The organism is Rummeliibacillus sp. BSL5 (assembly GCF_052928305.1).
In genome coordinates this window covers 1,784,981-1,900,323 of the sequence record NZ_JAVGCV010000001.1, presented here as the reverse complement: position 1 = coordinate 1,900,323, position 115,343 = coordinate 1,784,981, and the positions used below count along the sequence as shown (strand labels likewise).

Genomic DNA, 115,343 nt, shown 5'->3' with positions numbered 1-115,343 from the left:
ACTAATCCAAGAATTAATCAACAACATCGCACAAGGACACGGTGGTATCTCCGTATTCTCTGGTGTAGGTGAACGTACTCGTGAAGGTAACGACCTTTACTACGAAATGAGCGATTCTGGCGTTATCAAGAAAACAGCAATGGTATTCGGACAAATGAATGAGCCACCTGGTGCACGTATGCGTGTAGCTTTGACTGGTCTTACAATGGCTGAATACTTCCGTGATGAAATGGGACAAGACGTTCTACTATTCATCGATAATATCTTCCGTTTCACTCAAGCGGGTTCTGAAGTATCTGCGCTTTTAGGCCGTATGCCATCTGCAGTAGGTTACCAACCAACTCTTGCGACTGAAATGGGTCGTTTGCAAGAACGTATCACATCTACAAATAAAGGTTCTGTAACATCTATCCAAGCTGTATATGTACCAGCCGATGACTATACTGACCCGGCTCCTGCTACAACATTCGCTCACTTAGATGCAACAACAAACCTTGAACGTAAATTATCTGAAATGGGTATCTACCCAGCGGTTGACCCACTTGCGTCAACATCACGTGCGCTTTCTCCTGAAATCGTAGGGAAAGAACACTATGATGTAGCTCGTCAAGTACAATCAACATTACAACGCTACAACGAATTGCAAGATATCATCGCAATCCTTGGTATGGACGAGTTGTCTGATGAGGATAAATTGATTGTTGGCCGCGCACGCCGAATTCAATTCTTCTTATCACAAAACTTCCACGTGGCAGAACAATTCACTGGCCAAAAAGGATCTTACGTACATGTAAAAGATACTGTACGCGGATTCAGAGAAATTCTAGATGGCAAGTACGATAAATTACCAGAAGATGCATTCCGACTTGTAGGTCCAATCGAAGAAGTAGTTGCGAAAGCAAAAGATATGGGCGTAGAACTTTAATACTAGGGACTTGGAGGAAAAAATATGAAGACAACTGTAGTCAACATTGTCACTCCTGACGGCCCAGTATACGATTCAGAAGTAAGCATGGTTATTGTGAAGACTGTAACTGGTGAAATGGGTATACTGCCTGGACATATTCCAACAGTAGCTCCTTTAGCAGTTAGTGCTGTTCGACTTAAAAAAGACAACAGTATGGATGTTGTAGCAGTAAGCGGTGGCTTTGTTGAGATTCGTCCTGATAAAGTGACAATCCTAACACCTTCTGCAGAAGTTGCTGATCAAATTGATATAGCACGTGCGAAGGAAGCTGTAAAACGTGCTGAAAGCCGACTTCAAAGCAAGCAAGATGACATTGATTTCAAACGTGCGGAATTATCTCTAAAACGCGCGATGAATCGTATCAACGTTAAAGAGGGTAACATCTAAGTAATAAAGTGAAACTTCAATTGGCTGGGTTTTCTTCATTCCTTGCTGATAGTAAGTATTCTATTCGGGTTTTTAGAGACAGCGATCTCCATCTGAACTTTTTGATGATGGAAAGTCTTACTGCCCTTTAAGCCGGATAAAATTAACTTTTTAAGCGAGCAGGATATTCTGCTCGCTTTTTTACAAGTATTAAGGAGGGATGTTATGAACACAATCACAACAATGGTTGGCCAAAATGCACTAATTAGCATATGTTCACATATTTTCTTTATTGCTATTACCTTTTATGCATTGCAAGCCTTTAGGGTGGAGAATATCTTTAAAAAAAATCATGTATTCCAAATACAGCTTGTTTTTATTTTATTGAGCATTGCCATTGGTGCAACTGTGTCAAATTTCTTTCTTGCGATTGCAGCATGGTCTAAACAATTGCCATATTTATTTAATTAAAGCTATTCTGTATGCAAAAGAAATAATGGCACAAACTGATTATACAAACATTCAATCCGGATGATGTATTATAATAGATGTATGCACTTATACAAATTTGATGCATCATACATTATTTCTTTTGCATAAAGCGTAACATTGCCTGGGAAATAAATTGTCGTAAGTTGTTTTATCCAAGAAAATGACGGGTACCTAAGTTGGGTGCAGAATTTTAGAAAATCTTTACACACTTCCAAAGTATTTTACGTAATATAGGAATACTATAGTTATTTATTCGTAGACTGCTAAAATAGTGTAAACGGTGCTTGTCTTTATCCAGAAAAAGCTGTATTATGTAATTTGCTTTGTTACTAATTATTTACAATGATGATTTAAAAAATGGATGAATTTGATGGACTGAAACATAAATATGGATATTTAGAATAAGTTCGGAGGGACATATTGTGGAGAAAATTGTTGTAAAAGGCGGTAAGGTGTTAAGCGGGAAAGTAAAAGTAGAAGGAGCAAAAAACGCTGTTCTACCAGTTCTAGCAGCATCGTTATTAGCATCTGAAGGAAAAAATATAATTAAAAACGTGCCGAACTTGGCCGATGTTTATACAATAGATGAAGTACTAAAAAGCTTAAATGTTCAATTATCTTTCTCAAGTGAGGAAAATATTGTTGAAATTGATGCTTCGGCACAATTATCATCTGAAGCTCAATTTGAGTTTGTACGCAAAATGCGTGCGTCTATTTTGGTGATGGGTCCGCTTCTTGCCCGCAATGGCTATGCGCGCGTAGCAATGCCTGGTGGCTGTGCAATCGGCTCTCGCCCAATTGATCAGCATTTAAAAGGCTTTGAACTAATGGGAGCTAAAATTTCTACTGGCCATGGCTATGTAGAAGCACACACAGAAGGCCGATTAAAAGGCGCTAAAATTTACTTGGATTTCCCAAGTGTTGGAGCGACAGAGAACATCTTGACAGCTGCAGCGCTAGCAGATGGTACGACAATTATCGAAAATGCTGCAAAAGAGCCGGAAATTGTCGATTTAGCGAATTTCATCAATGAAATGGGCGGTAAAGTAGTCGGCGCTGGTACGGATACAATCCGTATCGAAGGTGTTGAAACATTATATGGTACAATACATTCTATTATTCCTGACCGAATTGAAGCAGGCACATTCATGGTTGCAGCTGCAATTACTGGCGGAGATGTACACATTGAAAATGCAGTACCAGAGCATATGACAGCCTTAATTTCTAAAATGGTGGAAATGGGCGTCGAAATCGAGGAAGAAGGAGAAGGCTTGCGCGTCCGTGCAACACATCCATTAAAAGCAGTTGATGTGAAAACAATGCCACATCCAGGATTCCCTACTGATATGCAATCACAGCTTATGTCATTAATGCTTGTTGCAGAAGGTGCAAGTGTTATTACAGAAACTGTTTTTGAAAATCGTTTCATGCATGTAGAAGAATTCCGTCGTATGAACGCGAATGCTAAAATCGATGGCCGCTCTGTTATGATTGATGGACCTTGCAAATTGCAAGGTGCAGAAGTAGCAGCGACAGATTTGCGCGCAGCTGCAGCATTAATCCTAGCTGGCTTAGTAGCTGAAGGCATTACACGCGTGTCAGAACTGAAACACCTGGACAGAGGATATGTTAATTTCCATACAAAATTAGCGGCTCTAGGTGCTGATATCGAACGTATCTCTACAGAAGAAGTCTTTGCCAAAGAATTGCAAGTTAATTCATAAAAAACGAAAAAAACTCATTGCATGTATTGTATGCACTGAGTTTTTTTATTTTGGAGAAATTTCTATGTGTCCGTGAAAACATCTATTGGGTCGAATAAGAATCGGCTGGGTGTCCCAAAATGAAGAATAGAAATTCCCAACCAATCAAGCTGCCCAAGCACAAACAAACGCTTAACCCCTCTTTATGCATAATCAATAGAAACCATACATATAATTCACCATGAAAAAAATACACCTATATATCCTCATTTCAATCGTCGCATTGTTTTTGCTGCCAACTATTGTGATCAAACAAAAAGCCAAGGAGAAAGTACCAGTACAAACACACGTCGCACGGCCCTTAAAAAGTGGACAAGATGCTGTGAAAGAAAAAGATGGAAGCTGCCCGATTACTATTCAAATAGTGGGCCAAAAGGAGACGTACCCACTAGAAGAATATATAGTGGGAGTTGTGGCGGCAGAAATGCCCGCTTCTTTTGATTTGGAAGCTTTAAAGGCTCAGGCCATTGCTTCAAGGACATTTGCTTTAAAACGAACAAGCTTCGGCAAAAGTAAAATTGAACCGACTGTATCTGCCCAGGCTTATGCGAGTCCTTCACAGCGCAAAAAAGATTGGGGTGCCAATTACCAAAAGAATGAGAAAAAGATCCGCAAAGCTGTACAAGCAACAAAGGGACAAGTACTTACTTATAAAAAGGATCTTATTACAGCTATGTTTTTCTCGACTAGTAATGGGCAAACGGAGAGCGCCAAAAGCTACAGTGGACAAGTGGTTCCCTATCTGCAGTCCGTAACTGTGCCAACAAGCGAAAAAGAATCACCGCGTTTTCACACCAACTATACATTCACACTGATGCAATGGAATAACGCGTTCAATCAACAGTGGACCAAATCTCAAATCTACAATATAAAGATTGCACGGAATTCTTCAGGCAGAGTGAAGTATATAGCTTCAGGTACAAAAAAATGGACAGGCAGAGAAGTGAGAGAAAAATTGCAGCTTGCTTCATCTGATTTCACAGTTGCTTGGGATACTGACACGAAAAAGGTCAAAGTTCAAACAACAGGATATGGACATGGTGTAGGAATGAGCCAATACGGAGCAAAAGCTCTTGCAGAAAAGGGGGCGAGCTCGAGCGAAATATTGCATCATTTCTATCAACACGTAAAAATAGAAAAATTAAAAAAATCTTCTTCTCTATGTTTAAACTCTCAAGCTATTGACAAGAATAGCAAATGAGGTGATGAACATGAGAGAGGAAAATAAAAAACCTACTCCACAAAAGAAAAATGTAACAAAACAACGCTGGTTCTGGCCAGTTATTTATGCAAGCTTTGCAGTATTGCTTGTTGCCGGTGTTTGGGGCTACTCAGCATTAACCAATTCTTCAAAACCATTGACAGGCAGCAAGTTAACAGCAACAAATGGTGCAAAGTCACCAACTGTCGAAACAAATGCACAAACGGAATCTTTGCAGTATCCATTTAAAGAAGCACTTTTAAAAGACGCTAAAGTTGTACAGGACTATTACGATGTAGAAGCAAATGAAGAATCAAGAGCAGGCGCATTGCTTGTCTTTAACCAAACATTTACGACAAGCGATGGCATCTCTATTGCTGTCAACGGTGAAAGCTTTGATGTATTAGCAGCATTAAGCGGTAAAGTAGAAGAAGTGAAGAGTGATCCATTTATCGGGAATGAAATCACGATTTCACATTCGAATGGCATGACAACTGTTTATAGCTCTGTCTCAGATATCGCTGTTAAAAAAGGCGATAAAGTGGATCAAGGACAAGTTATCGGTAAAACAACTGATAATCAATATAACCCAGCTGCAGGAAATCATTTATACTTTGAAGTAATGCAAGAAGGCAAGCACATCAACCCAACAAGTTTACTTGCTTTTTAGAAAATTCAATTCACCCAAGTTCTAAGCATACGATTTTAAACATATGGTAAAGAAACGTTCGTACATTGTGGAAAGGAAGAGAATGTGCACGAACATATTCGCAACCGCTGTTTAAAACTCGGTTTTATGCTGAAGGAAACTAAGCAAACCGTAAGAGCCTTAGCACAAAAGACTGGTTACTCCAAAAGTACCATTCATAAGGATCTTACAGAAAGATTGATGCTGGTGAATGAAGAATTAGCGAAAGAAGTAAGCGAGATCTTAGCTTACCACAAATCCATCCGTCATATACGCGGTGGAGAGGCAACTCGGCAAAAATGGTTGACGCACCATGCCGATAATAAGACACCTTCGCAACAAGATTAGCGGGGGTGTTTTTTTATTTTGAACAGGTGGAAAACCCGCCAAAAAGCCCATAATATGGAGAAATAATAGATGTAATTGCGTATAGGCTATGCTAAAATATTCTAGATACATATATATATAAACGTGCGAAAGAACAGTTAGGAAAGGTGAAATTATGTTTTCGAGAGATATAGGAATCGATTTAGGTACGGCTAATGTGCTAATTCACTTAAAAGGGAAAGGTATCGTTTTGAACGAACCATCCGTTGTAGCTCTAGATCAAAAAACAAACGAAGTCTTGGCCGTTGGCGAAGAAGCACGCAAGATGGTCGGCCGTACGCCAGGAAATATTGTGGCGATCCGTCCTTTAAAAGATGGTGTCATTGCTGATTTTGATATGACAGAGTCTATGCTTCGCTACTTTATCAATAAACTGAATATCAAAGGATTTATGTCTAAACCTCGCATTCTTATTTGCTGTCCTACAAATATTACAAGTGTTGAACAAAAAGCGATTCGGGAAGCAGCAGAGAAATCTGGTGGACGCAACGTGTTTTTAGAAGAAGAACCAAAAGTTTCAGCAATTGGTGCAGGAATGGATATTTTTCAGCCAAGCGGCAATATGGTTATTGATATAGGCGGAGGCACTACGGATGTAGCAGTCTTGTCTATGGGTGACATCGTAACATCAGAATCTATCAAAGTAGCCGGGGATTTGTTTGACCATGATATCTTCCAATATATCAAGAAAAAATACAAACTCCTGATTGGTGAAAGAACAGCGGAGAATATTAAAATCACAATTGGTACAGTCTATCCTGAAGGACGTAATGAATCCATGGAGATTCGTGGCCGAGATTTGGTAACAGGTCTGCCAAGAACTTTAGAAGTCCATTCGCATGAAATTGAACAAGCTTTACAAGAATCCGTATCGCTTATCATACAATCAGCCAAAAATGTACTCGAAAAAACGCCTCCAGAGCTCTCAGCAGACATTATAGACCGTGGTGTAATGGTAACGGGCGGTGGAGCTCTACTTCACGGCTTAGACCGTTTATTGGCCGAAGAAATCAAAGTACCTGTCTTTATTGCTGAAAACCCTATGGACTGTGTAGCGATAGGTACAGGAATAATATTAGAAAATATTGACCGAACACCTAAACGTATGAAATAATTAGCCGAAATAAAAAAATGATAGAATCAATAAAAATATACTAAGTAAATTTAATTTATAATATAAAGATTCAACTACGATACTCATTGATGAACGATTACTATATACATTCCAGCTGGAAGGATGAATGAAATGTTTCGTGGATTTTACACGGTCGCTACCGGCATGATTGCAGAGCAGCGGCGCACTGAACTATTATCAAATAATATTGCCAATGCCAATACACCTGGGTTTAAAGCAGATCAATCAACTATCCGCGCGTTTCCGGATATGCTGATGTCAACCATTACAAAAAGTGGTCCTGCAAATCGCCAGAATGGCTATGAAGGCAGTTCCGTTAAACAAATTGGCGCGCTCGGTACAGGCACATACATGCAAGAAACGCTGCCTGACTATACGCAGGGCCAAATCACCGCGACAGATATGCCAACCGATGTAGCATTAGTAGACGGCAATCTCCCTGTAAACGAAGAAACGGGCACAAAGGGAGCGATATTTTACCGTTTGCAAAATGAAGCGGGTAATGAGGCATATACACGTAATGGCAGCTTTACTCTTGATGCTGCTGGCAATCTAGTAAACTCACAAGGTTTATTTGTCCTTTCAGATCAAGGTCAAAAGATTAATTTACAAAGTGATGACTTTCAAATTCGTGAGAATGGGGATGTTTATGAGCAAGGACGAAGAGTGGCTAAACTCGGAGTTGCCTATTCTGATGAACCGGATACACTAGCAAAACGTGATGCAGGGCTTTACTATACAAATAATGGTGATAATCTTCCTTCAGCTTATACAGTGAACGGTGTACAATTTTCAACGAAACAAGGCTATATTGAACGCTCCAATGTTGATTCAGCACGCACGATGACGGATATGATGACAGCCTATAGAGCATTTGAAGCAAACCAAAAGATTCTTCAAGCATATGACCGAAGCATGGATAAAGCAGTCAATGAAATCGGCAAAGTATAAGCATTGGCTTTGGAGGGATATTAAGTGATCAGAACAATGGTGTCTGCTGCCAATACAATGGGGCAATTACAGCAACAGTTGGATACAATCAGTAACAACATATCTAACAGCAATACGCATGGCTTTAAAGCGAAGGAAACAAAATTTGGCGAACTGCTATACCAACAGTTCGATAATGATGATAAAGATAAAGCACCACGGCAATCACAGCCCGGTATCCGCATAGGAGTCGGAGCAGGTCTTGCGCAAGCGCAAATTAATTCGAAACTCGGCACATTTCAACAAACTGGTCGAGCACTTGATTTTTCCTTGTCGAAAGAAAGACAATATTTTAATGTCTTGATGCCAGATGGCAACACTACTAAAACAGTCTACACAAGACAAGGAGATTTTTATCTCTCACCAACAGATAATGGGAATGTGATGCTTGTCAATAACGATGGCTATCCAATTGCTGATTCTAGAGGAAATGCGATTCAATTGCCGAACGGGGCAAAAGAATTCAGCGTAACAGCAGACGGGAATTTAAATGTTCAGTATAATAATAGAAGTGTTAAAATAGAGTTAGGTGTAACTCAAATTCAAAAGCCGGAGCTAATGGAACATATTTCAGGCACTTATATCGGCTTGCCTGAGAACTTCGGTGAATTTGGTGTTCAAGAAGCTTCAGTACTTCAAAATTTGCAAGGCGGAAACCGAAACCAAATCGCCATGCAAAATGGTGGCCTTGAAGCATCTAATGTAGATATTTCGAAAGAGATGTCCGATCTCATTAATACTCAGCGTTCATACCAATTTAACGCACGTACCATTACAATGGCTGATCAAATGATGGGGCTAGTAAATGGGATTCGATAAGTAGAGGAGAATTTTGTAATGGCAAATAATACAACAGAACAAAAAACTGAAAATCCAACTCGTGCCGCTAAAACTCGCAAAGAAGCGAAACAGCAAAAGCAAGCAGGTGTTGGAGAAAGAGACGGAAACTGGGTCACTAGAGGTATTTTTTCCATCGGCATCAGAATCCTAATTGTTGTTGTTTTACTAGCTATTGCAGTCATCGCCGGAGCTATGATTGGCTATGGCGTTATCGGTGATGGCAACCCATTTGGCGTTTTTAAACCGGAGACTTGGGAACATGTCTTTGATCTTATGAACGGCAAATAGGCAGTTGATTTATAGAGGAGGAAGAGCATTGCTAACTGCAGAACAAATCCAACAAATATTGCCGCACCGCTATCCATTTCTTTTAGTGGATCGGATTACAGAAGTAGAAGAAGGCAAACGTGCTGTCGGCATTAAAAATGTATCAATTAATGAGCCTTTCTTTAATGGGCATTTCCCAGGCTATCCTGTAATGCCTGGCGTACTTATTATTGAAGCAATGGCACAAGTAGGCGGCGTTGCCTTATTGAGTTCAGATGACTTTAAAGGTCGTCTAGCCTTCCTAACAGGTATAGACAACGCACGTTTTAAACGACAAGTAGTCCCTGGTGACCAGCTTCATATTGAAGTAGAATTCACAAGGATTCGCGGCACAATGGGAAAAGGCCATGCAAAAGCAACAGTGGATGGAGAGCTTGCTAGCGAAGCGGATATCCTATTTGCAATTGGGCCTGCAGCTCCAAAAGAATAAAGTCCTGCTTTTAAAAAGTTTTTTTAGTTGTAAGGATAGTTTTCCTCTTTCCGTTCATACTATTCTTGAATCGCACACAGCGTGTCGTGGTTTAAGATTATATGCTGGAAGGAGGATTTTAGTATGTGGAGAAAATCAGCAGGCGTTTTAATTTGTACTGCCATTCTATTGGTTGGGTGCAATAACAAAAAAGCAGTAGAAGATACACGTACGGAAACACCAATGGAGGACGTCAACCGTGATGTTAACACTGGCAATACAGATGACGGTGTTACAAATGACGGTGTAAACAACGGCGCTCAAAACGGCAGTACAACAACTGACATTGAGCAAGGCGTGAACAATGGCATGACTGGCGTTGAAGAAGGCGTCAATGATGTGACTGAAGGTGTTGAACAAGGAGTAAACGATGTATTGCCTGGCAACCAGCCTACACCTAATGATCATATGGTAACGGATGATGAAGCTACAAACGGCAATAATGTGCCTCATGATAAGGATGACAATAAATAGTATGGGTTAACACCCATAAGAAAAAGATGATTTCTGTTAAGAGATCATCTTTTTCGTATTTTTTACTTTAATTTTTTTCGATTATGTAAATCGGACTTGAACCGTTCAAGCAATGCATTGCCCGTTAAGCCTTCTTCTACAAGTTCAAGCAATAGCTGCTCAGCGTACTGCCTTCTGTTTGAATTTAGTGTACCTTTCAACAAGACAGATACATGGCCAGTATCGGGCATTTCCGTAATGTTATGGACAACAACGCGGAAGTAAGCAGGTTCATTGTCAGGATAAGAAATTACTGCACGGACGTCAAGGATGTCATCTGTCCCAAGATATTTAGCAAAATCGCCAGCATACTGAGCATCCATATACATCTCTAGAATCCAATACTTATGGCTATTTTCTTGATTGATAATAATCCCGTCTATGAGCGGGTATGACGTGAACTGATTTTCTTCTAACAACTCTAATGATAGCATTTTGAATGTCTTTATAATAATCACCGCCAATCTTTCAAAAGATATAGTATATGACACACCAACGTCAATTATGTTTGATGATTCAGAGAATTTTTACTCTAGCTTTACGTCTAGAGAAGATGACATTATTATAACATGAAAAAAAGCTAAAATAGATTTTTACGTATTTTCCTGCATGAGGAAAACAGCATACTGCTCCGTTTCTCCAGAAACAAAATTGAATATCGAATCAAAATATAGGTTGAATTTTGTTTTCGCTATTTTGCTAAAACGTAGCCACCTCCGTATGATAGGGATAACTTAAGCGGGAGGAGGTGAAGATGTGAATCAAGTTGCTCTTGTGGGGAGGATAACAAAAGATCCAGACTTGCGGCGATTAGGGGAAGGTAGGATGGCAACAAGCTTTACCATTGCGATAAATCGCAAGTTCAAAAATGCGAATGGTCAGGTTGAAGCTGACTTTGTATCTTGTGTTGTGTGGGGCAAGCTCGCTGCGAATGTTGTCAAGTATTGCGGAAAAGGTTCATTAATTGGGGTTGGTGGCCGGTTGCAATCAAGGTCTTATGACCGTGACGATGGTAAGCGAGTATATTTAACAGAAGTGGTAGCGGATGAAGTTCGTTTTATCGCATTGAAGAACCGCGAAGAACATACTCAAAAAGGAACTGGAGACCAGAGGGCAACAACTCAAAATAACATACCACAGGGCTTTGTATTACCGACAGAAGAAGTGGAAGGGTTGCCGATTGTATAATGCGGCAAAGGTTGTAATGATAGCTCCTATGGCAAGACCGCGCCAATGGGTTTGATGAATTGTTCTAAATAAAAAATTCAACCAAATGATCATCCACAGAACAATTCAAAAAAGGCTATTACAGGTACAGGGAAATTATGTGATGAAAGTAAAGCGTATTAAACAAATGTCTATGGGGAAGACAGCGGATGAAGTCATCGATTGTATGACTTTATCTGTACATAATAAAAAGGTTCTGCTGTAAATAGCAGAACCTTTTTTAATTTGGCTAAAAGTTAAATGACAATAAATCCTTGATCTCATCGTCGTTTAGTTCCGTAATCCATTGGCTGGATTGGATTAATTCTTCCGACAACGATTGCTTTTCGGTTAATAATGTATCAATTTTTTCCTCTACCGTCCCAGTCGTCATGAACTTATGTACATGGACAAATTGGGTTTGACCAATCCGGTACGCACGGTCTGTTGCTTGGTTTTCAACTGCTGGATTCCACCATCTGTCTGCATGGAGAACATGGTTAGCTGCAGTTAAATTCAGGCCTGTGCCCCCAGCCTTTAAGGACAAAATGAAAACGGGAAATTCGCCTTTTTGGAAAGACTCGACAAAATAATCACGCTGATTTTTTGGCATGCTACCTGTTAAAAATGGCGCATCTATATCATAGAGTTCTGTTAGACAATGCTGTATGAGCTGGCCCATTCCAATATATTGTGTAAAGATCAGGCATTGCTCACCATTGCCTGCAATATCGCCAGCCAGGGTAATAATACGATCCAGCTTCTCAGAGCGTTCCATCATTTCTTTGGCGTTCTCGAAAGGCTCCTTTAAATAAAGAGCAGGATGGTTACACAGCTGCTTCAACTTATTAAGCATCTTTAAGATAAGCCCTTTTCTTTCAAAGCCTGAGAGTGTCTCCAGTTTTTGCACCGTTTCTTGTATAAAGCTTTCATAAAGCACGGCCTGCTCCTCAGTCAGCGGGCAATATTCCCGTTGTTCCACTTTGTCAGGCAAATTGAGCATAAGGGCAGGATCCTGCTTGGTACGTCGCAGCAGGAACGGCTGGATTTTCTTACGTAAACGGTGTTTATGGACTTCTGAATCATCTCGCTCAATCGGCGCTATATATTCTTCCTGGAAGCGTGAAAAGCTGCCCAGATAACCTTTGTATATAAAATCAAAGATCGCCCATAGTTCAGATAATCGGTTTTCAACAGGTGTACCAGTCAATGCTATATGATGTTTTCCACGCAATTTTCGAATCGCCTTCGATTGTTTTGTATGCATGTTTTTAATATTTTGCGCTTCGTCTAGCGTAACATTTGACCACTCTATTTCTTCAAGCATTTCTACATCCTGGGTGATGGTACCGTAGGTTGATAACACAATTTGCGGTTTTTCACGCTGCAAATGGTCGTAAAATGTTTGGTCCTTCAAACGTGTTGGACCATAATGCATATATACCTTTAAGGTAGGTGCAAATCGTGCTAATTCTTTTTGCCAGTTGCCAAGCACAGAGGTTGGGCAAATAATCAGAGACGGTGACGCTTCTTTGTTTTCATCATAGATATGCAGTAAATAAGAAATAAGCTGTACGGTTTTCCCGAGACCCATATCATCAGCTAAGCAAGCACCAAATTGTTGGTCGTGCATAAAGGATAGCCATTCAAATCCTTCTTGTTGATAAGGACGTAATTCTGCATGTAGATTTTGAGAGATGGGAACTTGTGGCAGGCCTTTTTTATCCACAAGTTTCTTAACATACTCTTGCAGGGACTTTTGCATTTCGAATTGGAAGAACGGATCATCTGCTTCCTCTTCTTCTTCGTCGTCAAGCGGAATGGTTAGCTCTTCCGGCAACTCTTGGAACAAAAGATCTTTCACTGTCCAATTCTCCGATTCGGCTTTATCCATCAGCTTGCGAATCTCTTGCATCCACTGTGCATCGACGCGTACCCATTCTGTACCAGCTCTGATAAATTCACGATTATCATTCACCATCTGTTGGAAGTCTTCCATTGAAATCTCTTGGCCATTTAAAGATAGCTTCCAGTTAAATGTTAAGATTTCTTGCAGGCCGGCAGCTGATTTATAGTTTGATGCAGTATTCGCGGTTGCCCGCACTTTGAAGCGGGAGTCCTTCAGCTCTTTCAGCCATGCAGGCAGAACAATTTCAAAACCTAATGCTTGAAGCCTTGCGAAATCTGACCGCAAAAACTCTCGAACATCCGCATCTTTTAACCGAGATGAAAGGAACTTCTCAGAGTCAACGTCTTGCATATATGCTTGATCTCTCAACAGGTCGATCATTTGCTGTTGCAGCTGTTGAATGCCGATTGCATAGTTCTTCCACTTTTCAGGAAGAGCATTTTCAATTTTTAAGGTACGTTTTCGCACTGGTGGAGCCCAGTAATTCATACTTTTCTTGCCTCGAATGACGGTTTCAAGGTGCCATTCATCTTCGTTTTCTGCTGGCTCTCTTAGCCTCATGCCAACATAGATCTCATCCTCAACAGTTTTGGAATGGATAGGCCAACCGCCATTTCGGAAATAAGATAAAAGGGAAGGGATTTCTCCAATGGCAAGCCCCAATTCAACTAGCTTTTGGGCCAAGGCTGTATTCACTAATTGTGAAGCTTGTTCATTAATTGGCAATTGGAGGGCAAGCTGGTCTTCTTGCACTGATACATAATCCCAAAGATCCTCGCTATACCAATATTTTGACGCAGCAGAAGCTGCCTCTATCCTTTCGTTTGAAGCCTTATCTGCTCCTTCAATAGAAATAAAAGGATGCCTTTGCTGGGCTGAGAACAGCTCGATGAATTCCAGTGGTGTCACTGTAACCGTATCGTCTGTATGGACTGCTGTTAGTCCATAAAAGGATGCCTCGTATTGATAAAAAAGGAAAGATAGCCACTCATCAACATTCATAGGTGTGCCGTGCTCATCAAGCGATTGGATCGTGTAGGACTGGCCATTTTCAGTTTTGATTTCCACTAGCAAGGTTTTCAAAAATGATGCTGGCACTTTTGATTGTAATGTCATAGCTTGAGGTTTCCTTTCTCGATTTCTTCTTGCAATGCTCGCAGGCGCTTATATTGCTTTTTCGTTTGGTCGATGTATTGATTCCAAAACTCGTTCTTTCCGCTTTTTTTGGCAGCGGTCTTCATTTTTTTCCATACTTGTACTGCCTGTTTATAATGCTGACGGGATTTTTGGCCCAATTCATTCATCGCCAAAGAATGGTATAGCGGCAAAAGTACTTCCGGTTTTTGCTCTACGACTGTTTTGAGACCGCAATTTTCCAGATATCCGAGTGAGGAAGGAAAGCGGTGATGAAGCGCCGACCATTCAGTGAATCGACCGCGTTCAACTAAAAAGAGCGAATAGGGCTGCAACCCATAAGTACCAGCTGCTGCAAATAAAACTTCCGCTTCTTCGTCATTAAGATTGATATAAGAACATAGCCTATGGAAAGCCCCCACAAAGTTTGGGCGGTAACGAATTGAAATATGGTTATTTATAAAAGTATCTAAGTGAGGAAGCATTGTACGCAAAATCATTGAAAGTGCTTCATAATCGTTATTGTTTGCGGCAAATTGAGCCAAGTCGAGCCATAGTAGCAGGTCTTCCGAGTTCATCTTCGAAAGCTCACGACCTAGTTCCTCATAATTTTTCAGCATAATATAGAACATAGACTCTATGCTTTCAATACGAACATCATCCGCTACTTGCGTAGTTTGCCGGATTGTTTGTAGCTCATTCTCACGTCTCGCTTTTTCGTTAAACATTGATTCCCAGAAGTTCTTGTAAATCATTAAACGATGTCCAAAAAAGCCCTTTTCCTGCAAAGTAAATCGGCGAACCATCGCCTGAAGTGTATCGTAAAATGGATCTGTAGCAAAAAGGCGGGATTTTGAAGAAGTCGTCCGTATATGCTCCCTAATATTTTCCTTTTCATTATCGATAAAGCGAATGATATAGCCACCATAGGATTTATGGACATCTTCTAAGTGCTTCCATGTATGAATCACTAAAGCCATATGTGTGAAAAGCTTAAACAAACTTTGCCATTCGCGTTCGAGAGGTGTCTCACGAAAAACTTGGCGCTGCATATCTTGAAAAATACTCTCCAGCAAGTATGGAGTGAGCGATGTTTGACGAAATAAGTTGGCCTTATACACTCTTTCTACTAGAGCTAACCAAGATTCAGGCGACCGTTCATCTTTTAGGAGATGAAGCTGTGTAGATTTACTTCTGCGGAAGTTATCTAGCCAGTCTGATAAAGAGTCAATATATTGATACAGAACAAAAATGGCTGCCACTTTATGGCGGCACCATATTTCTCTTGGACAGTTGCATGATATGCGATCAGTATTCATGTTTAATTGAACTAGTGTTGGCATAGCGTCTTGAACCACAAATTGAATTGTATTTTGTGTTTCGCTAAACGTGTTGATTTTCACATAATTATGGCGCGCCAAAAAGGCTGCACGCCGTACTAATTCTTCATCCTCAGCATCGCTGGCATGAAGTTGTAAATCTATTTCGGCCATTTGATTGCGTATAAAGCCTTCATATCTGTTGGCCACTTCAGAAATATTCATATTCATAGTGATCGCTCCTGAAAAAACTTTCCTTTCATTATATCGCTATTTAAGGTCTGCCGTAAATGCCTTTGAACCGTTTCGCCAAAAGCCTTCATAATTGTGCAAATGAATTTAAAAACATTCAGAAAAGGCGACAAAGATTTTTGTGTCATGATTAAAGGTTACATGATATATTGTTAATAATCAGAATATTCCTTATAAGGAGGGGAATAGAATGTTGGAAGTGAAAAGAATGGAACCATTCTACACAAAGCGAGATGGCGCAAGGCTCAAAATGGTTTTTGCCTATCAATATTTCTCCATAATAAAGGACGAAGAAGTATTTCATTTCATCCCTATAGAAGGTAAGGAAATTGTGATTAATTTATCCACTTTGCGCATCGAGAACTTGTCAGAAGTCTTTGTATTTCAAAAAGGAAGCCGATTTCTTCGATTGCCCTTACATGAATTGATGTTGACATCGGATGTAAATAAACATTTGGAGTTAATATTAGATGATCTTGAACTAAAAAGAGATGAACAGCTGAGCGCCCCTTCAGAGATGGATTTGCTGATAAAAGAACTGGAAGACATTAATCGCTTGCAGTTGATTGACAAAGCACTAGCAGAGCGAGATGAAGAGTTATTCTATACTCTCGCAAAAGAGATCGCACCAATGGAGGACGCACAGGTTGAACAATAAGTTAAACAATTAAGAAGCACCTAATCTTTAAAGATTGGGTGCTTTTGCTATATAAAAAAATTATCTATTTTAATTAGGGGAACATTATCCAATTAAGAGAAGGATAAATAGCAAGATTAATAGTATGGCGAGGAAACAACAATAAACCCATATGACGGCATCCATAAAGTTGAAACCTAAACGTTTCCACAACCCTCTCATCCCAATCCCTCCGTCTTCACACTGCCTTACTCATAGATATGAAGAGTTAAGACCTTTTGTGACTAATGACAGAAAGGGTCGATGGTATAGTGGTGTATATGCATTGGTGTAAAACACAGAATAAAAGAAGTTAAAAATAAAATTGAGTGAAGGACAATGGAGGAAATCATCAGACGGCAGGTATATGGAGTCAGTAACTGAACACAACCGGAGTATAGGTAAGCGGTTACGGAGTTACTGAATCTCCATCAGGGATTCTTCATCAAACAACATATCCCTGCCCTGTGAGTTGGATAAGACTTTCCGAAGCACACGATGATGAATTTCTTCCTCAAGAATGCGGATGAATTCAGGGTTCAAATTGTTTCTTTTGGCATCTTTATATGCTTGAACCAATAATTTGTCTGATAACGTATCCATAAACTTCCCTCCTTCTTTTTTTGAAAGTACTGGTTCTATATGGTCAAACGAAAGAATATTATTGTAGGTTGCTTGGGTGTACACCTAATTTAACAAATCGCTTCCAGCAAAACAATATGCCCTTTATCCACAAGAAATAGTGGATAAGATGTGATTAAACTGTGTGGAAAAATAGTAAACCAGTTGACTATGAGTGTGGACATTGTGCATAAACTTATCCACAGAAGACAGAAATATCGAAATTTGTCGAAAACTTTTTTATGAATAATAGTTCTATTATAAAGATTAGGTTAGTTTATAACTATTTTGGTTCAATTTACAAAGACATGGAAGTACAAAAAATAATTTCCACCATCTTAATAAATATCCAAATAAACAAATACTAAACCTTTTATAAAAAAATTTTCCAATTAATTTTTAAAAATATATAATTATGGAGCAGAGCTATCCTTTATCTCTTACTCACCGAACTTACGTTTCATTATAACAAAGAACAAAGGTTCGATTCAATAGACATTGCATTGTTTTTATCTTTTGAGAGGCAGTATAAAGAAGATTTTGTATAACTAAGATGAAAAGAGCGAACCCTATCCTAATCTATACGTCATGTAAGAATGATCAAGCAATTTAGCGCTATTTGGCGCTAGTAGAACATACAATGAAAATATGCTACAATTAGTGCCAATACGACAAGGTAATAATGTAGCATAATGCATACCGGCTAGTGCCGGAATTTCAAATAAGAAGAGGTGCTATACAAATGATTTATGCTGGAATACTAGCAGGCGGAAAAGGCACGCGAATGGGCAATGTGCCAATGCCAAAGCAATTTTTACACTTAAATGAAAAACCAATCATTATCCACACAATTGAGAAGTTTATACTAAATAAAAAAATCGATACTATTATCGTTGCAACTCCAAAAGAGTGGATACGTCACACTACCGATACATTAGTGAAATACGGTCTAACAATGCCAAACATTAAAGTAATCGAAGGCGGCACTGATCGTAACGATACCATCATGAACATCATTTCATATATTGAAAGCGTTTCTCCGGTCAGCGATGAAGATATCATCATTACACATGATGCGGTAAGACCTTTCTTGACGCACCGCATTATTGAACAAAATATTGAAGAGGGCTTAAAGAATGATGCTGTGGATACTGTTATCAGTGCGATTGATACAATTGTAGAATCAACAGACGGCGAATATATCTCGTCTATTCCAATCAGATCACATATGTATCAAGGGCAAACCCCACAAACCTTTAAAATTAATAAATTAAAGCAAATTTATAGTATGCTTAGCGAAGAAGAGAAAGAAATCCTTACAGATGCGTGTAAAATATTTGCCATCAAGGGTCTTCAAGTGAAATTAGTGCGCGGTGAAACATTTAATATCAAAGTGACAACTCCGTACGATTTAAGTGTTTCCAACGCAATATTGAAAGGAAGTATGGATAAGTGATTAACCAAATTTATCGCCTCGTATCACCAAGACAAATTGAAGTCACTTATAAAGACAGCTCTATAACAGCGGAAAAAGTGGTTGTACGCCCTACACATCTTTCTATTTGTGCGGCGGACCAACGCTATTACACAGGAACGCGCGGCGAAGAAGCAATGAAGAAAAAGCTTCCGATGGCTCTTATTCATGAGGGTGTTGGTGAAATCGCTTATGACCCGCAAGATGAATTCCCTGTAGGCACAAAGGTTGTTATGGTACCGAACAAGCCTACAGAAGAAGATCCTTATATTAGAGAAAATTATTTGACTACAAGCCACTTCAGATCAAGCGGCTATGATGGATTTATGCAGGATTATGTATTTATTCGCCGCGACCGTTTAATTGTATTGCCGCAAGATATTGATATGAATGTTGCTGCCTATACAGAACTTGTTTCTGTTGCTGTGCATGCTATCACTCGTTTCGAAGAAAAATCCATTAAACGCCGTAGTTCATTCGGCGTTTGGGGAGACGGCAATCTAGGTTTTATTACATCTTTATTCTTAAAAACGCTATATCCTGATTGTAAAGTGACGATCTTTGGGAAAACAGATTACAAATTAAATCAATTCTCATTCTGTGATGAAGCGATTTACATTAATGATATCCCAGAAGGCTATGAAATTGATCATGCCTTCGAATGTGCTGGAGGCAAGGGAAGCCAATATGCAATTGACCAAATCATTGATGTCATCAAACCAGAAGGCTCTATTGCATTGCTTGGCGTTAGTGAATATCCAGTAGAAATCAATACGCGCATGGTACTGGAAAAAGGATTAACACTTATCGGTAGCAGCCGAAGCGGTGTGGCCGACTTCCAACGTACAGTGGATATCTATAAAGAACATCCAGAAATCGTTGAATATCTAGCTACTTTAATTGGACAAGTCTTCCACGTGACATCTGTACAAGATGCGCTTAGTGCATTTGAATCAGACCTTTCTAATTCATGGGGCAAAACCATCATGAACTGGAAAATCTAAAAATGGGCATTGGAAGAACCATTCAATACAAAATATTAGCGCTTTACAGGCTGATCTATCGGTGCTGTTATCGTCTGGCATGCATGGGGAAGCCTGTAAAGTCTAATAAGGTTGTTATTCCTTTATATCGCCAAGACGAGCTTGAAGGCAACTTGAAGGCAGTATATGAAGAAATGAAAAAGACTCACCCAGAGCTGCAATTTCATATTATTAAGCCGAACAACAAGATTAGTGTAAAGTTGTTTAAGGAAATCAATATGATTGCAGATGCCAAAATTATCTTGTTGGATGATTATTACTTGCCGGTTTATTTAATCAATCCTCGAAAAGAAACAGATATAGTGCAACTTTGGCATGCAGCAGGCGCTTTTAAGAAATTTGGCTATAGTACGATCAACACAAAATTTGGTCCAAGTAGCAGTTATTTAGACGTTGTGCCAATCCATTCGCATTATACCCATGTATTCGTATCTTCTGAAAACATGATTCCGTATTATGCAGAAGCATTTCATATGCAGAGAGATCGTATTTTTCCATTTGGCGTGCCGCGCATTGATTACTTTAGCGATCAAGCGTTTGTAGAAAAGACGCGAGATCAGATATTAAAGACCTTGTCTGAAAAACAGCGAGGGATGGTTAAAATACTGATTGCTCCTACATACCGCGCTGGAAGCAGCTCAAAGGAATCTGATCTCGATATCGTAGAAGAGTTGATCAAGACAGCCGGACATCTTGACAAGGACAAGCTAATTGTCTTTGTAGGTCATCCGTATATTGACCATAGTCATTTCGAGGCGCTTCAAAAAACGAGCAACATCATCGTTGACGGGCAGTTTTCTACAAATGATTGGATGCTTGTGGCAGATGCTTTCATCACTGATTATTCTTCGGCCATATTTGAATTTGCGCTATTCCACAAGCCATTAGCGCATTATGTACCAGACTTAGAAGCTTATACAAAAAATCGCGGGTTATATAATGACCTTCATAACATTTCAGACGGTGCTATTTTGAGAAGCAGGTCAGCACTGATCGATTGGATTAACAGTCGGCATACAGGCGATTCATATGATACCTCTCGCATGGTAGAATATAATTTTTCCCAAACCTCACATATCGCAAAGAGCATTGTTGAGCAATTGTTTAAATAAGCAGCAGACGAACATTTTCTTGTTTGTCTGCTTTTTTTATGGATTTAGGAGAATTTTCCGTCTTTTATACATATAATTGTTCAACTATTCCGAATTGAACACTATAATGGAATGATAGAGAAATAGGGAAAGAGGGAATTACTATGCCATTATCATTGAATCCACAAATCCATCGAATCGGTTTGCCCGGAATTCGAAAGTTTTCCAACCTTCTAGTAAACTTTCCAAATGCCATTAATTTAACCATAGGCCAACCTGATTTTGCACCACCGGAGGCTGTAAAAAGAGCTGGTATCTATGCACTCGAAAATAATTTAACTACTTATTCCGTGAATGCTGGGTTAGTAGAACTTCGGAAAGCAGTCTCTACATTTTTAGCTGATAAATACCAATGCCAGTATGATGCAAATACTGAAATCCTTGTGACGAATGGGGCTTCCCAGGCAATTGATTCAGTGCTCCGTACGATTTTACAGGAAGGCGATGAGGTTATTTTGCCTGCTCCTATTTATGCAGGCTATGAGCCAGTTATCTCGTACTGCGGTGCAAAAACGGTTTATTTGGATACGACAGACACCGGTTTTCAACCATCTGCGACCAAACTAAAAGAGCTCATTACCCCTAAGACTAAAGCGGTGATCTTTAATTTCCCATCGAACCCAACAGGTGCCACGATTACACCCGATCAAATGGATGCATTGGCAGAAGTGCTAAAAGAAGAGGACATCTACATTGTATCTGATGAAATTTATAGCGAAAATACATTTAGCGGGGAACACCGTTCATTTGGCTATTATCCCGAACTAAAAGATCGCCTTTTTCTTATTCATGGTCTATCTAAGTCCCATGCTATGACGGGTTTCCGTATCGGGTTCCTGCTTGCCGATGCTCCACTTATTCAAGAAGTAGTGAAAGTGCATTCCTTCAATGCTATCTGTGCCTCTGTACCCAGTCAATATGCAGCCATTGAAGCACTGACAAACTGCAGGGATACGCCTGCAATTATGAATGAAAGCTATATACGACGTAGAGATTATGTATACAAAAGGTTAAAGGCAATGGAAATTGATGTACAGCTGCCAACTGGTGCATTCTATATCTTCCCATCCATCAAAAAATTCGGCCTTACTTCTGAAGAATTTGCTGTACGTTTTCTGAAGGAAGCCGGTGTCGGTACCATCCCAGGTTCTGTCTTTACTCCATATGGAGAAGGCTACCTCCGCATTACATACGCCTATTCAGATCAAGAATTGGAGGAAGGCATGAATCGTCTTGAACGTTTCATACAAACACTCTAATGATATGCGCTTATAATCAAAACTAGATAAGACAATTATGAAGGACATCACTATGTGATGCCCTTCTTAAAGTTGCTCCATATTTGTTTAATCTATATAGAATAAAAAAACCCCTAATTAGTATATTTTTTGTATTAATATTTATAATAGTGAATAATTATTTAAAAATATATGCTATATTAAAAATAGAAATATGTGGATGGAGAGATTTCTGAAGGGAGTGTTTTTTTGAGTTTATTTTTTACATATTTAATAGCTGGTCTTGCAATTGCAATGCCTGTAGGAGCTATGACGGTAGAAATGACGAAACAAGGTCTGAAAAAAGGGTTTATGCAAGGATGGGCTGTAGGGTTAGGTGGAATGACGGTTGATTTCCTATTAATTATTGCCTTGTATATGGGATTGGCATCTATCCTTTCTATATCTTATATACAAATACCAATGTGGCTGATTGGTGCTTTTTTCTTAGCCTATTTAGGGTACGATTCTATTAAAAACTCGAATCAAGACATTGCACTTGCTGGTGATAAATCGAATGTATCATTTTTTAGCTCCTATCGTAATGGCTTATTCGTAGCTCTTTCACCAGGAAATCTTATGTTTTGGATTTCTGTTTTTGGCGCTGTACTTTCCGATTCTTATGATATGACTCAACCAACGAAATTTTTAGTTGTTGGAGCGGGGATATTAAGCGGAATCTTACTTCATGATGTTGGTCTGCTTTCTATTGTTGCTGTAACAAGGAAAGTGATGAATCAAACCATGATCAAATGGGTATCGATTATTGCTGGGTGTATTTTATTATGCTTTGCAGGGTATTTCCTATATGAGTTTGTGATAGCGACAAAGAGACTACTAGTGAGCTGAAAAAAGGACAACACCTTTAATGTGTTGTCCTTTCTTAGACAGGATAAGTTCATTAGAAATCAGACTTTATAATAGCTTCTAATGCTTTTTTTAACGCTTCTGTATCGCTTTCAGTTAAATCTTGAAGAACCTTATGATTTAGCTTATCTGTGGCTGCTTCTACTTCTTCTCTGATTTCATTCGACTTTTCAGTTGCTATTACTAGGACATTTCTACGATTGTTTGGATCTACCGAACGTTCTATTAATTCGGCCTTTTGCATTTTATCTAATATTCCCGAGACAGTAGGGGCTTCTAAGTGGACCATTTCTCCAATTTGTTTAGGGGATAATTGTCCTTCTCTCCACAGGCAATTCAACACACCATATTGAGCGGGTGTCACGCCATATTCCTCTAATAGCTTGCTGAAGTATTTAAACACTTTATTTTGACTTACGCTTAGTAAAAAATTAATACACTCTTTTAATTCCATTAAATCTCCTCCAAATTGACATTACCTATAATATCATGGTAACTTTTACAATGAAATAGTTTTGTATCAGAAGTATTTTGCAACAAAAGGAGGAAGATATCTATGGATACATTCAAGGCAATAGTGGTAAAGGAACTACAAGATCAGGTCATTTATGGGTTAGAGGATGTTCATATGGACGCTCTTTCTGAGGGAGAAGTGTTAATTAAGGTAGCATACTCTTCCATAAACTATAAGGATATGTTAGCTGTTCAAAAAAATTCAGGAGTGATTCGGAATTATCCAATGATACCTGGTATTGATTTAAGTGGAACTGTTGTTAGTTCAACAGATAGTCGATACACAGAAGGTCAGAAAGTATTGGTTACAGGTTTTGGTACTGGAGTGAGCCATACAGGCGGGTTTGCAGAGTATGCGAGAATACCAGGAGATTGGATTGTTCCATTGCCAAACAACTTAACCTTAAAAGAAGCTATGGTTTTTGGAACAGCTGGATTTACGGCCTCGCTCTCTATCATCGCTTTAGAAAAGAAAGGCTTGGATGTAAACAATGATGCTAGAATCCTAGTCACTGGCTCAACTGGTGGAGTAGGTAGCGTAGCTTTACAAATTTTATCTAAAATAGGTTACAAAAATATCGCTGCTTTAGTTCGAAAAGATTATCAGGTAGAGGTTGCAAAGTCTTTAGGAGCAACAGAGATCGTTTTTGCACATGAATTAGGGGAACTGAATAAACCGTTGAATAAGCAAAACTTTGACTTTGTCCTAGATACTGTGGGCGGCGACATTGCTTCTGTCCTCATTCCTCAAATTTCTTATGGCGGTAGTATGAGTATGTGTGGAAATGCAGGGGGTATAAAAATATCATCAACTGTGTTGCCATTTATCCTAAGAGGAATAAGCCTTTTGGGCATTGACTCAGTAAATGTACCAATTGAAGATCGTCCTGCTGTTTGGGAGAAAATAGTCAATGACTGGAATATTTCTCAAACCACCTTAATAAATGAAATCTCGCTTGAAGAAGTACCACAAACAATTGAAGCTATTAAAAATGGTCAGCATGTAGGCAGAACGATTGTTAAATTTTAGAGGAACTATCTAATTGTTTTTCAATAATTGTTCCGCTACAATTACATTCAAATTTATATTGAAAACCCGTATACATTTTGCTTGTATACGGGTATTTTTCTTACAGATTAATGGGCGTTTAATCTCCCCAATAATTTTTCATTAAAGAAACGGACCAATCCGGTTGTCTTACTTCACCTCTAGGCAAGAATTCCTTCATTACAGGCTTAATATCAATAATAGGTGTGCCGTCGATTGAATCTAACCCCTTTACAATGAATGAACGTTGTTTTAGTTCAATCAGCTCAACGATCGTGACACCTATTTTATTCGGCCTGTTTTTTGCCCGTTGCGCAAAAATGCCGACCTCTGGATAATTTGTATTGTTTCTTGGATGTCTTGCTTCATACTGAATTTTATCGTCTGAAACCTTATCAAAGTAAAAAATGATTTCTAGATGTGAGAATTCATGAATGCCCCTTAGTGAGGCTTCATCTATATTTTCCACAAGTTCAATTGTTGATATGATTGGCCCCCATTGATCATCCGCAATATGCTTTCTTGTATTGTTAACAAAGGCAATTGGTTCAATCGTATACTGCATACTGATCCCTCTTTCTAATAAAAAATTCTCTCTAATTTAATTATATACCTACTTTTTATTTGTTAATTGTTTTTCTTCTACTTAAAAACCTAATGTTCCCTATAAAATCATTGATAGAAGATTATAAAATACTAAATTGGGATATAAGGAAAAAATGGATATACTATGAGTGGAGGTTTTGGATATGAAAAAAGTAACCGTAGCAGTTCCCGTGTATAATGCGGAAGAATATATTGAAACATGCTTGAATTCAATTGTAGAACAATCTTTAAATAAAGATGAGTATGAGGTTATTGTCGTGGATGATGCATCAACTGACCGGACGCAGAGCATACTTGAGTATTTCAAAATGCGCTACCCATCGCTCATCCAAACGATTTATCGCAGCGAAAATTCGGGCGGTGCCAGTGTACCGAGAAATGAAGCAATCGCCATGGCGCAGGGCGAGTATATCTTTTTTGTCGATAGTGATGACTATTTGGGTGCAGAAGCCTTAGAAAGAATGTATGCATATGGCCATGCCAACAATTCCGATATAGTGATCGGTAAATATGTCGGCGTGAAGGGTAGGAAAGTACCGGAAGCTATTTTTGCCAAAGGAAATTTAGAGAAGGCAGAAATACTAGATGACAGCCTGTTCTATGCCTTGTCAGCCCTTAAAATGTTCAGATTAGAGAAAGTGCGTGCGTTGCAGCTATCTTTTGACGCAGACGCCATTGTAGCAGAGGACCAAGCATTCACAGTTTCCATGTATTGTAATACGGAGCAAATCTCAATTGTAGCTGATTATGATTGCTACTTTGTGACGAAGCACGAGGATGGACATTTATCGGAAAATGAACTAAATACAGATTTATATTTTCGTTTAATGGCTGACATCCTTCATTCTATATATCAAGGTTCTGTCGGAGATACAGAGTACAAGCATAAACTGGCGGGCAAATTTGTGACGCGCATGTTCCGTCATGGACAATCAAAGGATTTCTTCAAGAACAAGCACATGACAATGGGACAAAAGAAAGAATGGCTTCTTGCCTTCTCACGTTTTATCAACGAGAACATGCCTGAGGAAGCAGACCGATACGTGACAGCTACATTTAGTGAAAGATTATACTATATTCGTGAAAATGATTTATATAAATTAACAATTGCGGAAAAGCTAAGAACCTTAACCACAGATGTCAAAAAGCTTAGAAAAGAAAATAAAGAGTTGAAAAAAGAAGTCAAAAAGTTAAAATCAGAAAAGAAATCACAAAGCGGTAACAAAACAGAAGGATGAGAAGAATAGCACAATTTGTCGTGATTTAGTGGAATCCACTGGAACGAATGAAGAAAAAACTTTATAATGTAGAAAGTTATACGGCAAAAAGGTGTGGCGAATGAAGCGATTACAGAAACAACACAATGACGCCATAATATTTTCATTAAACGGTAAAAGAGGTACATGCATTGAAGAAGCTAAAAAAAGTGAAAAAGAAATTTCGGAAGAAACTAGATAGAAAATTCAAAAGAGAAATATTCCAAGCACTTTATAAAATGTTTTCTCTATTGCCAATCGATAACAACAAAATCTCGATTCTTTCAGATAGCCGCAAAACATTGAGCGACAATTTTCAATTTGTTTATGATGAGTTGAAGAGAAGGCATAATTATGAATATTATTTCTTGCTAAAAGAAAGTGTTAAAAAACGCAAAAGATATTTAGAAATTATCCAACTAGCCTATAATATGGCTACATCAAAAGTCATCATGGTCGATGATTTTTATCCAATGGTGTATCCGCTGAAAATCCGTAAAAATGCTGATTTAATCCAGCTTTGGCATGCAGTGGGCGCATTTAAAACATTCGGCTATAGCCGTGTCGGCAAAATTGGCGGTCCAGATCCGAATTCCAAAAACCACAAAAACTATACAAAGGTAACGGTCAGCTCTTCGACTGTTGCGCCCTTCTATGCGGAAGGCTTTGGTGTTTCTTTGGACAAGGTTATTCCTACTGGGATTCCACGTACTGATGTTTTCTTCGATGAAACATACAAGAAAGATAAAGAAGAAATGTTGTATACTAAGTATCCGGAATTCAGAGGGAAGAAAATCGTACTCTATGCGCCAACTTTTAGAGGTAATGGACAAAGCAGTGCACACTTTCCAATGGAGATGCTTGATTTCGATCGTATTTACGAAAAGTTGGATGACAATACCATCTTCCTAATCAAAATGCATCCATTTGTGAAGAAGAAAGTTCATATCCCTGCTGAATACAAGGATAAGATTCAAGATTTCACGAAATATCCAAGCGTAAATGATTTATTGTTTATTACAGACGTGTTAATCACAGACTACTCATCTGTTTGCTTTGAATACGCATTATTAAATAAACCAATGATTTTTTATTGCTTTGACCTTGAAGAATATATCGAAACGCGTGATTTCTATATTCCATACCAAGACTTTACGCCAGGTCCGATTGTCCGTACCTGTGATGCCATGATTGATGAAGCAATTCAATTAAAAGATGTGAAAGCTGTAGATTATAAAACATTTACAGACAAATTCTTTGAGGATTTGGATGGCAAATCTACTGAACGTGTAGCGGATTTAATTGACGCTTGCATGGCTTCCAAGTCTTAACCCCCTATGAAAGAAGAAGGAGTGTTATCAACACATGAAGAAATATTTAATACGCTCAGGGATTACGCCATTTCAAACGTTTAGCCCCGCGGAGATGATTGTGAACAATTCAATTGGCGGAAATGTAGGCAACCTAATTTATGCATACAGTGTGTACCGTACATTAATGACGGATGAGAACGTAGAATTCGTGCCCGATTATTATAAAATCAATCCAAAAGATGCAGACTACATCAATGAAACTTATGATGCTTATCTAATTCCGCTTGCGGATGCATTCCGTAAAGATTTTGTGCCAACACTACGCAGATATACGCAGTTAATCAACAAATTAAAAATTCCCGTTTACGTAATAGGCGTTGGCTTACGTACAACATTTGATCCTAAACCGGATGATGAATTTGAATTTGACGAAGACGTAAAAGCATTTGTTAAAGCTGTATTAAAAAGATCTCCAATGATCGGGGTGCGCGGCCAAATTACGGCGGATTATCTAACTCGCCTTGGCTTTAAAGACGGCGTTGATCATATGGCAATCGGGTGCCCATCTATGTACACATTTGGTCGAGAGCTAAAAATCCGTGAAACGAATATTACGCCAGAATCTATGGTTGCTGTCAATTCTTCACGTCTTTCACCGAAAAATGTGTTAGATTTCATTACACGTAGCATGGATGAATTCCCAAATCATTACTTCATCCCCCAATGGCTGAAAGAATTGAGATTGACGTATATTGGTTATCCAGAAATTCCAAAAATCGAAAATGGCAACTATCCAGGAAAAATTACAGATCCTGTTTATGCTAATAACCGTGTTCGCTATTTCCTAAACGTTCCTACATGGTTAGAATTCTTGCAACAAGCAGACTTTGCATTCGGCGCACGTTTACACGGCAACATTACGTCAACAATTGCCGGAACGCCAAGCTTGATGATTCCAAAAGATGGTCGTATGCGCGAATTAACTGAGTACCACCATTTAACACATGTATGGGCAAAGGATATTGACGACAACACAAACATTTGGGACTTAATTGAAAAAGTGGATTTCCATGAAGCATCAAAATACCAAGGCGAGAATTTTGATCGTTATATCGATTTCCTAAATTTAAGCAAAATCGATCATATCTATAAAAATGGCAACGAACCAACACGTATTCCGCTTGATGAAAAGCTAGCTGGCGTTGATTTACAGCCACCTCTAGAACCTATTACAAGCTGCACAATTCCAGAAGCGGTAAAACGTTTTGAAACACTTTCTGAGCTTGAAAACAAAAATGCACCAAAAGCAAAAGCACCTTCAAGCGGCTCTGCTGAAAAACGCAGACTAGAAGAAAAAGAAAAACAAATTAAACATTTGCAAGGTACATTAAACCGTAAATCCGTTCGCACAGCATTGAAAATTGCAAACATGTTTGCGAAGAAATAAAATAAAGACTGTCCATTCGTTATGAGTGGGCAGTTTTTTTATATTTTTTGATCGTCAATGATTTAACATTTACAGACGAAATATTAAAAAGAAAATCGTACTTGTAATTTTTAAGGTAGGAAAAGTTATTATTAAATGCATAGATTAAGATATAGATTATAGTAGGAAGTGTTGGAGAAATGAATATTTAATTTACTCATCTTTTCAATATTGGTATTATTAACTAACAGGGATGCCGTGTGAGAAAAGGAAGTGTGTTTTTGGAAAAAATCACTTTTTTTATATTTAATATAATTTTAGTATTTATATTATTTTTCGATTTTTTTGTACGAGGTAGTAAACTTATATTTGCATTTTTGCTTATTTTGTTAGTAGTAGTTCTATTATTGAATTTTTATTTTTCTAAAAATGAAAAGTTTAGATGGACAATAGGTAAGAAACAGGAAGCGTTAGTAGAGGCTTTAATTGCTACATGTATGATGGTTTTAATTGTTATTTTTTATTTGTTGGGTGGACGTTCTCAGCATGGGGTGGATCCCACAGGATCTGTTATTTGGATATTATATTTATTAACATTAGGTAAGTTTTTTAAGGATTATAAAGAGAATATTCCGGAGTAGAATAATAAATAACACTCAATATCTTATTCATTCGCCTTTTTGTTTTTTACTATATGTCTGAATAATATTGATAGGTTAAGGGAGTTCATACAAACAATAAAATGAGTAGAAGCGTCCTAGAGAACCTGCAACCAAATAAAAAACTGCAGAGACACCTCTGCAGTTATTTTGTCATTAAATCATCTTTTATTTTCGTTGTAGAAATACCTTCTGTTCGAGGAAGGTAGATCACTTCGCAATAATCTTTTAGAAAATCAAATTTGCCTTCCCAGTCGTGGCCCATGACAAATGTGTCAATCCGATGTGTTTTAACATCGTCAATTTTTTGCTCCCATCTGTTTTCAGGGATGACTTCATCCACATACCGGACTGCTTCGAGGATGGTTTTTCGGTCCTCATAGCTGTAGTATGCTTGTTTACCTTTGATGGCATTGAATTCGTCGGTTGATACGGCAACGACAAGATAGTCACCAAGCGCTTTTGCCCGACGCAAAATATTGATATGGCCGACATGGAGAAGATCAAATGTGCCATATGTAATGATTCGTTTCACAGTAATGCCTCCATTCAATGCGCAACTAATTTCGTGCAAGCAAATAATCAACTAGCTTGCTGCTTGCGTGACCATCCGAGAATTGATTCCACGAAGCAGAAAATCGTTGAATGCGCTCATGGTCAAATACATTATTTTGTAGAACGTATACAAGTTCATCGTCCGTTGATACGACAGGCCCAGGCACAAGATCCTCATAGTTGGTCCAAAAACCACGTTCCATCTCATATTTCTCCAAATCATATGGATAAAAGATTTGTGGCTTCCCAAGGAGAGCGTATTCAAATGGAATCGAAGAATAATCTGAGATGACGCAATCAGCTACACACAGCAAATCATTAATTGGTACATTATTTTTTACAGAGATAATTTGTGGATGATTCATCGCTGCCAAATTTTGCGCCACAGCAGGATGCAATTTAATGATTAATAAATAATTTTCGCCAAGTTCGTTTATGATATCCTTAAAGTCTATCGGAATACTTTGTGCATTGAGCTGCTGATCGCGGAAAGTAGGCGCATAAAGAATAATGCGTTTGCCGATCATGTCGGGATATTCTTTGAACAATGCAATTTTCGCCGCTTCCATAGCATCCAGGTCATAGAAAAAGTCTGTACGTGGAATGCCTAAACGTAAAAACTGACCATCCTTCATCTCAAATGCGGATTTGAAAATTGGGACCATCTCGTCTGAGCCTACTACGACACGATTCATACGATTGTACACACGTCTAAAACGGCGTACTGCAGCGGGAGAGCGAAACAGCACGCTCGCATCCTGCATACCGAACTTCTTCACAGCACCTGCTGCATGCCATAGCTGGATACACTCTACATCTGGCCGGAAATTCGTCACACTCAGAATAGGGAAATAATTATCAATTAAAATGGTCCGAGCTGTTGCCAAATGATAAAGACCTCTCACATAATCCATTATATTAGTTGGACTAAACGACAAAATCGCCTTAGCTCCGGTCCCTTTAAATGTTTCTTTACATTTAGAGGTACGCAGCACGATGAAACCTTTTTCCCCCCGCCTTGCCAGCTCATTCGCCACAAAGCGCGCGTTGTCTCCAAAATCACATAATAATACAATTTTTTTCTTTAAAGGCATTAGATTAAACAATTCAAAAATACATTTATTTATAAATAAAAATAGTTCAATTAACCATTCTTTTCTCATTCATTCACCCAATCTACAAAAACTATCTATCCTGCAATGGCAGTACTATGCCACATATTAATAAATGCAGCTTAATAACACGCAACAATCAGTCAGTAAAAAAATCAAAATGATTGAAGTTTATCTTTATAGTTACTGATTATAGCATAGTTTTGCCGACTTTTTCTAAAAAATACCGCGTGACAAATTTCACAAAAAGATGTTATTGCGCTAACGGAATATTTTCCATTAATATGTTATACTATGTTGAAGTATTTTTCTTAATAAATATAAATGAATTGGTGTATTGTGGAACCTTCGATTGCCGCTAGCGTTAGCATTGTAGCGTAAGCGACAAAGCATGCGATAAGGGGCAGAAGCAGTATTCATTTAGGAAATCAAAACCACGAAATTGAGGAATTAACGAAATGAGAGCACTTATAAAAATTATAAAAGAACAATACCATTCTTTTTATTTAATAATGCGCTTGGCTAAATTTCAATTGCGCATCGACAATCAAAACAACTATCTAGGTTTTGCATGGGAAATACTTAATCCAGCGATACAAATGGCGATGTACTGGTTCGTCTTCGGCTTTGGAGTTCGCGGTAAAGAGAATATCACGAACGGCCATTCAGAAATACCGTACATCTATTGGATGCTCGCAGGGATATCAATGTGGTTCTTCATCAATAAGGCGATTCTAAACGGGTCAAAGGCCATTTATCAAAAATATACGATGGTCGCCAAGATGAATTTCCCATTATCCGTATTGCCGAGCTATATCATCATGGGGAAATATTACGGCCATTTAGCGCTTGTAGGCCTCATTATGGTTGTTTTCTGGATTAAGGGTTATTACCCAAGCATCTATTATATACAGCTAATTTATTTCTTACTGATGAGCTATATTCTCGCATTTGCGATTACACTCGTGACATCAACGCTTACTGTTGTTGTACGGGATATTCAAATGCTTATTCAGTCACTATTACAAGCGATGTTCTTCTTATCACCTATCTTATGGGATCGTTCTACATCGATGCCGCACTGGATTCAAAGTATTTTACAGCTTAACCCATTCTATTATCTAGCTAATGGCTACAGAGCCTCGCTTTTATATAATGACTGGTACATTGTAGAACACTGGCAGCTGACTCTATACAACTGGGGATTAATTCTATTCCTTCTGTTAATCGGTTCAACAGCGCACTTTAAATTCAGAAACCGCTTCTCTGACTTTATCTAAAAATGTATTAAAAGGAGAATTACCATGGCGGAATCCGTGATTATCAAAAATGTAACTAAAACATATCGTATGTATAAAACAAAGGGCGAGCAGCTGAAAGATCTTGTGTTGCCTGGAAAATCTGGGTCTGATTTTAATGCAATAGAAGATATCTCCTTCGCAGTCGAAAAAGGGGATGTTGTCGGCCTTGTAGGCATCAACGGCTCCGGCAAATCGACTCTATCCAATATCATCGGTGGTATTGTGCCGCCAACATCTGGCGAGGTGATCGTCGATGGAGAAGTCAATGTGATTGCTATCAATGCAGGCCTGAACAGTCAATTGACAGGCATCGAGAATATCGAATTCAAATGCTTGTTGATGGGCTATAGCAAAGAAAGAATTGCAAAAGTCATGCCTGAAATTATCGAGTTTTCAGAGCTTGGGGACTTTATCTATCAGCCTGTAAAAAAATACTCTAGCGGGATGAAATCAAAACTCGGCTTTGCAATTAGTGTGACCGCAGATCCTGATATCCTGATCATCGACGAAGCGCTATCGGTGGGTGACCAAACCTTTGCTGACAAATCGCTTGCAAAGATGAATGAATATAAAAAACGTGGCAAGACCATCTTCTTTGTCAGCCATAATTTGTCGCAGGTACGAAGCTTCTGTACGAAGATTGCTTGGATTGAAGGCGGCCACTTACGAGAATTTGGGCCGACTAATATTGTCATGAAGAACTATTCCGAATTCATTAAGAAATATCATAAACTTTCGCCTGAAGATCAAAAGGCTTTCCGCGATAAATTGGCCAATCGCCGCAAACAGAACAACAAGTAGTTTTTCACGGATCGAGGCTAAAACTCGGTCCGTGTTTCACCTTAAAAGGATGTGAACTCAATGAAAAGAACAGTATTTATGACAACTTGGGGCATTAGTGATACGTTGGATGACACAACAAAAGAGTTATTACAGCGAGCATCCCTATTTGCAAATGACGAGTATCGCCCGGTTATTCTGACAATGGATTTTAAAATTAATTATGATGAGATTATTAAAGGGCTTTATGCTACAGGCTGGTTAAAAAAAGAGGTTGAAGTAATAAACGTCTTTGATTATTACCGCCAAAAGTTCTCTTCTAAAGAAGTGTCCGCTGCTCAAAAAGCCCAATATGAACAAAATATCAAAAAATATGAGGGCGACTACTGGGTACAAGATGGTGATACAATAGCACGTTATTTCCAAAACGGCAGTTATATCAAGTATAAGCAATGGGATGAGGATGGCGTGCTGAAGTTCATCGACTACTTCGATGAAAATCGTGTACGTATCCGAAAAGAAGAATACAATCCGAAGGGCTACAAAATTCGAGAGACTTTGTATCACCCAGCCAATAATAAAAAGAACCAAGAGCGCTTCTTTACGCCCGATGGCTTTTGTTACTGCACCAATTGGTTCAATTACCAAACAGATAAGCAGCAAGCGCTTTTCCTATTTGACCCTGCTCATAAAAAAGCGGAGGACTTTTCGAATCGAAAAGACTTTCAAATTTACTGGCTAGAAGAATTGTGCCGAACTGAAGTCGTGAAACCGGTCATCATTGTAGACGGCGTGTTAACTGTCAATCGCGTCATTCAGCTTGATGATGATTTAGCGTATAAAATTTATAACATACACCAAAATCACTTTGAAGCGCCTTACACATTGGGCAGTGACTATAATAAAGCAACTAAGCCAATACTTGATATCGTTTCTAAAGGTTTTCCAATCGTTGTGCCGACATCACAGCAACAGTTGGACTTGCACAAAGAGATTGGCAACAGAGGCAATATTCATGTTATTTCACCAAGCGTTGAAATGCCACGTGCTAAGAATGAAAAAAATTCGTTGCTTGTTTCGATGATTGCAGATTTTACGGCAGAAAACCGCATTGGCCAAGCAATCGAAGCATTCATGGAGGTTGCGCGCGACATACCAGGTGCGAAGCTTGAAATTTACGGATCGGGCGAAGAAGAAGACAAGCTGAAGAAATTAATTAAAAAGCTTAAAGTCGCGCACGGTGTAAAACTTAAAGAACCAGTTCAAGATACAGATGCGGTCTACTCGAAATCAGCTGTCTCAATCGTTACAGCAGAAGCGAAAGGTTTCGTCCAAAGTATTCTCGAATCATTTGCCAACGGTACACCTGTTGTGGCTTATGACACCAACTATGGACCAGCTCAACTCATCCAAAACGAGGAAACCGGCTATCTTGTACAAGATGGAGAAATTGAGGCATTAGCAGATCGTATCAAAAAATTGCTTGATAGCCCAGAAGACAGACAACGAATGGGTAACAATGCACAGCAATTAGTGAAAGAACAATATACACCTCAAAGCTTCTATGAAAACTGGAAGCAACTAATTCAGAGCACTATCGAAGAAGATAAACAGAAACCATTGCTTTAGGGCGATGGTTTTTTGTTTTAGTAGGTGCCATCATTTATTGCAGGTCTCGTGGGCTTTATAACCGTTCCTAGGAGTTTTTCAACCGTTGCCATCAGATTTACAACCGTTCCCCGGAAATTTACTACCGAAATTGAATAATTTAAGTCTTTTTTCCCTCTTCAAACAACAAAAGTCACTACTTGCTGTTTAAATAGCTTCCATTTTCGGTTACAATAGCCATATCTAAAACATCCACCGAAGGGAGTACTCATGAATCAAACAGCAAAAGGATTTTTTCTAGTCTTAACTTTTATCCTCGGCATCACTATCACTATGCAAGTACCCGTAGGTGCAAAAACTGCATACAAGACAACGAAAACTCAGGAAGTTGCTCGTATTAAAACGACGTCAGCCAAAATTTATAGCAATCCAACGAAGCTCAAAAGCTTCAAGCTAGCTGCAAAGACACGTATGAGTAAAACTTATGAAGCCAACAGAAAAACAAAGATTGGCAAAACAACGTACTATCAGCTTACACAAGGCAAAACTAAAGTTGGTTGGTTAGCGACAAAAGATATCACACGCCATAAACGCATCCTGCAAAGCACCAAGAAAACAACAGCATACATAGCAGGGACACACAACTCCTATAACATGCCATGGGGCACAACGAAGAACAAAGTATCATCACTAAGTAGCTCTCGTGCAAAAGAATTCAAAGCTATACGCATTGAAAAGATTGGCAGTACTCTTTGGTACAAGGGTACATTGAACAATAAAACGGTGTGGATTTCACAGAGTGCCCTTAAAACAAATCCATATACAGCACTCAATCTTAGAAAACCATCAAACGTTACTGCGAAAGAAATGCAAAACTTCTTAATCAGTAAAGGGAAGTTACCCAATAATGTATTGTACAAGCTAGCACCGACTTTCGTTACGTTACAAAAAGAAGCGGGCATTAATGCGCAATTTATGCTGGCGCATGCCATTCTTGAAACAGGCTGGGGAAGTTCAACCATTTCCCAATACAAAAACAATTATTTTGGTTATCAAGCCTACGATACCTGTGCATTAACCTGTGCCAAATACTTTCCCTCGGGCAAAGCTGGACTTAGCGCATATGCCTATAAAATTTATCGAGACTATCTAACAAGCTCTGGTGCATATTACAACGGTCCGACACTAATTGGCATGAATGTCCGGTATGCGACAGACCCAGAATGGAGCGACAAGATTGCAAACTTAATGGCTCAAATGAAATCGTATAGCAGTAGCTATTATAGTAAAAAAACAGCAAGCAAAGTTGTTTTTAAAGAGCCAAAAGAGTACAACAACGTCATTCCGGTAGGGAAACCACAGCCGGATCAATTCCTAACAATGCCGGATGCGATTAAAGCGAAAGTGGATGTAGCGGAAGGCGCCCAAATCTACAGCCTGCCTTATGTTTACTCCGCACAATACGGCACCTACAAAAAAGGCAAGGCTATCACTTTAAAGGCCTACCACACAGATGTCCGTGATTTTACAAATACCAAAGGTAAAATGGTGCGCTGGTATCGCATTGACTACAGTGGCAAACAAGGCTGGCTCAGAAGCGATCAAATTGCAGTTTCGAATTTAGGCTTTACCAACAATCGTACTGCACTTCAAAACGACAAGTACACACAAGTGGCATCAGTTAATAAGAATGCATTGATCAAGTTGGTCAAAAAAGATAATAAATATGTTACAAAAACAGACAAGAAAAAAGTGAAATGGTATCAAATCTACAAACCAGGCTCTACAAAAAAACTATGGATTAAAAGCTCTAACCTGCAAATGTTCAACTAAAAAGTAACGAGGTTCCTTCTCTGGAATCTCGTTTTTATTTTGACACAATCTACTATCTATTAAATTCACAAAAATCATGATATAGTTAGTAAAAATCCATGATTTTACTAGAAAGGAAGTTTTATATGCCGAATCCCAAAACATTAGCTGCTTCGATGATTTCTGCAGCTATCCTTGCAACGACTGTTACAACGGCCATTCCTACTATTCAAGCGGATGCTAAAACGACTGTCAAAGCAAAAGTAAAACAAGGCAAAACAAGCCGACTTGGCAGAATTAAAACAGCGAAAGCCATTATCTATCCATCACCAACAGCTACAAAGGGGACAACAAGCGCTAAGCAGCTGCACCTGACATTTTATATAAATAAGAAAGCCATCTACAAAGATACAGCGTACTTTTTAATAAGTAATTACAAAGATCCGAGCAAACCAACTGTTGGGTGGGTTAAATCGAAAGATATTACTACGAGAACTCATACTATTGCTAAAAATAGCACAACTAAACGTTATGTGAAAGGAAATGGCAAAGCGTATACAAGACCTTGGGGAGACGAGCGTAATGTTATGTTTACAACTCTCACCAAAGACAAAAATACACTGTTCCAACCAAAAACAACCGAAAAAGTTGGCAATGACGTATGGTACAGTGGCAAATTAAATGGCCAAACGGTCTGGCTTAAATACAATCAGGTTACTACAACAAAACCATCAACAAGTGAACCAAAACCTGAAACACCAAAGCCAACCGAACCACCTAAAACAGAAGAACCAACCAAACCAACTGAACCAACTAAACCAGTCGAGCCGCCAAAGGAAGATCCTTCTTTTGAAACAACTGCTGTTGAAAAAATCGGCTCTTTAAAAAGTACGGCTAAAATCTATCAAGATCCAACTAAGTTAGTAGATGCCGAACTAGGAAGCAGCTATAGCAAGGAAAACTTCTATGTATATAAGAAGACAACTATCAAAAGTAAAACCTACTACCAAATTAGCCGCGATTCAAAACCAATCGGCTGGGTAGAAGAAGGCCAACTGAATCTGAAAAACATCACCTCATCAAGCACAACAAATCTAAAGTTATACCTGACTGGCTTCGGCTCAGCATATAATATCTCTGATGGAGATACAAATAACGTTGTCTATGAGAAACTTGATGCCTACCGTGCGAAAGCTTTCACTGCTAAAAAGGTAGAAGTGGTAAACGGCAAAACGTACTACCAAGGATCGATCGGCGGTAAAACAGTTTGGATCAATCTTGAACAAGCAGGCAATAACTATATAGCAGAAAACTTGCGCAAAACATCAAACATCACACAGAGTGAAATGCAAAATTACTTAATTAAGAAAAAAGGTGCTGCGATCACTTCCGCTACTCTTTACAAAATGATTCCGGCTTTCTTGGAAATTCAAAAAGAGTATGGCATTAACGCACAATTTATGTTTGCGCATGCTATCGTTGAGACAGGGTGGGGAAGCTCGCAAATCTCTCAATACAAAAACAACTTCTTTGGCTATCAAGCATATGATTCTGCGCCATTTACATGTGCGCTATACTTCCCTTCAGGAAAAGAAGGTCTTGCTTATTATGCAGAAAAAATTTACCAAAATTATTTGAGAGTTGGCGGCGTCTATAATAATGGTGTTAATGTGGCGGGCATGAATGTTCGCTACGCGACAGATAAAAACTGGGGACGCACCATTACACGCATTATGGAAGAAATGAAGCCATACAACTCTAGCTATTATGCTGCACAGCCAATCAGCACAATAGTACCGGCGCCAGTGAATAAAACATACGATCATATTATTCCTGCCAATATGCCACAGCCAAGTATCTTTAAAACATTTGATAAAGGCATTAAGGCAACAACGAATGCATCGACGAAAGTTTATTCAATGCCGTATGCACAGCCAACACGTCAACTTGGCACATTAGCAAGTGGCAAGAGCATTACGCTGCTTGGCCATAATTCAGATGTGAAGGACATTAAAGACAGTAACGGCAAATTTAAAGCGCGCTGGTTCCGCATTCAATATACAGATGCTAACGGACAAGCTACAGACCAGGCATGGGTAAGCAGCGAAAGCCTCGATATCCTAAACCTAGCTGTTACGAACGGAGACGGCTGCAACGTCCGCGACAAACCAACAACAAAAGATTCAAAAATCTTAACTAAATTAAATGACGAAACGTATTTCAAACTCGTCTTAGACAGCAAAAACAAACCAGTCACTGAAAAAGACGAAAGCAACACAACATGGTATCAGCTTTACATTCCAGGCACTACAACCAAAGCTTGGATTAGCTCTACTATTATCACGAAGTTTTAGAGAAAACTCCGCCTATAAACAGGCGGAGTTTTTTTATGTTTTAAAATGCTAAAAGGATGGCAATTGTTTACTTCCAAATCCGATCTAATTGGCCAGCATATAATTCAATAGCTTTTTTGTAACTAAGAATTTCTTTATCATTAGTCGTCTGTATTAAACACTTTAATAATATCTCCATTGCCTGGCTATGTTCATTTAAATTATATAGCGTCATAGAATAGAAAGTTTTGAGTACCTGACTAGTTAGGAAAGCTTCGATTCCCTGTAGAAAGACATCTTTGGATTTTTCATATTCTCCTAAGGTTCTATAGGAGCTGCCTAAGCCTATGTATGCTTCTTCTAAATTCTTTGAAGGTAACCCCAACTGAATAGCTTTTTCATAGTAAGGAATAGCATTCACTTCGTCACCTAAAAGGTCAAAACTCCAAGCGCATTGATAGCTTAAGACAGCATCGTCAGGATATGTCATTACGAGTTTTAAAAGAAGTTCATTAGATGCTTTATACTCTCCACTTTTTCTTAAATCTAATGCTTTATTCAAATCAGTTTCCATTTGACCCTCCGAATAATTTGGCTTCATTCTCTTGATTAGTATTATATAGCAATTCAGAAAGTTAACACATTTAAAATTTACTGCCGTTGCCTGCAATTTTACAACCGCTGCTAAAGCTTTTACAGACGCTCCCATCCGATTTACCACCGCTCTTCATTAGTTAACTCACGAAATTGAGCAATTTAAGTCCTAAGCTGCTCCTAAATAGAGGTAGTATTTCGAGCAAAATCAAATTAGCAACGCGCAAGAAGATCATTGATAAGTAGGTATATAGCGCGCATCTTTATACTTACCTATCTTCTGAAGCTTCATCTGACTTAATAAGCGGTAGGCTTGCCGAGAATTCGCTAAGCCTAAATATTGATAGCATTCCAAACTTGAAATAGAGGGATCAATCAATGAAAAATAGTCATAGATAGCCTGGACATGAGCATCGCGACTTGTGTGATGGCAATAGGGACAGTACCAATGCATATTTATTCTTCGCATTTGCAATTTACGGCAGTTAGGACAAGCTACACCGTTCAAAACGTCCTTTCTAGAAAGGTTATACCTCTGCAATAATGGATAAGGATTATAATCAGTATGCTGTTTCAATAAGGATTGGACGAGTTTTTCTAGCTGCAGGGGTGACAATGGCTCTTTTTGTACCGGTATATTTCGAATATAGGGTTTAATATCATTTTTCAAAAGAATAGTATTAGCTGATGAAGTTAGTTCAATGTAGCTTGAGGAAAAAGGAAAAACTATCGCGCCGTAAATGGGGAGATTGATATAATTGTGTAAAAAGAATACTTGAAGTTGGTGGGTGTATTCTTCCAGTTGGGGTTCTGGACTAGGAAATGCATGTGTTTCACCTGTTGATAAATGGCGCACCAATTGTCGAGGATTTTGTCTTAATTCTATCGTTCCTTTGATATTCTTTACCTCAAACACAACTGCAAAATTTGTAGTTAACAGCAAAATATCTATTTGTATTTTAGATTCCAATACAAGAGATAAGTTATGAAATACATAATACTTTTCAGGTGAATGCAACTGACCAAGAGTATCAACTATAATTTTCTCTCCTAAATCGCCAGCTTCTATATTTCTCCATTGCCTCTCCAATTCCTGTTTCAAAGGATGAGTCGCTGATAACCGATCACTCAGTTTTCGCAAGGAATCTAAATAATGGGTGGGTGCAAAAGGTTTAATCAACATAAAAATCACTCCCAAACTCAATTGTTTAAACGAGTATATAATATGAAGAAACCTGTGTAAAATGGCTGACAATATTACAAACATCAAATAAATATACACAAAAGAAAAGCATACTTGTAAAATATAGTGAATGCTAAATTATGGCCAACTATTGCAGTTGAAAATTTATTATGCAAATATCGACTAATAGCCACAATGCCTAGCTTCAATGCTTACCATCGTTCTCTGTTGATTTACCATCACTGAGGACACATTTACTACCGTTCATACTCATTTAACAACCGCCCTCTAGAAGTTTACTCCCCAAAAAGTACAATTTAAGTCCCGAAGATACTCGCCCGTTCAGCAATCATGGGATCGCTTTGGAAAAGAAATGGCTGTCATTAAAAATATAAATAAGTAAATTAACAAGGGGAGGACCAATATTAGGTTCTCCCTTGTTTGTTTTAAATGCTGCGTTCATTTATTTGCTTTACAATATTCTTTTTAAAATCCTTAAACGGCATACTGATTGATTGTTTTTCGCCGTGCTTTCGAACATTTACTGCGTTTTCTTTTAACTCTTCTTCACCAAGCACAATAATATAAGGAATCTTTTGCATCTGTGCTCTTCTTATTTTATAGCCTAATTTTTCTTCGTCTTCATCAATTTTAACTCGTACTCCTAATTGTCTTAGCTGAGATTGGATTTTTAAGCAATAATCTAGGTGCACCTGAGAAACGGGGACAATTTGTACCTGTGTAGGAGCGAGCCAAACAGGGAAGGCTCCTGCAAAATGTTCAATTAAAATGCCTAAGAAACGATCGATGGAACCGAATACTGCGCGATGAATGACCACCGGACGAGCTTTTTCATTTTGTTTGTCTATATATGTTAAATCAAACTTCTCTGGTAGCTGGAAGTCGAGCTGTACTGTAGCACATTGATGGCTGCGTTGAATGGCATCTTTAATGTGAATATCAATTTTGGGACCATAAAACGCACCATCACCCTCATTGATTTTGTAAGGGTACCCCAAGTTATTTAGTACGTTTTCTAAAGCTGTTTCAGCACGATTCCAAAGTTCCTCGCTTCCCATTGAATCTTCTGGGCGTGTTGATAATTCTATTTCGTATTCAAACCCGAATACTTTATACACATGGTCGATGATCTTTAATGCAAGAGTAATTTCGTCTTCAATCTGTTCTGGTGTAACGAAAATATGAGCATCGTCCTGGCAAAATGATCTAACGCGTAATAATCCATTTAAAGCACCGCTGAATTCATGTCGATGAACTTGCCCGAATTCCGCCATGCGAATAGGCAAATCACGATAGGAATGTCGTTCATTTTTGAAAATGAGCATATGTCCAGGACAGTTCATCGGTTTTAAGGCAAAGCTTTGTTCATCAACCTGTGTAAAGTACATGTTTTCTTTGTAGTGATCCCAGTGACCGGATTGCTCCCACAATCTCTGATTCATCATGAGTGGAGTCCGCACCTCTTTATAATCATACTCAGCCTGTAAATTTCGTAAAAAGGACTCGAGCTCATTCCGTATAATCTGGCCATTTGCCAAATAGAAAGGCATGCCGGGTGCTTCCTCTGAGAACATGAATAACTCAAGCTCTTTTCCAAGTTTACGGTGATTTCGCTTTTCTGCTTCTTCTAGAAAGACGAAATAGTCACGTAGCTCATCCTTTGTTGCAAAAGCGACACCATAGATGCGTTGAAGCATTTTATTATTACTATCGCCTCGCCAATATGCCCCAGACACTTTTGTTAATTTAAAATGCTGGATCTTACCTGTAGAAGGTATATGGGGACCCCGGCATAAATCATAAAAGTCACCCTGTTCATAAACAGTAACTGTTTCATCCTGTGGAATGTCTTCTAACAACTCAAGTTTTAATGGATCATGCGCAAATAATTGCTTAGCTTTCTCGCGTGAAACTTCCTTTCGATTTATCTGCACGTTTTCATTAATGATTTGTTTCATGACCTTTTCTATTTGAGGTAAATCACTTGGAGTGATAGGGGAATCCAGCTCCACATCATAATAAAAACCATCTTCAATGACAGGACCAATTCCAAAATGAATAGAAGGATATATGCGTTTTAATGCGTGCGCCAATAAGTGGGCTGTTGAATGGCGAACCACTGCTATTCCTTCTTTTGAAGCTGCATCATATAAGGAAATCTGTGCATCTTCTGTAATCGGACGTGCTACATCTGTAGGTATCCCATTTACATAACCGACAATTGTCTTTTTAGAAAGACTGGGGCTAATGGAGTTGGCAATATCTGTTAGTGTTAGGCCTCGTTCGTATTGCTGTTGTTTGCCATCTGGAAATTGAATTTGTATAAATTGATCATTCATCATGTTAAACACTCCTATTTTTATAATAAAAAAACACACGCATCCCTAAACAAGGGACGAGTGTGTTGTTAACCCGTGGTTCCACCCAACTTTCCATACGCTAAAGAATAGCCTATGGCTCTGATGCTGTAACGTAGCATAGACGGTATTGGATACTACATTCCCCAATACAGCTCAAAGGTGGTAAATTATTTTCCTAAGCTAGGAAGATTTCAGCAAAACTTCCCTCTCTGTAAACCGTAAAAATAATTCCTGTCCTTATCATCGCTTTTGAATTTTTCATGCCAATCAATGGAATCCTCCGTTAAATACAAAAAAACGCACGCATCCCTAATAAAGGGACGAGTACGTTTTAACCCGTGGTTCCACCCAACTTCCCATAAGTTAGAAAACAACTTATGGCTTTGGTGCTGTAACGTAGCATAGACGGTACCGGATACTAGATTCCCCGATACAGCTCAAAGGTGGTAAATTACTCTCCTGCGTTAGGAAGATTTCAGCAAAACTTCCCTCTCTGTAAACCGTAAAAGTGATTCATGTCCTTATCAGTGCTTCTTTAGAATTAAAATTATTATATATATTATGATAAGTAGAACTATTTAGCAACACCTATTTTAATTATGAACAATTTATTATCTTAACCTCCTCACCAATCCAATCATTTTACATCCCCTTAAACTTCCGCTAGCATTATGACGTATAAATATCACATTTACACAGATAGATGAAAAAAGGAAGGATGAGTAACATGAGACTCTCTATTCTAGATCAAGCGCCGATTCCAAAAGGGGCTAAACCGGCACAGGCTTTAAAAAACAGCGAAACATTGGCGATTCTTGGCGAAGAGCTAGGCTATCACCGTATGTGGATGGCAGAGCATCATAACGGGCAATCGCTTGCAAGCTCTGCGCCTGAAGTAACAGCGGCTCACTTGGCTGCTAAAACAAACCGTATTCGTATCGGCACAGGCGGCATCATGATGATGCATTACTCACCATTAAAAGTAGCGGAAGTGTTCAAAACATTAAGCGCACTGTCACCTGGCCGCATCGACTTTGGCGTTGGACGCGCACCAGGCGGGGATACTTATGCTATTTATGCGATGGCAAAAGGTAAACGACCTGAGATGACGGATCAATATAAAGAAATTGAAACAACACTTAAGTTGATGAACGATCAAAAATCAGGCATCTCTGTCTACGATTCAGTCGTGGCGACACCAGCGCGCGTAGAACTTCCTGAAGCATGGTTATTAGGCTCGACTGGTAATAGTGCCGTACGAGCAGGTCGCATGGGAATGGGTTACTCCTTTGCTCAATTCTTCAATGGTGGAATGACGAGAGAAATCTTCGACACATATCGCGCTAATTTCGAGCCTTCATACTTTATGGAAACACCAGAAATTTTGGTGACATATGCGACAACTGTAGCGGAAACAAAAGAAGAAGCAGAATTCTTAGCAATGCCGATTGATATTTCTAGACTACAGCTGATGCAAGGCAACTTAATCCAAACCTTGTCACCAGAAGAAGCAAAAGACTATCCATTGACTGAAATGGACAAAATGATGATTGAAGAAAATCGCAAATTGCATCTAGTCGGAACACCGAAGGAAGTAGGCGATATTATTCGCCGAGATCAAGAGCAATATGGATTTGACGAAGCGATGTTCAATTGTAACCAATTCAGCATCGAAAGCCGAAAACAAAGCTACACACTATTAGCAAAAGAATTATTGGATTAATTTATATCCACAGCAGAAGCAGGGCAAATATGAATAAAAAAAGAAACCAGAAGCGCTGATTAAGTCAGTTCTTCTGGTTTTTTTGTGTTTAAGTAATCTATAAATGCTCTAATTATTAAAATTACTGGATAAAAAGGTTGTAGAATACTTTAATCATATTTCTTTATTCTACAAAAGCTAATAAAAGGAGTCTTTCTATGGAAGATACAGAAGTTAAATTAATACCGGATGAAGCATTAGTTTCTATGAGTAATATGGAAGAAGTTATCCCAACGAACATTCTAGAAATAGGTGCTCAAACAAAATGGAAAAGGGGGTTTTCTGGGCAAGAGGTAGTCATTGCTGTTATAGATACGGGTTGTGATAGTAGTCACCCAGATTTATCTGAAGCGATAATTGATGGCTATAATTTTACGACTGAGCATTATGGGAATCCTGAAAATTATAATGATACGAACGGTCACGGCACCCATGCAGCAGGTGTGATAGCAGCTGCGCAAAATAATAAAGGAGTTATAGGTATATCATTCAAATCCAAATTATTAATTTTAAAAGTACTAAATTCTGTTGGCGGTGGATCTATTGATAATCTAATTAAGTCTCTTGACTATGCTTCAAATTGGCGTGGACCAAATAATGAAAGAGTTAGAATCATATCTCTATCACTTGGTACAAAGCAATCTTCGACGGAGCTCCACAACGCTGTAAAGAGAGCGATAAATAATGGAATATCAGTTGTAGTAGCTTCAGGAAATGATGGTGATGGAGAATTTAGTACGAATGAATATCGATATCCAGGAGCTTATGAAGAAGTGATTGAGGTTGGGGCAATTGATCAGAATCAAAAAATAGCACATTTCTCAAATACAAATGAGTATGTTGATCTCTATGCTCCTGGAGTTAATGTGTATTCAACATTTCTAAATCAACAATATGCGATTTTATCAGGTACTTCAATGGCTGTACCACATGTAGCAGGAGCGTTAGGTTTACTGATTGAAGAGCATGAATATAAACAAAATAAAAGGTTAAGTGAACAAGAAATTTATGACATTCTAATGCTACATACAGAGAATAGAGAATTAAATAATTATAATATAAATATTTTATCTTTATCTAAAAAACCTTTTAAAAGAAAGGAGGAAATCAGATGAATGATTCCTTAACAATTAAAGAATTGTTTGTTAAATGCTATTGTGAATCTAGGAAAACACAAGCATACTTAACTCAGTGCTTGGATAAATGCCCAGAAGAGCAGAGAGAATACTTAATAGAGCTTGTAGAAAAAACAGCCTCAACCTCTAAAAAAATAAAAGAATTTTACGAAAAGCATTAGATTTTATTGTAAAAAATGGTATAATTAAAAAGTAAATATTCAGACAAAAAGTAGAATAAACCTATTTATGACTATACATTGCTAGTCATTTTTTTACAACCAAAAATAGAACATACATTCTCTTTTTGCGTAGGTGTGGAGGTAATTATTATGGAATTTAACATGACAGAAGGATATTGTACGGATGCCCTTCAAAAGTTCAAGTTGGATAATGAGGAGTTTTTAAAAAATAATATTGTTCTTTCCTTTCTTAAAAATAAGGACCATGAGGATTTATTTGTTACTGCTATATGTAATCCAACTATTGAAAATGAGAAAAAATTAGACAATGCCTTTAGGAAGTTTTATTTTCATATTCGGTTTATTTCTTTTATCTCAACAGCTATATATTTTAATGCAGTCAATTTTGATAAAAAACATAGAAAGATTCAACAACGACACCCTCTAACTGTTGATAGACCTTTAGGAAATGATGAAGATGGCACCTTTAAAGATTTAATTACTGATGAAAAAGCGCAAATTCATATTGATCATATTATACAAAAAGAAAGTATTTTGGATTATCTCGAAGATCCACAGTTATGCTCAGCGGTTGAGAAGTTAACGGAAAAGCAAAAGGAAATAATCAATTTAGCATTCGTAAACGGACTCTCAGACACCCAAATTGGGAAGATACTGAACAAATCTCAGCAATCTGTTTCTAAGACTAGAAAAAAAGCAATTCAGAATATAATACAGTCTTTTAAAGGAGGGAAAAATAGCAAATGACAGAAATCCCTGAATGGATTGTTATTTTAGGGAACTTTGGGTTTCCTATAGCCATAACAATGTACTTATTCGTTCGTTTTGAAAAGAAAATAGAAAATTTAGAAGCAGCTATAACAGAACTAGGACAAGTTATTAAAGAAACAAGGAGGAATTAATAGATGACAGTATTCTTATATGAGTTAGTAAAAGAATCACAAGAAAGCAAACATGCAATGCAATCATTAATTGATTTATTTGAACCTAAATTAAAAAAATCTCTTTCGCTTACAAGCTATGAAAATCGAGAAGATTTAGCACAAGAATTAAAATATACACTTATTAAATATATTCATGGATATCAAGTAGAGGAAACACCGGGGTTTTATGATTTGAAAAGAAAAATAGAAAATAAAAGAGCTATGTGAAGAGCTGTAAATTACATGTAATCATAATTTCTATAATAAAACGGAGGGAAATTTTGTATGGAAATCATTGTCTATACTCAACCAAATTGTATATATTGCGAAAATCTCGTAAGCTTTCTTGAAGAAAAGAAAGTGAATTATAAAGAGATAAATATCCATAAAAGTATTGAAGTGTACGAAGAATTCAGTCAACTAGGAGGGAGAGCTACACCTTATATCATTAAAAAAATTAATAATATAATTGTTTCAAAGATTGTAGGGTTTAATAAAAAAGAGATAATAACTGAACTTAATATTTCTTAATTTATATTTTAGCAGGTAGAAAATTTATTTCTATCTGCTTTTTTCTATATTAAAGGGTTGTTATTTCATCAACGTTTTCCTCTTTATTAATTATTATGCTGTGTTAGAAAGGATGAGAAGATTGAAGGTTTTAAAAGTATTAACAGTATTAACAGCTAGTAATTTAAAGATGCATAAGTATTTATTGTTAATAGGGTTAGTTAGTTTATTACTTTATGGGGGACTCATTGAATATACATTGCTATATAAAGCGAAAGATCCAGGTAATGCTTTACAATTTTCAAGCTTTTTAATCCAGTCGGGTATGTTGTTTTTTCTGTTGATAGGATATCAATTAGCCACTAAGAATCTAACAAGCTCGCTATATCAAGTAGCAAATAAAGAAATGAGAAAATTACATTGTATTAATATATCCTTTTTATTTATTTTATCCTTACTGTTTGTTTTAACTTTTATCATAAGTACTAACATTTATTATCACTGTATAGACCCTACTAACTCTTTTGTAAAAGAGAGTTCACTGTTCTTTTTGTATTATTGGTGGTTGCCTTTTATTATAAGTGCCCTTATAGGCTATATTTTTGGATTGAGTTTCTCTAGCAAAATAGTTTACGTGTGCATATTTATTGTTTGGGCACTTCTCTCACCTACAAATCTAAACTTTTTAAATAATTTGCTTGTTAACTCACAATTAATAGAGGTAGCCAATTGGCTACAAAATATAAATTTAGGTGTATCTAAAGTTGATGAGTTATATAATTCATTATTTAGCTTTGAATTTGATTGGTATAAAAAAGGCATGTTATTGCTCACCTTAATTTTAATTGTTATTTTACAGATTATCTTTTTGAAAAAATGGAGATTTCAGCAATTCAGTATTATCTTAGTGTTTGTTTTATTGTTGTGTTACAGCTCTATTCCATATCATTATTCAAAAAAACAATTACAAGATATACCTACTCTAGCAAAGGAATACGAATATTATAGAAATTTAGAAAGCACCCCAAAACAAAAATACTTTGATTATAGAATTGATAAAGTTAATTTGAGTATACAAAACACAAACTTATTTTCCGTAACGGCAAAACTTCAAATTTCTAATGTAAAAGATCCTAACATAGCTTTTACTTTATATAAGGGCTTTAAAATAAAGAATATTTCTTTAGATAATGGTAAACCGGTAAAATATTATCAAACCGGTGATTATATATACGTGAATCTTTCTGAAATTAACAAGAAAAAAATAAATACATTGAAATTTACTTATTCGGGCAATGGCTCTCTGAGAAATCCATCAATTGGGGATGTCGTTTATCTCCCTCATAATTTTACTTGGATTCCTAGTAATCAAAGAATGCCTACCCACTATTTATTTAATCAGGGAGTTACAGCTGCTGCGATTAACAATTCGCCTAATATAGAGTATAGCCTGATACTCCGGGATAACCAGAGACGTTATTTTACGAATTTACGATATCAGGGGAAAGGGAGATACTATGGTGTAGCTAAAGGTGTTACTTTAATTACCGGAAAACTGACGGATAAACATGATAATAATATGGAAGTGGTTTATCCTAGCTCTTGGTTCCCTTATAAAGAAGAGTTTAAACAGTATGTTACTCAATACAAAGAAGACCTACAAAGATACAATCGTCTTTTAAAAACAAAAAACAAAATACCCCAGAGAATTATATTGCTCCCTACTATGGATCCCTTGGTTTCTGGCATAAATCCACACTCTATTGGGGATGGAACTAATCTTATTATCCATATGGATCCCAGTAAATTTACAAGAGTGATACCTATTGAACAGGGGATTCCCTTTCAGATAGACAGTGCTTTTAATGAATACAATAGCTTAACTGAAAAACAAAGAATAAATTGGCTAATTTTTAATAGTTTTGTAGGCTTCAAAATCAGTAACAAGTCTCATGCAGCAGAGTCATTATTTTATTTTTACCTTGAATCCATTCATAGTGCTTTGACATCAAATGAACAAAAAATATTAAAGGATCTAATAAATCTTAGAGAGCGACTTTCAAATGAATTCTTAAAAAAGTGGAAATATCTTATATGCGATAATGAAGAAGATGACTGGAAACAAATCCGGTCTTTAATCAAAGAGAGCTTACTAAAAGAGAGAAAATCCTAAAGGATTTTCTCTTTTTTATATTAGTCCTAAAATATACATCAATTTTAAAAATAAGGTTGTAATAATAGCTCTATCCCTTTCTTTATATAATGTCAGCTGATACAAATTAATGCATTAATTTAAAAATGATGAGGAGGAATAGGTATGACAATGGTTTTAGAAAAGTTAAATGTCAAAAAGATTATTATGTCAGGGGTACTTTTAATGAGTATGCTTATGGGGATCAATGCATTTGCGGCAATGGATAAATATTCAACTGCTAAATTAAACTTTGCTAGTAAAGCAATTGGCGACAACGTAAATATTTGGGATGGAAAAGCAAAGGTTACTGCAAAAAATGATACTGCAGGTTCTGAACCAACCTTTAGTGCAACAATTAAAAAATCTGTTACATTGCTACCAGATCCAACAACTTGGAATAAGAATATGTTTTCTAGAGGAAGTTTTTCTTCTACAGTTTCTATTTCTGAAGCATCCACCTATTATGCCCAAGCTTCAACACTTTCACCTTTAGGTATGGGAAATGTACAAGTGCAATCACTAGACACTAGTTGGTAAAACATTAAAACAAGATGGACCATTAATTTAATTAATGGTCCATTTGTTTAGTATATAAGAATCTTAAAATAATAGGAGGTTCCTAATGATAAAAATAAGTAATTTATCTAAAACGATAAGAAGGAAAGTAATACTAGATAATATTAATGCAGAATTAAGCGGGATTACAGGAATAATTGGTCCGAACGGTGCTGGCAAAACAACTCTTATGGAGATTATTGCTTCTGTTCAGAAAGCGGATAGCAAATCAATAATTACTTATAACAATAATAATCAGAAAGTGAAAATTGGCTATTTACCTCAAAACTTTAATATCTATCCTAACTTGACTGTAATCCAAGTCATTGAATTAATAGCATCTTTAAAAAAATCTTACCATAAAGTCTATATTGAACAGTTAATAGATCAAATGAATTTAGAACTTTATCGAGATGTTAAATTAAAAAAACTATCAGGGGGAACTTTACAAAGAGTTGGTATTGTTCAGGCCCTCTTAAATAAACCGGATTATTTAATAATCGATGAACCTACTACAGGTTTAGATATTATTGAAGCAATTAAACTAAGGGAGTCTTTGCTGAGTCTGAAAGATGAGGTGGAGATTATAATATCTTCCCATATTCCAGAAGATATAGCATCGATATGTGATAATTTGCTCGTAATTAAAGAAGGTAAAAAAATATATGACGGGGATATTAATCAACTAATCTCAAAAACATCTAATACAACCTACGAAGGCATTATAAATAGGTCGGAATTGAATAGCGCAAACTCGATGGGAAGGTTAGTTCGGGTCGAACCATTGGATAGTAATCAAGTAAAGGTTAGATTGGTTACCAATAATCCATTAAATAATAATTGCTTTAATAGAGTAGAAGCAGACTTTTTAAGTGGTTACATAAATTTATTGGAAGGGGATTATAATGTCTAAAATTATCAGGATAAAGTCAATATCAGTCCAATCTTTATTAAGTATCATCGCTATAATGTTTTTGATTTTTTTCATCGTGATAATGGCTGATATTTTTAAGAGTGCAAATACTATCTTTCTTTTAATTCAAATTGTTTTTGTTCCCCTTTTTAGTATTTTTGTGCTTTTTCTTTTTTATGATCTTTTTGGGACAAGACATACTTCTTTTCTTCTAACAATTTACGATGATTTGGTACAAAGTATTTTTTTCATTTATTTCGGCCTATATAGTATTTTATTATTAATACTTTGCCTTTCATTAAAGACTATTTATGAGGATTTCAATGTATTAGTAGGCTTCTCTTTACTGTTATCTCAAATACTGTTGTTTAGCAGTATATTTTTGTTTCTTTTTATGATTATATCTGACATTAGTATTACCATATCTTTAATGGCTCTTTATCTATCAATAGAATTAGCAACATTTGGTGCTAACCGATTATTATATCATGCATTTTATTTTAATTTACACACTCCAATGAGTTTTTCTACTGTAATCAATATATTTATCATCAATCTTACATTAGGCTTGATAAGTTTTAGACTCTGTAAATCTATCGTTACTTTTGATTAAACTGAAATTTCATCCTGTGGTTGTAAATTAGACGTATTCCTTTTCTTTATATATTGTCAGCTGGCAAATTAAAAATAAAAGGAGGTCCAACAAATGGAAGTTGGATATCATTTAAACCAAGAAGAGATTACAGCTTTAATAAGCAGCTTTAAACAGAAACAAAAGTTTCAAAATTTAATGAGGGAAATTAAAAGATACAGTGAATTAGATTTCGATACAGAAAAAGCGGAAGTGATTCAAGCCTTAAAATTTGATACGACAAAAGGGGAGCAAGTAATCACTGCTAAAGCACTGGTACTGCAATTTAGTGATAAAGTTAACATTCGGTATATTACACGATACTTAAATGGAGATCTTGAAACAACGAATGATTTTTTTGTAGGAACACTTAATCATAACAGCATTGAAGAACCAGAAAAAATTCTACAAACAGTTATGAGGGCAAGTGATGACAATGTTGTTTCTGTTATCAAAAATGAATTTGATGAAGAAGCAGTAGAGATGTCGGCAGAAGCAAATGAAAAATTTGAAGAAGAATTTAACTACGATGAAAATTATGAGCCAGGTCAATTAGTCGGACAAGTTGATGCTCAGAGTCCAATTAAAGGTTGTATTGCAGGCGGCTATATTTATTGTGGTGATTCATGTGGAGGATACCCTGCATGTAAGAGTACAAAAAGTGGAGTAAATGGTCTGGATAACTGCTGTAAAACACATGATTGTTGCTACAACACCTATGGCGTAGGTTACCCGCATTGCTATTGCGATCAACAATTATGTGATTGCGCCCAAGCTGCTCCTTTTGCCAAGGCTAAGATACTCGTTGAGTCAGCATTCTGCTTTGTATGCTAGTATTCAAAGAATCTATAATGTTAATAAGTCGATGAAACGGTAAATAAAAATGGTTCTATACATCAATTTTGATGTTAGGAACCATTTTTTTATTTGCTCAAGCATACAAAATCAGAGATAACGGCATTGTATATTATTCGTACAATGTTTTATATTCAATGTAGGAGATGAATTTCAGTATAAGGATAGTATTTGATATTTTATTGAATAATGATTTCCCCCACATATTGAGCCTTTCCTTTATCTGAATTAAGATTAACTTCAATCAAATATTCGCCTTTTTCTTTTGGTACACTAAATGTTTGTTCATTTTTGACCTCTAAATCAATCTTTTGTTGGTTCTTTGAAAGTACGATACTTATACCGTCGGGATCAAAATGGCCGTCTTCAATCAAAAAGTCAACTTGTTGGCCACTCTTAAGTTTTATTGGTTCTTGTTTCTGGGCCAAGGAATTAATATCGTCCGTTTTTTTATTATATTTTTTATCATAATCCCATTTAACATTTGCTTTTGCTAATTCTGTCTCTTCACTAATGTTGTTGGGATCTACTAGTGAAACAGTTGGGGGAGAGAAATCGTAATTTTCGCCAAAACAACCTGTTAATAAAAGGGCAAGACATAAGCCTATAGCCCATTTTAATATCCTCATTATTGATTTTACACTCCTTTAAGTTTGAAAGTTACATTTATTATAACATTCTAACTACAAATCCCATAACACCCTTATTAAAACAAATTTGAATTCCTTATTTAGAAGGTTTCTACATAATGAATAGCTGATTGCAGAGTATGTATAGTTTGATGGTAATGGGTGATCCATTTCTTTATGTTTCTTAAAATTATGGTTGTGAATAAGGTGATATGCGTTTCTTTATATAAGGTAAGTAAGAATGGTGATATAGCCAAGAGGTAAGGCGAAGGTCTGCAAAACCTTTACACCACGGTTCGATTCCGTGTATCACCTTTATGAATAAATCCTATAATTTCAAGAAGATTTTATGAGTGTCAAATATTAATGAAAAAGGCGGTCCTGTCCTTCAGGGCTGCTTTTTTTGAATTCAACTTGAAGATTGTTCTAATCAAAAAGCCTTTATAATATAAATAAAAAGCCGCATGTAATCAAACTTTTTACAGTTGATTACATACGGTTTTTAAAAAATTTTATGCCTTCTTAGAGGTAAGTTATACCATAAAGAGTACCTCTCCCGGTTGTTGGGTAGGAATCGCTCGCCCTTCCCACTCTTAAAGCGTAAGTGTCACCAGTAATACTAAATTCTCCAGTATTTAATGTAGCTCCCGGTTTTACTGTCCAAGATTTCACAACTTTCATTGCAAACTTATACGATAGTATGGAAACTTTGAGATCATTATTTCCTGTATTTGTAGCGGTAACTTTTGCGACGCCACCTAGAATATCAATACGTGCACTCTGCATATAACCAGCTAAAGGACTGTCATAGTTAACTGAAACACTGTTTGTCTCTTTTGGAAGTCCTTGAGCGGATACTTCTTTATTGATTTCCTCTTTATTAAATTGATCGTAATCTTTTTTCATACTCTTCATCCTCCTGAAATTTTTTGAATTACATGTAATAAAGAAGGCTAAGGGGGAAGATTTACAACCTTGATTCGGAATTTATAAAATCAATCTAGAATCGAATAAGTACCGTGAAAATCAATTTCTCACTATATTTATTCCTATACAAAGGTTGCTGCGGGGTTTAAATTTTGCTGAATTTAATTAATCAAAAAAATTTTTTAAAACAGTATTGACAAGAGTTTGATTTCATGAGAAGATTATCTCGAATTAAAGATATTTGTTTTAAGTCTATTATTTTTTAATATATATCTCGATTTCGAGACAGTTAGTATTTTCAGATTATAAACATTGGAGGAGATTTAAAATGGCAAAATGGACAGTAGATCAATCACATTCAACAGTAGGTTTTGAAGTGAAACACATGATGGTTTCAAAAGTAAGAGGACTATTTGATTCTTATACTGCAGATGTAGAAGCAGCAGATTTAACAGATTTAACAACAGCAACAATCGCATTCAAATTTGATGTAGCAAGCATTAACACAAACAGCGAAGATCGCGACAATCATTTGAAATCAGCAGATTTCTTCGATGCAGAAAACAACCCAACTATTGACTTTACATCTACAAATATCGTAAAAGACGGCGATGACTACAAAGTGACTGGTGATTTAACAATCAAAGGCGTAACAAAACCAGTAACATTTGATGTTGAATACGGCGGTAAAGGTACAAACCCATGGGGCGTAGAAGTGTACGGATTCGAAGCAGAAACAAAAATTAACCGCGAAGAATTCGACTTAACTTGGAACGCAGCACTAGAAACAGGTGGCGTACTAGTAGGTAAAGACATCAAAATCAAAGTAGAATTAGAAATTAACCCAGCTGCATAATAAAAGCTTGTGTATGATGCTGAATTTAGTTGATATAAGTTCAGCATCATATTCCAAACAAAAGCTCAAAAGTATTTTTTTAAAAACGATATCTCGAATTCGAGATAATTAAATGGGAGGGGTATTTCATGGACGCACTTAAAGGACTACATCACGTTACAGCTATAACAAGCAGTGCAGAAAAAATATATGATTTCTTCACTTACGTATTAGGTCTTCGATTAGTGAAAAAAACAGTGAACCAAGATGATATCCAAACCTATCATTTGTACTTCACAGATGATGTCGGTAGCCCCGGAACAGATATGACATTCTTTGATTTTCCAGGCATTCCAAAAGGGGTGCATGGCACAAATGAGATTTCTAAAACATCTTTCCGAGTTCCAAATGATGAGGCATTAGCATATTGGGTGAAACGCTTTGATAAAGTTGAAGTGAGACATACAGGAATCCAAGAGCAGTTTGGCAAAAAGACTTTATCATTTGTCGATTTTGATGATCAGAATTATCAGCTCATATCAGATGAGTTGAACGCGGGAGTGCCAGCAGGGACACCTTGGCAAAACGGACCGGTGCCACTTGAATATGCGATTACCGGATTAGGACCTATTTTTGTCCGGACTTCTTTCGCTGACTACTTCAAACAACTGTTAGAGGAAGTATTCTTCATGAAAGAAGTCGCTAAAGAAGGCTCATTCAAACTATTTGAAATGGGTGAAGGGGGCAACGGGGCTCAAGTAATCGTGGAAATGAACACCGTGCTTCCGCAAGCTCGACAAGGCTATGGCACAGTCCATCACACAGCATTCCGTGTGAATGACCGGGCTGACTTGGATGCTTGGCAACAACGTTTAGAGTTATATAAACTGCCAAACACCGGCTATGTAGAACGCTACTATTTTGGTTCTCTTTATACAAATGCTGCCCCTTCCATTTTATTTGAATTAGCAACAGATGGTCCTGGCTTTATGGGGGATGAACCATATGAAACGCTTGGCGAAAATCTATCATTGCCGCCATTCTTTGAGCCAAAACGCGAAGAAATCGAAAAAATCGTAAGACCTATTGATACAGTGCGCAGTACTCGCACATTTGAAAAGGAATATTTATAGGGAAGTGAAATCATGGGATTTATGTCTAAATTATTTGGTACAAAACAAGAGGAGGAAGAAACAATGACAAAAGTAAATATCGGTATTATTTTAGGATCAACTCGTGAAGGACGTGTAAGTCCACAAGTAGGCGCGTGGGTAAAAGAAATCGCAGACAAACGCGGCGATGCAAATTACACAATCATTGATATTGCAGATTACAAATTGCCACTACTAGGTGAAGCAGGCGGAGATGCTTCAGGCGCAGCTGCATGGTCAGAAGCAATTGCAGCACAAGATGGTTTTGTATTCATCGTTCAAGAATACAATCATTCGATTACTGGTTCACTTAAAAATGCACTAGACTACCTTCGCGAAGAATGGAACAACAAAGCAGCTGGTATCGTATCATACGGTTCAGTTGGCGGTGCTCGTGCAGCAGAACATCTGCGTGGCATCTTAGGTGAATTGCTTGTAGCGGATGTTCGTGTACACCCAGCGCTATCATTGTTCACAGATTTCGAAAACGGTACAGACTTTAAACCAAAAGCTGTTCAAGAAGAATCAGTGAATCAAATGTTAGATCAAGTCGTTCCTTGGTCAAAAGCATTGTTCACTATTCGTTAATCTTTCTTTCATTCATATACATGCGTAGCGACTTGCGCATGTATATGTACATCATGAAAATTGAGCAAATCGCATCAAACAAGTTGATGGATGTGCTCAGTCGTTATGAAAAAAGGGATAGATAAGGGGATATAGAGATGACAGAATTCACGCAGTTGGTAAAAGAAAGACGATCGGCAAGCAACTTTCTTCCGAATTATGAAATTTCACAGGAAGAGTTGGATGAAATATTTGGACTAGTAAAGCTTGGACCCTCAGCTTTCAACCTTCAACACACGCATTATATAGTCGTGACAGACCCAGATGTGAAAGAAGAAATAAGAAAGGCCGCTAATGGGCAGTATAAGGTTCATAGTGCGTCAGCTGTCATCTTGGTATTGGGCGATAAAGAAGCCTATAAAAAAGCAGCCGAAATCAATGAAGGCTTATTAATGCTAGGTATATTAAATAAACAAGAATATGATTTTGCAGTAGAAGGTACTGTTGATCTGTATGAGACAAGAGGACCATCATTCCAAAGAGATGAAGCCATCCGAAATGCTTCCTTATCTTCTATGCTGTTTATGCTGGCAGCTAAGGAAAAAGGGTGGGATACTTGCCCGATGATTGGATTCGAAGAGGATAAAGTAAAAGACATCCTGAATATCAGTGATCAATATGAGGTAGCGTTAATGATTACACTAGGAAAAGAAAAAGTAGCGAGCAGACAACCACGAGGCTATCGCAAGCCTGTGAATGAGTTCGTCACCATCGTTTAATAAAGAATTGGAGTGAGTAAAATGAGCAAAAAAACAATGGGTATTCATCACATTACAGCCATTGTAGGCCACCCACAAGAAAACGTAGATTTTTATGCAGGTGTATTAGGATTACGTTTAGTGAAAAAAACAGTCAACTTTGATGATCCAGCTACTTACCATCTTTATTTTGGGAACGATGGCGGAAAACCAGGCACTATCATTACCTTCTTCCCTTGGGCAAATGCGCAACAAGGCGAGATTGGTGACGGCCAAGTTGGGGTAACAGCATATGCTATTCCACAGGGTTCTTTGGCATTTTGGAAACAAAGATTGGCTAAATTTAATGTACAATATACAGTGATGGAACGCTTTGGCGAAGAAGTTCTAGCATTTGATGATCCGCATGGCTTGCACTTAGAGCTAGTTGAAAGAGAAGCAGGGGAAACAAATACATGGACAACCGGAGAGATCACACCGCAATTTGCGATTAAAGGATTCGCCGGAGCTACTCTTTATTCCACAAATCCAAGCGAGACAGCTAAATTAGTCGAAGAAATCATGGGGCTTGAAGTAGTAGGACAAGAGGGAGACTATATTCGTTTCCGTTCTTGCGCTGATATCGGGAATGTTATCGACCTGAAACTAACAACAAATGGCCGTGGAATTATGGGTGTCGGAACAGTTCATCACATTGCATGGCGTGCTACTGATAACGAGGACCAATTAGATTGGCAAAAATATATCTCACAACACGGGTATGGCGTAACACCGGTTCGTGATAGGAATTATTTCAATGCTATCTACTTCAGAGAACATGGCGAAATCCTGTTTGAAATTGCGACAGATCCTCCAGGATTCGCACATGATGAGTCACCAGAAACAATGGGTGAAAAATTAATGCTACCTGAGCAGTTTGAACCTTATAGAGGGGGAATGGAACGGAGATTAATTCCGATTGAAGTGAGAGAGCTAGATTAAATCATATAAAAGGAATGATGGCGATGCGATCGATTGACCCAGAAACAATGGCTGAAAGAGAAAATTATAAATTTTTGACAGGAAGCATTATCCCTAGGCCGGTTGCATTTGTTACAACCCGTACGCAAGATGGAGTTCTGAACGGAGCTCCATTTAGCTACTTTAATATCGTTTCATCTAATCCGCCTATGATTTCCCTATCGATTCAAAGATCAAACGGGAAAATGAAGGACACAGCTCGAAATATCTTGGATTCCAACGAGTTTGTTGTTCATATTGTGGATGAACACAATGTAGATAAGATTAATAGTACTGCAGCTAGCCTGCCACCCGAACAAAGTGAAGTAGAGCTAGCAAACTTAACTCCTGTGGAAAGTACAAAGATTGCTGTACCGGGCATTAAAGAATCAAAGGTCCGAATGGAATGTGTACTGGAGCAGGCTTTAGAGTTAGGTGGCACAGATGAGCCTGGCTGTGACCTGATTATTGGTAAAGTCGTTCAATTTCATATAGAAGAGGCTATTTATGAAAAGGGAAGAATTGATCCTAGAGGATTAGCGGCCATTAGCAGATTGGCAGGTCAATCCTATGCTAAAATTGGTGAGATGTTTGAAATAGAAAGACCGAAATAGCTTTAGTTATGAGAGAACACAAGAGGAGGTTACAACATGAAGCACATTTTTAATAAGGGGACCAACCCAAATAAACCAACATTTTTAATGCTCCATGGCACCGGTGGGAACGAACTTGATTTGCTGCCATTAGCAGGAGTCATAGATGATGAAGCCAATGTATTAAGCGTTAGAGGGAATGTCTTAGAACAAGGCATGCCAAGATTCTTCCGCCGATTATCTGAAGGAGTGTTTGATGAAGAAGATTTAATCTTCCGTACGAATGAACTTAATGAGTTTCTGAACGAAGCAGCGGAAAAATACGGCTTCGATCGAGATAACATCATTGCGATTGGTTACTCAAACGGAGCCAATATCGCAGCCAGTCTGCTATTTCACTACCAACATGCATTAAAAGGAGCCATCCTGTTACACCCAATGGTGCCGAGAAGAAGCATCGCTTTACCAGACCTAGCAGGAAAATCTGTATTTATTGGTGCCGGAACAAACGACCCGATCTGCTCTCCTGAAGAGACGAAAGAATTACAACAGCTACTGCAACAAGCTAGTGCGAGCGTTGAACTTCATTGGGAAAATAGAGGTCACCAGTTAACAATGGGTGAAGTGGAAAGTGCTAAGGAATGGTATTTGAAGTTAGGTTAGAATCCTATTTATATAGTCTTTAGCTTCATTAAATGAACGAGTTTCATTTAGTGGGGTTAAAGGCTTTTTTTCATGCGCTTATTAAATTGAAAAAGGGACAAATCTGAAATTTACTGTCGTTCCTACGAGAAATACAACCGCTCACGAGGCGTTTACTAACACTCTCATCTAATTTACTGCCGCTAAGAAGAAATTTACTCACGAAAAAAGACAAATTAAGTCCCCGTTTTCTATCCGTTAGCAAAACTCACAGATTTTGCTACCAATGATTAAACTCCAACAAAAATCTTCTCAAAAAAGTTTACCTATACAAAACAACGGGTATCTCCTCTCTATGAACAAAATCCAAAGGAGGAAGACAGATGTCACAAGAAGAAATGCAAATGAAGTTCAAAGAAATCCTATTATACGGTTACCAAAGAGGAAATGAAGAGGGTACACTCTCTGCTTCAGATTTAGTACAAGAGCTAGCGGATAAAATGAAGGACGTTCTATGGGTCGCAAATACGCAAGGGTAATGATAACAAGTATAACTTCAAGCAACTTTTCAAAAATTCGCCAATTGCACTTATACCAAAAACTCCCTATAAACAGATCAACATAAAAGGCACCCTTAACAAACTCGTCAAAGGTGCCTTTTTTCATGCCTTAAATCTTAACGGTATTATTTTCCCGTACACGTTTGATTATCCGACCTCGGCGCCTTTTTAGCGCTACGATACTAGTACCATATTTCACCGAAAGTTCTTCATAGGAGAATCCTCTAATATAGTAATCTATGAGAAATTGCTGATCTTGTTCCTCTAGAATATTCAATAAACCTTCCAATTTACTAGCAATTTCATTGTCCAACTCCATAGGTAAGTGTATCTCCAGCTGGGAGTCTTCTTCAGGCTTATAGTGCGTCTCATAGCGGATCTCTCGTTTCAATTCATCTAGTATACTGCCATGAATGCACCTATAAGCATAGGGGGTAAAATCGCCTTGTCTGCTGTCGTATTTTTGCCACGCCTGCCAAAGAGCAATGCGAGCAGTTTGGCGATAATGCTCATGATTTTTGTAGATTTTACATTTACGGATGGCAGCTGAAATCATGGGCTCGAATCTTGTCAGTATTTCTTCAAAATGATACATATTTGATTTCTCAATTCTCATTGTGCACAACGAATTATTCCTAGGTGAGTTCAGAATAGAATGTTTTCAGAAAGAGGTACAAAAGCTATTCTGTCGAATAATCGCGCCAAAAAGGTCGTTTGCTGGTTCCAAACGATTCAAATGGAAGCCGTAAACGACAAAAATGAACTTTTTTAAGTTTGTGAGAAGAAAAATAGAGAAATCATTTTCTTACTTTATAAATTAAATTATTCTTCCATTACCATAATAAAAATTTATCAAAATAATAGAAGGATAATCGTAAAATTGTTTTATAAAAATAAGAATTGTATGAATTATTCTTTCTAAAATAAAAGCGGAATTGTTTAGTGGAAATGAGAATCTTTTTGAGTTGCAGAGCATAATGTAGCAGGGTGGCCAGATTGAGGAAACTTATAAAATGGTTGAAATAGGGTAAGGAAGCAGGAAATCATGACGTATATAAAAATAAAGGTCAATCACCAAAAATTTCTATACGATAGAATAATATTTTAATAGGGAGAGTGTTTATAAATATGATTAGGTATATCTAAAGTAAGGAATGATATAGAGATATAATATTTGTACCAGACAAATGTTATATATATAAAGGAAGTTACTCATAAAAGACTAACCCATTTTATCTATATATAAACCAATTTTAATTTAAAAAGTTATTTTTATACTTTACTAATAAATTATTACTTTATCTATTAACTACAAAATAAAATAAATAACTGTTAATAAGAAGTCTATAAAATAAGACTATAGTTACAATAACGATATATTTTTGATAAAAAAAAATCATTTATAATACAAAAATGTATTTGTTAGAATATTCTTCACACATTTTTGTTATTTTTAATATTAAATTGACATTAACATTTTTTTGTTCAATATTTTTACAGAAAAAAAGGTGGAAAATTGATAGGATATAGTCGATAATAAGGACAAGCATGGTTAGTTGATAAGTCTATCAATGCGATTTAATGCTAATCATATCCAATAAGGGAGGATTTTCAATTCATGAAGAATTTTAAACTAGTAAAAACTACAGCTGCCCTAGCTCTTGGTGCTTCAGTAGTAACTGCTGCTGTTGTTCCTGGTGCTACTACTGCATCAGCTGCTTCTAAGTACAAAGTGTCAAACGGTCAATTAGTAAACGCTAAAACTGGTAAAGTTGTTAAAGGTTATGTAGTATTCAAATCTAAACTTTACTACAATGGAAAATTGAAAAAAGGTTACAAAACTGTTGGTTCAGGTAAAACAATCAAACTTTACTACAACGGTAAATTAAAAGAAGGTTACAAAACTGCAAGAAACAATAAATTGTTGTTCTTTAACGGTTCACTTAAAAAAGGCTACAAAACAGCTGGTAACGGCGAACGCCTTTATAAAGATGGCCATTTAGACAAAGGCTACGAAGTATACGGTGATGTTGATAAAGATCCATCACTTTACTACAATGGTTACCTAAAATCAGGCTACAAAACAGCTAACAATGCAACTCTTTTATTCTACAACGGTAAATTAAAATCAGGCTACAAAACAGCTAAAGAAGGTACAGTTCTTTATAAAGAAGGACGCTTAAACGAAGGCCTTGCACTAGTTGGCGGCAAACTATTTAAAGATTCTTCTTTAAATAAAGGCCTAGTAAAATACGAAGATAAATTCTACTTCGATGCTGATCTAGCTAACGGTACTTACGAGTACGAAGGCAAAGAAATTGCTATCGAAAAAGGTGTAGAAGTTGGCGCTAAAGTTAACTCTGTAGAAGCGATTAACGCTAAAGAAATTAAAATTACTTTCAATAAATCTATTGATAAATCTACTGTAATTGGAACTAATGATGCTCTTAGCAACATTACAATTGCTAAAGTAGGTTCAACACCTGAAACTGGCTTAACAGCTGAATTATCTGAAGATGGAAAAACTTTAACTATTACTTCAGGAACAACATTTAATGGTGACTACACTGTTAATGTTACTGACTCAGTAAAAACTACTTCTGGTGATAAAGTAGAAGCTTCAACAAAAATTATTAAAGCAGAAGATAAAGTAGCTCCAACATATGTTGGCTTTACAAAAGAAAATGCATCAACATTCTTCTTTAACTTCTCTGAACCAATTAATGACCTTGGCTCTGTAGTTGTTAAAAAAGCTGATGGTACAGTAATTCCTTCTTCTGATGCAACTGTTACAAAAGAAGGTTCATCAATTAAAATCGTATTCTCTGGCAACGTAGATGCTGGAAAAGATATTACAGTTGCATTTGCAGGTCAAACTGACTACGCTACTAACGTTCTAGAATCACCATTTACAGTAACTGTTCAAAAAGGTGCTAAAGATGGTGTAGCTCCAGAAGTTACTAGTGTAAATGTACTAAATGCTAAAAAATTCGAAATTAAATTCTCTGAAGAAGTTCAAGGTTTTACAAAAGAAGACTTAACTGTTAATGGTTCAACAGTAACTAAAGTAACTCAAGACAAAACAGATAAAACAAAATACATTGTTGAATTAGACTCAGCTGTATCTGGTTTAACAAACGTATCTGTAGCAGATAAATCATATGCTGACTTAACTGGTGAAGAAGGTAAAGCATTTAGTCAAATCGTAAACTTTGCTGCTGACACTGTAAAACCAACTGCAACAGCTGCTATTTCTGTAAACAAAGATGGTAACCAAGTATTAACATTTACTACAAGTGAAGATACTACTTTAGCTACTTCTGGTACAATTGCATTAAATGCAAAGGCAGTTAAAAACTATGTAACAACTTCTGGTGACATTACTTTTGCTGCTACAGATTTAAAACCAGTAAAGGATTCTTCAACTCAATATACAATTGAATTATCTAAAGTTAAATTTGCTAACGCATCATTAGTTAAAGATACTACTTACACAGTAGATTTAGCAGCTAACGTATTTGCTGATGTAGCTGGTAACAAAAATGAAGCTAAAACTGCTGCATTCTCATTCACACGTGGTGCTGATAAAGATGCTGCAAAACCTGTATTGACTGATGCTAAAGTTGATGTGAAAGATAATGATACATTTACAGTAGACTTTGGAACATCTGTAGAATTAGACAATGCAACTGTTGTAAACAAAGCTAACTACTATGTAGCTGGAGCTACAATTGAATCAGTGACTTTAGGTGCTAATGGAGTAGCTACAGTTAAACTTGTATCTGGTTCAAACAACTACACTGGTAACCGTACAGTAAAAGTAACTGGCATTAAAGCAGCAAATGGTAACGTTATGGATGACTTTACTACAACTAAATTATTCAATGAAAACGTAAAACCAACTGTTCAATCTGCAAAAGTTGCTAACGTTGTGAAGGCTACAGCAGCAGTAGAAGGTAAAGCTGCAACAGCAACTGGTGACAATGGTGATGCTACAGTAGGTGGTTCTTACACAGGTGATAAAGATGCAACTGCAACTTACACTTACAATTCAGATACAGATACATGGACTTCTGATGCAGCATTAGCTGGTGTAACAGTTTCAACTACGCCTACTAAAACTCCAGAAAACGGTGCAAAAGTAACTGTAACAGCTACAGCAGCAGTACAAGCTAAAGATGCAGATGCAGGTTCTACTACTGTTAAAGTAACATTAAGCGAAGAAGTTAATGCAACAAATGGTACAGAATATGTTGTAAACATCGGTGGTAAAGCAGTTACTGCAAAAGCAACTGTAACTGGTTCAACTAACGCTAAAGAAGTTACACTTACTATTAATAAAGAATTAACTGCTGAAGATTTCTCAAACGGTGTTACATTAACATCTGATGATTACAAAATTGTTGATGGTGCTGGTAACAAAGCTGACATCCCTGCAACAGGTATTAAAGTTTCTCTTTAATAGTTAAGAATTAAAATCTTACTCAAAACCTTATTGGGCGAACGGATTCAAAAACTCCTATCTTCTTCGGAAGATAGGAGTTTTTATTTATACGTCAATTTGATTTCTATAAAAGTAGATATTATTTTAGTAAAATTTTAAACAAAACTCTTTTGATGTTCAAAACAATAAATCTTACCCTTGAACTTTTTATTAGATAAACAAAATGACTGAACTTTATCTGAAACTGTTTTTTGACAGATTGAACATTTATGGTCATTGATATTTGTGGCTTTATTATTTTTAATTATCTCAACGTGTTGTTTTCTAATTAAGGGATCTATAATATTTTCATTTGATAAAGTGTTGTATATCAAATTAATATCTTCATTTGAAAGAAAAGGCTCCTTATTTTGTAATTTGAGTACGGCAATTTTTCTATTGATGAATTCGGTCAATTCTATATCATAAACTACTAGTTGGTTAGAGTTTATTTTTCTCAATTCTTCATCTAATTTTAATGTACACCGTTTTGTAAATGAAACTATTGAAATGAAGTTGTTGTAGTATTTTTCATTTACGTTATTTTTTATAGCTTGAATATGACCATAGTTTTGTAATAATGGATTCATCATTTTAAATTTACCGTTAATTAACCATGTTTTTCTATCCATTCCTCCATAAATAGTACCTTGATAGTTCTTTGTTTCGATAACAAATATTCCGTATGGTGTAATGATAACATGGTCAATTTGTGAGTAACCTGTTGATGATTTATCATTTTTTAAAAGTAAATCACTGTAGTGCAAGTAATTTTTAGGGAATTGGTCTAATTGAATAGTAATTTTATACTCACCAAGCTCTCCTTTTAGGTTAGCCCACTGCTGATTATTTTTATTATTCTCGGTAGACTTTGGATTTTGAGTAATATTAGTTTCTTTACTACTATGCTTCTTTTTATTAAAGAGAAAGCTGAAAACCATGATGACCCTCTTTTCCTGAATAATGTTTTTCTTTAGTGTTTATCTACTGTGTCTGAAGTGCAGCTCTCTATGACAATTTGGACAAACTGCTATGGCATTTTCAACTGTATCTTCTCCGCCATCTGCTAGCCTCTTTATATGATGGACTTCTAAATAGGGGGCGTCTCTTGCGTTAATTCCCTAAACAAATATTAACAAATTAGTTGTTTTAATCAATTTACTAATGGATTTTTATAAACCATATAACCTATAAAATAAAACATCTGTAAATATATTCTACTATTTATATACTTAAAAATACACATTTTTTCCTGATAAAATAACTAGATAAATTGTCCGTTATATAGGGCGTTATTTGCGTGAATTCAGATAGCAACGAAGTAATTAATTTGAACAATTTAATTAGGAGGTATATTTTTAAAAAATAAGGGCTGTATCAATGGGTAATGTATTAAAATCAATGGAAAGCTTAGGGGGAAATGTGAAGGCAGCAGCTGGTGCTGTAATGGACTGGCTCCGTCTATTACCCATCAAGGGGAATATAAAGGAAAAATATTATTTGGACCATTAAAAGCAGACATTTTTCATCACTGACTGTCCACGTTCTTTTGCAGAGGAAATAATTCAAAAATTTGTGAAGGAAGAAATAAATAGAATTATTGATTGTATTTTTACCTGAAACTCTGTTAAAAATAAATTAAGAAATAAGAACTAAAAAACAGTACTTATTCAGTAAGTTTTAGTATATTTTAAATAGATAAGTAATGTTTTTTAGAAAGTAGGTAAAACGTTTGAAATCTATTATTCATTATTTTCACCCGTTAGTATGGATTATATTATGCGGAACCATATTTGCACGGACTGCAAGCTTTATGGCTATGCCATTTTTAGCTTTATATTTACATAATCACTTACATGCCTCTCCCTTAATTATAGGACTTACTTTAGGAGTAGGTCCGTTATTCTCTACTTTTGGAGGACTTTTTGGGGGCTATTTAACAGATCGGTTTGAACGGAAAACAGTCATTATCATAACAGTATTTGTTTGGAGTTTAACCTTTTTTGGTTTTGCTTTTACAACCTCTCCCTCTATATTTGTCGTGCTGAATGCTGTTAATGGTTTATGTCGGTCATTTTTTGAGCCTGGTACACAAGCACTAATGGTTGATTTTACGGAGAATAATAAAAAACGCCGACTATTTTCTGTACGATATACAGCTATTAATATTGCTGCTGTTATTGGACCGTTGCTAGGCGTTTGGATTTCCAATATGGCAAATGCATCGATTCCGTTTATGATAACCGGGCTTATGTATGCAATGTATGGGGTGTTTTTGCTATTTGTATTGAATCGTTATCAATCCCAGCAACAAACATTAAAATCAAAAGGTCATTTTGGTGCAATCTTTAAGACCATCGGTAAAGATAAAAAATTACTTCTATTAATTATGGGCGGTGTCTTAATTTCTCTCGGCTATTCCCAATTTGATTCTACCTTGCCGCAGCTTGTCGATTTAAGGGTGGAGGACGGTGTGAAGCTGTTTAGTTATGTAATCGTTGCTAATTCAATTACAGTATTAGCATTACAGTTACCGCTTAGTGTATTAACAGAGAAAATATCGATTTATAAATCACTACAAATCGGCATTATTATTTTTTCATGTGGTCTCCTCCTATTCGGCGTTTCAGAAAATAATTGGATGTTTATTGGTAGCATGATTATATTCTCAGTCGGTGAGATTTTCTGCTTCCCAATGATGAATGCTCTTATTGAAGAAATTGCACCAGCTAATCAAAAAGGCCTTTATTTGGGAGCTGCTCAGTTAAAGAATATTGGTGGTTTTATTGGCCCAATTTTGGGTGGTTGGCTCTTAGTTATTGCCGTTGACTGGATGTATACTATTTTGGCATTGGTGATGGTAAGCAGTATTTGGATATACAAAAAGGCGTTGTGGAATTAATGAAGAAATAACGAATCAACTTGCAAAAGCTAATAGTTGTCAGATTTATTCCGTATAAAATCAATTTATTAACGCTGTAAAACTGCTTGTTTAATATGCCTATAGTTTAAGTTATAGTGGCTTTAATTAAATAATATATTCAACAATCGGGCGTGGTTCCAAAGTAAAGGAACGGCGCTTTTTTATTAGAAAACGACTAATGACAGGTGCAAGGCAAACGACAGTACTATGGTAAAGAAGTTGCCGAAAACAAGGTAAGTAATCAAGGAAAATCAAAAAACAAAGCGACACTTTCTGTTTAAGCAAAGGGTAAAGCAAAAAATGCTAGTAAGACATGAAAAATAAAAAGTAAAAAAGTAATTAACCTTGAAGTTTCTATTTAATTAATTCTCTGCTAAAAATCTTTCCACGACAAACTTCTAACACACTTAGATAATGAAAATTATATATTTTTTCAAAGTTCTATCTCTTTCGATTAATCGGCGATTTTTTCAAAGATAAATTCATTTTACATTATTAAACAAAAAGCATCTTACCTTTTTTAAGAAAAGAAAGATGCAAGTATTGAAGATATTAGTTTTTTCAATGAAATATAATTACTTAAGATTATATAAAGGGAAGTGAGAAGACTATGAGAATTATCACATACGAATTTTGTGTGAAGTTATGGTCTCTAATTAATGAGAATTTTATTTCTTATTATTTTTTTCCTCTTTTATAATTTCGCTGTAGGTTTTAATATCTACGTTCATTAATTCATTTAATGAATCAGTCATTCCCAAGATGCTCTCAAAATTATGGTCATTAGGTTCCACGAGTGCTGTAAAAGATAATTTTTTGTCATTGTTAATATAACCGTCTATATAAGGTAAGCCTGTTGCAACTGTACCTTTGTCTGTGAAAGTGACCATTTTAAATTTTGGAACATTATACTCAAGGTATTTTTCTATTCTCTGTTCCTGCTTGGCAAAATACCATTCTTTTTCCTGTTGCTTATCATGATAATACAAAAAGAACCAGCCACCGCCGACTATTATTACTATTGAAATAAAGATATAGATATGTATTTTTTTCATAGCTGAATCTCCCTCAATTATTTGAAGGTTTCCTCAAAGAAAAATTAATTTTAATATTAAAAAGCATCTCTCATTTTTAATATGAAGGGATGTAAATGAAAAAAGAATTTCTAAATACAATTATTGGTTAATTAAATTCCAAAAATATGGAATATTATATACTGTTCATAAAAAACTTTTGATAGAATATAAATACAGAAAAATTTAGTTAGAATTAATCGATTATATGAGATGTTCACTTTTTCGAATATAATACGATCATTAGCTTTTATTATTATTTATTGTGTTCTTCTTTCACGATCTCACTATAAGTTTTTACATCTACCCGAAATAAAGCATCTAATTCTTCAGGCATACCCATTCGTCCTTCAAAATTATGATCATTGGGTTGAACGTGTGCAACAAAATCTAACTTTTTATCATTATTTATATAACCTTCTAGATAAGGTAACCCCATCGGAGATACATCTTCTTTGGTAAAAGTAACCGATTTAAACTTTGGAATATTATAAGTTAGAAACTTTTCAACTCTTTGCTCTTGCTTTGTAAAATATTCCTCTTTTTTTTCTTGTTTTTCATGATGATACATAAAGTAACCTCCAATACTAATTAATAATAATATTGAAATAACTAAAAATATATTTTTTTTCATAAAATCCTCCTTAACGAAAGGTTGCAATAAAATGAAATATAAAGAACAAACTAAAATAGAAGTTAAGAAAATTAATGATTATGATAATTATGCCCTTTCTGATGCGGCATATAACGATAGATATTTTAAAAAAGATACAATAATATCAGATCCAACAAATGATTCAAAATGGAAAGTAATAGAGGAAATCTCCGACAAAAACGGCCTGCAAGCCTTTGCAGTAATCCCGGGTACAAAAGGAAAAGACAATAAAATCCATTACAATAATGATAACATAGTCATCGCTTTCCGTGGTACAGAACCTTTTGGATTTGATGGAGATGTGACAGCTGACGGTTATCAAGTACTTCTTGGTGTTAACATGAATTTGAACAAGAAAACCTTGGACTCTATTGTACAAACACAGTTTAAATCTGCTTTGGAGTTTGTTCAAAATGTACAAACAAAATATAAACCTAAAAGTCTTACAACTACTGGACATAGTTTAGGCGGGGGATTAGCCCAATATACGGCTGCAGAAATGGGCTTGAAAGCTACGACATTTGCCGGACCCAATGTTTATGCTATTCTCAGTCCAGAAGCAAAGAAGAAAGTGGATCTAGGTCTTACACAACAAAAAATAAAAGACTATTCTCATTCAACAGACCCTATCGGTAACTTTAGTCATGGCGACCCCTGGATTGGAAAGAAGTTCTATGTAAAAGCAAATAAAAAAGTCAAAACATTGACGAATACTCTACTTCCTGGACATCCGATGGAAACTTTTGAGTCCGTTTTTTCTAGTAGTGGAGATATTGAATTTTTAGTACAGCCGGAAGATGTACTAGAAGCTGTCAAAACGTTCCGAAGTGCATCGGAAATTATCTCTACTATTCGAAAAAACTTAATGGAGTATTTAAACGAAGAGGAACAGCAAACACGTATGATTTATAATAATATGATGAGCAATGTTGCAGGTTCAGGAAAATACTCGTTAGTCAGCGAAAGTGCTGTGAAAGACTATTTTGATAAAAAAAGTATATCAAAGGAAGAAGGCGAGTATTTCTTTATTTCTTTTGATCAAATGATGCAACTGGATCAAGACCTTTATAATTATCAATCAAAATTAAATGATTTTATTGAAGAAGTATCAAATGCCAATCAAACCACAATGGAATTAGATGAAAGTCTAGCCTATGCGTATGGAGGAGGGGAATAAAATGGATTCCAAATACTTATTAGAAATTGAAATATCAAACATCCATAAGAAAATTCAAGAATTTGATAATGAATTAGATGAGATACAAGAGGCTGCATTGAATTTACTAAAGTCTACCATGAAAAAGTTAGAGTGTCAGTTGCAAGAAATGCAGATGAAGCAAGAACTAAATGAACAATTTCAGGAACATATTAGTACTCATAAACAAAAATTAGAGCACATTGAAAGAAATGAATGTATGGAATTTCTGATTCAGCTGGCCAATGTAAGGAGTAACCTTAAATATGCTTTTGAAGGAACAGCAGGAAACGCAATCCAACAGGAATTCATACAAAAAAGCACTCAATTTCATAATTTAACAATGGATTTAAAATCGGTCATCAATACATGTAAAACAAATGGTTTATTCTAAAAAGTTTAGTAAGTAGCTCTGTAAAAGGAATGTCATTTCTATTATATAAAATGTACATATAACATAGCCGTAAAACAGAGTTATCGTTAGATGCGCAAGGGACGGTAGGAGAACATAGCTTTTCTACAGTCGGAATTTTATGCAAATTAAGCATAGCGTTGTATTTGGCAAGCCTTTATAAATGATAAGCCATCTGAAATATAGAACAAAATTAAACCCCATAAGTGAAAACAACCTTTACCGTAAAGTAGAAAAGGTTGTTTTTTCTTATTTAAATTTAAAAGGCTTTTTAAATTTTCTTATCAGCAATCGAATTATTGGTTTAAAGGCAAGATTTTGGGCTTAAAGAGAATTATGATTTATTACTTTTTCAACTTCTTCAGCATTTATGACAGAACTACAAAACCTTCGAAATGAGAGTAACTATTTGAGAAATAGTATATCCCTTCTGACGCTAAATAATTGTATTAGCAAAGAAGCAATTTTTAAATAATATTACAATTGTTAATATTGAATATTTTTATAGCTAGAAAGTGGAAAAATCTATTTCTATAGTAAATAATTAAGATATTCACCAATTGCTGATTTTCGTGTAATTAGCTAAGTGAAAATAAAACCCATTCAGGAGGATTTTTATTTGTGACAAACTACAAATTTGTTAAACCTGCAGCAGCCTGTGTTATTGGTGCATCCCTATTAACTACTTCAATGATTCTTCCGGTTGTAGATGTTTCAGCAAAAACGGCTTATAAAGTGAATAGTAAGGGTAAGCTTGTCAACGCAAAAACGAACAAAGTAGTAAAAGGTTACAAAACGTACAAGGGCAAGCTTTATAAAGACGGCAAAAAGTTTACAGGCATTTATAAAAAGAAGTTTTACTACAAAAAGGGCGTTAAAGCTACTGGCACTTACAAAGGTGCGTACTACTCCAAAGGAATTAAAAAAGTAACAACCGGTCTTTATAAAGGAAAATTCTATAAAAATGGTGCTCTTAACGTCGGTCTTACTTTATACAAAGGTAAATACTACTTTAATGCGTCGTTAGCAAATGGTCCGATAAAAGATAAAAACGGGGAAATCAAATCCTATAAGAATGGTTTGGCTGTAATTTACACTGTAAAAACAGTGCCTACAGTTTATGTATTAGCTGATTACACGCTTGCTTCATCGGCAAAGGGCTCACAATATACATCAGACGAGCCTGTCGTCATAGCTTCAACAAAAGCAAAGAAGATTACTTTAAAAAGAGAAAAAGGCGAATACACAGTTTCAACTGCGTCTAAATTAGATGCTGCTTTCTTTAAAGACAAGAGTGGAAGTAGTATAACTTCCAAAACAGTTAATCGAATAGTTTCAATTACTGAAACAGGCGAGAAAATTTATGTTCCGGTTACTTACTCGATTGAACCAGCAAAAACAATAAAAGTAGAAACGTTTAAAAATGGAACTAAAGAACAAACCTCAAAAGTGAAGGTGTCTGGTAAAGTAACAAAGCCATATGGTCTATCAGATTTATTAAAAGCTATTGATTTTAAAACAACGGATCAATACGGGGTGCAATCAGAGCCGTTAACAGCTGCAGATGAAGTGACATTCACAGCAGTAACTGGAAAGGCTCAATTTACTAACAACACTTCTAAACATGCAACAGTACAGGCTGCAACAGCAGGTTCGGTCGTAAAGGCTACTGTCACGAAGGACGGTAAATCAGTAACAGTAGAATTAACATTTGAGCATGCATTTGATAACACTCCAAATAATGGGGGGGGAAGCGGCACTGAAGATGGCGTAAAGGTAGTTTCTCCAACAGAGTTTACTGGAACTTCTGAAAATCCAAAAGTTTTTAATGGCACAATTCAAGTAGACATCACTAATGTTGAAAAGTTAGAGCATGCCACTATTAATGGAAATTTGATATTAACAGGCCAACCTAAAGGCATTACATTTACATCGATTAAGGTAATGGGTCATTTAGATGCTTCTGGTGTCAAAGGCAGTAATATTTCTTTTGATGGCATTGAAGTAGAAGAAATTACGCTGTAATTCTTTAAGCAAATACTGATAAAGAAGGGGACTAGTTTAAATGAATAAAAGAAAATGGAAAAAGCCATTAAACGCGTTTTTGTCGACACTCTTAACAGCAAGCATCTTAACACCAGCCATCCCCACATCGGCGGCTACTACAGGTAACGCTTCGGAATTAATTATTTCTGAGTACATTGAGGGAAGTAGCAGCAATAAAGCAATTGAACTTTATAATGGGACTGGATCTACAGTTGATTTAAGTCAGTATTCCCTAGAGCTTTATGCAAATGGAGCAACTACCGCAACAGCCACGTTAAAACTTAGCGGAAGTATTCAAGCTGGAGATACTTACGTTATTTATAATAATAATGCGAATGAATCGATAAAGAGTAAGGGAAATCTCGCTAATTCAACTGTTATTAATTTTAACGGTGATGATGCTGTCGTATTAAAAAAAGCAAATAGTGTCGTTGATTCACTTGGACAAGTAGGTACGAGAGTCAATAATATGGCGGACTTAACATTAGTTCGAAAATCTACTATTACGTCAGGCGATACCGTTATTGATGATGCATTTGAGCCTACTAAGGAGTGGGATAAACTTCCGATAGACGATGTATCTAACCTGGGCAAGCATTCAATGGATGGTTCATCAGTAGAACCAGGAACCCCAGTTGAGATTAAATCAATCGAACAAGCAAGAGCGCTACCTTTAGGCGAAACGGTCACAATCAAAGCTGTGGTAGCTGCGAAACTTAAAAATACAATTTCTGTTCAGGATGAAACGGGTGGATTAGCCGTTCGACCAGCTACATTAGATGCAGCAGTGGGCGATGAAGTCACGTTGACAGGCACATTAGCTGATTACAAAGGATTATTGCAACTAGACGGGGCAAAAATGGTTGAAAAGAAATCCGATGTAGGGTCACCAACGCCTAAAGCTGTTACAGGGGCAGAAGTGGCAGAGGAAAATGAATCACGCCTAGTAAAAGCTGAAAATATTAATATTTTATCTGTGGAAGATGGCAGTACGTGGGCGAACTATACTGTGACAGATGGTACTACTGAATTTGTCGTACGTGATGAGACAAAAACATTGAATTTAGCTGTTGGTAAAACCTATGACTCCATTACGGGAATTGTTCAGCAATTCGATAGTATATATCAAGTCATTCCACGTTCCACATCAGATATTGTTAAAGATGCGAGTGTTGTTCAGCCTGTCACGCCATCAGTGAAAGCTGGAGCAGTGGCAAAAGGTACTGAATTAGCTCTAACGACTCCAACAGATGGAGCAACCATTTATTATACAACGGATGGAACAGAGCCTACGAAATCAAGTAAGGTATATAGTAAACCAATTACGATTCAAGATAAAATGACAGTAAAAGTGTTTGCTGTTAAAGATGGTTTGAAAGATAGTCCTGTTGCTACGTATGAATATACTGTTTTTGATTCAGCAGAAGGAATTCAAATTCATGATATTCAAGGAGAGTCACATGACTCCCAAATGAAAGGTAAGACTGTTTCAGGAATTGAAGGTATTGTCACATATATTTATAAAATCGGAAGCGGCAACTACTTCCACATGCAAACACCAGATTCGAAAAAAGACAACAATCCAAAGACATCAGAAGGGATTATTGTCTATACGGGTAACACAGCAGCGAGCGTAAAAGTGGGGGATCTTGTCAGTGTGAATGGTAAAGTAGATGAATTCCAAATTGACGGCTATGCTGACTCTAAAAAAGAGACGGATTTATCTGTCACACAGCTTAATGCACGCAACGACCAAGGCGGGAAGGTAGGCGTGTTGAATAGCAATGTCACCCTTCCAGAACCGGTAGTTATTGACCGTAATAATCTGCCATCTGAAGTGATTGATAATGATCAATTTACTCAATTTGATCCACAGGAAGATGCGATTGATTTCTGGGAATCTCTCGAAGGTATGAGAGTGCAAGTAGGAAATGTAAAAGCTGTAGGGCCTCAAGATCATGGTGATTTGGTGACTGTGCTAGAAGACAGAGAAACAGATACCATTCATGGGGGTGTCTTATATACAGAGGATAATGCAAACGCAGATCGTATTCAATTTAAGCTGTATGATAATACGCAAGCGAGAGATTTTAAAGTGGCGACAGGCGATAAATTTAAAGGGCCTATTACTGGGGTAGTAAACTACGGCTTCTCGAATTACAAAATCTACGCTGATTATGAGGATATGAAAGCAAAACTTGTGGAAGGTGATTCGAAGCCAGAAACCACAACAATTGTAAAAGAGGATGACAAATTAACCGTTGCTTCTTATAATCTAGAAAACTTCTCTAACAATACAAAAGAAACCTCTGAGGACAAAGCTGGCAAATTGGCTCGCGCGATTGCATCAGATATGAAAAACCCTGATATTGTTGGTGTGACAGAGGTTCAAGATAACAACGGTTCTGCTGCAGGAGATGCTGCTGCTGATCAAAGCTATAAGCGTTTAATTGCTAAAATTGAAGAAGCAGGTGGCGTGAAATATAACTATGCTAATATTGACCCGGAAAATAATGCAGATGGTGGTGCACCGAATGCGAATATCCGTGTCGGCTTCTTGTATAACCCAGACCGCGTACAATTAACGAAAGACATTCCAAGTGGCGATGCAACAACAGCTGTAGATTATAAAGATGGAAAGCTTTCATTGAATCCTGGACGAATTGACCCTACAAATCCAGCATTTGATAATAGCCGAAAACCGCTAGCTGCACAATTTGACTTTAAAGGTGAAAGTGTTGTTGTCATTGCGAATCACTGGAACTCTAAATCAGGAGATACACCATTGTTTGGCTCATCACAGCCGCCTAAATTGGTAAGTGAAGTTCAGCGCCATAAAATTGCAACAATCGTGAGAGACTTTACAGAAAAAGTTAAAGCTGACAATCCAGATGCAAATATTGTCTCAGTAGGTGATTATAACGATTTCCAATTCACTGATTCGTTAAAAATACTGGAAGGTAAATATATGAAGAATATGATTAATAAAGTGGAAAAATCTGATCGTTATACGTATGTATACCAGGGGAATTCACAGGTATTAGATCATATTTTGGTATCCAATAACTTAGCTGACTCGGCGAATATCGATATTCTTCATATTAATTCAGATTTCACTGACATGGCTGGTCGTGCGAGTGACCATGATCCAGTAATGGTGCAGCTAGATTTAGCCGATAGTTCTGGCGGGGATGATCATGCTGAACAGATTGTTGCTGACAAATCTTTCAATTTTACAAAAACAAAAACGAAAAAGCTAACAATCGCTTCTCCAAGTGTTGGGATGAATTTTGTAAGCGGTAGTATTACAGAAGGAATCATCATTAGAAGTTCACAATATGCAGAGCTTAAAGGCCCAGGTTTCGCAGGTAAGGGCTTTGAAGGGGCAACGGTAACAGTCAAACCTAACAAGGCTGGTTTGATTATCAACTTCTCAGGACTAGCATTGGAAAAAGTTATTATTGATGGTCCTAATGTCAAGGAAGTCAGAGGAGCAGAAAACCTAAAAAATATCGAGTATATAAACGGTGCGAATCCCGAAACAATTCAGTTTAGAGATTCAGAGGGCAAAAAAATAGAGCAGCCTAATAAACCAGCAGAAAACAATGCACCAGTAGCCAAAAAAAGTTTTGATAATCAAACGATAACAGCTGGAAAAAAGCTAAACTTTTCTTTGGCAGATTATTTTCAGGATCCAGACGGAGATAAACTAACCTTCAGTTCTACGATGGGCACGATTAACGGTTCAGAATTAACGTTAGATTTGCCTACTGGTACACATTTAGTGGCTGTTACAGCTTCAGACGGTAAAAAATCTGTTACTTCTCGTTTCAGCATAACTGTGACAACTGGCAATGCTACGGATCAATATTATAGCGATGCTATTGGTAAAGAAGGGCAAGCGTTAAAAACGGCATTGCACGATATCATAGATGATAATAAAGTGCTTTCATACAGTGAAGTATGGGATGCTTTGAAAATCACTGATGAAGATCCAAAAAACAAAAATAATGTTATCCTTCTTTATACAGGTGAATCTCGCTCAAAGGATAGAGCCGGTGGCAATGCTGGCGATTGGAATAGAGAGCATACGTGGGCTAAATCCCATGGCAATTTTGGAACGAGCAATGGCCCAGGTACAGACATTCATCATTTACGACCAGCCGACGTTCAAGTTAACGGGGCAAGAGGTAATCTAGATTTTGATAACGGTGGAAATGCAATCAACGGTTGCTCTCTTTGTAAAAGGGATGGCGATTCTTTTGAGCCACCAAATGACGTAAAAGGGGATATTGCAAGAATGCTCTTTTACATGGCTACTCGTTATGAAAAGGGTGACAGAGTTGACTTAGAATTGAACGATCAAGTCAACAATGGAACAAACCCTTATCATGGCAAACTATCTGTTTTAAAGCAATGGAATAAACAAGACCCAGTAAGTGAATGGGAAAAACAACGAAACGAAAAAATATTTAACATACAGGGGAACCGAAATCCATTTGTTGATCATCCTGAATGGGTAGAAGCTATTTGGTAAATAAGAAATTCATGGTGTAAGAATTCAGAAGAGGCTGGGGCAGTGCGACCAAAGCCGAAGATGTTTATAGTTAGTTAAATAATGAAAGCCGAACTATTGAAAAATGCTGTACTAGCATTTGGATAATATTCGGCTTTTTTAATTGCATTAGGATTTTTCCCTTTAATAGGGTATCGAATAGGTAAAGAAAATTCGTTTAGCTAAAAATACTGTTCTTTTTTTATTGAACAAGCGATTAAAACCTAGTGAAAGTATCATATAAGGTTATATAACCTTAAAAAAATCATAACTGGTAATAATATGTGTAAAATATAGGTTATTATTCACTTTATTTTTATAGTAAATTGATACTTATTACCTTATAATGAAAATATATAAGGTAATAAATACCTAAAAATGTGATGTTGGTGCGTACGGTTTTTTAAAACGAATTTAACTTTCTGCCGATAAAATCAATTCAATATAGTTTTCTGAGATACGAATTATAAGGGAGGATTTGTTTGAAATGCAGGATTTGAAAAATCAATTTAAATTTATTTGTGATATAAAACCTTTGAGAGACCATAATGGGAATGTTGAAAGTTTTGAGGTACATGTCGAAAATAATAATATTCAAGGGTTATCCTTGAATAAATATGGTCAGGGGCCGTTCTGCAAATTCTCTATCCCAAGTGATATACAGCAAGCGGGTTTATATGCAATCGCTTTAAATAATGAACTTGTCTATATAGGTGTATGCGAAAGTCTTTCGCGAAGATTTAATAAGGGATACGGCATGATTTCACCAAGAAAATGCTTTATTGGAGGAGAATCTAACAATTGTCGTATAAATCATCTGATTTATGAAGCGAGCCAGGTAGCTCAAGAAATTAAACTGTATTTCTTGGAGACAGACAACAAATTTAGTATAGAATCAGCCTTAATTGCGAAGGTAAATCCAGTATGGAATATTTCGAGCGAAACAAAGCGATCAATAGTTTTGGAAAGTAAGAAGCTTGTAAGTGAAAGCGTAAAATTAAGAAAATCAAGGCAGAAAACAAATTGTAGGGATGAGTTAATTTCAGCCGTCATTTCATTAGTGAAGGATAAAGGGAAAAATGAATTTACAATCAATGAAGTGATTGAGTATATGAATAAGTTAAATACGAAATATAAAGAATCAACGATTAGAACGCACATCGCATCGAGATGTTGTGTAAATGCTCCGAGACATCATGTAACTGTACATAATGATTTTAGACGGATAGGCAAGGGGGTTTATGAATTGCATAATCTAGAGGAAAGTGAATTCTAATACGAGATTATACTTTTTATAAAAGAAGCTAAACAAAGTGGAGAAATGATGGTTGAGTAGATATCGTTATATATAAAAAACAAAGCCCCAGCACAAGGAAGGGCTTTGTTTTTATTGCCTAATTACTTTTTCTTGTTTCTTAAATCGTACATAAGAAATGGATTGAATTTTAATAAGTATCCATCCGAAGCCTTTCCAGGATAGGAGTAGTGTTAAAATGGCTGCGAAACATAGATATATTTCTAACCAATGGTTAGGTGAAATTTTAGCTAAGTAGTCATTCAAGTGATAATGTTGATAAATAAATAGGATAAAACGATGTAAGAAATAAACTTGTAGAGATCTTACTCCTATTACTGTATACCATGTTTTTTTGTTAGGCATGATTGCCATAACGGCTAAAGAGACAATCGTCGTCACAATCATTAAACCTAGACGGATAAAACCACCCATGACCGGCAGGCCGGCAACTACATATGCATTACGACCTGATAATAGAGGACGTAAGCTATAAATCAGATCAATATTGAAGTAGATAAAGGCTATCGTCAATAAGAGAATAATGCCACTTGTTATGCGAACAGATTTTTGTTGTAAAAAACCTGCAAGTTTTTGCGGATTTGTATAGTAACCCGCCATAAAGAAAGGTAGATAGACTATAATCCGAGAAGCGACTAAAAAATCACCTACTTCTTTATCATAGCCAACTAATAAGGCTAATACCGTAGTGCCAATGAGCACATACTTTGGTTTGAATTGATTTAAGAAGTAACCTATGCAAAGCCACGCTGCCATGGCAAACATAAACCATGATACGCCATCTTCAGAAAACATGGTTAAGTCATAGCTCTCACTTCCAAACCATACATGAAGCATAAGATACAGCACTATTTCCAATATAAAATAGAGCAATAAGAAAGTCAGTACTCGATCAATTCGAAATGGCGATTTATTAATAGTAGATTTACTAAATAAACCGGCTATAAAGATAAAGAGAGGCATATGAAAAATATATATAAAGAAAAATAGAACCTGCATATTACGAGAGATATCAGTATAGTAGTCAACGAAATGCCCGAGAACTACTAGAAAAATCAATAAAGCTTTTGAATTATCAAAAGTAAAAACTCGTTCTTTAGCAATCAATACGTAATTCCTCACTTTCATTTCAACTATCTATTATATAATTGATATAGTAGATAGTTTTTAAATTATGAAGCTAGTTTGCGCATTATTTCGTGTTGGTTCTAAAACTAATCTAAAATGCAAAATGGCGACCTGAAAAATAAAAGACCCATCTGTGAGAGTGGGACTTCTGAAAGAAAGTTAATGGTAAAAAGTATATTTAGCACAGTAACATTCTAAGCTTCTATCTAGGGAGGTTTCTCTCGTCCTCCTAAATTTGATATTATTCTTGAGGTCACTATGTTAAATCTTAATGGCTATAAAAGTATCTTACAAGGATAATCATAATACTTTAATGAAAAGAGCGAAATTTTACTATACTGCTTTGTTTCTATTGGAGTAGATTTGTTTGAATTCATATTAAAAAGTCCTTTTATTATGTTTTTTTTCTCCATTCAAACTATTAAAGTGAAGCCATAGTTTTTCAGTGGAAATAATATAAAAAGCCAACAAAATTGTTGGCTTTTCAAGGATATTAATCTTCGTCCTCATCATTTTGATTATCATCATCGTCTGCTTGGGAATCATCGTGATCTAATGATTGTTTTTCAAATTCTACTTCTTTGCCATTTAAAAATTCTACTTCGGCTTCCATATCATATGAACCTTCCAAGTGTAACTCTGTTTCAATAATTGATTGCATTTCTTCTTCTGTTAACTCCGTGGCTACTTCAAATTTCTTTACTAAAGCTTCAACCGTCGCTTTTGAAATGAATTTCTTACTTACTTTTATTTTGGCATGGCCTTTTTTATATTCATACTCAGCCTCGAAGTCATCATCATCAGTCTCAATTTCTAGTTCGAATTCACGAACTTTTTTTGAGTATTCTACGCCATGCTTGTCTACTTCAGCACCGTCTTTAATTTTATCGTGGTCAGAATCTGGATTGCTGGGATCAGTCCTAAGCTCTACTTCAGCTCTATTGCTTAATTTGTCATCATCCGCATCTTCCAACCCATCGTTTACATGATTTTTATCAGTGTCTGCAGATAAAGGGTTTAAGTGAAGTTGGTATTCCACTATATTTGGGAGACCATCCTTATCTTTGTCTTGTGAAGCGATATTTTTACCAGTTAGCTTATACTTCTTTTCCCATTTATCATCTATCTTATTTTTATTTTTGTCATGAGCCTGTGTTTTGTGCCCATGGCTTTTTTCTGAATGTCCTTTTGCATTTGCTACAGTCATTCCCTGTGACAGTAGCAATGTTGCTGCTAGTCCTACGCTCCATGCTTTCTTCATGTTTATCATATACATTCTCCTTTTATAGATAATTCGGTAACTGGCTGGCTTAGTGGAAACCACCTTAGCCCCTATAGCTTTGCGCAACTATATTTCTATAGTGTTGCCTTGTCGTTGTCTATCTTGAAAAGAAGAAACAGCAACAATTATCTATAAATATAATGAGTTTTTTGTATGTTGAATAGGTTAATAAGGCCTATTCTTAGAAATATTTTTTGAATATTAAAGAAGTTAGCTATTAAGGCATAGTAGAATTATTAATGCGTTTAATAAGGAGTACAATGAGATAAGCTTTAAAGAAGGAAAATATTAATAACTCAAAGCAGGTGGCGGGAATGAATAACAATTACATAAAACAACTGGTTGAATTATATAACCAACATAAGGATGAAGAATACGCGAACTGGTCACAAAATTATTTGCGCAATCAATTTCAATTTTTAGGGATTCGAACACCTATCCGCAGTAAGCTGACGAAACAATTTTTGAACGAATATGGTGTTCCCTCAAAAGAAAATCTCAAAGAGACTATTCTTACATTATGGGATCTTCCCGAGAGAGAGTATCAAAGGGCAGCGCTCGATATACTAGAGAAGGTAAAAAAGGAACTTACACCTGATGATATGCCGTGGCTGTGTACTTTGTTGGTGACGAAATCATGGTGGGATACGGTGGATGTACTTTCGCCGCATATAATGGGGTATTTGTTTACAGTTTATCCACAGTTGATTTCTTCGTATGCAGATGAGTGGATTTTAGACGACAATATATGGCTACAAAGATCAGCATTACTGTACCAGCTCCGTTATAAGAAACAAACAGATGAAGGACGCTTATTTCACTATATTCGCACAAGATCCGACAGCAATGAATTCTTTATTCAAAAAGCGATAGGGTGGGTCTTGAGAGAATATGGGAAGACGAACCCTGATGCAGTAAAGGAGTTCGTAGCAACAAATCAATTAAAACCTCTTAGTAAACGTGAGGCCTTGAAAAGACTCTTATAATAATGAACAGAACGTAAACTCAGCCTGTTTTAGGCTGAGTTTTTAATTTAATTTTTCATAAGAAAGTGGAATATAAAAAACCAAAAAAAATGTTGGCTTTTCAAGGATATTAATTTTCGTTCTTATCACTTTAATTATCGGTGCGTCAACTATGGAAATCATTGTGTTGGCTGCTACCTAAAAATATAAATACATTTAACATCTTTTTGAGGGTCTAAAAATTTAGCGATTCAACCCGATAAATTAAAATATGCTAATAAAATAGAGAGAGATAAATAGATAAGGAGTCTTGAGTATGAAGGGTTTTAAACACTTTTTAATGTTCACAATCACGTGCCTTTTTTTAAGTGGACTGCAAATGAATGTAGAAGCAAAAGGCAGTGATAGAATAACAAATAAGTTTGATCATACGATAAAAATACAAAGCAACTTAGAACAAAAAGTAAATAAAAGCAAGAAAGGCAAAATTAAAGTAATTGTTCAATTGGAAGAAAAATTCACACCAGAAGGACGAGTATCTAAGAGTCAAAAGGATAAGCAGGAAAGCAATATCCAGGAGACTCAAGATGCGGTTATTGAGGATTTAGATAACAAGGAACAAGATGTATCAGGCCATATTTCTAAATTTAAGACTATTCCTTATATGTCAATGGAAGTAGATGAAGAGGGTCTAAAAGCTTTAGCCGAGAACCCGGATGTTAAGAGTATTACGGAAGATGCGGTCATTTCAAAAAGTGATATAAAAACCAATTCAAACTTCCTAGAAGATAAACTAAGAGCAAAGGATATTTTTACAAACAGTTTAATGAATGCTGAGAGTGCTTGGTCAGCAGGATTTACCGGGAAAGGGAAGAGCGTTGCTATTCTTGATACAGGCGTAGATCGGAGTCATCCTTTTTTAAAAGGCAAAGTCGTCTATGAAGCATGCTTCAGTTCAAATCGAAATTGTGATGGGAAAACAGCAACAACAGGAGAGGGCGCAGCGAATGATACAGAGGGACATGGTACACACGTAGCTGGCATTGCAGCAGGGAATACGACGAACTTTTCAGGCGTTGCTAAAGAAGCGAATATTTTAGCAATAAAAGTACTGGCAGATAAGGATGGAGAAGGGAATTTTTCTGATTTATTAAATGGGCTGGAAAGAGTCTATCTATTAAGAAATCAGTATGATATTTCTGCTATTAATATGAGCTTAGGTGGTGGTAAATATTCTAGTACTTGTGATAGTTCATATACCAGCATAAAAAATATTGTAGACAATCTAAAAAGTGCAGGCATCGCGACAATTGCAGCCTCTGGCAACGATTCCTACAAAAGTGCCATTAGTGCACCTGCCTGTATCTCTTCTGTGGTGAGTGTAGGCTCCACAAATGACTATGACCAAGTATCTAGCTTTTCAAATAGTGTTAGTTTTCTAGATTTATTAGCACCAGGGGATCCGGTTTATTCCTCCTTGCCAGGAGGAGGATACGGGTATCTTTCTGGTACTTCAATGGCAACACCTCAAGTAACAGGAGGATTTGCACTTGTACGTCAAAAATACCCGAATTCCACTGTAGATCAAATTCTTTCTTATATGAAAGAAGACGGAGTGAGCGTTAAAGATAAGGCAAATAATATACCAACACCTAGATTGGACTTTTCTTGGATGCGAGCCATTGCGATAACTTTAGACAGAGTGCAAAAACCTATTTTAGAAGGAGAAATTATTGAATGGACAGATGTCCCAAATGCTTTCCAATATGAAGTTGAATTATATAAGGACAATACAATCATCTATACAACGCGGGTTGATGGAACAGTCCATGAAATAAATCTATCCTCTGAGATGGAGAGTCCAGGGAGCTATACAGTGACAGTCCGAGCGATAGGAGATGGTGCACATTATCAGGACGGACCTGTTTCAACGTATTCTGATACAAGTAAAATCATACCAACTTTAAAGCAAGTTAAAAAACCAATCTGGGATAGCAATACTATTCGATGGGATGAAGTGACAGATGCTTCCCAATATATGATAAAACTCTATAATGGAAAAACATTAATACAAACGCAGACAGTTCAAAATAATGTTCAGCAATATAATCTTGAAAAACAGATGGTAAAACCAGGATCGTATACAGTAACTGTTCAAGCAATAGGTGATTCAGTGAATTATAGAGACAGTATTGTTTCTAGTCCATCTGAAGTAAATAAAAAATTGACAACGCTAGCAAAACCACAAAAGCCCACTTGGAGTGGCGATAGCATTCATTGGAAAACTGTAGAACATACCAAAACGGTGGAGTTACGATTATATAGAGGGAAAACGCTAATCCTTTCTAAAAGGGTCGCAGCAGGAGACAGGAAGTATAACCTTTCTTCTAAAATGAAAAATTCAGGTGAATACACAGTAACAATCAAAGCTATCGGAGATAATAAAAGCTATAAATCTGGAGCAGCCTCCGTACATTCGGATAAAAAGATAACGTTAAAACAAGTTCCCAAGCCTACTTGGAAAGGTACTGTTATTCAATGGCAATCTGTAGCTAAAGCTTCAAAATATGAACTTAAATTATATCGTGGATCTAAACTAGTCTTTACAAAACATGTAACCGCAAGCAACCATAAGTATAGCTATGCTTCAAAAATGAAAGTCCGTGGAACTTACACAGTAACTGTTGAAGCGATAGGAAATCATAAAACATATAGGAACGGTCCTATTTCACATCGTTCAGTTGGAAAAAAGAGATAGATTGAAAGTACCAAGAGACCCAGTCTTGTAAAAGGCAGGGTTTTTGGTGGTTGAAAAAGTAAGGTGTACGCCCCTCCTTTTATTGCTATTCCTAGAGAACTTAAAACTGCGGGGATACCATTAAACTAGAGGGTATTCCTTAGATGAAGGTGTAGGAAAGTTAAATTATCTTTTCGGGAGAGGGTCCACTTTAAAAACAGACTTTTCTGTTGCTCATTGGAGTTTCCGCTTAGCAATACCCTTATCCCTATCTAACAGCTCTATCAATTAAAGTCCCCAAACACCGTTTTGGGACTTTTTTTAATGTTATAATATCGCTAGAATTCCAATTAGGAGGCTAAAATGAAAACTTTTGGTAAACGTAATTACGATTTAAATTATTGGAAAAGAACTGGTGCATATGCTGTTATTCAAAATGACCAACAACAATTCTTATGTGTAGAAGATTTGGATGGGAATTTATTTTTAGTTGGTGGAGGGATTGAAATAGATGAATCTCCTGAAATTGCATTATTAAGAGAGAGCATTGAGAAAACAGGACATGAAATTCGAATCGTTGAGCAGATAGGTAAAGCTGAAAGACATTGGGTTTCAGCAAAATATCCTCGCGACTCTCAACACAATATCGGAATATTATACACTTGTAAACTATTAGAAAAGATAGCTGAACCAGTTGAAAAAGAAAAAATGCGCTGGGTTGATTTCAATTATTTAGAAAAGCATCTTTTCCATGAACATCATTTATACTTATTAAAACAGTATTTAAATATTTCATAATTTCACCTTAAAGCCAAGAATAATAAAAAAGTAAACTTACGAAGAAATGAGTGCTCCAATGAATATAGAAAAAGTTAAATTAATGTATGACAAAATAAACGTGGATAATAATCTTATAGCAATAGTGGCGTGTGTGTTTTGGGCAATTGTTTTAGTGGCTATATTAGTTGAATTTGTAAAAACGAAAAAGACAGCCGCAACTATTGTAGGGAATGCAATTTTAATAGTAATTGTAATGGCGATTTTGATAATTCTAACAATGAATATTGTACAATCCAGAGATGCCATTACAGAGCCAGAGTGGAAAGTGAATTATTTAAAACCGTATTTACAAACTAAACCAGTTACTAAAATTGAATTAGATCATATTGAACAAGTTTTAAATAAGCCTAATCATTTAACGAATAGTGTTTTTGTTCAAGAAAAGAACGTCAAAAATTATTTTAAATTAACTTTTAAAAATAAAAAAAGTATTTATATATCAGCAAAAGTAAAAACGAGTAAGACAAATGAAAGCTATATGACCTTTAAAAAAATAAGTGCTGATATATCTCAGAAATATAATCTAAACACATACTTTGATCCGGTAATTTATGTTCAGAAGGGTTATATACCAGTTCATGAATAGGGGATATGACTGGGAATCAATTTAGCAATAAAAAAGAGCAGCATTAGCTGCTCTTTTTTATTGCTAACATACGTCTAGTAAAAGCTAAACAAAAAATAAAATGATATCTACCGTAATGAGCGAGTGTGAATTGTTCTGTTTACACAATGTGTTGTAAGGTAATAAAGAATTACAATAGGAAGGAATAAAGAGATGAAGGGAGTACGCAGATGAAAACTTTTTTGAGATCCATCTATTCGGTTATTTTATTTGGAGCAGGTGTCCTGCATTTCGTCCATGAACCAGGTTTCCGCAGAATTGTTCCGAAAATCCTCCCATTCCGTCGAGCTATTGTATTAGTGACAGGCGTGTTTGAGATTATTTTTTCTGTATTGCTTTGGGTGAAAAAAGGTCAAGCCATCACAAGTAAATTGCTAGCCTTCTTTATGGTGGCTGTTTTTCCGGCAAATGTGTATATGACAATGAAGAAAATATCATTCAAGCCAGATGAAAAAGCAAATCCTTTAATCCTATGGCTTCGACTGCCACTACAAATCCCCTTGATTATGGGAGCTCTAAAGCTTGGAAAAAGAGAAAATTAAAGTCGAGAAGAACACATCTGTTGAAGCGTATGTGATATTGTAGGCTTCAAACAAAACAAAAAAACCGTATTCAAGAGTTCACCTCTGAATACGATTTTTTTTATGGAAAATTAGTTAAGGCTAACTAATCAATCGTATATTACATTTTTTCCTTCTTCACTTAATTTTTTTAAAGATGTGATCATATGATTTATTTCTTCATCGGAATGCCTTTCCCATGAACCTAATTCAGCTACAATTTTCAGAGGAGATTTGGACCTATAAGAACGTGTAGGGTTTCCCGGGAATCTTTTGTCAGTTAAGTTCGGATCATTCTCAAAATCACCTAATGGTTCTACAATATAAATTCTCTCTTTTGAATTAGTTCTTGCTAATTCAGCACCCCATTTAGCGGCGTTTAATGTTGCAGTAAAATAGATATAGTTAGATTTTTTATCCTGATAATTGGATAAGTATAATGGTTCAAGCAGTTCTCCAATTTTCAGATTTGCTTTCGTACCGTGAAAGAAAGGCCCTGGATCTAAGGTATTCGTTTGGTTATTCATATAGTCACTCTCCTTATTTGTAGACTTTCGTATTACAGTATAAGGCAGGATCAGGGCGAAAAAACAGTCTATAAATAATATTTAGATTGGGTTATAATGTAAGTAGAGGCAAGGGGTTAATGATATTATTTTTAACCAAGCTGATTATTTCAATTTAGAATTATATAACAAACTTAGACAGAAACCTTATTCTTCTTGAAGAGTAAGATTTTTTTTATAGTGTAGAGGAGTTATTTTCTTTTCTATTCTTTCAATTATTAATACGTATGTAAAGTGAGAACCCAGTCTTTTAATAGGCTGGTTTTTTTATTAGACAAACCGTTCATTTGAAGGAGAACCCTTCTTACTTGGAGAAGAAACTACTACTGGATATAAATAAAAAACGGTCCTATAAAAGCAGATAATGACAGGTTTTATGGCCATGAAATTAGTATTCTTAATTCAAGGAGGTGCGATATGGAGTGGATTGATTCTTTACAGAGGGCAATAAACTTTATAGAAGAACATTTGTTAGAGGAAATGACAATCGACGATATAGCAAAGGAGGCACAAGCATCCGTTTTTCACTTTCAACGAACATTCAATATTTTAACTGATAGTACCGTTGGGGAGTATATAAGACGAAGACGGTTAACCTTAGCTGCGCAGGAACTCTCTAATACGAAAAACAAAGTTATTGATATTGCCTTTAAATATGGTTATGAAACTCCTGAATCGTTTACCAAAGCATTTCGTAGGCAGCACGGGATAACACCAAGAGAAGCGCGGTTTCATAAAGGGATGCTTAATTCTTATAACCGCCTGGTCATCCAGGTGAGTCTGAAAGGGGCAGAGCCGATGAAGTATAAAATTGTTGAAAGAGAAAGTTTTCAGGTAGTAGGGATAAAAAGAGAGTTTTCAACTGTGAATGATGAGAACCTTAAAGGGATACCTAAATTGTGGGATCAAGTGAATAAAGATGGAACGGACGATCTTTTATTTAGCTTGAACAATGGGAAAATAGAGGGAGTTCTTGGTGTATGTGCTGCTATAACGGAAAGCAAAAGTGATTTATTTGATTATTGGATAGCTACAGAATATGCTGGTACAACACCTGAAGGTTTGGAAACACTTGATATTCCCGCTTCTCGATGGGCAGTTTTTGAAGTCCACGGACCCATGCCAGATGCTATGCAAAGAGTGTGGAAGCAGATTTTTCAAGAGTGGTTTCCCTCAAATTCATATGAGCACGCGGGTACCCCAGAATTAGAAGTATATTCAGATGAGGACCCTTCAAGTGAGGATTTATATTCTGAGATATGGATTCCTTTGAAGCAAAAGGTGAATTAAAAACCAATTATTTAGATTAATAACCAGTCTTAATAGGCTGGTTTTTTATGTGTTTAAAGGATTTACGGCTTGCCCACAATGATGGCGGCTAAAGAAAAAAGGAGCAATCCTACTATCATCACAGTAGGTTGCTCCTTATAAATTATATAGTTTGCATTTGTCATAGAAGCTGGTTTTGCTAATTTGCAGCAACTTGGCGGCTTCTTGTTTGTTGCCTTTTGCTACAGCCAGTGCGCGTCGAATTGCCGACTTTTCAGCCTGAGCTACTGTATCTTTTAAGGGGCTTAAAGGAATAGTAGTCTGACCTTCAAATTGAGTGTCCTTTGGATCCTCTGCTACATCCTGTAAATATAAAGGCAGGTGAAACAGCTCAATGGTTTTCCCATCGAGTACATTGATGGCACGCTCTAAAACGTTCTCCAGTTCACGAATATTGCCAGGCCACATATGGCTTTGAAGCCTTTGGATGACTTCCGGTGAAAGAGATAGCTCCTCACGGTAAAATTTCTTCGCTAGCTTTTCTAATAAATGCAGACTAATTATCGGAATATCAGCTTTCCGTTTGTGTAGAGGGGGAATGTCGATCTTAATAACATTTAATCGGTAATATAAATCTTGTCGAAACTTTCCCTCTTGCACCATTTTTTCTAAATTCCGATGTGTAGCGGCGATGACCCGGACATCGATGGGGATGGATTGCTGGCTGCCGATGGGCTGTACTTCTTTTTCTTGCAGAACTCTTAGTAGCTTGCTTTGCATAGAAAGAGGCATGTCACCGATTTCATCCAGAAAAATTGTCCCTAGGTTTGCGTTTTGAAATTGTCCTTTTTTGCCGCCTTTTTTAGCTCCGGTAAAGGCGCCTTCCTCATAGCCGAATAGCTCAGATTCCAATAAATGATCGGGAATAGAGGCGCAATTAATGGGGACGAAAGGAAATGATGCACGAGGGCTGCCCGAGTGAATGGCATGCGCAAATAATTCCTTTCCTGTGCCCGATTCACCTAACAGCAAAACAGACGATTGGCTTCCAGCTACTCTTTCCGCCAGTTTTTTTGCAGCTATGAAATCTGTGCTACTCCCGATTAAATCATCAAAGGTGTATTTGCTTTTCAATTCTTTTTCAAACCGAGTTTTATAATAGGCGAGCTCATCGACCAGTGACTGAATCTTTCGCTGATATTTCTGCCATTCCTCTGGATTACTGAACATCACTGTGCCTAGGGCTCCAACCAATTCGCCATCTATAATTAGAGGGAAACGGTTCGCGATCATTTCGCTGCCATTAATCGATTGGACAGCAGCCAGTTCTGCACGGCCGGTCTCTGCCACGATATGCATACGAGTATTTTCGATCACATCTTCAATATGCCTGCCAATGGCCCAATCAACAGTGGTTCCAATGAAATCGCAATAAGCAGTATTAATATAGAGAATGATTCCTTGGCGATTAACTAAAACAATTCGCTCTGCTGCTAGATTGATAATCTTTTCAAGCCAGTTAAAGGGAATATTTTGAAATCCGTTCATCATGTGCCTCCCTTTTTAATATCTGATAACTCTATTATAGCAAAAAAATATTAAAATATTTAAAATTTAAAAAACTCCATAAAGTACTATTAAGTAATAAACCGCATGAAAGGGAGTACCTTCATGCGGTAATAGGTTCTCTTATTGAACAGTATAGCCACCATCAAGAACCACTGCTTGCCCGGTAACACCCTTTGCTTTATCGCTGGCTAAGAAGACAGCGTAATCCGCGATTTCTTCTACAGTGAGCAGTCTTTTTTGAGGAATGAATGGGAAGAGTACGTCTTCCATCACTTTATCCAGTTCGACACCGCGAGTTGCCGCTAGGTCTGAAAGTTGATTACGTACTAATGGTGTATCTACATAGCCGGGACATAGAGCATTCACAGTAATACCTTGCTCCGCTCCTTCTAACGCAGCTACTTTGGTTAATCCGATGACACCGTGCTTTGCACTATTGTAGGCAGCTTTTCCGGCAAAACCAATCAGTCCGTTGATGGAAGCCATATTAATGACTCTGCCAAAGCCTTGTTGTTTCATAATAGGAAATACATGCTTGATTCCCACAAACGGCGCTGTAAGCATGACATCGATCATTTGCTTGAATTTCGCTGTTGGAAAGTCTTCGATATTTGATACATGCTGCAGACCAGCATTATTAATTAAGATATCTATCCGTCCAAAGGCTTGATAGGTTGTTTCAATACTCTTTGCAAAAGCCTCTTCATCACTTACATCACATGGAGCGGCAATCGCCTCAAACCCTTGTTCTTTCAACTCGTTGACTACTCCGATTGTTGCTTCTTCCTTCAAATCAGAAATCGCTACTTTTGCACCTTCCTTGGCAAAAACTTTCGCAATTTCAAGGCCGATGCCGCTTGCTGCTCCCGTAATCAAAGCTGTTTTTCCTTCTAATAACATTCCCATTTTCGTTCCCTCCGTTTTTCTGTAGTTGTTATTATTGATGTATAAGAAGTTGTGGGCTCACGGTAAAAGAAGCTTCTGTTTTTTCTCGTACTTCTTCTAAGGAGGCGCCATCCACCAGTTCTATTAATACCATTCCACTTGAAGTGAATTCAAAAACAGCCAGATCCGTAATTAAACAGTGCACAACATTCTTACCTGTTAAAGGAAGGGTACATATTTGTTTTACTTTTGATTCGCCATGCTTATTGACGTGCTCCATAACCACGACTACTTTTTTTGCCCCATTCACAAGATCCATCGCGCCGCCCATTCCTTTTACCATCTTCCCTGGAATCATCCAGTTGGCGAGATCGCCAGTTTCAGAAACCTCCATACCGCCAAGGATAGCTAAATCAATATGACCACCGCGAATCATGGCAAATGATTCTGCGCTATCAAAAAAGGCAGCACCGGGCACAGCTGTTACAGTTTCCTTTCCTGCATTAATTAAATCTGGATCTACCTCAGCAGGAGTAGGGTAAGGACCGATTCCTAGCAGCCCGTTTTCTGATTGAAGCAACACGTTGATGGAAGGGGGAATTTCATTAGCAAGCAGAGTAGGTATGCCAATGCCTAAATTCACATTCATACCATCTTTTATTTCTAATACCGCACGTTGAATAATTTTTTGTCTTACGTCCATGAAAAAACTCCTTTCTCCACTTGTACTGTCTTACGTTCAATCCGTTTTTCATATCCGTCGCCTTGTAAGAGCCTTTGTACAAAAATGCTTGGTGTATGAATTTGATCCGGTTGAAGTTCACCTGGTTCTACAATTTCTTCGACTTCAGCTATCGTTACCTTTCCGGCCATAGCAGCCAGTGGATTGAAATTGCGTGCTGTTTTTCGGTATACCAAATTCCCGAGGGCGTCTGCTTTCCATGCCTTTACAAGAGCGAAATCAGCTGTAATGCCTCTTTCAAGGATATACGTCTTTCCGTCAAATTCTTTGTGTTCTTTACCTTCAGCAATTTTCGTGCCAACACCAGTTGCTGTATAGAAGCCAGGTATTCCAGCGCCACCCGCTCGGATACGTTCTGCTAATGTGCCCTGAGGAACAAGTTCTACCTCTAGCTCACCACTTAAAAATTGCTGTTCAAAGGTCTTGTTTTCTCCAACATAAGAGGAAATCATTTTCTTGATTTGTTTATTTGCTAATAATAGGCCAAGTCCCCAATCATCCACGCCACAATTATTACTGATAATGGTTAAGTCTTTTACACCTTTATCTCGAAGCGCAAGGATTGATTTTTCTGGAATGCCGGATAGGCCGAAGCCTCCTACAATAATGGTTGCACCATCTTGTATCTCCTGAATGGCTGATTCAAAGCTTTCATTGATTTTACTCATTTTAGAAGTCTCCCTTTCAAATAAAGGTTACTAGCATAATAGAAACTAGTAACCTTCCAAAAAGATTTATACAATGCCTGTTAAAGAATAAAGCGCAATGATAAAGAAAACGGCAATTGTTTTAATGATTGTTACAGCAAATATATCTTTGTAAGCTTGGCGATGCGTTAAACCTGTAACGGCAAGGAGAGTAATGACTGCACCATTGTGAGGCAGTGTATCCATGCCGCCAGATGCCATAGCGACAACGCGGTGCATCACTTCAGGCGGAATATTGGCCGCTTCAATCATCTGATTATATTTATCTGCCATGGCACTTAAAGCAATCCCCATGCCGCCAGATGCTGAGCCAGTGATACCTGCAAGTGTGGAGGTTGTTACCGCACCGTTTACTAGCGGATTTGTGAAGGTATGAGAAATTCCTCCGCTAATAGCTGAGAATCCTGGAAGAGCAGCTATAATTCCACCAAACCCATATTCTGCACCAGTGTTCATAGTTGCGAGTAAAGATCCGCTGATACTAGCGTTTAATCCTTCTTTAAAGTTTACTTTTACTCGATTCCAGTCATATAGAATGGTGGCAAAGATCCCAACAACAAGCGCCATCTCTACAGCCCAGATAGCCGCAACTGCTGACGTATCGACTACACCAAATGAATCTAGCCCGATTTTCGAAAAGTTGAAGCCGTTTGGATACCATTTCGGAATATAAGTGACGAAAATTTTATTCATTACGCCGACAAGAATCAGAGGTACAAAGGCAAAGATTTGACGGAGTACAGATTGATTTGCCGTAAACTTGATAGCAGGCTCTTCCTTCATCGCTTCAAGAGTAGCAGCCGTTTCTGTTTCGAAGCCATAATAGCCTTCTCCAGCTTTGGCTGCTTTTTTCCTGCGGGATTCTAAATAAAGCAATCCAAAAATTAATACAAATAGTCCGCCAAGAATTCCTAACGTAGGCGCAGCATAAATATCAGTTTTAAAGAAAGAAATCGGAATTACGTTTTGGATTTGCGGGGTACCAGGAATGGCATCCATCGTGAAAGAAAATGCTCCCAATGCGATGGTCCCCGGAATGAGGCGTTTCGGAATATTTGCTTCTCTAAACAGCTGTGCTGCAAATGGATAAACAGCAAAAACAACAACAAATAAGCTAACGCCGCTATATGTTAAAATAGCGCCTAATAAAACGATGGTAAGAATTGCTCTTTTGGCACCGATTAATTTAACAATCGTTTTGGCAATGGATTCTGCAAGGCCAGACATTTCCACAACCTTGCCGAAAATAGCTCCAAGTAAGAAGACAGGAAAATAAGATTTTATAAAACCGACCATTTTCTCCATGAAAACGCCAGAGAAGAAAGGTAATACATAGCTAGGCTCTGTTAATAAAACAGCAAAAAGTGCACAAATAGGCGCGAATAAAATAACTGAAAATCCACGGTAAGCAACAAACATTAATAAACCAAGCGCCAACAGTATGACAATTAAATCCATGAAAATCCCCCTTATTATTATTTGTAAGAAAGCGTTTGCAAAAAAATACATCCTCCTTTTTCAAAAAATCCCCTTCAGCTTAATTTAATTGCAAGAATCATGCCAAAAACATCTGTTTAAGCAAATCCCTTAATTACTGAGAATTCTACGGTGTAATTTGCAAATAAATTTTAAATTTCCGGATTATCGGATTTTTCATTTTCGAAGCGTTCCGTAAAAGTGGAATTTTCCGATATTACGGAATGATAACTGCTATTAGAAATAATGAAATTATTTCCAATTCAATACTTCAGACGGTTTAGCTTTTTTAGAAAGTGCTATAATAATGACGAAAAGTTAAATCATTTCTAAGGGAGGAATCGAAAATGGCAGATCGTTTTAAAGGAAAAACAGTTATTGTAACTGGTGGAGCAAGTGGTATCGGGGAAGCTACGGTAGTAGAGTTCGCGAAAGAAGGAGCGAATGTCGTGATTTCCGACATGTCTGATAAAGGACAAGCGCTTTCGGATAAATTAAACCAAGATGGATACCAAACCATGTTTATGAAAACAAACGTAACGGAAGAGGAAGAAGTACAACGTTTAGTTGAAGAGACTGTGAGTAAATATGGAAGCTTAGATGTCCTTTTTGCCAATGCAGGAATTGGTGCAGCAACGCTTGTTCATGAAATGAGCTATGCTGATTGGAAGAAGGTAATCGATGTCAATCTTAATGGGGTTTTCCTTTGCAATAAATACGCCCTTGCACAAATGCTAAAACAAGAAACAGGCGGCGCCATTGTTAATAATGATTCCATCCATGGATTTGTAGGGAAGCCAGGAGTCAGTGCATATGCAGCTTCAAAAGGCGGCGTAAAATTGCTTACACAAACGGCAACCTCTGAATATGCAGCAAAAGGCATTCGAATTAATAATGTAAACCCAGGTTATATCGATACTCCATTGCTTGCTGGCATGCCAGAAGAAGCAAAACAAGAATTGATTGAACTCCATCCAATCGGCCGTTTGGGCAGACCAGAAGAAGTAGCAAAAGCTGTTCTCTTCTTAGCAAGTGATGATGCATCCTTTATCTCAGGCGCAAGCTTGCTGGTTGATGGTGGATATACTGCAGTTTAATAATTTAAAGATAGCTTAAATCCCTTTTCTTCTGGAGAAGGGATTTTTTCTTTCATTACTGGTGGGGTATATTACTACCTCACTGTGATCATTTACAACCGCTGTTAGTACATTTATCACCGTTGTGACACCATTTACAACCGCTCACCGAAAGTTTAGTACCGAAACTTTACAATTTAAGGCCTAAATGTATGTCATTTATAAAATATCCACAAAAATTGGTGTGCTATTCACATTTCTCATTCACTGTTCTGTTTTAAAAAGTAAGAAGCGGGTAATCAAAGGTATTTGGTTCAGCTGAATGATATATTTTTTTTCGGGAAGAGTAAAGAATGCAGAATCACGATTCAGTATACTAGTGTATTGAAGGTATATTGTATATAATACATTTTATACTTAAAAAGATAATATCTATATTTCCCTTAAGATTAGGTAGAATTATGGATTAATAAAAGTAGGAAATCTGGTTTTGCATCAAAATAAGTATAGTTTGTTTGAGAGGGGAATAATCATGTCAGAAAATTATCAAGGTCTTGTCGAACGACAACGGGCTTTTTTCCGTACAGGAAAAACAAAGGATGTCGAGTTTCGTGTAGAGACATTAAATAAACTTGTAGACGCAATGAAGAAGTATGAAAATGAAATACTTGCAGCTTTGCGTAAGGACTTGAACAAGTCAGAAAAAGAGGGGTATCGTACTGAAATTGGATTCGTTTTACACGAAATCAAATATATCTTAGATAATGTGCATACTTGGGCTAAGCCGAAAGAAGCACAAACGCCAGAGGTTTTTGGTAATGCTTCGAGTATGCTGTACCCAGAGCCTTATGGTTTGGCTTTAATTATTGCGCCTTGGAACTATCCATTCCAATTAGCGGTTGCCCCATTAATCGGTGCGATTTGCGCCGGCAACTGTGCTGTGCTGAAACCATCAGAATTTACGCCTGCTACTTCAGGAGTGCTTGCAAAAATGGTGCAAGAAAATTTCCCTGAAGAATACATTGCGGTTGTAGAGGGCGAAGCAGAAACAAGTACAGCTCTATTAAAAGAAAAATTCGATTATATCTTCTTTACTGGAAGTACTGGTGTTGGGAAGATTATCATGACAGCAGCGGCAAAACATTTAACACCTGTCACACTGGAATTAGGCGGAAAGAGCCCATGTATTGTCCATGAAGATGCAGATCTCGATATTGCAGCTCAACGCATTACTAAAGGGAAATTCTCTAATGCCGGTCAAACCTGCGTAGCACCAGACTACTTGCTAATTCACAAGAGTGTGAAAGATGAATTCCTTGAGAAGATGAAAGGACAAATTAAGGAGATGTTTGGAGAAGATGTATCTAAAAATCCAGACTTCACACACATTATTAATGATCGACATTTCAACCGCCTGTCCGCTTTCCTAGACAATGGCATCCAAGTAGTAGGAGGCGATACAGAGGAAGACCGCCTATTTATCGCGCCTACTGTATTAGACGACATCAAGTGGGAAGATCCAGTTATGCAAGATGAAATTTTTGGACCTATTCTTCCGGTTATCGAGTACGATGATTTAACAGAAGTAATCCACAAAATTGTAGAGAGACCAAAACCTCTTGCACTGTACCTATTCACAGAAGACGAAGAAGTAGAAAACACTGTTCTAGGAAATATCTCATTTGGTGGCGGCTGTATCAATGACACGATCTCCCATTTAGCTACACCTTACCTGCCATTCGGGGGCGTAGGTGAGAGTGGTATGGGATCTTATCATGGACAAGGTAGCTTTGATACCTTTACACACTATAAATCCATTTTGAAGTTAATTCGAGCTAAATAATGGTTTTAAGAGCACTAACCTTTGGGTTGGTGCTTTTTTTCATTTTTTATAAATACTTGTCCTCTTTTTCGAAGTTTAGTCTATGTAGTGAATGAAAGGGAGGTGAGCAACATGGCAACGAAAACATTTGAAAAAGGTACACTTCGCATTAAATTCTCTACTGGCGTGAATACGCAAGGACAAATGATCGAAAAAACAAAAGCATTCCAAAATGTAGCGCGAGATGCACAAGTAGAAAACTTGGCAGCTGTAGGTACTGCACTTGCAAGTCTATTCGCGCACGAATGGATCGGCACAGGGATACTAATGCAAGAAAGCATTCAACAATAATATGAAAAGGAGGAGAATGAATGTCAAAAGTATTGCAGCTTCAATTCCAAACCTCGAAGGGAACAGACTATTCAATAAGTATTGACGCGCCAAAAGAAGGGCTATCATCCAAAGAGGTGTATGATGTGATGAACACCATCATTGAAAAAGGCGTGTTTGAAATAAAAGGCGAACGCTTAGCAGAAATAGATAGTGCCCGTTATGTTGAGCGGACTGTAACTGAATTAGAAGCATAAATAGCAGAGCTGTTCCATCTATATTGATAGATGGAACAGCTTTTTTCGAAGATAGGACTATCCATTTTAGAAATTTTAGAAATGTGTATACAATTGTTATTTCTCTTTGATATAATTTTATTATAGAAAGTATTTCCGTATTACGGAAACATTTGTATTTTTGTAAGCGTTCACAAAGGGGGAAATAATTTTGGACAAGTTTATGAATCTTATCGGGGGTATTACTGATTTTATATGGGGACTTCCGATGATGCTTTTGCTATTAGGTGGGGGACTGTATCTTACTTTTAAATTAGGTTTCTTTCAGTTTCGTTATATGCCTCATATTATCAGTCAAACCTTCGGGAAAATTCTTAGCAAAACTGATGCATCTGAGGGAACATTAACACCATTTCAAGCGGCTACATCTGCGTTAGCTTCAACTGTAGGTGCGGCAAATATTATTGGTGTGCCTGTAGCGATTGCATTCGGGGGACCAGGGGCAATCTTTTGGATGTGGGTTGTCTCATTAATAGGAATGGCTGCCAAATATTCAGAAGTCGTGCTAGGGGTAAAATATCGGGAGAAAAATGAAGAAGGGGAATGGGTTGGGGGACCCATGTATTATATTGAAAAAGGACTAGGATGGAAGCCGGTAGCATCATTCTTTGCTTTTGCTTTAATGCTTGAAATTGTGGCAAGCACAATGGTGCAATCCAATTCACTTTCCACAACCATTTCTGGTGCATTTCATATTTCGCCTATCATTACGGGCTTATTAGTTATGGTGTTAATTGGCATTATTGTTTTTGGTGGGATTTCAAGAATCGGTAAAATTACAGAGAAGTTTGTTCCTTTTATGGTGGGCATTTATATAATTGGATCTTTAATTGTAGTCTTTGCCAATGTATCTGCTATACCTTCAATATTCGCTTTAATTTTTGAACATGCTTTCACACCGATAGCTGCTGCAGGTGGATTTGGTGGAGCTGGTATTGCAGCTGCCATTCGATGGGGACTTGCAAGAGGAACCTACTCAAATGAAGCCGGAATGGGAACAGCACCTATTGCACATGCAACCGCTAAAACTGATCATCCTGCAAAACAAGGGTTCTGGGGTGTTTTTGAAGTAATCGTTGATACTATAATTATTTGTACAATGACGGCTATCGTTGTTCTTTGTACAGGGCAATGGGAGAAAGTTCCTTCTGAACAGGCTTCGAGCATGGTGACGATGGCGTGGGGACAAGTTTTCGGTGACCAGTTAGCTGGCATTATCATGAGCATTGCTCTCTTTTGTTTTGTGTTATCGACTGTGGTGGTTATCATCTATTACGGAGAGAAACAAGCGGAATATTTATTTGGTACATTCTTTTCAAAAGTAATGCGTTTTGTATATGTTGGAGCCATATTTGTTGGTGCAATTGGCGGATTAAAGTTTGTCTGGCAATTCCTCGATATTCTTTTAGCTCTTGTTATTTTGCCGAACATTATCGCCCTGTTATTCTTAGGCGGTGAGGTGAAAGAGATTACAAAAGATTACTTTACACGTATCTATAAAAAGAAAAACTACATGGAGGAAGTCCAGCTTTCACAGCCAGAACAGTCATTAGAAAAGGCGGAATAGTCGTTAAAGTCTGTCGATTGTTGTTTTCCTATTCAGGGAAATAGTATAATAGATTCAATAACTATTTTTTAAGAATAGGAGAATACCATGATTCAATCGATTGACCGTGCCATGTCAATTATTCATATTTTAAGATCAGATCCGCATCGAAATGAATGGTCCATTTCTGAGCTATCAAAACGCACAGAGTTGCCGATCAGTACAATGCATCGTTTATTAAACTCCTTAATTGATCATGGTCTTGTTATACAAAATCCTAACACAAAGCATTATAAAATAGGCCTTCTTTGGATGGAAGTTGGTTTACAAGTGCTTGAAAGTATTGATTATAGAAATGTAGCTCGTCCGATCATGGAAGACCTGGCACTGGACGTAAAAGAAAGTATTTACTTAAACATTCAAGATGGGAATTTCGGGATGACAATTGAAATAGTGGACAGTCCCTTAAAGGTTCGAATCGCTGAAACTTTGGGTATTCGCAGTCCATTGAATGTCGGGGCACCCAACAAGGCCATCTTGTCCTTTTTGAAGGAAGAAGAAAGAGCAGATATTATAAAAAAGCTAGGTTTGACAGATGAAGAAACCATTCAATTAAAGGAAACGATAGAAGAAGTACGCCGGAATAGGTATGCGATGAGTAATTCGGAGCGTACGGAAGGCACTATATCTATTGCAGCGCCCATTTTTGGATACGGCAATAAGGTTTTAGCTGCAGTAAGCATTAATGGTCCTGATTTTCGAATAACAGAGGAGAGTATTCCGCAGCTGGTAGAAAAAGTAAAAGTGGCTGCGGAGCAAATCTCAAATCGAATAGGAAGATTTTATTGATGGGAATCCCTTGAGTTAATCAAGGGATTTTTTAGTGAAAAAAATAATGACAAACTTATTTGAATATTATATATTATGAATATAAATAAAAATAGAAAGCGTTTCCATAATACAGAAAACATTGGAGGGATGGGTATGTATCAACAATTACAAGAAATGACTTTGCCTCAACAAGTTGAATTTTTAACAAGACAGCTTGTCGGGATAGATAGCGTGAACGGAACAGCTGGAGAGGGAGCTATTGCTGATTCTCTCAAGGAGATTCTTCAAAGTTTTCCTTACTTCATTCAAAACCCTAATCAAGTTTGGGAGAAAAGAGTCCCGAACGATCCTTATCGTAAAAATATTTTTGCCTTGGTAAAAGGGAAGGGAAGCCCTACGAATACAGTTATTTTCCATTCGCATATTGATACAGTGGGCATTGAGGATTTTGGACATTTGAAACAGGATGCCTTTAACCCTGACCAAATCGAACAGTTTTTCAAAACATATGAACTGGATAAAGATGTCCAAATGGATGCAAATTCTGGCGATTGGATGTTTGGAAGAGGATCTGTCGATATGAAGAGTGGAGCTGCTGTCCATTTAGCCAATGTTCTTTATTTTTCTGAACATGCTGAAGAATTGGACGGGAACATTCTTCTTATGTTCAATCCTGATGAGGAATCCCAGCATAAAGGAATCATCTCAGCTATTCCAGAGTTGAAGCGTTTAAAAGAAGAGCATGGTCTGGAATTTATCTCAGCCATTAATGATGATTTCATCACGCCTCTCTATGAAAATGATCCGCACCGCTATATTTATACGGGTGCTGCTGGCAAAACTCTTCCGAGCTTTTATATTTACGGACGCGAGGCACATGTAGGAGATACGCTATCAGGTGTGGATCCCAACTTTGTAGCGGCAGAACTGACACGCCGAATCCATAATAATCTGGAGCTGGCTGAAAATATTGAAGGGGAAATGACACTTCCCCCAACATGTTTACAACAAAGAGATACAAAGAAGTTTTATTCAGTACAGACTGCAACAAGCAGCTATTTATATTTTAACTACTTCTTATTTGAGCTTTCTGCAAAAGAAGTGATGGATAAGTTGATTGCGATTGCTACAAGTGCATGCGTAGACGTAGAGAATCATCTATCTAAGCAATATGAAGAATTCTTGAAACGAACTGGATTGCCTGGTAAAAAGCTGTCGTGGCATTTAGAAGTGACGAGCTTAGCTGACTTTATGAACGAATTAGTGGCACAAGGCATTCCTGCCCATGAAGTGGCCAAAAAAGTGCAGCGAGAAGACAAAGAGATGGAAGCAAGGGAGCTGTGCTTTAAAATCGTTGAGGAATTGCAGAACTGGGATCCGTATAAAAAGCCAAGAGTCATCATATTCTTTGCGCCGCCTTATTTGCCTCACAACTATTTGAACCAATCCAATGAACGGGACGCAGAGATTCTAAAATCGGTAAAAGAAACGTTAGTAGAAATGGAACAATTGACGGGCGAAACATTTGCCTTAAAAAAATTCTTCCCGTATTTAGCAGATGGCAGTTTCCTATCCTTGCATGAAAGTGATGAGGAGCTTAGCTCATTAATCAATAATTTCCCTGAATGGGATTCTATTTATCCTGTACCAGTTAACGAAATTCGTGGATTGAATATACCGTCTATTAACGTTGGCGTGTATGGAAAAGACGGACATAAATGGACGGAGCGAGTGTATAAACCATATACATTCCATGTGCTACCGACAGTGATACGCACTATGGCAATGAATTTATTAAAAAAAAAATTATCAGCGCCTGATCTGTCAGAAAGACTGCATGAGGAGCCAATCGGAATCTGATAGAATTTAGCTTAAATCAAATAAAGTGCAGGCTCCGGGTTAATAAAGAGTCTGCACTTAATAGTTCATTTAATTTATACTGTTAAAATCAAGGCCCACTCCTAGTTTTTTTAAGAAGATGAGGAGTCTTGGTAACTTGGTAAGATTTCCCGGTTTTCTTCTAATAGTTTCCTATTTTGAGCTATAGTTTCTTCTATAGTCACTGAAACTTTATTCTCGCTCGGTGTTTCATTAATTTGTTCTTCATTCGGATTAAGATTTGATGACTTATATATTTCGATATCCATTTTATCTTCTCCCCAACATTAGCTTACTTATATACTAGTATAAACACTTTTAGAAAAGTTTCATGTTAAATTTAGGTAACTAATGTTACGATTTAAAGTTGCGTGAGGACAAGATAGGAAGTGAAAAATTGTTTTCTATTAAATGACCACTATAAACAGAGTTATTAAAAGTAGTTCTACATAATTTAAAGAATTTATTAGAATAAATTTACCTCTCAAATCCTTCAAAGTACTAAAATTTTTAGCAACCAAATAACGATCCATGGCTTAAAACTCCCAATTCATGTAAAGTGACTGTATTTGCTCAATATTTTGCCGATATAATAAATAAGATATGGATTGGATTAGGAGGCTTTGAGGTGAAAATACAGTTAGATCATAAAGTGAATCTGATGCACGCAAATGTAACGATGATGAAAAATCAAGAGATGCCACAGCAAAAACAGGAGCAACCAAAAGATTCTATTTCAATTGGTGTACAGGCTCGTCAATTGTTTGGTAGCCATAACAAAAAAAGCTCCCTTATTGAGAGCTTAATGAAACAACGTGAAAATATTTTAGAGCAGAAAAACAAGCTAACTGAACGAGCACTTGATAAAGGAAATGATCTATCTAGTTTGAAAGAACAAATGAAAGCCTTAGAAAAGCAAATCTCTGATATTGATGCACAAATTGCTCAAGAGCAAAAAGGGAAGCTGGAAAATAAAACTGCAGAGTCTAAAGAGTCAGCACCCAAAACCACAGAGGAGTCTATTTTTTCTAAAGCAGACTCATTAGAGCAAACTAAAACACTGTCACGAATGGGACGTACGCTTTCTCGTGAAAAGGTTTCTCTAGAAAGTGAAATGAAGATTGATGCAAAACGCGGTGTGCATAGTGAGTTTAAATTTAATCGACTAGAAAAATTGAAGGAACAAATGACCAATGTTCAAGGATCTCTTGCAGAGAGTGTTAAACAAACTACTGCTACAAGCGAAAATGTTACCAATACCGAAACTGAAAATGAGGATGAATTAAACGTACAGGAGCAGATCAGTCTAAATGCTGCTGATTAGGTTAGAGCTTCCTTATAAAAAATAACTGTCTTATCTATTTGGTAAGGCAGTTTTTTTATTTTTCTTAACGAATAGATAATGAAAAAACCCAATTGTTACTGAGGTCTTAGAGACCGAATAAGTACAATTGGGCAACTATATCTAATCAAATTTAGCTTGAAAACAAATAGGATCTTTTACTTCAGTTGATCATTCAACACACTATCTTCTAAAACAGAAAATTTATCTCCGTATACTTTTGTTAAATGGCTTTCTCCCCATAAACACAGTGAATTGAGGATGCCCTCTAAGCTTTGGCCATATTCACTGAGTTCGTATTCTACCTTTGGTGGCACCTGGTTGTAGACGATTCGGTTGATTACACCATCCTCTTCTAGTTCACGAAGCTGTTGGGTAAGCATCTTTTGTGTGATGTTTGGCATGAGCCGCTTTAATTCGCTTGTGCGTTTTTTGCCGTGAGTTAGATGGCAAAGAATCACACATTTCCACTTGCCGCCAATGACTTCTAATGTGGCTTCCACAGATATATTATATTTCTTCTTTTGCATCTTTTATTTCTCCTCCTTATAGGTACTAAAAGGTTCCTATGATACTTTTATGTTTCTATAGAACTTTAAAGTGCGTACTTTTCTTTGTGATTGATATATACCATAATAACATTTGCCAGCCAATTGATACTATACTTTCTTTCGTAAATTTTCCCCGAAAAGAAAGTTTCTATTTATATAAAAAATGAAGGAGGAGATATTATGGCTTTAGGCAAAAAACAAAGTACGTTAGCTTTGCTTGCTTTAGCAGTGAGTGCTTTTGCGATTGGAACAACTGAATTCATTAGTGTAGGGTTATTGCCCCTTATTGCAAATGATTTAAGTATTCCGGTTACGACAGCAGGCTTAACGGTATCTTTATATGCCTTAGGGGCAACATTTGGTGCTCCTATATTAACATCTTTGACATCAGGAATGTCAAAGAAGACATTATTGCTTTGGATTATGGTTGTCTTTATTATCGGGAATACACTTGCAGCTAGCTCTACAACGATTGGGTTATTGCTAGTAGCACGCGTTATCGCTGCATTTTCACATGGGGTATTTATGTCAATCGGTTCGACTATTGCAGCCGATTTAGTACCAGAAAATAAAAGAGCTAGCGCGATTTCAATTATGTTTACCGGACTTACGGTAGCTACAGTAACGGGTGTACCATTTGGAACCTTTATTGGACAGCAGCTTGGATGGAGAGCAGCCTTTATTACCATTGTCATTATAGGGGTTATTGCTTTTATCGCAAATAGCATCCTGGTTCCTTCTGGTTTGAGAAAAGGAGTTAAAACAAGTTTTAGCGACCAGCTTAAACTTGTAACAAACGGACGACTATTGCTTGTATTCATCATTACAGCTCTTGGATATGGCGGAACATTTGTGGTATTTACTTTCTTATCACCATTGCTTCAGGATATTACTGGTTTTAAAGAAGGAACAGTAGCTGTTATTTTGTTAGTTTACGGTATTGCGATTGCGATTGGTAACATGGTTGGTGGAAAGCTATCGAATAAAAACCCAATTCGCGCACTGTTCTATATGTTTATTATACAAGCCATCATCCTATTTGTTTTGAATTTTACAGCACCATATAAAGTAGCTGGATTAATCACAATTATTTTGATGGGGCTATTAGCCTTTATGAATGTGCCGGGATTGCAAGTATATGTTGTTATGCTGGCAGAGCGTTTTGTTCCTAGTGCAGTGGATGTTGCTTCTGCAATAAATATTGCTGCATTTAATGCTGGGATTGCATTAGGCTCATATGTAGGAGGCCTTGTGACAGACTCAATAGGACTTATCCATACACCATGGATTGGTGCCATTATGGTTGTCGTGGCTGCAGTATTAACAGGTATTAGTAAATCATTGGAACGAAAAGATCAAGCAAGTAAAATATAATCAAATTGTGGAGGTTTTACAGATGACAGCAAAAAATTTACAGGATACAACTACTTTGAATAATGGTGTGAAAATGCCTTGGCTAGGACTAGGCGTCTTTAAAGTGGAGGAAGGCCCAGAATTAGTGAATGCCGTAAAAACAGCTATCAAACATGGCTACCGCAGTATTGATACTGCAGCGATTTATGGAAACGAAGAAGGTGTGGGCAACGGGATTCAAGAAGGGCTAAAAGAAGCAGGCATTTCAAGAGAAGACCTATTTGTCACATCAAAGGTGTGGAATGAGGATTTAGGGTATGAATCAACTCTTGCTGCTTATGAAACAAGCTTGAAAAAACTAGGCTTAGACTATTTAGACCTATACTTGATTCATTGGCCAGTGGAAGGGAAATATAAAGATGCATGGAGAGCGTTAGAAACTCTATATAAAGAAGGACGCGTAAAAGCTATCGGCGTAAGTAATTTCCAAGTTCATCATTTAGAAGATTTAATGAAGGATGCAGAAATCAAACCGGTAATCAACCAAGTAGAGCTACACCCACGATTAACTCAAAAAGAGTTGAAAGCATTCTGCCAAGACAATAACATTCAGCTTGAAGCATGGTCACCATTAATGCAAGGTCAGCTGTTAGATAATGAAGTATTAAAAGAAATTGCAGCGAAACATAATAAATCTGTTGCCCAAGTCATCGTGCGTTGGGACTTGCAAAATGGTGTAATGACCATTCCAAAATCAACAAAAGAACATCGAATTGTTGAAAATGTAGACTTGTTCGATTTCGAATTAACACAAGAAGAATTAGAAGTAATCGATGGATTAAACCAAAACCATCGTGTAGGTCCAGACCCAGATAACTTTGATTTTTAATGAATAGACGGACTCAGAGTGCAGAGAAAGATAATTCTTTCTCTGTGCTTTTTTAATTCTAGAAGCTTATCACATTTGTCTTAGTAAAGTAATGTGATCCCTATAGCATTCAAGCAATATATTTCGTATAAATGCTATAATCGAAGAAAAATAACAAAGGGTGAATGGGCATGTGGACGGAAACTTTAAACATTCAAGGTCCGTATAATTTTGACTTGATATTGAGTAGGCTAGCATTAGATCCACTTCATGAGGTTAATCTCTTGGAACGAAGAATAAAAGTGCCACTTCGGTTGCAAGGGGAGCCCATGGTGGTATTAGTTCAAGGGATTGGTACGGTGGATGAACCGGCATTTAGTATTCAGGGGGAAAAAGAAGAATTTAGAGAGGAAGCAGTTCGCCACGTGAGAAGGATTTTCCGTTGGAATGAATCTTTACACGAAATTGCTACACATTTTGCAGGCACTGACCTTCGTGATCTTTTTGAAGAGCATCGGGGAACGGCAATTGTGCTTGATTTTGATTATTTTAACTGCTTGGTTAAATGTATTATTCATCAGCAACTAAATCTTGCCTTTGCCCATACATTGACGGAACGGTTTGTACACACATTCGGCATTCAACTAGACGGCGTATGGTTTTATCCAACGCCAGAAGAAGTGGCGCTACTGACTGTAGAAGAACTGAGGGCACTCCAATTTAGTACGAGGAAAGCAGAATATGTTATTGGTCTTGCTAAAACAATTGCAGAGGGGCATTTAGATTTAGAGGCGCTTGCTCAACAGTCTGATGAAGAAATCATGAATACTCTTATAAAAATCCGAGGAATCGGCAGATGGACAGCTGAAAACTTTCTTTTGTTCGGCGTTGGTCGTCCTAATCATTTTCCTAAAGCTGATATCGGTATCCAGAACGCTATCAAAAAATGGTACAACCTCCCACAGAAGCCGACAATGGATGAGATGGAAAAGTATAGCAAGCCATGGTCTCCTTATTTAAGCTATGCCTCCCTGTATTTATGGCGGAGTATTGAGACATAATTTTAATTTTAGATTGCATTAGCAAACCACCTTGGATAAAGGTGGTTTTAGGTTTATATATATTATTTTAATGAACTAATAAAATGATTTTAGATAAACTTCTATAAATTAGTGAGTGAATATATTGTAGATACTGAAAGTAGGGAAAGTAAAAATGGAAGAGAACGTATTTGAACAAATGGCGAAAAGGTACGACACAGAAGATAGGATGCAATTAGCTAAGGTGATTTCAAAGCAAGTAAGGAAGGAATTGCAAGATTGCTCATCTCAATCCTTAGTAGATTACGGAAGTGGAACGGGACTGGTCAGTCTGGAGATAGCTGATTTGGTTGACTCTGTTTTATTGATTGATTCATCAAAGCAAATGCTAGAAGTAGCTAAAGCAAAAATTAATCAAAAGAGAATTACAAATGCCAAGGTACTTTATTCGGATTTTACAGTGGAAACACCAGCGTTGAAAACCGACATTGTTTTCATGTCTTTAGTGCTCCTTCATGTGCCAGATACGAAAAAAATACTGCAAGAGTTGTTCAGTATATTAAATCCTGGCGGCAAACTAATCATTGTCGACTTTGATAAAAATGAGAAAGTCTACCATCCGAAAGTTCATAACGGTTTCGCTCATGAAGAACTAAAGACCACTCTAGCTGAAGCAGGATTTACATCAATAGAAATGAAGACATTCTATCATGGAGAACGAATTTTTATGAACCAAGATGCGTCAATGTTTATAGCAAGCTGCCTAAAATGATCCCGCTCTTTAATTTAATCACAAGAAGTATCAAAATGATGAAATAAAGTCCTCCTATAATGGAATAGAGGAGTGAGATAGATGAATAAACAGATACAACATATGATTGATTGGATTGAAGCTACGTTAAAAAATGATTTTTCACTAGATGAGCTTTCTAACTATATGGGCTATTCACCTTATTACTGTTCCTTTAAATTTCATCAGGCAACGGGTATAACTATTAGACGATATGTTCTTCTTAGAAAGCTATATTTATCTACCGATGATTTGAAAAATAATAGGAGAATAATTGATGTCGCTGTTGATTATGGTTATTCTTCGCAAGAAGCAGATAGTAGAGCGTTTAAAAGTGTTTTTGGTCTAAATCCAAGAGAGTTTCCGCTTAATGAGATGCCTGTTCAATCATTTATTAAACTTACTCTAGAAAAAGAAGGGGAGTGGGAAATGATTATTTCAACAAAAGAGGTTGAAAAATTAAAAAGGCAGTCAAGCAAGCTATTTGATAGAGATGTACTAAATGTATTAAACGGTCAATTTATGTATGAACAATTTAAAGAGAATAAACTAATGGGTGATTCTGATTACGTTCCATTTAATGAAGCCATGTGCGTAAATGCAGCAACTAGCCAAGTGTTCGATGAAGAGTTTGTGAAAACTCGTGCTCAGGGACACAATGATTCAGTAGAAAATTATTTTAAAAAAGTAATCGAGCCATTAGATAACCTGTTTACTAAACAGTATAAATGTATTGTTTTATGGTTTGGAGAAGATATGTTTTGTCAGATGAACCTACTTACAATGCTGACTTATCTGGAGCAGTCCAACTATAAGGGAGAGATATTCTTATATAGTTTTAGAGAAGATGAGTTTAAAGTGAATGTAACTGAACTTAAATTGGGTACTTATTCTTCTATTTATAAAGAAGTGCTAGTAAAACATCAAAGACCAACGAATGACGTGTTTCCAGTAATGTATCAGGCCATAGAAATTTATTTAGATATGCTTAAAGAAGACAATGCTGTAGTGAAATATATAGCAAAAAATAAAGATGTACCTACCATGGAATTAGTGAATAGATTGTTTACTCGTTTCCCAACCATAGGGTATGGAGATACACAATATATAGAGCTCATTCATAAAAATAGATAATCATATCACCCGTATTTTAGTAAGCCTAATCTCTATTTATATAATAGAGAATTAGGCTTTTTATTTTAAAATTATTTTATTGAAAAGAATTCAGAAGCTTTTAAAGTTGAGGAAACCACCTCTCTATTAACGCTGATATTTTAAGGTTTTTTAACTAGTTTTCCCAATTTACCAAACTAGCAAGCTGTGATAAGATTTAGAAAATTACAAAAAATAAATCTTAGGAGGAATAATCTATGAAAAAAGGTACATCTATCGCTCTTGCTCTTAGCTTAACTGTTGGTGCCGTACTACCGTTTTCGTCAACTGCCCATGCTACAAATTCTCAAAATGTGTTAGCAGCAAAGATTAAAGAATCAGGTAATGAGAAAAACGTAACCAAGAAAAAAGGACAAGCTGTTCCTACCTTCATTCATGGGAAACTTTCTAACAAGCCGCATAAAGACAAAGAAGCGGTTAAACAATTCCTTAAAGATAATAAAGAGACCTATCCATTTGATGTAGAGAAAGATTTAACATTATTGGATGTAACGAAGGATGAAATCGGAAGTAAACACTTTGACTTTGTACAATCTGTTCAAGGTATTCCGGTTGATGGTTCTGCACTAAAAGTTCACACAGATGAGAAGGGCTATGTAACTGCTGTCAATGGTGACGTATTTGTTGAAGCGGGAGATTACTTTAAAGGTAAGGGTAAACTGAAAACAAACCTTACGAAAAAAGAAGCAATCAACAATGCTTGGAAATCTATCGATCTGACAAAAGATGAAACACTAGTTGACTTTGAAGTTGGACCAAAAGGAGAAAAACAAAGTGGCACCAACGAGGAAGGAAAACAGGTGATTTATAAAAAAGGAGATAATTTCTATAATGCATACAAAGTTAATCTCCAATTTATTAATCCTTATCCAGCGAACTGGGTTGTTTATGTAGACGCGGAAACTGGTAGTGTCATCGATTCCTATAATGCAGTAACAGAAGGGACAGGCGTAGGAGTTCTTGGAGATACGAAGAAATTGAATACCTATTATTCAAGCGGCACTTACTATTTATATGATACAACTAAGGCAATGACAGGCGTGATTGAAACTAGAACTGCTAAAAACTTATCCAGCTTACCAGGAAGCTACTCTGTCGATCCTGATGACAACTTTAATGCTACAAATCAACGTGCCGATGTAGATGCACACTACTATGCAGGCGTTGTTTACGATTATTATAAAAATACTTTCAACCGTAATAGTTTTGATAATAAAGGCGCAACGATAACTTCTACTGTACACTATGGAAGAAATTATAATAATGCTTTCTGGAACGGTTCACAAATGGTATATGGTGATGGAGATGGAACTACCTTTACATCATTATCAGGATCTCTTGATGTTGTAGGACATGAGATTACCCATGCCGTGACAGAAAGAACCGCCGGTTTAGAGTATCAAGGACAATCAGGTGCACTTAACGAATCAATTTCTGATACCTTTGCGATGTTTATGGATAAAAAGAATTTCTTAATAGGTGAAGATGTGTACACACCTAAAATTGCAGGTGATGCATTAAGAAGTTTGTCCAATCCAACTCAATATGGCCAGCCGGATAATATGAGCGGCTATGTCAACACTACATCAGATAATGGCGGTGTCCACACAAACAGTGGTATTCCAAACAAAGCAGCTTATAATACAATCCAAAGCATTGGATACGATGCAGCTCAAAAAATCTACTATCGCGCGCTAACCGTTTATCTTTCACCAAAAAGTAATTTTAGCGCAGCACGTGCAGCTATGTTAGCATCAGCAGCTGATTTATACGGCACAGGAAGCACACAGTACAATGGAGTGGCATCCGCGTGGACAAAAGTTGGCGTCAACTAGGAATATTAATAATTAATTCATAGTATACCGGTTTGTTTTAGGCCCTCCAACCTATTGTTCTAATTTATTGGAATAATTAAACTATTGATATAGGGAAGTGGGAGGAGGGAATAAGACAAATTGATCGGTGAAAAAATCCGCTACTTTCGAAAACTGAAAAATATTACGCAAAAAGATCTAGCAGATGGAATATGTGCAATTTCCTATCTTTCAAAAATCGAAAATGGTGTAGCCACGGCGAGTGAGGAAGTCATCAACATGTTATGTGAAAGGCTGGGACTTGACTCGGAGGAAGCAGTGAATAATTTTGATGGGGGATTATTGAAAAACTTTACCCAGTTTAAATGGAATGTAAAAAACAGAAACTTCTCAGAAGCTGAAAAGCTCGCTGAGGAATTAAAGGATGTAATCCAAGGAACTCAATCTCAGGAGATTCTTATTCAATATGATGTTTACTTATTTGGATTATATGTTTTTACAGGACAAATCGAACAATCTACCATTCAATATCAAAAAATCCATCAAACATCGATTGATTTGCTTTCCCAGTGGCCGCAAACTGTTTTTGATTATTATTACTACTTAAGTTTGTATTTATGTGCAAAAGAGGAATTTACTAAAGCCATGAAATGCAATGAAAAGTTAATAGGCTTAATGAAGCTTATAGACATTGCAGAGGTTGAAAAAGGAATAATCTACTATAACCAAGCATGGCTATATACACATCATCGATTGTATTTTCAATCCATTCAGGTTGCTAGAAGTGCTATCGAATCCTTTGAAGCGGAATTTGATATTGAAAATTTGCTTGATTCATTAATTTTAATAGGTGTTAATCAACGTCGGATTCAAAATCATTATGAATCTGAAAAGTTTTTAAAAAGAGCTTTGCAGCTTTCTGAGAAATTACAAAAAACGCATACAATTGCTATCACGCAACATAATCTAGGTTATCTTTATTCAGATATGGGTCGTTCTCTAGAAGCCATTAATCATCTTCAATCTGCCTTTCAGTCTGCGCAATTATCGGGTAATGAATTATTATGTTTAATTTATTTGCTGTCGAAAGAATATATGAAACTGGGACGGTTTAAAGAAGCAATGGAATGGTGTGATAAGGGACTGTCTTTATTAGATACTTTTCCTTATAGAGAATACCATTTTCACTTTCATCTTCAATATATGGAGATTAGAAATCTGGAAAATGAGCAATATGAAGAAACACTTCGGGAGGCGATCGATTTCTTTGAAAAAGTACAATTAAACCAGTACGTTGTGGAATATGCGGAAAAGCTAGCAAACTACTACTTTCATCACACTAAGTATAAAAAAGCGAGTGAGCTTTATCGTTTAGCAAATAAAGCTCGCCACAATTAGGAGGAAAACAAAATGAAAAGAAAACAATTATTAGTATTCACATTGATTTTAACAGGTGCTTTAAGTCTATATGTAGGTCTTGATTATCCTGATCATGATATTATCCCACCTATAAAGATGTTTTAGTATGTTGATTGAAAATTTATCTGAACAAAATACCCCCCTTTAAAATAGAATAAGAGTGGTTCCTCCTACAAAAAGGGGAACCACTCTTTTTATTTTAACTCAATTAAAAGACACATAATAAGCAATGCTTATAAAAGTCGGGTAGGTGAAAACTGAAATAAGCGTTATGATGTATTCTCTTCTATTTTTATCATATTTCCATTCAATAAAAGCTCGAATTAAAACAAAAGAAATTAATAAGATCATGGCGAGTGGGAATTTATAGTTACTAAAAACTAAAACAAATAGGATAATTAAAATCATGGAGATTTCAATTTTTTTGTGTGTAGAATTGACAAAGCGATAATCCTTATCTTTTGGGATTTTTAAGCTTTTTCTTAGTAGTAAATCTAAAGCCCAAACAATAATGCAAAAGAAGGAAAAAATAACTATAAATTTTAGCAATAAAATACACTCCAACCTTTTTATACTTATTGATTTTTGAATATTCAATAATATAAGAGGATTCTACAAATTTATTATAGGTATTAGTGAAAATTTAAATGCATAGAGGAAAAAAGTTAGGAAGGTTTACCGCTGTTCTTAGATGATTTCCACCGTTCCTGAGCGTTTTACTACCGTTCTCTCTCCATTTACAACCGCCTATCATAAGTTTACTCCCGAAAGAAAGCAATTTAAGTCCTAAGCTACCCCCATGTTTCGCGACCTAGGATTCAGAGGGGAAGAAGTTGTGCTATAGACTTAGTAAGAAACACAATGTTTATAGATAGCTGTCGCGATTTCATTGGTAAGCTGATCAAATTTGGAATCAAAGAGTCCATTATCTGTTTGATTAGTGATAAAGCCAACTTCAATAAGAATCGCTTGTGAGTAGGTTTCCCTTAGAACGTGGAAATCAGCTTGTTTCACACCCCTATCTTTAAATCCGAGATTCACCATTGCTTGTTGTATTGAGGTAGCGAGAGCTTTAGCTTTTTTGTTGTTTGTAAGATAAACAAAGGTTTCTGCTCCCGAGGCGCTAGTATTTTTTGCTGCGTTGCGGTGAAACGAGATAAAGTAATCATATCTTTTCTTGTGTTCAAGATTGCTGCGAGCGAGCAAAGAAATCATGACATCACGATTTCGCGTTTCATCGATAGTTAGACCTTTTTCTCGCAATATGGCCGCAATGGCTTTTCCGAGTTTCAATACATCGTCTGATTCCTTTCTTTTACCTGCAGTAGCTCCGGGGTCTCTGCCTCCATGGCCATAATCAAATAGTAGTAACATAATATATTCCTCCACAACTTTTTATTATTTCATCTAGTACATAGAGAAGAAAGATGAAAAAGGGACATTTAATTATTTTTTATAGCTTAGAGGAATACGATATTGTTGTACCGTATATTTATAGAAAGGAGGGGACGCATATGGAATTAAGACAATTAAGAACTAATGACGCTGAGGACTATTTTTCTCTCAGGCTTGAAGCTCTCCAACAAAGCCCAGATGCTTTTGCCACAACCTACGAAGAGGAAAAAAACCAAACAGCAGCGAAATATAAAGAGCGATTTACTGATCCCGTGAACTCATTTACTTTTGGTGCTTTTGAAGAGAACGAGCTAGTGGGAGTGGTCACCTTATTTAGAGAGTCATTAATAAAGCTGAATCACAGAGCAACGATTGTAGCGATGTACATTAAACCTCAAAAGCGAGGAAGTGGATTAGGAAAGACTTTAATTTATAAAGCAATTGAAAAAGCGAAAAGTTTAGAAGGCGTTGAGCAAATATATTTAAGCGTTGTATCAACTAATATCCCTGCCATAAAGTTGTACACCACCTGTGGCTTTTCGATATACGCAAAAGAGAAAAGGGCATTAAAAGTTGATAATACATATTATGATGAAGAGCATATGGTGTTGTATTTATAAGGGGAAATCTGAATGAAAAAATTAAAGATTGGTTTTTCAGTTATAGTCATTATTTTATTAGTGTGGGCAGGAATACATTATATGAATGCCTATAAAACTAAATCCTTAGCGAATGATATTTTAGGCGATGTTAATTTTGATAAAGTGGATGTTAGCTTAATTAACATCAGTGATAAGGAAGCCAAAATAATAGATTTTGATCAAGCTGATTCAACACAATTTATACAAGTTTTGAGGGAAGTTGAAGTAAAACGTATTAGAACTTCAAAGTGGTTGGGAGATGATTATGCAGTCCTTATTGGTGGCAGTGGTGGATCATTTC

At 36.8% G+C, this 115,343-nt stretch carries 110 protein-coding genes, 1 tRNA gene, 1 riboswitch and 2 other annotated features (2 of these 114 running past the window's edge); of the genes, 81 read left to right on the top strand and 30 right to left on the bottom strand.

Annotated features, from left to right (window positions below; translation table 11 throughout):
* The 13 genes from atpD to RCJ93_RS09335 form a co-directional block, all read left to right on the top strand.
* Nucleotides 1-925, top strand: partial view of a F0F1 ATP synthase subunit beta gene (gene atpD / locus RCJ93_RS09395; RefSeq protein ID WP_066791751.1) — the 3' portion only. It extends 491 nt beyond the left edge of the window; only the last 925 of its 1,416 coding nucleotides appear in the window; the start codon falls outside the window, past its left edge; the stop codon is at nucleotides 923-925.
* A gap of 24 nt (nucleotides 926-949) precedes the next feature.
* Nucleotides 950-1,354 (top strand): F0F1 ATP synthase subunit epsilon, encoded by a 405-nt coding sequence (locus tag RCJ93_RS09390; protein WP_066791752.1) that lies wholly within the window; start codon nucleotides 950-952, stop codon nucleotides 1,352-1,354.
* A 204-nt stretch (nucleotides 1,355-1,558) separates the two neighbouring features.
* Complete coding sequence (locus RCJ93_RS09385) at nucleotides 1,559-1,804, top strand: DUF1146 family protein (protein ID WP_066791753.1); 246 nt, start codon at nucleotides 1,559-1,561, stop codon at nucleotides 1,802-1,804.
* Nucleotides 1,805-2,247: 443 nt separating this feature from the next.
* Nucleotides 2,248-3,549 (top strand): UDP-N-acetylglucosamine 1-carboxyvinyltransferase, encoded by a 1,302-nt coding sequence (gene murA / locus RCJ93_RS09380; protein ID WP_147195397.1) that lies wholly within the window; start codon nucleotides 2,248-2,250, stop codon nucleotides 3,547-3,549.
* A 220-nt stretch (nucleotides 3,550-3,769) separates the two neighbouring features.
* Nucleotides 3,770-4,789 (top strand): stage II sporulation protein D, encoded by a 1,020-nt coding sequence (gene spoIID, locus RCJ93_RS09375; protein WP_150283467.1) that lies wholly within the window; start codon nucleotides 3,770-3,772, stop codon nucleotides 4,787-4,789.
* A gap of 10 nt (nucleotides 4,790-4,799) precedes the next feature.
* Nucleotides 4,800-5,459 (top strand): M23 family metallopeptidase, encoded by a 660-nt coding sequence (locus RCJ93_RS09370; protein WP_150283468.1) that lies wholly within the window; start codon nucleotides 4,800-4,802, stop codon nucleotides 5,457-5,459.
* 84 nt (nucleotides 5,460-5,543) lie between these two features.
* The gene (locus RCJ93_RS09365) at nucleotides 5,544-5,825 is read left to right on the top strand and encodes a sporulation transcriptional regulator SpoIIID (protein ID WP_066791757.1); all 282 of its coding nucleotides are present in this window, start codon (nucleotides 5,544-5,546) and stop codon (nucleotides 5,823-5,825) included.
* A gap of 154 nt (nucleotides 5,826-5,979) precedes the next feature.
* Nucleotides 5,980-6,978, top strand: a complete 999-nt coding sequence (gene mreB / locus RCJ93_RS09360; protein ID WP_150283469.1) for a rod shape-determining protein — start codon at nucleotides 5,980-5,982, stop codon at nucleotides 6,976-6,978.
* Nucleotides 6,979-7,110: 132 nt separating this feature from the next.
* Entirely contained in the window at nucleotides 7,111-7,950 is an 840-nt protein-coding gene (locus RCJ93_RS09355) for a flagellar hook-basal body protein (RefSeq protein WP_066791759.1), read from the top strand.
* Between the two features lie 24 nt (nucleotides 7,951-7,974).
* Entirely contained in the window at nucleotides 7,975-8,808 is an 834-nt protein-coding gene (locus RCJ93_RS09350; RefSeq protein WP_150283470.1) for a flagellar hook-basal body protein, read from the top strand.
* Between the two features lie 18 nt (nucleotides 8,809-8,826).
* Nucleotides 8,827-9,117 (top strand): DNA-directed RNA polymerase subunit beta, encoded by a 291-nt coding sequence (locus tag RCJ93_RS09345; protein ID WP_150283471.1) that lies wholly within the window; start codon nucleotides 8,827-8,829, stop codon nucleotides 9,115-9,117.
* A 28-nt stretch (nucleotides 9,118-9,145) separates the two neighbouring features.
* Entirely contained in the window at nucleotides 9,146-9,586 is a 441-nt protein-coding gene (gene fabZ, locus RCJ93_RS09340; RefSeq protein ID WP_066791762.1) for a 3-hydroxyacyl-ACP dehydratase FabZ, read from the top strand.
* Nucleotides 9,587-9,709: 123 nt separating this feature from the next.
* A complete protein-coding gene (locus RCJ93_RS09335) occupies nucleotides 9,710-10,099 on the top strand; it encodes a hypothetical protein (protein ID WP_150283472.1) in 390 nt (129 codons plus the stop codon).
* 62 nt (nucleotides 10,100-10,161) lie between these two features.
* Here RCJ93_RS09335 and RCJ93_RS09330 read toward each other — a convergent pair whose 3' ends face one another.
* Entirely contained in the window at nucleotides 10,162-10,596 is a 435-nt protein-coding gene (locus RCJ93_RS09330) for a YwpF family protein (protein WP_335340637.1), read from the bottom strand.
* A 298-nt stretch (nucleotides 10,597-10,894) separates the two neighbouring features.
* Here RCJ93_RS09330 and RCJ93_RS09325 point away from each other — a divergent pair, with 298 nt between their 5' ends.
* Nucleotides 10,895-11,326, top strand: coding sequence for a single-stranded DNA-binding protein (locus RCJ93_RS09325; RefSeq protein WP_150283473.1), 432 nt, complete (start codon nucleotides 10,895-10,897; stop codon nucleotides 11,324-11,326).
* A 268-nt stretch (nucleotides 11,327-11,594) separates the two neighbouring features.
* Here the strand turns inward: RCJ93_RS09325 and RCJ93_RS09320 are convergent, their stop codons facing one another.
* Entirely contained in the window at nucleotides 11,595-14,369 is a 2,775-nt protein-coding gene (locus RCJ93_RS09320) for a DEAD/DEAH box helicase (protein ID WP_150283474.1), read from the bottom strand.
* The gene (locus RCJ93_RS09315) at nucleotides 14,366-15,937 is read right to left on the bottom strand and encodes an SWIM zinc finger family protein (RefSeq protein ID WP_150283475.1); all 1,572 of its coding nucleotides are present in this window, start codon (nucleotides 15,935-15,937) and stop codon (nucleotides 14,366-14,368) included. The genes RCJ93_RS09320 and RCJ93_RS09315 overlap by 4 nt, the downstream gene beginning before the upstream one ends.
* A gap of 211 nt (nucleotides 15,938-16,148) precedes the next feature.
* Here RCJ93_RS09315 and RCJ93_RS09310 point away from each other — a divergent pair, with 211 nt between their 5' ends.
* Nucleotides 16,149-16,616, top strand: a complete 468-nt coding sequence (locus RCJ93_RS09310; RefSeq protein ID WP_066791767.1) for an IDEAL domain-containing protein — start codon at nucleotides 16,149-16,151, stop codon at nucleotides 16,614-16,616.
* Nucleotides 16,617-17,051: 435 nt separating this feature from the next.
* Here RCJ93_RS09310 and sda read toward each other — a convergent pair whose 3' ends face one another.
* Nucleotides 17,052-17,237: a sporulation histidine kinase inhibitor Sda gene (gene sda / locus RCJ93_RS09305; protein WP_066791768.1), complete on the bottom strand. Its 186-nt coding sequence runs from the start codon at nucleotides 17,235-17,237 to the stop codon at nucleotides 17,052-17,054.
* A 760-nt stretch (nucleotides 17,238-17,997) separates the two neighbouring features.
* Here sda and RCJ93_RS09300 point away from each other — a divergent pair.
* The 5 genes from RCJ93_RS09300 to RCJ93_RS09280 all read left to right on the top strand — a co-directional run bounded on the left by RCJ93_RS09300 (nucleotide 17,998) and on the right by RCJ93_RS09280 (nucleotide 23,049).
* Nucleotides 17,998-18,711: an IspD/TarI family cytidylyltransferase gene (locus RCJ93_RS09300; protein WP_066791769.1), complete on the top strand. Its 714-nt coding sequence runs from the start codon at nucleotides 17,998-18,000 to the stop codon at nucleotides 18,709-18,711.
* Nucleotides 18,708-19,733, top strand: a complete 1,026-nt coding sequence (locus RCJ93_RS09295; RefSeq protein WP_147195379.1) for a ribitol-5-phosphate dehydrogenase — start codon at nucleotides 18,708-18,710, stop codon at nucleotides 19,731-19,733. The genes RCJ93_RS09300 and RCJ93_RS09295 overlap by 4 nt, the downstream gene beginning before the upstream one ends.
* Before the next feature lie 2 nt (nucleotides 19,734-19,735).
* Nucleotides 19,736-20,884 (top strand): CDP-glycerol glycerophosphotransferase family protein, encoded by a 1,149-nt coding sequence (locus tag RCJ93_RS09290; RefSeq protein WP_223823502.1) that lies wholly within the window; start codon nucleotides 19,736-19,738, stop codon nucleotides 20,882-20,884.
* A 143-nt stretch (nucleotides 20,885-21,027) separates the two neighbouring features.
* Nucleotides 21,028-22,182 carry an aminotransferase class I/II-fold pyridoxal phosphate-dependent enzyme gene (locus tag RCJ93_RS09285; RefSeq protein ID WP_446738904.1) on the top strand — a complete coding sequence of 385 codons (1,155 nt, stop codon included), beginning with the start codon at nucleotides 21,028-21,030 and terminating at the stop codon, nucleotides 22,180-22,182.
* A 228-nt stretch (nucleotides 22,183-22,410) separates the two neighbouring features.
* Entirely contained in the window at nucleotides 22,411-23,049 is a 639-nt protein-coding gene (locus tag RCJ93_RS09280) for a LysE family translocator (protein WP_150283477.1), read from the top strand.
* 52 nt (nucleotides 23,050-23,101) lie between these two features.
* Here RCJ93_RS09280 and RCJ93_RS09275 read toward each other — a convergent pair whose 3' ends face one another.
* Nucleotides 23,102-23,521 carry a MarR family winged helix-turn-helix transcriptional regulator gene (locus tag RCJ93_RS09275; protein WP_150283478.1) on the bottom strand — a complete coding sequence of 140 codons (420 nt, stop codon included), beginning with the start codon at nucleotides 23,519-23,521 and terminating at the stop codon, nucleotides 23,102-23,104.
* 102 nt (nucleotides 23,522-23,623) lie between these two features.
* Here RCJ93_RS09275 and RCJ93_RS09270 point away from each other — a divergent pair, with 102 nt between their 5' ends.
* Nucleotides 23,624-24,610, top strand: a complete 987-nt coding sequence (locus RCJ93_RS09270) for a YhdH/YhfP family quinone oxidoreductase (protein WP_446738903.1) — start codon at nucleotides 23,624-23,626, stop codon at nucleotides 24,608-24,610.
* A 118-nt stretch (nucleotides 24,611-24,728) separates the two neighbouring features.
* On the opposite strand, the gene RCJ93_RS09265 is transcribed toward RCJ93_RS09270, so the two are convergent.
* A complete protein-coding gene (locus tag RCJ93_RS09265; RefSeq protein WP_150283480.1) occupies nucleotides 24,729-25,193 on the bottom strand; it encodes an SAM-dependent methyltransferase in 465 nt (154 codons plus the stop codon).
* 184 nt (nucleotides 25,194-25,377) lie between these two features.
* Between RCJ93_RS09265 and RCJ93_RS09260 the strand changes: the two genes are divergently transcribed.
* The 4 genes from RCJ93_RS09260 (at nucleotide 25,378) to RCJ93_RS09245 (ending at nucleotide 29,870) form a co-directional block, all read left to right on the top strand.
* On the top strand, nucleotides 25,378-26,472 hold the full coding sequence (locus RCJ93_RS09260; RefSeq protein WP_150283481.1) for a glycosyltransferase family 2 protein: 1,095 nt from the start codon (nucleotides 25,378-25,380) through the stop codon (nucleotides 26,470-26,472).
* A 170-nt stretch (nucleotides 26,473-26,642) separates the two neighbouring features.
* Nucleotides 26,643-27,821 (top strand): CDP-glycerol glycerophosphotransferase family protein, encoded by a 1,179-nt coding sequence (locus RCJ93_RS09255; protein WP_150283482.1) that lies wholly within the window; start codon nucleotides 26,643-26,645, stop codon nucleotides 27,819-27,821.
* A gap of 34 nt (nucleotides 27,822-27,855) precedes the next feature.
* Nucleotides 27,856-29,250 carry a polysaccharide pyruvyl transferase family protein gene (locus RCJ93_RS09250; protein ID WP_066791777.1) on the top strand — a complete coding sequence of 465 codons (1,395 nt, stop codon included), beginning with the start codon at nucleotides 27,856-27,858 and terminating at the stop codon, nucleotides 29,248-29,250.
* 260 nt (nucleotides 29,251-29,510) lie between these two features.
* Nucleotides 29,511-29,870, top strand: coding sequence for a hypothetical protein (locus RCJ93_RS09245; RefSeq protein WP_150283483.1), 360 nt, complete (start codon nucleotides 29,511-29,513; stop codon nucleotides 29,868-29,870).
* Between the two features lie 163 nt (nucleotides 29,871-30,033).
* Here the strand turns inward: RCJ93_RS09245 and tagD are convergent, their stop codons facing one another.
* On the bottom strand, nucleotides 30,034-30,423 hold the full coding sequence (gene tagD, locus RCJ93_RS09240; RefSeq protein WP_066791779.1) for a glycerol-3-phosphate cytidylyltransferase: 390 nt from the start codon (nucleotides 30,421-30,423) through the stop codon (nucleotides 30,034-30,036).
* Between the two features lie 25 nt (nucleotides 30,424-30,448).
* On the bottom strand, nucleotides 30,449-31,606 hold the full coding sequence (locus RCJ93_RS09235) for a CDP-glycerol glycerophosphotransferase family protein (protein ID WP_150283484.1): 1,158 nt from the start codon (nucleotides 31,604-31,606) through the stop codon (nucleotides 30,449-30,451).
* Between the two features lie 407 nt (nucleotides 31,607-32,013).
* Between RCJ93_RS09235 and RCJ93_RS09230 the strand changes: the two genes are divergently transcribed.
* From RCJ93_RS09230 to RCJ93_RS09210, 5 genes are all read left to right on the top strand, one after another.
* On the top strand, nucleotides 32,014-32,835 hold the full coding sequence (locus RCJ93_RS09230) for an ABC transporter permease (protein WP_147195359.1): 822 nt from the start codon (nucleotides 32,014-32,016) through the stop codon (nucleotides 32,833-32,835).
* A 24-nt stretch (nucleotides 32,836-32,859) separates the two neighbouring features.
* Entirely contained in the window at nucleotides 32,860-33,657 is a 798-nt protein-coding gene (gene tagH, locus RCJ93_RS09225; RefSeq protein WP_066791782.1) for a teichoic acids export ABC transporter ATP-binding subunit TagH, read from the top strand.
* 60 nt (nucleotides 33,658-33,717) lie between these two features.
* Nucleotides 33,718-35,265, top strand: coding sequence for a glycosyltransferase (locus RCJ93_RS09220; protein ID WP_150283485.1), 1,548 nt, complete (start codon nucleotides 33,718-33,720; stop codon nucleotides 35,263-35,265).
* Nucleotides 35,266-35,514: 249 nt separating this feature from the next.
* Nucleotides 35,515-37,077 carry a glucosaminidase domain-containing protein gene (locus RCJ93_RS09215; protein ID WP_150283486.1) on the top strand — a complete coding sequence of 521 codons (1,563 nt, stop codon included), beginning with the start codon at nucleotides 35,515-35,517 and terminating at the stop codon, nucleotides 37,075-37,077.
* 125 nt (nucleotides 37,078-37,202) lie between these two features.
* On the top strand, nucleotides 37,203-39,410 hold the full coding sequence (locus RCJ93_RS09210; RefSeq protein WP_446738902.1) for a glucosaminidase domain-containing protein: 2,208 nt from the start codon (nucleotides 37,203-37,205) through the stop codon (nucleotides 39,408-39,410).
* Nucleotides 39,411-39,477: 67 nt separating this feature from the next.
* Here RCJ93_RS09210 and RCJ93_RS09205 read toward each other — a convergent pair whose 3' ends face one another.
* The 3 genes from RCJ93_RS09205 to thrS form a co-directional block, all read right to left on the bottom strand.
* On the bottom strand, nucleotides 39,478-39,963 hold the full coding sequence (locus RCJ93_RS09205; RefSeq protein WP_446738972.1) for a tetratricopeptide repeat protein: 486 nt from the start codon (nucleotides 39,961-39,963) through the stop codon (nucleotides 39,478-39,480).
* A 252-nt stretch (nucleotides 39,964-40,215) separates the two neighbouring features.
* Entirely contained in the window at nucleotides 40,216-41,166 is a 951-nt protein-coding gene (locus RCJ93_RS09200) for a nuclease-related domain-containing protein (protein WP_190323355.1), read from the bottom strand.
* A gap of 446 nt (nucleotides 41,167-41,612) precedes the next feature.
* The gene (gene thrS / locus RCJ93_RS09195) at nucleotides 41,613-43,526 is read right to left on the bottom strand and encodes a threonine--tRNA ligase (RefSeq protein ID WP_446738971.1); all 1,914 of its coding nucleotides are present in this window, start codon (nucleotides 43,524-43,526) and stop codon (nucleotides 41,613-41,615) included.
* Nucleotides 43,527-43,575: 49 nt separating this feature from the next.
* Nucleotides 43,576-43,800 (bottom strand) — a binding site (T-box leader).
* 60 nt (nucleotides 43,801-43,860) lie between these two features.
* Nucleotides 43,861-44,084, bottom strand: a binding site (T-box leader).
* A 190-nt stretch (nucleotides 44,085-44,274) separates the two neighbouring features.
* On the opposite strand from thrS, the gene RCJ93_RS09190 reads away from it, so the two are divergent.
* The 11 genes from RCJ93_RS09190 (at nucleotide 44,275) to RCJ93_RS09140 (ending at nucleotide 53,187) form a co-directional block, all read left to right on the top strand.
* Nucleotides 44,275-45,270, top strand: coding sequence for an LLM class flavin-dependent oxidoreductase (locus RCJ93_RS09190; protein WP_446738901.1), 996 nt, complete (start codon nucleotides 44,275-44,277; stop codon nucleotides 45,268-45,270).
* A 197-nt stretch (nucleotides 45,271-45,467) separates the two neighbouring features.
* Nucleotides 45,468-46,424, top strand: a complete 957-nt coding sequence (locus RCJ93_RS09185; protein ID WP_446738900.1) for a S8 family peptidase — start codon at nucleotides 45,468-45,470, stop codon at nucleotides 46,422-46,424.
* Complete coding sequence (locus tag RCJ93_RS09180; protein WP_446738899.1) at nucleotides 46,421-46,606, top strand: hypothetical protein; 186 nt, start codon at nucleotides 46,421-46,423, stop codon at nucleotides 46,604-46,606. Before RCJ93_RS09185 ends, RCJ93_RS09180 begins: the two co-directional genes overlap by 4 nt.
* A 150-nt stretch (nucleotides 46,607-46,756) precedes the next feature.
* Nucleotides 46,757-47,374: a sigma-70 family RNA polymerase sigma factor gene (locus RCJ93_RS09175; RefSeq protein WP_446738898.1), complete on the top strand. Its 618-nt coding sequence runs from the start codon at nucleotides 46,757-46,759 to the stop codon at nucleotides 47,372-47,374.
* Nucleotides 47,371-47,529 (top strand): YvrJ family protein, encoded by a 159-nt coding sequence (locus RCJ93_RS09170; protein ID WP_084246991.1) that lies wholly within the window; start codon nucleotides 47,371-47,373, stop codon nucleotides 47,527-47,529. The genes RCJ93_RS09175 and RCJ93_RS09170 overlap by 4 nt, the downstream gene beginning before the upstream one ends.
* Nucleotides 47,530-47,532: 3 nt before the next feature.
* Entirely contained in the window at nucleotides 47,533-47,778 is a 246-nt protein-coding gene (locus tag RCJ93_RS09165; protein WP_066791792.1) for a hypothetical protein, read from the top strand.
* A 57-nt stretch (nucleotides 47,779-47,835) separates the two neighbouring features.
* Nucleotides 47,836-48,081, top strand: coding sequence for a glutaredoxin family protein (locus RCJ93_RS09160; protein ID WP_446738897.1), 246 nt, complete (start codon nucleotides 47,836-47,838; stop codon nucleotides 48,079-48,081).
* A 121-nt stretch (nucleotides 48,082-48,202) separates the two neighbouring features.
* Nucleotides 48,203-50,233 carry a hypothetical protein gene (locus RCJ93_RS09155; protein WP_446738896.1) on the top strand — a complete coding sequence of 677 codons (2,031 nt, stop codon included), beginning with the start codon at nucleotides 48,203-48,205 and terminating at the stop codon, nucleotides 50,231-50,233.
* 144 nt (nucleotides 50,234-50,377) lie between these two features.
* Nucleotides 50,378-50,791: a hypothetical protein gene (locus tag RCJ93_RS09150; protein WP_446738895.1), complete on the top strand. Its 414-nt coding sequence runs from the start codon at nucleotides 50,378-50,380 to the stop codon at nucleotides 50,789-50,791.
* A gap of 85 nt (nucleotides 50,792-50,876) precedes the next feature.
* Nucleotides 50,877-51,722 (top strand): ABC transporter ATP-binding protein, encoded by an 846-nt coding sequence (locus tag RCJ93_RS09145; protein WP_446738894.1) that lies wholly within the window; start codon nucleotides 50,877-50,879, stop codon nucleotides 51,720-51,722.
* A gap of 706 nt (nucleotides 51,723-52,428) precedes the next feature.
* Nucleotides 52,429-53,187 (top strand): hypothetical protein, encoded by a 759-nt coding sequence (locus RCJ93_RS09140; protein ID WP_446738893.1) that lies wholly within the window; start codon nucleotides 52,429-52,431, stop codon nucleotides 53,185-53,187.
* 200 nt (nucleotides 53,188-53,387) lie between these two features.
* On the opposite strand, the gene RCJ93_RS09135 is transcribed toward RCJ93_RS09140, so the two are convergent.
* The gene (locus RCJ93_RS09135) at nucleotides 53,388-53,837 is read right to left on the bottom strand and encodes a hypothetical protein (RefSeq protein ID WP_446738892.1); all 450 of its coding nucleotides are present in this window, start codon (nucleotides 53,835-53,837) and stop codon (nucleotides 53,388-53,390) included.
* Nucleotides 53,838-54,080: 243 nt separating this feature from the next.
* Here RCJ93_RS09135 and RCJ93_RS09130 point away from each other — a divergent pair.
* A tRNA-Cys gene (locus RCJ93_RS09130) sits at nucleotides 54,081-54,152 on the top strand.
* A 207-nt stretch (nucleotides 54,153-54,359) separates the two neighbouring features.
* Here RCJ93_RS09130 and RCJ93_RS09125 read toward each other — a convergent pair.
* A complete protein-coding gene (locus RCJ93_RS09125) occupies nucleotides 54,360-54,752 on the bottom strand; it encodes a hypothetical protein (RefSeq protein ID WP_446738891.1) in 393 nt (130 codons plus the stop codon).
* 340 nt (nucleotides 54,753-55,092) lie between these two features.
* On the opposite strand from RCJ93_RS09125, the gene RCJ93_RS09120 reads away from it, so the two are divergent.
* The 8 genes from RCJ93_RS09120 to RCJ93_RS09085 all read left to right on the top strand — a co-directional run bounded on the left by RCJ93_RS09120 (nucleotide 55,093) and on the right by RCJ93_RS09085 (nucleotide 60,848).
* On the top strand, nucleotides 55,093-55,620 hold the full coding sequence (locus RCJ93_RS09120) for a YceI family protein (RefSeq protein ID WP_446738890.1): 528 nt from the start codon (nucleotides 55,093-55,095) through the stop codon (nucleotides 55,618-55,620).
* Between the two features lie 128 nt (nucleotides 55,621-55,748).
* A complete protein-coding gene (locus tag RCJ93_RS09115; protein ID WP_446738889.1) occupies nucleotides 55,749-56,732 on the top strand; it encodes a ring-cleaving dioxygenase in 984 nt (327 codons plus the stop codon).
* A gap of 12 nt (nucleotides 56,733-56,744) precedes the next feature.
* The gene (locus RCJ93_RS09110) at nucleotides 56,745-57,338 is read left to right on the top strand and encodes an NADPH-dependent FMN reductase (protein ID WP_066791803.1); all 594 of its coding nucleotides are present in this window, start codon (nucleotides 56,745-56,747) and stop codon (nucleotides 57,336-57,338) included.
* A 137-nt stretch (nucleotides 57,339-57,475) separates the two neighbouring features.
* Nucleotides 57,476-58,096, top strand: a complete 621-nt coding sequence (locus RCJ93_RS09105) for a nitroreductase family protein (protein ID WP_446738888.1) — start codon at nucleotides 57,476-57,478, stop codon at nucleotides 58,094-58,096.
* 21 nt (nucleotides 58,097-58,117) lie between these two features.
* The gene (locus RCJ93_RS09100) at nucleotides 58,118-59,056 is read left to right on the top strand and encodes a ring-cleaving dioxygenase (RefSeq protein ID WP_446738887.1); all 939 of its coding nucleotides are present in this window, start codon (nucleotides 58,118-58,120) and stop codon (nucleotides 59,054-59,056) included.
* Between the two features lie 23 nt (nucleotides 59,057-59,079).
* Nucleotides 59,080-59,688 carry a flavin reductase family protein gene (locus RCJ93_RS09095; RefSeq protein ID WP_446738886.1) on the top strand — a complete coding sequence of 203 codons (609 nt, stop codon included), beginning with the start codon at nucleotides 59,080-59,082 and terminating at the stop codon, nucleotides 59,686-59,688.
* A gap of 36 nt (nucleotides 59,689-59,724) precedes the next feature.
* Nucleotides 59,725-60,330 (top strand): alpha/beta hydrolase, encoded by a 606-nt coding sequence (locus RCJ93_RS09090; RefSeq protein ID WP_446738885.1) that lies wholly within the window; start codon nucleotides 59,725-59,727, stop codon nucleotides 60,328-60,330.
* A gap of 362 nt (nucleotides 60,331-60,692) precedes the next feature.
* Nucleotides 60,693-60,848 (top strand): hypothetical protein, encoded by a 156-nt coding sequence (locus RCJ93_RS09085; RefSeq protein WP_158512616.1) that lies wholly within the window; start codon nucleotides 60,693-60,695, stop codon nucleotides 60,846-60,848.
* A gap of 130 nt (nucleotides 60,849-60,978) precedes the next feature.
* Here RCJ93_RS09085 and RCJ93_RS09080 read toward each other — a convergent pair whose 3' ends face one another.
* The gene (locus tag RCJ93_RS09080; RefSeq protein ID WP_446738884.1) at nucleotides 60,979-61,464 is read right to left on the bottom strand and encodes a sigma-70 family RNA polymerase sigma factor; all 486 of its coding nucleotides are present in this window, start codon (nucleotides 61,462-61,464) and stop codon (nucleotides 60,979-60,981) included.
* A 1,023-nt stretch (nucleotides 61,465-62,487) separates the two neighbouring features.
* On the opposite strand from RCJ93_RS09080, the gene RCJ93_RS09075 reads away from it, so the two are divergent.
* Nucleotides 62,488-65,331, top strand: a complete 2,844-nt coding sequence (locus tag RCJ93_RS09075) for an Ig-like domain-containing protein (protein ID WP_446738883.1) — start codon at nucleotides 62,488-62,490, stop codon at nucleotides 65,329-65,331.
* A 137-nt stretch (nucleotides 65,332-65,468) separates the two neighbouring features.
* Here RCJ93_RS09075 and RCJ93_RS09070 read toward each other — a convergent pair whose 3' ends face one another.
* Complete coding sequence (locus tag RCJ93_RS09070) at nucleotides 65,469-66,293, bottom strand: nuclease-related domain-containing protein (RefSeq protein ID WP_446738882.1); 825 nt, start codon at nucleotides 66,291-66,293, stop codon at nucleotides 65,469-65,471.
* A 39-nt stretch (nucleotides 66,294-66,332) separates the two neighbouring features.
* Complete coding sequence (locus RCJ93_RS09065; protein WP_446738970.1) at nucleotides 66,333-66,470, bottom strand: HNH endonuclease; 138 nt, start codon at nucleotides 66,468-66,470, stop codon at nucleotides 66,333-66,335.
* Between the two features lie 262 nt (nucleotides 66,471-66,732).
* Here RCJ93_RS09065 and RCJ93_RS09060 point away from each other — a divergent pair, with 262 nt between their 5' ends.
* Entirely contained in the window at nucleotides 66,733-66,864 is a 132-nt protein-coding gene (locus tag RCJ93_RS09060; RefSeq protein ID WP_446738881.1) for a hypothetical protein, read from the top strand.
* 220 nt (nucleotides 66,865-67,084) lie between these two features.
* Nucleotides 67,085-68,254: an MDR family MFS transporter gene (locus RCJ93_RS09055; RefSeq protein ID WP_446738880.1), complete on the top strand. Its 1,170-nt coding sequence runs from the start codon at nucleotides 67,085-67,087 to the stop codon at nucleotides 68,252-68,254.
* 689 nt (nucleotides 68,255-68,943) lie between these two features.
* Here the strand turns inward: RCJ93_RS09055 and RCJ93_RS09050 are convergent.
* Together RCJ93_RS09050 and RCJ93_RS09045 are read right to left on the bottom strand one after the other, a co-directional pair.
* On the bottom strand, nucleotides 68,944-69,330 hold the full coding sequence (locus tag RCJ93_RS09050; protein WP_446738879.1) for a DUF1433 domain-containing protein: 387 nt from the start codon (nucleotides 69,328-69,330) through the stop codon (nucleotides 68,944-68,946).
* A gap of 274 nt (nucleotides 69,331-69,604) precedes the next feature.
* Complete coding sequence (locus RCJ93_RS09045; RefSeq protein ID WP_147195306.1) at nucleotides 69,605-69,982, bottom strand: DUF1433 domain-containing protein; 378 nt, start codon at nucleotides 69,980-69,982, stop codon at nucleotides 69,605-69,607.
* 31 nt (nucleotides 69,983-70,013) lie between these two features.
* On the opposite strand from RCJ93_RS09045, the gene RCJ93_RS09040 reads away from it, so the two are divergent.
* The 5 genes from RCJ93_RS09040 (at nucleotide 70,014) to RCJ93_RS09020 (ending at nucleotide 79,487) form a co-directional block, all read left to right on the top strand.
* Nucleotides 70,014-71,180 (top strand): lipase family protein, encoded by a 1,167-nt coding sequence (locus tag RCJ93_RS09040; RefSeq protein ID WP_446738878.1) that lies wholly within the window; start codon nucleotides 70,014-70,016, stop codon nucleotides 71,178-71,180.
* Between the two features lies 1 nt (nucleotide 71,181).
* On the top strand, nucleotides 71,182-71,592 hold the full coding sequence (locus tag RCJ93_RS09035) for a hypothetical protein (RefSeq protein ID WP_251645169.1): 411 nt from the start codon (nucleotides 71,182-71,184) through the stop codon (nucleotides 71,590-71,592).
* Between the two features lie 639 nt (nucleotides 71,593-72,231).
* Nucleotides 72,232-73,635, top strand: coding sequence for a hypothetical protein (locus RCJ93_RS09030; protein WP_446738877.1), 1,404 nt, complete (start codon nucleotides 72,232-72,234; stop codon nucleotides 73,633-73,635).
* Nucleotides 73,636-73,675: 40 nt separating this feature from the next.
* On the top strand, nucleotides 73,676-78,193 hold the full coding sequence (locus RCJ93_RS09025; protein ID WP_446738876.1) for an endonuclease: 4,518 nt from the start codon (nucleotides 73,676-73,678) through the stop codon (nucleotides 78,191-78,193).
* 505 nt (nucleotides 78,194-78,698) lie between these two features.
* Complete coding sequence (locus RCJ93_RS09020; RefSeq protein ID WP_446738875.1) at nucleotides 78,699-79,487, top strand: DUF7669 domain-containing protein; 789 nt, start codon at nucleotides 78,699-78,701, stop codon at nucleotides 79,485-79,487.
* A 111-nt stretch (nucleotides 79,488-79,598) separates the two neighbouring features.
* On the opposite strand, the gene RCJ93_RS09015 is transcribed toward RCJ93_RS09020, so the two are convergent.
* Together RCJ93_RS09015 and RCJ93_RS09010 are read right to left on the bottom strand one after the other, a co-directional pair.
* Nucleotides 79,599-80,633, bottom strand: coding sequence for an acyltransferase family protein (locus RCJ93_RS09015; protein WP_446738874.1), 1,035 nt, complete (start codon nucleotides 80,631-80,633; stop codon nucleotides 79,599-79,601).
* Between the two features lie 514 nt (nucleotides 80,634-81,147).
* Nucleotides 81,148-81,924, bottom strand: coding sequence for a hypothetical protein (locus RCJ93_RS09010; protein ID WP_446738873.1), 777 nt, complete (start codon nucleotides 81,922-81,924; stop codon nucleotides 81,148-81,150).
* A gap of 23 nt (nucleotides 81,925-81,947) precedes the next feature.
* A riboswitch (cyclic di-GMP riboswitch) is annotated at nucleotides 81,948-82,033 on the bottom strand.
* Nucleotides 82,034-82,250: 217 nt separating this feature from the next.
* Here RCJ93_RS09010 and RCJ93_RS09005 point away from each other — a divergent pair.
* From RCJ93_RS09005 to RCJ93_RS08985, 5 genes are all read left to right on the top strand, one after another.
* Nucleotides 82,251-82,922, top strand: a complete 672-nt coding sequence (locus tag RCJ93_RS09005; protein ID WP_446738872.1) for a DNA alkylation repair protein — start codon at nucleotides 82,251-82,253, stop codon at nucleotides 82,920-82,922.
* Between the two features lie 295 nt (nucleotides 82,923-83,217).
* The gene (locus RCJ93_RS09000) at nucleotides 83,218-85,659 is read left to right on the top strand and encodes a S8 family serine peptidase (protein ID WP_446738871.1); all 2,442 of its coding nucleotides are present in this window, start codon (nucleotides 83,218-83,220) and stop codon (nucleotides 85,657-85,659) included.
* Nucleotides 85,660-86,001: 342 nt separating this feature from the next.
* Nucleotides 86,002-86,436, top strand: a complete 435-nt coding sequence (locus RCJ93_RS08995; RefSeq protein ID WP_446738870.1) for an NUDIX domain-containing protein — start codon at nucleotides 86,002-86,004, stop codon at nucleotides 86,434-86,436.
* Between the two features lie 58 nt (nucleotides 86,437-86,494).
* Entirely contained in the window at nucleotides 86,495-87,064 is a 570-nt protein-coding gene (locus RCJ93_RS08990) for a hypothetical protein (protein ID WP_446738869.1), read from the top strand.
* 209 nt (nucleotides 87,065-87,273) lie between these two features.
* Nucleotides 87,274-87,645 carry a DoxX family protein gene (locus RCJ93_RS08985; protein WP_150283524.1) on the top strand — a complete coding sequence of 124 codons (372 nt, stop codon included), beginning with the start codon at nucleotides 87,274-87,276 and terminating at the stop codon, nucleotides 87,643-87,645.
* Nucleotides 87,646-87,773: 128 nt separating this feature from the next.
* On the opposite strand, the gene arr is transcribed toward RCJ93_RS08985, so the two are convergent.
* Nucleotides 87,774-88,190, bottom strand: coding sequence for an NAD(+)--rifampin ADP-ribosyltransferase (arr, locus tag RCJ93_RS08980; RefSeq protein ID WP_147195274.1), 417 nt, complete (start codon nucleotides 88,188-88,190; stop codon nucleotides 87,774-87,776).
* Nucleotides 88,191-88,646: 456 nt separating this feature from the next.
* Between arr and RCJ93_RS08975 the strand changes: the two genes are divergently transcribed.
* Entirely contained in the window at nucleotides 88,647-89,519 is an 873-nt protein-coding gene (locus tag RCJ93_RS08975; RefSeq protein WP_150283525.1) for an AraC family transcriptional regulator, read from the top strand.
* A gap of 135 nt (nucleotides 89,520-89,654) precedes the next feature.
* Here the strand turns inward: RCJ93_RS08975 and RCJ93_RS08970 are convergent, their stop codons facing one another.
* The 5 genes from RCJ93_RS08970 to RCJ93_RS08950 all read right to left on the bottom strand — a co-directional run bounded on the left by RCJ93_RS08970 (nucleotide 89,655) and on the right by RCJ93_RS08950 (nucleotide 94,859).
* On the bottom strand, nucleotides 89,655-91,046 hold the full coding sequence (locus RCJ93_RS08970) for a sigma-54 interaction domain-containing protein (protein ID WP_223823504.1): 1,392 nt from the start codon (nucleotides 91,044-91,046) through the stop codon (nucleotides 89,655-89,657).
* 141 nt (nucleotides 91,047-91,187) lie between these two features.
* Nucleotides 91,188-91,973, bottom strand: a complete 786-nt coding sequence (locus RCJ93_RS08965) for a 3-hydroxybutyrate dehydrogenase (protein WP_150283527.1) — start codon at nucleotides 91,971-91,973, stop codon at nucleotides 91,188-91,190.
* Nucleotides 91,974-92,004: 31 nt separating this feature from the next.
* On the bottom strand, nucleotides 92,005-92,655 hold the full coding sequence (locus tag RCJ93_RS08960; protein WP_150283528.1) for a 3-oxoacid CoA-transferase subunit B: 651 nt from the start codon (nucleotides 92,653-92,655) through the stop codon (nucleotides 92,005-92,007).
* Entirely contained in the window at nucleotides 92,646-93,362 is a 717-nt protein-coding gene (locus RCJ93_RS08955) for a CoA transferase subunit A (protein WP_150283529.1), read from the bottom strand. The genes RCJ93_RS08960 and RCJ93_RS08955 overlap by 10 nt, the downstream gene beginning before the upstream one ends.
* A gap of 66 nt (nucleotides 93,363-93,428) precedes the next feature.
* The gene (locus RCJ93_RS08950) at nucleotides 93,429-94,859 is read right to left on the bottom strand and encodes a GntP family permease (RefSeq protein WP_150283530.1); all 1,431 of its coding nucleotides are present in this window, start codon (nucleotides 94,857-94,859) and stop codon (nucleotides 93,429-93,431) included.
* A 365-nt stretch (nucleotides 94,860-95,224) separates the two neighbouring features.
* Here RCJ93_RS08950 and RCJ93_RS08945 point away from each other — a divergent pair, with 365 nt between their 5' ends.
* From RCJ93_RS08945 to RCJ93_RS08915, 7 genes are all read left to right on the top strand, one after another.
* Entirely contained in the window at nucleotides 95,225-95,974 is a 750-nt protein-coding gene (locus RCJ93_RS08945; protein ID WP_446738868.1) for an SDR family NAD(P)-dependent oxidoreductase, read from the top strand.
* Nucleotides 95,975-96,485: 511 nt separating this feature from the next.
* Nucleotides 96,486-97,796, top strand: a complete 1,311-nt coding sequence (locus RCJ93_RS08940) for an aldehyde dehydrogenase (RefSeq protein ID WP_446738867.1) — start codon at nucleotides 96,486-96,488, stop codon at nucleotides 97,794-97,796.
* 111 nt (nucleotides 97,797-97,907) lie between these two features.
* Nucleotides 97,908-98,126, top strand: a complete 219-nt coding sequence (locus tag RCJ93_RS08935; RefSeq protein WP_066784061.1) for a DUF1659 domain-containing protein — start codon at nucleotides 97,908-97,910, stop codon at nucleotides 98,124-98,126.
* A 20-nt stretch (nucleotides 98,127-98,146) separates the two neighbouring features.
* The gene (locus RCJ93_RS08930) at nucleotides 98,147-98,362 is read left to right on the top strand and encodes a DUF2922 domain-containing protein (protein WP_446738866.1); all 216 of its coding nucleotides are present in this window, start codon (nucleotides 98,147-98,149) and stop codon (nucleotides 98,360-98,362) included.
* Nucleotides 98,363-98,552: 190 nt separating this feature from the next.
* Nucleotides 98,553-99,968 (top strand): alanine/glycine:cation symporter family protein, encoded by a 1,416-nt coding sequence (locus RCJ93_RS08925; protein ID WP_446738865.1) that lies wholly within the window; start codon nucleotides 98,553-98,555, stop codon nucleotides 99,966-99,968.
* An 87-nt stretch (nucleotides 99,969-100,055) separates the two neighbouring features.
* Nucleotides 100,056-100,796, top strand: coding sequence for an IclR family transcriptional regulator (locus RCJ93_RS08920; RefSeq protein WP_446738864.1), 741 nt, complete (start codon nucleotides 100,056-100,058; stop codon nucleotides 100,794-100,796).
* Between the two features lie 135 nt (nucleotides 100,797-100,931).
* Nucleotides 100,932-102,638, top strand: a complete 1,707-nt coding sequence (locus RCJ93_RS08915) for a M20/M25/M40 family metallo-hydrolase (protein WP_446738863.1) — start codon at nucleotides 100,932-100,934, stop codon at nucleotides 102,636-102,638.
* A gap of 110 nt (nucleotides 102,639-102,748) precedes the next feature.
* Here the strand turns inward: RCJ93_RS08915 and RCJ93_RS08910 are convergent, their stop codons facing one another.
* Entirely contained in the window at nucleotides 102,749-102,925 is a 177-nt protein-coding gene (locus tag RCJ93_RS08910; RefSeq protein WP_190323357.1) for a hypothetical protein, read from the bottom strand.
* A 359-nt stretch (nucleotides 102,926-103,284) separates the two neighbouring features.
* On the opposite strand from RCJ93_RS08910, the gene RCJ93_RS08905 reads away from it, so the two are divergent.
* The gene (locus tag RCJ93_RS08905; RefSeq protein ID WP_150283535.1) at nucleotides 103,285-103,980 is read left to right on the top strand and encodes a hypothetical protein; all 696 of its coding nucleotides are present in this window, start codon (nucleotides 103,285-103,287) and stop codon (nucleotides 103,978-103,980) included.
* A gap of 176 nt (nucleotides 103,981-104,156) precedes the next feature.
* Here RCJ93_RS08905 and RCJ93_RS08900 read toward each other — a convergent pair whose 3' ends face one another.
* A complete protein-coding gene (locus RCJ93_RS08900) occupies nucleotides 104,157-104,528 on the bottom strand; it encodes a winged helix-turn-helix transcriptional regulator (RefSeq protein WP_147195695.1) in 372 nt (123 codons plus the stop codon).
* A gap of 201 nt (nucleotides 104,529-104,729) precedes the next feature.
* On the opposite strand from RCJ93_RS08900, the gene RCJ93_RS08895 reads away from it, so the two are divergent.
* From RCJ93_RS08895 to RCJ93_RS08865, 7 genes are all read left to right on the top strand, one after another.
* The gene (locus RCJ93_RS08895) at nucleotides 104,730-105,923 is read left to right on the top strand and encodes an MFS transporter (RefSeq protein ID WP_251645207.1); all 1,194 of its coding nucleotides are present in this window, start codon (nucleotides 104,730-104,732) and stop codon (nucleotides 105,921-105,923) included.
* Between the two features lie 22 nt (nucleotides 105,924-105,945).
* Nucleotides 105,946-106,791, top strand: coding sequence for an aldo/keto reductase (locus RCJ93_RS08890; RefSeq protein WP_150283537.1), 846 nt, complete (start codon nucleotides 105,946-105,948; stop codon nucleotides 106,789-106,791).
* A 170-nt stretch (nucleotides 106,792-106,961) separates the two neighbouring features.
* Nucleotides 106,962-107,831, top strand: coding sequence for a DNA-3-methyladenine glycosylase family protein (locus RCJ93_RS08885; RefSeq protein WP_150283538.1), 870 nt, complete (start codon nucleotides 106,962-106,964; stop codon nucleotides 107,829-107,831).
* Between the two features lie 154 nt (nucleotides 107,832-107,985).
* Nucleotides 107,986-108,582 carry a class I SAM-dependent methyltransferase gene (locus tag RCJ93_RS08880; RefSeq protein ID WP_446738862.1) on the top strand — a complete coding sequence of 199 codons (597 nt, stop codon included), beginning with the start codon at nucleotides 107,986-107,988 and terminating at the stop codon, nucleotides 108,580-108,582.
* 81 nt (nucleotides 108,583-108,663) lie between these two features.
* Nucleotides 108,664-109,734, top strand: a complete 1,071-nt coding sequence (locus RCJ93_RS08875; protein ID WP_446738861.1) for a helix-turn-helix domain-containing protein — start codon at nucleotides 108,664-108,666, stop codon at nucleotides 109,732-109,734.
* Between the two features lie 236 nt (nucleotides 109,735-109,970).
* Nucleotides 109,971-111,608 carry a M4 family metallopeptidase gene (locus RCJ93_RS08870; RefSeq protein WP_249775350.1) on the top strand — a complete coding sequence of 546 codons (1,638 nt, stop codon included), beginning with the start codon at nucleotides 109,971-109,973 and terminating at the stop codon, nucleotides 111,606-111,608.
* A 120-nt stretch (nucleotides 111,609-111,728) separates the two neighbouring features.
* Nucleotides 111,729-112,985, top strand: a complete 1,257-nt coding sequence (locus RCJ93_RS08865; protein WP_446738860.1) for a tetratricopeptide repeat protein — start codon at nucleotides 111,729-111,731, stop codon at nucleotides 112,983-112,985.
* Between the two features lie 225 nt (nucleotides 112,986-113,210).
* Here the strand turns inward: RCJ93_RS08865 and RCJ93_RS08860 are convergent, their stop codons facing one another.
* Together RCJ93_RS08860 and RCJ93_RS08855 are read right to left on the bottom strand one after the other, a co-directional pair.
* On the bottom strand, nucleotides 113,211-113,555 hold the full coding sequence (locus tag RCJ93_RS08860) for a DUF4181 domain-containing protein (protein ID WP_446738859.1): 345 nt from the start codon (nucleotides 113,553-113,555) through the stop codon (nucleotides 113,211-113,213).
* A 297-nt stretch (nucleotides 113,556-113,852) separates the two neighbouring features.
* Entirely contained in the window at nucleotides 113,853-114,380 is a 528-nt protein-coding gene (locus tag RCJ93_RS08855) for an N-acetylmuramoyl-L-alanine amidase family protein (RefSeq protein WP_446738858.1), read from the bottom strand.
* 140 nt (nucleotides 114,381-114,520) lie between these two features.
* Between RCJ93_RS08855 and RCJ93_RS08850 the strand changes: the two genes are divergently transcribed.
* Both RCJ93_RS08850 and RCJ93_RS08845 read left to right on the top strand, forming a co-directional pair.
* Nucleotides 114,521-115,021 carry a GNAT family N-acetyltransferase gene (locus RCJ93_RS08850; RefSeq protein ID WP_446738857.1) on the top strand — a complete coding sequence of 167 codons (501 nt, stop codon included), beginning with the start codon at nucleotides 114,521-114,523 and terminating at the stop codon, nucleotides 115,019-115,021.
* Nucleotides 115,022-115,033: 12 nt separating this feature from the next.
* Nucleotides 115,034-115,343 carry the 5' portion of a hypothetical protein gene (locus RCJ93_RS08845; protein WP_446738856.1) on the top strand. It continues 122 nt past the right edge of the window, so 310 of the gene's 432 nt are visible here — the first part of the coding sequence; it begins with the start codon at nucleotides 115,034-115,036; its stop codon lies off the right edge, out of view.

Bases quoted from the DNA above. Each gene is read 5' to 3' on its own strand.
- RCJ93_RS09145 (WP_446738894.1), top strand. From the start codon at position 50,877: ATGATAAAAATAAGTAATTTATCTAAAACGATAAGAAGGAAAGTAATA.
- RCJ93_RS09300 (WP_066791769.1), top strand. From the start codon at position 17,998: ATGATTTATGCTGGAATACTAGCAGGCGGAAAAGGCACGCGAATGGGC.
- RCJ93_RS09210 (WP_446738902.1), top strand. From the start codon at position 37,203: ATGCCGAATCCCAAAACATTAGCTGCTTCGATGATTTCTGCAGCTATC.
- mreB (WP_150283469.1), top strand. From the start codon at position 5,980: ATGTTTTCGAGAGATATAGGAATCGATTTAGGTACGGCTAATGTGCTA.
- thrS (WP_446738971.1), bottom strand. From the start codon at position 43,526: ATGAATGATCAATTTATACAAATTCAATTTCCAGATGGCAAACAACAG.
- RCJ93_RS08920 (WP_446738864.1), top strand. From the start codon at position 100,056: ATGATTCAATCGATTGACCGTGCCATGTCAATTATTCATATTTTAAGA.
- RCJ93_RS08900 (WP_147195695.1), bottom strand. From the start codon at position 104,528: ATGCAAAAGAAGAAATATAATATATCTGTGGAAGCCACATTAGAAGTC.
- RCJ93_RS09170 (WP_084246991.1), top strand. From the start codon at position 47,371: ATGACAGAAATCCCTGAATGGATTGTTATTTTAGGGAACTTTGGGTTT.
- RCJ93_RS09050 (WP_446738879.1), bottom strand. From the start codon at position 69,330: ATGAAAAAAATACATATCTATATCTTTATTTCAATAGTAATAATAGTC.
- RCJ93_RS08915 (WP_446738863.1), top strand. From the start codon at position 100,932: ATGTATCAACAATTACAAGAAATGACTTTGCCTCAACAAGTTGAATTT.
- RCJ93_RS09205 (WP_446738972.1), bottom strand. From the start codon at position 39,963: ATGGAAACTGATTTGAATAAAGCATTAGATTTAAGAAAAAGTGGAGAG.
- RCJ93_RS09075 (WP_446738883.1), top strand. From the start codon at position 62,488: ATGAAGAATTTTAAACTAGTAAAAACTACAGCTGCCCTAGCTCTTGGT.
- RCJ93_RS08950 (WP_150283530.1), bottom strand. From the start codon at position 94,859: ATGGATTTAATTGTCATACTGTTGGCGCTTGGTTTATTAATGTTTGTT.
- RCJ93_RS09120 (WP_446738890.1), top strand. From the start codon at position 55,093: ATGGCAAAATGGACAGTAGATCAATCACATTCAACAGTAGGTTTTGAA.
- RCJ93_RS09220 (WP_150283485.1), top strand. From the start codon at position 33,718: ATGAAAAGAACAGTATTTATGACAACTTGGGGCATTAGTGATACGTTG.
- RCJ93_RS08885 (WP_150283538.1), top strand. From the start codon at position 106,962: ATGTGGACGGAAACTTTAAACATTCAAGGTCCGTATAATTTTGACTTG.
- RCJ93_RS09135 (WP_446738892.1), bottom strand. From the start codon at position 53,837: ATGAGGATATTAAAATGGGCTATAGGCTTATGTCTTGCCCTTTTATTA.
- RCJ93_RS09260 (WP_150283481.1), top strand. From the start codon at position 25,378: ATGAAAAAAGTAACCGTAGCAGTTCCCGTGTATAATGCGGAAGAATAT.
- RCJ93_RS09085 (WP_158512616.1), top strand. From the start codon at position 60,693: ATGTCACAAGAAGAAATGCAAATGAAGTTCAAAGAAATCCTATTATAC.
- RCJ93_RS09235 (WP_150283484.1), bottom strand. From the start codon at position 31,606: ATGAGAAAAGAATGGTTAATTGAACTATTTTTATTTATAAATAAATGT.
- sda (WP_066791768.1), bottom strand. From the start codon at position 17,237: ATGGATACGTTATCAGACAAATTATTGGTTCAAGCATATAAAGATGCC.
- RCJ93_RS08875 (WP_446738861.1), top strand. From the start codon at position 108,664: ATGAATAAACAGATACAACATATGATTGATTGGATTGAAGCTACGTTA.
- RCJ93_RS09160 (WP_446738897.1), top strand. From the start codon at position 47,836: ATGGAAATCATTGTCTATACTCAACCAAATTGTATATATTGCGAAAAT.
- RCJ93_RS09345 (WP_150283471.1), top strand. From the start codon at position 8,827: ATGGCAAATAATACAACAGAACAAAAAACTGAAAATCCAACTCGTGCC.
- RCJ93_RS09290 (WP_223823502.1), top strand. From the start codon at position 19,736: ATGGGCATTGGAAGAACCATTCAATACAAAATATTAGCGCTTTACAGG.
- RCJ93_RS08930 (WP_446738866.1), top strand. From the start codon at position 98,147: ATGTCAAAAGTATTGCAGCTTCAATTCCAAACCTCGAAGGGAACAGAC.
- RCJ93_RS09385 (WP_066791753.1), top strand. From the start codon at position 1,559: ATGAACACAATCACAACAATGGTTGGCCAAAATGCACTAATTAGCATA.
- RCJ93_RS09080 (WP_446738884.1), bottom strand. From the start codon at position 61,464: ATGTATCATTTTGAAGAAATACTGACAAGATTCGAGCCCATGATTTCA.
- RCJ93_RS09070 (WP_446738882.1), bottom strand. From the start codon at position 66,293: ATGGTTTTCAGCTTTCTCTTTAATAAAAAGAAGCATAGTAGTAAAGAA.
- RCJ93_RS09285 (WP_446738904.1), top strand. From the start codon at position 21,028: ATGCCATTATCATTGAATCCACAAATCCATCGAATCGGTTTGCCCGGA.
- RCJ93_RS09010 (WP_446738873.1), bottom strand. From the start codon at position 81,924: ATGATAAACATGAAGAAAGCATGGAGCGTAGGACTAGCAGCAACATTG.
- RCJ93_RS09185 (WP_446738900.1), top strand. From the start codon at position 45,468: ATGGAAGATACAGAAGTTAAATTAATACCGGATGAAGCATTAGTTTCT.
- RCJ93_RS09250 (WP_066791777.1), top strand. From the start codon at position 27,856: ATGAAGAAATATTTAATACGCTCAGGGATTACGCCATTTCAAACGTTT.
- RCJ93_RS09090 (WP_446738885.1), top strand. From the start codon at position 59,725: ATGAAGCACATTTTTAATAAGGGGACCAACCCAAATAAACCAACATTT.
- RCJ93_RS09355 (WP_066791759.1), top strand. From the start codon at position 7,111: ATGTTTCGTGGATTTTACACGGTCGCTACCGGCATGATTGCAGAGCAG.
- RCJ93_RS09045 (WP_147195306.1), bottom strand. From the start codon at position 69,982: ATGAAAAAAAATATATTTTTAGTTATTTCAATATTATTATTAATTAGT.
- RCJ93_RS08990 (WP_446738869.1), top strand. From the start codon at position 86,495: ATGAATATAGAAAAAGTTAAATTAATGTATGACAAAATAAACGTGGAT.
- RCJ93_RS08910 (WP_190323357.1), bottom strand. From the start codon at position 102,925: ATGGATATCGAAATATATAAGTCATCAAATCTTAATCCGAATGAAGAA.
- RCJ93_RS08870 (WP_249775350.1), top strand. From the start codon at position 109,971: ATGAAAAAAGGTACATCTATCGCTCTTGCTCTTAGCTTAACTGTTGGT.
- spoIID (WP_150283467.1), top strand. From the start codon at position 3,770: ATGAAAAAAATACACCTATATATCCTCATTTCAATCGTCGCATTGTTT.
- RCJ93_RS09175 (WP_446738898.1), top strand. From the start codon at position 46,757: ATGGAATTTAACATGACAGAAGGATATTGTACGGATGCCCTTCAAAAG.
- RCJ93_RS09270 (WP_446738903.1), top strand. From the start codon at position 23,624: ATGGATACATTCAAGGCAATAGTGGTAAAGGAACTACAAGATCAGGTC.
- RCJ93_RS09125 (WP_446738891.1), bottom strand. From the start codon at position 54,752: ATGAAGAGTATGAAAAAAGATTACGATCAATTTAATAAAGAGGAAATC.
- tagH (WP_066791782.1), top strand. From the start codon at position 32,860: ATGGCGGAATCCGTGATTATCAAAAATGTAACTAAAACATATCGTATG.
- RCJ93_RS09320 (WP_150283474.1), bottom strand. From the start codon at position 14,369: ATGACATTACAATCAAAAGTGCCAGCATCATTTTTGAAAACCTTGCTA.
- RCJ93_RS08945 (WP_446738868.1), top strand. From the start codon at position 95,225: ATGGCAGATCGTTTTAAAGGAAAAACAGTTATTGTAACTGGTGGAGCA.
- RCJ93_RS09140 (WP_446738893.1), top strand. From the start codon at position 52,429: ATGGAAGTTGGATATCATTTAAACCAAGAAGAGATTACAGCTTTAATA.
- RCJ93_RS09040 (WP_446738878.1), top strand. From the start codon at position 70,014: ATGAAATATAAAGAACAAACTAAAATAGAAGTTAAGAAAATTAATGAT.
- RCJ93_RS08955 (WP_150283529.1), bottom strand. From the start codon at position 93,362: ATGAGTAAAATCAATGAAAGCTTTGAATCAGCCATTCAGGAGATACAA.
- RCJ93_RS08855 (WP_446738858.1), bottom strand. From the start codon at position 114,380: ATGTTACTACTATTTGATTATGGCCATGGAGGCAGAGACCCCGGAGCT.
- RCJ93_RS09265 (WP_150283480.1), bottom strand. From the start codon at position 25,193: ATGCAGTATACGATTGAACCAATTGCCTTTGTTAACAATACAAGAAAG.
- RCJ93_RS09025 (WP_446738876.1), top strand. From the start codon at position 73,676: ATGAATAAAAGAAAATGGAAAAAGCCATTAAACGCGTTTTTGTCGACA.
- RCJ93_RS09095 (WP_446738886.1), top strand. From the start codon at position 59,080: ATGCGATCGATTGACCCAGAAACAATGGCTGAAAGAGAAAATTATAAA.
- RCJ93_RS08960 (WP_150283528.1), bottom strand. From the start codon at position 92,655: ATGGACGTAAGACAAAAAATTATTCAACGTGCGGTATTAGAAATAAAA.
- RCJ93_RS08970 (WP_223823504.1), bottom strand. From the start codon at position 91,046: ATGAACGGATTTCAAAATATTCCCTTTAACTGGCTTGAAAAGATTATC.
- RCJ93_RS09165 (WP_066791792.1), top strand. From the start codon at position 47,533: ATGACAGTATTCTTATATGAGTTAGTAAAAGAATCACAAGAAAGCAAA.
- RCJ93_RS09005 (WP_446738872.1), top strand. From the start codon at position 82,251: ATGAATAACAATTACATAAAACAACTGGTTGAATTATATAACCAACAT.
- RCJ93_RS08985 (WP_150283524.1), top strand. From the start codon at position 87,274: ATGAAAACTTTTTTGAGATCCATCTATTCGGTTATTTTATTTGGAGCA.
- RCJ93_RS08935 (WP_066784061.1), top strand. From the start codon at position 97,908: ATGGCAACGAAAACATTTGAAAAAGGTACACTTCGCATTAAATTCTCT.
- RCJ93_RS08890 (WP_150283537.1), top strand. From the start codon at position 105,946: ATGACAGCAAAAAATTTACAGGATACAACTACTTTGAATAATGGTGTG.
- RCJ93_RS09105 (WP_446738888.1), top strand. From the start codon at position 57,476: ATGACAGAATTCACGCAGTTGGTAAAAGAAAGACGATCGGCAAGCAAC.
- RCJ93_RS09020 (WP_446738875.1), top strand. From the start codon at position 78,699: ATGCAGGATTTGAAAAATCAATTTAAATTTATTTGTGATATAAAACCT.
- RCJ93_RS08940 (WP_446738867.1), top strand. From the start codon at position 96,486: ATGTCAGAAAATTATCAAGGTCTTGTCGAACGACAACGGGCTTTTTTC.
- RCJ93_RS09035 (WP_251645169.1), top strand. From the start codon at position 71,182: ATGGATTCCAAATACTTATTAGAAATTGAAATATCAAACATCCATAAG.
- RCJ93_RS09190 (WP_446738901.1), top strand. From the start codon at position 44,275: ATGAGACTCTCTATTCTAGATCAAGCGCCGATTCCAAAAGGGGCTAAA.
- RCJ93_RS09310 (WP_066791767.1), top strand. From the start codon at position 16,149: ATGTTGGAAGTGAAAAGAATGGAACCATTCTACACAAAGCGAGATGGC.
- RCJ93_RS09115 (WP_446738889.1), top strand. From the start codon at position 55,749: ATGGACGCACTTAAAGGACTACATCACGTTACAGCTATAACAAGCAGT.
- RCJ93_RS08975 (WP_150283525.1), top strand. From the start codon at position 88,647: ATGGAGTGGATTGATTCTTTACAGAGGGCAATAAACTTTATAGAAGAA.
- arr (WP_147195274.1), bottom strand. From the start codon at position 88,190: ATGAATAACCAAACGAATACCTTAGATCCAGGGCCTTTCTTTCACGGT.
- RCJ93_RS08895 (WP_251645207.1), top strand. From the start codon at position 104,730: ATGGCTTTAGGCAAAAAACAAAGTACGTTAGCTTTGCTTGCTTTAGCA.
- RCJ93_RS08850 (WP_446738857.1), top strand. From the start codon at position 114,521: ATGGAATTAAGACAATTAAGAACTAATGACGCTGAGGACTATTTTTCT.
- RCJ93_RS09335 (WP_150283472.1), top strand. From the start codon at position 9,710: ATGTGGAGAAAATCAGCAGGCGTTTTAATTTGTACTGCCATTCTATTG.
- RCJ93_RS09110 (WP_066791803.1), top strand. From the start codon at position 56,745: ATGGGATTTATGTCTAAATTATTTGGTACAAAACAAGAGGAGGAAGAA.
- RCJ93_RS08995 (WP_446738870.1), top strand. From the start codon at position 86,002: ATGAAAACTTTTGGTAAACGTAATTACGATTTAAATTATTGGAAAAGA.
- RCJ93_RS09370 (WP_150283468.1), top strand. From the start codon at position 4,800: ATGAGAGAGGAAAATAAAAAACCTACTCCACAAAAGAAAAATGTAACA.
- RCJ93_RS09100 (WP_446738887.1), top strand. From the start codon at position 58,118: ATGAGCAAAAAAACAATGGGTATTCATCACATTACAGCCATTGTAGGC.
- RCJ93_RS08965 (WP_150283527.1), bottom strand. From the start codon at position 91,973: ATGGGAATGTTATTAGAAGGAAAAACAGCTTTGATTACGGGAGCAGCA.
- RCJ93_RS09150 (WP_446738895.1), top strand. From the start codon at position 50,378: ATGACAATGGTTTTAGAAAAGTTAAATGTCAAAAAGATTATTATGTCA.
- RCJ93_RS08880 (WP_446738862.1), top strand. From the start codon at position 107,986: ATGGAAGAGAACGTATTTGAACAAATGGCGAAAAGGTACGACACAGAA.
- RCJ93_RS09180 (WP_446738899.1), top strand. From the start codon at position 46,421: ATGAATGATTCCTTAACAATTAAAGAATTGTTTGTTAAATGCTATTGT.
- RCJ93_RS09275 (WP_150283478.1), bottom strand. From the start codon at position 23,521: ATGGAATTAAAAGAGTGTATTAATTTTTTACTAAGCGTAAGTCAAAAT.
- RCJ93_RS09315 (WP_150283475.1), bottom strand. From the start codon at position 15,937: ATGAATATGAATATTTCTGAAGTGGCCAACAGATATGAAGGCTTTATA.
- RCJ93_RS09000 (WP_446738871.1), top strand. From the start codon at position 83,218: ATGAAGGGTTTTAAACACTTTTTAATGTTCACAATCACGTGCCTTTTT.
- RCJ93_RS09215 (WP_150283486.1), top strand. From the start codon at position 35,515: ATGAATCAAACAGCAAAAGGATTTTTTCTAGTCTTAACTTTTATCCTC.
- RCJ93_RS09200 (WP_190323355.1), bottom strand. From the start codon at position 41,166: ATGTTGATTAAACCTTTTGCACCCACCCATTATTTAGATTCCTTGCGA.
- RCJ93_RS09390 (WP_066791752.1), top strand. From the start codon at position 950: ATGAAGACAACTGTAGTCAACATTGTCACTCCTGACGGCCCAGTATAC.
- RCJ93_RS09060 (WP_446738881.1), top strand. From the start codon at position 66,733: ATGGGTAATGTATTAAAATCAATGGAAAGCTTAGGGGGAAATGTGAAG.
- RCJ93_RS09230 (WP_147195359.1), top strand. From the start codon at position 32,014: ATGAGAGCACTTATAAAAATTATAAAAGAACAATACCATTCTTTTTAT.